Raw genomic sequence first — 112,821 nt, 5'->3', positions numbered from 1 at the left:
AGATCCATGACCTCCTGATCCGACGTCTGGGAAAAATCCATGTACCAATAACCGATGGACATCAGCCAATCGGGGATCAGCGGGCAGATCAGCTCATCCACTTCACTGCGCAACGCCTCGGCGGTTTCAATGGGGGCCACGGGCACGGCGACGACAATCCGCGACGGCCCGTGCTCGCGCACTGCATGGATCGCTGCCATCATCGACGCGCCGGTTGCCAGGCCGTCGTCGATCAGGATCACCACCTGATCCTTGAGTTGCAACGGCGCGCGGGATCCGCGATACGCCTGCTCACGGCGCGCCAGTTCCCGCGTCTCCCGGGCGACCACGGCATCGAACGCGGCTTTATCAATCGGGTGCGCCCGCAACGCCTGTTCGTTGAGAACCTGAATGCCGCCACCGGCAATGGCGCCCATGGCGAACTCCTGGTGCGACGGCACCCCGAGCTTGCGCACCAGCATCAGGTCCAGGCGCACCGCCAGGGCCGTGGCCACCTCATAAGCCACCGGCACCCCGCCACGGGGCAAAGCCAGGACGATGACATCGGCGCGACGGGCGTATGGGAGCAGCGGTTCCACCAGGCGCCGACCGGCGGCGGCGCGATTTTGCAGGATGGTTTGCGATGAATGATTCATTTGAAAACCTCCCCAGGCGATCACGCCTGTCGGTTAACACTTCACCCCACCCATGAATTCTCGGCGCGACGGTGGCCGGCGGCAAGCAGATCCCTGTAGGAGCGAGCCTGCTCGCGATGACGCCAGCAGCAATACACACCTCTCAAGCCCCTACACCAACCGCTCAATCTTCTGATGCTGCCAAATCATTTTGTAATACAGCGTCTGCAACGCCAGCATCCCCAGATACGCCACCGGAAACGCCATCCACACCCCTTGCAACCCGAACCGCGCATCCAGCAGGTACGCCACCGGCAACTGCACGCCCACCACGCACACAATCGAAATCGCCACCGGCACCATCACCGCTCCGCTGGCACGCATGATCCCGCCGATGATCGCCTGAAAGCCAAACACCAACAGGCTCCAGAGCATGATGTGCAACAGGTGCTCGGCCATGCTCCGCGTCGCCTCCTCGGTGAGGAACGAACCCAGCAGCCAGTGCGACAGCCAATACCCCAACACCACCAGCCCACCGGTCAAACACACATTGATCATCAACCCCGTCCGCAAAATCGGTCCGATCCGCTCGATGCGCCCTGCCCCAATCGCCTGCGCCCCAAGGATCGACGCCGTGATCGCAATCGACAGCGCCGGGAACTGCACGTAATTGACGATCTGCGTCACCGCCCCGTACGCCGCTGTCGCCTGGGAACCGTGCTGGTTCACCAACGCCAGAATCACCAACTCCGACAGCGACAACACAACCATCTGTAACCCGGTCGGCAAGCCGATGCGCAGCACCTTGCCAAGGATCACCCAATCCAGCTTCATCGCCGCAAAAAACTCCCGATCCGGCGCCAACGGATGCCCCTTGCGAATCAACCGCCACGCCAGCCACCCCATCGCCGCCAGGTTCCCCGCCAACCCGGCAAACGCCGCACTCTGAATCCCCAGCATCGGCAAGCCGAACCAGCCGCGAATCAACACCGGCGTCAGCACCAGCCCGATGACGGTCGACACCAGCAACGCCAACAACGGCGAAAACGTGTCACTCACCCCGCGCAGCAACTGCGTGAACAACACAAACACCAACAGCGACGGCATGAACCACAACATCACATGGGCATACGAAACCGCATCGTCCAGCACATCCCCCGGCGTCCCCAACCCCACCAACGAAGACCGCGCAAACACACTGCCCACCACCGCCGCCACCAACCCGATCAACAGCCCCAACAACAACGTCGAGCCGGCAATGGCCTTCACCAGATGCGGCTCGCGCGCGCCCCAGGCCTGGCCGATCAGCACCCCGGCGCCAGCGCCGAGGCCGATGACCAGGGCGATGAAGAAGAAGACGATGGGGAACATGCCGGACACAGCGGCCAAGGCCTGGGTGCCGAGCATTTGGCCGATGTAGATGCTGTTGACAGTGCCGGACATGGATTGCAGGAAGTTCGACAGGACCATCGGGGCGAGGAACAGGAGGTAGGTTTGCCAGAGGGGGCGTTGGGGTTTGGTTGGGGTTTGCATTGAGGGTCCGTCTCGGGTGCTGGCGTGTTGATTGAGGATAGCTTCGGTGGCTGAAACCACGGGGGCATTGAACATCTCAGGTCTGTGTTTGGAATGCCAGTGGAGGGAGGTGAAAGGTCTGAAGTTTCATCAACACGGGTCCTACATGAAGTTCGGAAGTGCTCACCTATCTGGGCTGATCTTGTGTGACTTATAGTCCACCCCGTCGCCCAAATGGCGATTCAGGTTTGGCGACCTGATAACAGAGAATGCGAGAGCTATCCGCTTAATTGCAGGTATCATCGCACCCGCAAAGCCGCTGTCATGGCGGCTGTGCGCGGGAGACCTTCGGGTCTGCCGGTTTCTCTGTTCCCGGTTCGCCAACCTGCGCACAGCTGCCACCCAATCGTTTGGCGACGACTGAGTGATAGCGACAAGCCAATCAAACAGAGAGTTTCAACCATGGAAAGATACATGCCTCTCACCGGAATCGACCTGGTTCCGGCCTCCCAGCTCATCGACACCCAAGCCCCACTCGACGTTCTGCAAGCCACGGCGGATTACCGGATTCGTGCGGTTACGCAGGTGCTGGAGAACATTGCCTTTCGCGCTGAGATTGGCTGCGACACGGTGGTGTTGTCGGACTTTTCCAAGCTGTTGGCCATTCCGTTGCGCGATGGGTGTGACTTGATGGATGTAATCGGGCGGCGTTTGCGGGCGCAGACTGCGGAGTAAATGAAAACGGGCGCCGAGCGCGCCCGTTATTTCCCCGACCACTAAATAAGCCCGCCCCCGGTTTTTGCTCCCGCTGTGACGCCTTGACCTTCATACATACTTTCGAGTCGCGATGGGCACATAATAAAACCCTGTACCGCTGGCCTGAGTTTCTTAAAACCGCGTCATGACTTCGTCCATAATCCGATTCTGAGTTTCAACACTTGGTCTGTGGCGATAAGCCACGGCGAAAAAAGCAACGCCTTCGTAGTCGCAGCGAATTGAAAACGTCATGCCTTCACGCAACCCAAAGATTGAGCGTTCCCCTGCGTCAACAAAATATTTCGCTTGTGTCAGAACGGCTTTGGCGTGCTCCATGCACCCCACTTTGCTAAGCGCGTGCTCTTTCCAATTGGTAGTGATACGCACAGTCGAAGTTTCACTGTCATCCTCAGGTGGCCGAATGATTTGTTTAGGGGGGGCGTTGCTGGAGCAAGCGGTCAGCCCCATTGTTACAACACTCACTAAACAACAAAAACAAAGTCTCGAATGCACAAGTGAACTTCGCATCATCAGGCCTCCCTATGACAACCTGCCATCAGTGAACTGTAGATTACTAATGCAATAGCAGATCTCCGTTTTTTTGCGGTGAGGCTGTAGACCAGGCAGGTCAGTTCGCACGAAGGACCCGGCCTGATCAGCCGGGTTTTTCATGACTTTTGATTGGCGCCTACGCTTCGATGGCCAGAAGAACACCTGATGCCCGTCACAGAGCAGTAGCCACTGGCGTACGCACAGCTTGTAGCAGCTGGCGCCTGCCGCTACAAAAAGTCCTGTTTTTGCATCCATTGACTGCATCAATAGTCACCATCAACTCAATGAAGTTCTCTTAAAAATCCTGCGGCGTAACATCTGCTCCATACCAACTGACAACACCCCCGGAGCACATGATCATGAAACGCCAAACCATCCTCAGCATCGCTTTCTCGGTTTTCGCAGTGAACGCTTTCGCCGCGACTTCGACTCAACCTGTGGTCGCTGAAGGCGGCTCGGATCGTCTGATTGAAAGCCGTGTGGCTGAAGGTGGTTCGGATCGCCTGCTCGAAAAACGCGCTGTTGCTGCCGATGGTTCTGATCACCTGCAAGGCAATACCATTGCCTCCGACGGCTCCGACCACTTGCAAGGCAACACCGTCGCCTCCGACGGCTCCGACCACTTGCAAGGCAACACCGTCGCCTCCGACGGCTCCGACCACTTGCAAGGCAACACCGTGGCCGCTGATGGTTCAGATCACCTGAATGGCAACCGTGTCGCATAAACAAATCGCCTGACCGAAACACAAAAAAAACCTGGCCTGATCAGCCGGGTTTTTTCGTGTTCAACTGCCCAATTGTCTTTCGAAACGAATCACTACGACCTCACTGAGCCTTCGCAGAGGAATAAAGCGACGGATTTATTTTGGCTGGTATTTTGCTCCTTTTCATTGCCGAAAAGATGAAACACTGGTCGGCGCAATTTCTCGAAACCTTATTGTGAGCGAGCTTGCTCCGGACGGTGATCTGACGATCGCGGCGTTGCATTCAATGCCATTGGTGACTGAGCAACCGTCTTCGCGAGCAGGCTCGCTCCCACAGTTGAACCGAATACATCTGCGGGAGATTGGTTGGCTGTCTGGCCGCCTTCGCTGGCGAGCCTTGCTCCTACGTGGATTGGGTACATTCACAAAAGTCTGACTGGCTTGTAGATCGTCTTCGCGAGCAGGTGTCACTTCGATGTATTACGAGGATCATCATGGCTATCGATATACTCGATGCCCAGCGGGCCGAATCCGTAAACTTGTGAGATGTACTCTCCTGATCTGGCCCAGTGGAAGTGTGGTGTATTAGCCGGGAGTATCACCACGCTACCCGGACCATAAGCAACCAGCTTGTCCGGATCAAAGACAGAACCGAAACCAATATAGAAAACACCGGACATAACGGTATAGATACGATCTTCAGGATGTGTATGGGGCATTAGTTTGATGCCGTTTGGCACTTTGACTCGCACAACGTAGGGTGCTGGTTTGCTGGGGTCGCCAACCAGGACGGCCAGTTTTACTTCTTTGGGGAAAGCTGGAAAGCTGCGCCATTCCACCTCTTCATTATATAAAGCACCGGTTTTACCGAGTGGCAATGGTTGTGCCTGGACGAATGGCATGGCTGCACTTGCGAGAAGAAGTGTTGCCAGGAAAGTTGTTTTCATCGTGCGCTGAATCATCAAAGACACCTCAACTACGCAGTCAATAAATTAACATCGTCACCTGCACCACCCGTTAATCCGGCGGGCTTGATACAGGATCCTCCGACTGACTGTATTTGTGTTTTGCACTCCTGATAATGACGCTATCGCGCATTACAGTTGATACGCAATGTAATCAATGTCTGCAAAAAACCGATTTGCCAAGGTACGCCATCATCACGCTCACCAGCGGCAGACCACTCGCCCTATCGATACCATCGATGTTCACCATCACATCAATGAAGTTCTCTTAAAAAATCCGCGGCGTAACATCTGCTCCATACCAACCCATTACACCCCGGAGCACACGATCATGAAACGCCAGACCCTCCTCAGCATCGCTTTCTCGGTTTTCGCAGTGAACGCTTTCGCCGCGACTTCGACCCAACCTGTGGTCGCTGAAGGCGGCTCGGATCGTCTGATTGAAAGCCGTGTGGCTGAGGGCGGTTCTGATCGCCTGCTCGAAAAACGCGCTGTGGCGGCTGATGGCTCTGACCACCTGCAGGGCAACCGCGTCGCCGCCGATGGCTCCGACCACTTGCAAGGCAACCGCGTCGCCGCCGATGGTTCCGACCACTTGCAAGGCAATGGCGTCGCCGCTGATGGCTCGGATCACCTGCAAGGCGATCGCGTCGCCGCCGATGGTTCGGATCACCTGCAAGGCAATCGCGTCGCCGCCGATGGCTCCGATCACCTGCAAGGCAATCGTGTCGCCGCCGATGGTTCCGACCACCTGCAAGGCAACCGCGTCGCTTGATTGAATCGCAATATCGCACACAAAAAAAGCCCGGCCTGATCAGCCGGGCTTTTTCGTTTTGGTACGGCAAGACCGGTTGCAGTACGGTTGGTTCCCAACGCCACCCCGCCGATTCAGCATGACTTGCCTCTATTTCTGCCAATGTGTCCCCCGAACGACGTCGCCCGCTCCAAGATGATGGCTAACAGCTACGCTCTCCCCACTTCTCACAGACACCTCAACCAAACCAAAAACAGTCAATGACCCTGTGGCGAGGGAGCTTGCTCCCGTTGCACCGTTCCCGTACTCGAGCGCTACAAGAGCAAGCTCCCTCGCCACAGGGCCAATGTCTGACTTACCCAAGCACCATCCCCTCTGCCTCACTCCGTTCAGTGACACGGAGTCAGCATGAATGCCCTTCCCCCCTCGCTTCCTTGAGCACTACCGCAAAGCCGACAGGATCATGCTGGGCCTGATCTGGCTGATGTTTGTCTTCGCGTTGGGTCTGGCGTTCTGGCACGACACGTTCTTACAGGCGCTGCTGGTGGGCGGTGGCACGAGTGTGGTGTTGACGGCGTTGTATCGCGCCATCGGCGGCACGCGGTTCATGCGGTGTTGCCTGGGCGTGGGTTTGATGGTGATGGCGGCGTTGCACATCAATCAGGCCGAGGGGGTTATTGAAAGTGCGCTTGCCTTCCACATCATTGTTGGCTGATCCGCCGTCTTCGCTGCGGTGCGGCGATCCGACAAGCCAGCGCCTACAGGGGATCGGGGGGGACCTGCCCCCGTGCAGCAAAACTCAGTGAAAAATCAGACTGGATATCGCCTTGGGTTCAAAATCCTGGGTGGTCACGACCATCAGCACTTCGTTGGGGGCATTTCGCAGAATGGCGATTACCAGGATTTCATGCCCCCAGTCTGTGACGAGTGCTTCGGCTTTCGACCCGCGGACCGGGATCAGCCCAGTGGTCCAGTTGTCGCCATTGAGCGTGACGTAATCGTCCGGGTTGATACGCCCTGACTTGGCATTCGCCGCTTCCGGGTGCCCTTGGTCTTTAAGGCGCAGGCGCCGCAAGCGCGTGATCAACTCGTCATCCTGGCTGAGGACCCTCTTCCCCAGGAACGGGGCAAGTGCTTCCGGCAGCTGCTCCGGCGGTGCGGTGAGCCAGGCCTTCAGGAATCCCCGTGCATAGGCTTGCGCTTGCGGCGATGCGTTGGTCTGCGGATTCATCAGCAACGCCTGGAGTTTCTCATCCATCTCGATAGCCGGCAGCCAGCCCGGTTCCTGTTGCTCATACTCGGGTACGTTTGCCGGGACTGCATTGAGCGAGGGAACGCCACGGCGCAAGTCAATCCTGGGCGCCTTGAAGAAACTGTGGCCGCCGTCGTCCAGGCTGGTGTTTTTCGCGATGGCCTCGGCTTGGGGTACGCGCTCGGCCTTGAACCAGTCTGCTTTTTGCACCTTGGTCGACGCCCGGCAGAAGGCGTCAACCGGCGCTACCAGGTCTTTCCAATCCTTGGGTTGAGTACCGAGTGTCAATGGCGCTCGATACCGGAGCAAGAGGTCATAGGTGCTGGACGCGGCCATCGTGCATTTCTTCACGTCCATCCAGGTCTGATCCGCGGCGTGGGAGAACACACTGCCCTTGTCGACCGGGTGCGACCAGATCCAGTTGTCCGGGCACAGGAAGAAAGTATTGCTGACGCCCGCATGGGAAAAAGAGTCCTGCCAGCCGTGGAGTGCCTGACCGAATTTGCTCTGAAGATCAGGGTCTTCATGATGGGGCTCGACGATCATGCTGTTGGACTGCCCCATCGCATAGCGAGCGGTGGAATTGACCGGCCGCTCTGCCGGACTCGCCGGAGGCTCACGCTTGGCACGAAAATGAAGTGCCCGGGTCAACAAACTGGCTCTTGTATCCTGCAGGATGCAGAGGTCCCAGATAATGGCATGCTTGGCGTCGAGCATGCCGGTGTCGGTGAGTTCGTTTTGCCGTGCGATTTCCTGGCTTTGCAGGGGATCGAAGCCCGCTTGAGTGGCCAGCCAGTAGGTCAATCCGTAGTGAAGATCGGATTCGTAGGCGTGAGCGCAAAAGCTTGCGGCAGCCAATGCCAGACCGAATACGATCAGTTTGATGGGTTTCATCTGCGCCTGCCCGTGCGTCGTCATCGAATCCCGTGGCCGCCGGGATTGCAGCGTCCGTGGATGAGTGTAGGCCGAATATTGCACCGGCCTGATCAGACGGGCTTTTTCGTGCTCAACATCGGTCGGCCCTTCATCTATCCTGTCCCCCCGCAAACACACCGGAGACACCTGTGCCGCCCCTGACCGCTCGCGAGGTTTACCAGTCATTGCGCGACGCCGCCCTGGGCCTTCGCCCACTCAAGCGCCTCGAAGAGCAGCCTGAAGCCGGCCCGGTACATGTCGACATCGAAGGCTGGCGCCTGACCCTTGATGTGGACGGTGTGCACCTGCGCCACTGCCTGAATTGCCAGAGCCCGGACGGCCGGGTGTTCGATGGCGGGCAGCGCTACGGCACCGACCCGGTGGGTTTGCTCAGTACCTGGGAGCTGGCGCAGGTTGAGCGTTTGCTCGCCGCTGGATGAACCGACCGATCAATCCAGTAACCCGTCAAAGCGTTTTAGTGAGAACGCCGACAAGTCCAGCTCACTGCTGCCCTGCACGCACCACTGCGCCAGTGCCTCACCCAATGCCGCGGAATGTTTGAAGCCGTGCCCCGAGCAGGCGGACACCACCAGCGTGTGTTTGAGGGTCGGGTGTTCGTCGATGATGAAGTGGCTGTCCGGGGTGACGGTGTAGGCACACACCGCCGACTTGACCACCCGCGCGCTGACGCCGGCGATTTTGCCACGCACGTGGCTGTCGTACATGTCCCGGGCTTCGGCTGTGCTGATGGTTCTGTCCAGCGTGTCTGGCGAGGATTCTTCGCTGTATTGCTCGGTGGCGACCTTCAGGCTGCCCTCGCCAGGCAACGGCGGAAAACCATAGTTCGAGGCCTCGTCGCCTGAGCCGTGGTAGTAGATGAAGGTCGGCGACACCGGGGCGAAACGGGCGCCTTCTTCCAGTTCGAACCAGAACAGCTTCTGCCGACAGACCCGGAGCAAGCGGTCGAAGGGTTCACCAAGCAAGTCCCTGGACCACATGCCGGCGCTGATCACCACCTTGTCGGCGTGGATCGTGCGCTGGTCGGTGATGACGGTGACGCCCTGCTCGTGCGAGGTGATCTGCGTGACGGTTTCGCCCTTGAGCAGCGTGGCGCCACGCGCCTCGGCAAGTTGCAATTGCACCGCGATGCAGCGCTCCGGCCGGACGTAGCCGCCGCTGGGTTCGAAATACCCGACAGCCGTGTCGAGTACCGGGGAAAACTGCGGGAAGCGCTGGCGAATCTGCTCGGCTGACAACACCTCATGTTCGATGCCATTGGCTTTTGCCAGTTGCAGGGTGCGCTGGGTGAAATCGCTTTGATCGTTCGGGTCATAATCGGCACTGGAGGTCATGACCAGCACGCCGCACTGTTCGAACAACGACTCGCCGGACAACACTTCGAGCTCGCGCCAGATCCGGTGCGAGTTGCGGACAATAGGCAGGTACGCCGCGCCTTCGCCCACCGAGAGCCGGGTGATCCGCGTATCACCGTGGCTTGAACCCTGATCGTGCGGGGGATGATGGCGGTCAATGCCGATCACCTTGACCCCGGCCTTGGCCAATTGATACAGGGTGGCGGCGCCCATTGCCCCCATGCCCAACACCGCAACTTCATACCTGTCTTCCATCTACGCCTCCCTGGGTAAAAACGACAAAGTCGCAGCCTGCACCAAAGCCAGGCCTGTGCGAAAGAGCCTGTTGAACTATCGTTCATCGGATTCGGCTGTGTTACACATTGCGTGATGCGCATCCCATGCCCAAGAGGTTTGCTTATGTTCCACTGCTCACGCTTGTCGCAACTGCTGACTTGCACGCTACCCGCTTTACTGGTTGCCTGTTCACTCACCAGCGTCGCCCACGCGGCCCCTTCCACGGCGCCCGATTCCTTGCGGCCATTGCTGGCCACCATCAATGAGCGCCTGAACATCGCCGATCAGGTGGCGCTGACCAAATGGGACAGTGGTAAACCGATCCAGGATAGCGCCCGGGAAGCGTTGGTGATCGCCAACGCCAGGAAGCAGGCCGTCGAGCGCAGCCTGGACCCGGATGACGCCGCCGAACTGATCGCCGCACAGATCGAAGCCAACAAATTGGTGCAGTACGGCTTGATCGCGCAATGGCAAGCGGCGCACAAGGCGCCCGACCTGCCTCGACCAGACCTCACTCAACTGCGGCCAAAACTGGATGAATTGCAGACCCGTCTGTTACAGCAATACGCCGACTTCGTACCCTATCGCATCGACCCGGAATGCCCCAACTGGTTGGCCGAACAACGCTCCGGCCTGATCAAGGATGCCCTGCATGGCCAGGCGTTGATCCGGGCGACCGGGGAGCTGTGCGTCACCGATCAATAAAGGGACAAACACCGGGACCTGTAGGAGCGAGCTTGCTCGCGAATGCGGTATGTCATTCAGCATTAATGGTGACTGACCCACCGCCTTCGCGAGCAAGCTTCGCTCCTACGAAGAGCGGCTCTGCTCCATACCCCAAAAAACCCGGCCTGATCAGCCGGGCTTTTTTCGTAGGCGTTTAAATGAAGCCCATTTTTACCCGCCATTTCCTGCATTGAGTCAGGACGCTTCCCAAATACGATAAGGATCGGGCTGATATTCATGGCGTGCTTTAACCATTGAAATACCGGACGAGAAACTCAGCTACCAGTCCCGTTCTCGAACCGCCCATCAAGCTGAAGTTGACCCAAAAGCCCCCACTCAACCAGAATGTTCGAGGTAGCGCCAATGTAGCTACAAATTAACAATGAGGTGATAACCATGGGTGCACTACTAAAAACTACAGACGTGCGTTGCCGCATCGATGAGGATTTGAAAGCGCGTGCCACTGAAGTTTTGAGTGCTTGTGGCCTGAGCATCAGTGATGCCATGCGCCTTTTTCTTCGTCAGGTGGTAGCGACTCAGGGACTTCCGTTTGAGGTACGCGTTCCTTCGGAGAAAACGGCCCGCGCCATGATGGAAGCAAAAAATATTCGTCAGCGGTTCGACTCGATAGACGAAATGCTGGGGGATGTTGATGGCGAAACCGGAGAAAAAGCAAAAACGCGCTGAGCTGCCCAAACAATGCGCACAGACCTCGGAATTCAAGAAATCGTGGGAACGTTACAAACGCTCCGGGCGCCGTGACATGAATGAAGTTCGCCAGGTGATGGTGATGCTTTTTCTGGGGGAGCCATTGCCAGCCGAGTACCTGGATCATGCATTGACGGGGGATTGGGCTGGATTTCGAGAGTGTCACATCGGCGGTGACTTCCTGCTGATTTATGAACACACACGTTTCGACCTGCTTACATTTGTGGATCTTGGAAGTCATTCCGAACTGTTCAAGTAGCGCCGTATGCCGCCTGCTGTAGGCGTTTCAATTCGCCCGGGCGTTTGCGCAGCCCTGTAGGAGCAAAGCTTGCTCGCGAAGGCGGTGCGCCATTCAGCATTGATGGTGACTGACCCACCGCATTCGCCGGCAAGCCGGCTCCTACATAGAGCGGTTTTGCACATCCATTGACTGCATCAATAGTTACCATTGACTCAATGAAGTTCTCTTAAAAGCTGTGCGGCGTAACATCAGCTCCATACCCACCGACAACACCCTGGAGCACACGATCATGAAACGCCAAACCCTCCTCAGCATCGCTTTCTCGATCTTCGCAGTGAACGCTTTCGCTGCGACCTCGGCTCAACCTGTAGTCGCTGAAGGCGGCTCGGATCGTCTGATTGAAAGCCGTGTGGCTGAGGGCGGTTCTGATCGCCTGCTTGAAAAACGCGCTGTGGCGGCTGATGGCTCCGACCACCTGCAAGACAACCGCGTCGCTGCCGATGGCTCCGATCACCTGCAAGGCAACCGCGTCGCCGCCGATGGTTCCGACCACCTGCAAGGCAACCGCGTCGCCGCCGATGGCTCCGATCACCTGCAAGGCAACCGCGTCGCCGCCGATGGCTCCGACCACCTGCAAGGCAACCGCGTCGCTGCCGATGGTTCCGACCACCTGCAAGGCAACCGCGTCGCATAAACCCAACTGCCCTACCGCAGTCCCCCACAAAAAAACCGGCCTGATCAGCCGGTTTTTTTGTTGCCCGTTTTTAGCAGTCTCCAGAGTTTACCGGCTGACCTGGTTTGGTTGGATGCACGATCCTCTGTAGGAGCTGGCTTGCCAGCGAAAGCGGTGGGTCAGTCAACATATGTCTGATCGGATGCCTTCGCAGGCAAGCCAGCTCCTACAGGGAATCGCGCCAGCGCCCCCCTGGGTAATGGATATACCACCCCATTTCCATTCCTGATAAACAGCATTACAGCGGATTCAGGACTGTTTCATGCACGCTTTTTAAGCGAGTCTAAGGCACCCTCTCAGGACCCCCTGACATGAGCAAAACCGAAGCCCTGGCCAAAATCATGCTCGGCCCCCTATTGCTGATGCAAGGCGCCTACACCCGCCGGATCACGCCGAAATTGCCGGAGGCCGAGGGTGAGCGCGAAGGCCTGGCCGGCGATGGCGAGCCTCTGCGTCTGTTGATTCTCGGCGACAGCGCCGCGGCGGGTGTCGGGGCGTCGACGCAGGCGCAAGCCCTGAGCGGTCAGGTGGTCAGTCGCCTGGCCAGGGCGTATCAAGTTGGCTGGAAGCTCTGGGCGCGGTCCGGTCTTGATTCGCAAGCCTTGCTGGAACTGCTCGAACAGCACGGGCCGGAGCCCTTCGATGTGGCGCTGCTGTCCATCGGCGTCAATGACGTCACCGGTACGCTGACGGCGGATCAGTGGGTCACCCGGCAACAGCAGTTGCTGGCGATACTGTCCGACAAGTTCGGCGTCAGGCTGATCGTCATCTCCCCTCTGCCACCGATGCATTTATTTCCCGCATTGCCTCAACCGCTGCGTTGGTACCTGGGAAACCGGGCGACGCGATTTAACGGGCGCCTCGCTGAACTGGCAGATCGCACGGATCGCTGTACGCTGTTGACGACCCACCTGGCACCCGTGGCCGGTGCGATGGCGCCAGACGGTTTCCATCCGGGGCCGGCGATCTACAGCGCCTGGGCAGGCGACGCCGCGCAGGTCATCGCCCGGCACCTGGGAAGAACCCCGTCAGGCACGCTTTGAACAACAACAAAAAACAGGAGTTGACCATGTCTGAACTGCAACTGCACCCCAAAGCCGCAGAGTCCTTGAGCCTGTGGCACGCGATGATCCGCACCGGCGACCTGAAGGCCTTGCCAGGGTTGCTGGACCCACAAGCCGTGTTCCGCTCACCGATGGCGCATACGCCGTATCCCGGTGCCCCGGTGGTTTCGATGATTCTCAACACGGTATCCAAGGTGTTCGAAGACTTTACCTACCACCGTGAACTGGCGAGCGCCGACGGCCTGAATGTCATCCTCGAATTCAGCGCCAGGGTCGGCGAGAAACAGCTCAAGGGCATCGACATGATCCGCTTCAACGAACAGGGGAAAATCGTCGATTTCGAGGTGATGGTCCGGCCCATGAGCGGCTTGCAGGCCCTGGGCGAGGAAATGGGCAAGCGCCTGGGCGCTTACCTGGCCGCCAGCAAAGCCTGATCGTTGTGCAAGGCCGGTCGAGACTTCGGCACCATCTGCAACTCGACCGGCTCACAGAAAAACGCACTGCACCTTGAGCGCAGCCAGCGTTGCCCGCAATCGCTGTGCGTCGCTGCGCGCCAGACCATCGACAACTCCGGTGTCGGCAATGGCAACGGTGCCGGCTCGGCCCTCACGCCCTCCACTGACGTCATGGCCTTGGCCACGTAGTCCGGTACGATTGCCAGCAGGTCGCTTTGCGCCAGCAACATCGGCAAGGCACTGAACTGCGGCACGGTCAGCACGACTTTGCGCTGCCGCCCCAGCCGGCCCAGCGCGTGGTCGGTGTCATCCGTGGCATTGCCCATGGACGACACTACCGCGTGGGGGCGTCGGCAGAACTCTTCCAGCCCCAGAGCGCCGGGCCGGATATCGGCTCGCAACAGCATCGGCCGGATCGGCCGCAAGCCCTTGCGATGTGCATTGGCCGGCAAGTCGAGGGTATGGCTGATGCCCACGGAAATATCACCGTTCATCAACCGCTGCGACATCTGCTGCTGATCGACACGCAACACGATCAAGGTGATGTTCGGCGCCTCGACGCGCAGGTGCCGTAATAGCCGTGGCAGCAACGCATATTCAACATCATCGGAAAGCCCGACGTGAAACGTCGTCTCGCTGGTGCGCGGGTCGAACGGCTGGCAACGGCTCAGCGCAGCGGCAATGCCGTCCAGCGCCGGTGCCAGGTTGGCGAAAATCTCTTCGGCCCGCGCGGTCGGCTCCATCACCCGTCCGGCACGAATGAACAGCGGGTCATCGAACAGCACGCGCAATCGACTCAGGGCACCGCTGATGGTGGGTTGACCGAGGAACAGCTTTTCGCCGACACGGCTGACATTTCGCTCATGCATCATCGTCTCGAAAACCACCAGCAGGTTGATGTCGGCACGACGCAGGTCATTTCTGTTCATGAGGTTCGCTACCCGGCACGAGGCCATTGAGTTCGAAAGTTCGTGAACAGGTTATGGCCGTCGATGACAAACGTCTGTCGTACATGGGGACAGCACGATCATGCGTTAGGTGCGCATGGTGATACCTGGGTATAGCGACGGAGCAAAAAAGCCAATGCAATAAATGACTTGCGCATGCTTTCGAGCGCTTGACCGAGTCAGGGGAGTGGCAGGTTTTTCGGGTTTTTTGTCCTAACCGAATGAGAACCGTAGCTCCTAGCATAGCGATGCGATTCTCCGCCCAGCCCGAACAAAAAGACGAGGCGCGCATGATCGATTCGAAAACAGACAAGCCTGCCAATACACGCAGCGCGCATACATTTTTGAAAGGTAGCTTGAGCAAGATGCTGTTCAATTCAGGCCAAAGGACGACTCGCCCCTTGATCGCAACCAGCCTCAAGCCGTTTGAAAACCTGCTGGTCTGGCTGATGGGGCTGATCGTGGCCTGCGGGATCATCGTCAATACCGAAACCCGCACCGACCTCCCCGTCGCAACGCTGTGCATTGCGGTGCTGTTGATGGCGATCAACCTGGTTTCGGTCAGCACGGTGATCGTGGTCGCCCTGTTCTGCATGCTGCTGTTGACGACCGTATTTTTCTACCACGGCGGGTTTGACCGCTGGGAATCGACGGAGGACTTTTTCCGTGGCCTGACGTTGCTGGCAGCGATGACGTTGCTGGCGTTGCGCTGCAAAAAAATCTGCGATGGCCTGCACCAAAAAGTCGTTTATTTTTCCGGCTCCCAGCAACTGAGCCAGACAGGCTGCATGAGCTTTCGCAGTGGTCGTGAACGACTCTCCTGGTCGGACCAGTCGGCACGGATCTTCGAGTATCCGGTAGATGTCATGCCAACGCTGTCGATAATCCTGGCGCGAACCCATCCAGCCGACATCATGCTGGTGCAGGCCGGTTTCGATAAGGCTGCGCGCCATGAGCCGCTGATCGAAATCAAACATCGCCTGTTGATGCCCGATGGCCGCATCAAGCATGTGCACCTGACCGCCACCCCCCTCTACACCCACCTCGGATACGTTGACTACCTGGGCGCGTTACGCGACGTGACCGCCAGCAAACAGGCCGAAGAAGCGCTGTGCCGGGCCCAGACCCAATTGGCCCATGTCTCCCGCGTCACGTCCCTGGGTGAACTGGCGGCGTCCATCGCCCATGAAGTCAATCAGCCGCTGGCGGCGATCACCAGCAGTGGCGAAGCCTGCCGCAATTGGCTGAGCCGCCCGGTGCCCGAACTGATCGAAGCTCGCCAGTCACTCGACCGAATCATTGTCAATTCCCATCGCGCCAGCGAGATCACGCGCCGCGTCCGGGCCTTGTCGCGCAAGTGTGACCCGCTGCGCCAGAACGAGTCGCTCAACGAGATTGTCAACGAAACCCTGACCCTGGTCCGCTATGAACTGGCCCATCACAAGATCAATCCAATTATCGAGCTGACCGCATTCGGCGGCCAGGTCAGTGCCGATCGCGTGCAACTGCAGCAAGTGATCATCAATCTGATCATCAATGCGTGCCAGGCCATGGACGCGGTGGACCCGTGCGAGCGTTCCCTGAGCGTTCGTACCTGGGTCAAGGACAACGAAGCCGTGCTGGAAGTGACTGATCATGGCCCGGGTATTCCCGCCGAGATCCTGCCGCAGCTGTTCATGCCTTTCTTCACCACCAAGGAAAACGGTCTGGGCATGGGGCTGTCCATTTGCCGTTCGATCATCGATTTCCATGAAGGACGGATCTGGGCCACCAGTACCATCGGCCAGGGCAGCTCGTTTCTGTTTGCCCTGCCGATACGGGTCGTCAACGATTCGGGCTACGCCGCAGCCATTTAATACAAAGGTATGACGCAGGCATGCCAAGGTATTGATCGGCTACCCGCAGGTAGGAGTGTCGCAAGCCCCGCACGCACTTAATGTAGCGCCCTTCGCAAGGAACACAGCGCAGGACGGTTGCATGTCCAACCCCTTGGGAACAAGCAATGAACGAACAACATCCCCTCCATAAAACCACCTTAAGCGAATCCATGGTTTTCATCGTTGACGACGATGCGCCGCTGCGCGAATCCCTCGGCAGTCTGTTGCGCTCCATCGGCTTGCGGGTCGAGTTGTTCGGCTCGGTCGCCGAGTTCATGAAATACACACGCCCGGACACCGCCAGTTGCCTGGTACTGGATGTACGACTGCAAGGCAGCAGTGGGCTGGACTTTCAAAACGAATTGGCCGCCGCCGGCATCAACGTGCCCATCGTGTTCATTACCGGGCACGGTGACATCGCCATGACCGTGCGGGCGATGAAAGCCGGCGCGGTGGACTTTCTGACCAAGCCCTTCCGCGAACAGGACCTGATCGATGCGGTGTGCGCCGCCCACACCCGTGACAAACAGCGCCGTGAATCCGAACACTACGCCGACCAGTTGCGTACGCGCCACCAGACCCTGACGGCCCGGGAACAAACGGTGATGGCACTGGCGGCCTCTGGCTTGATGAACAAGCAAATTGCCGGGGAAATCGGCCTGAGCGAAATCACCGTGAAGATTCATCGCGGCCAGGCCATGCGCAAAATGGGTGCTCGTTCATTTGCCGATCTGGTACGCATGGCGGAGGTGATCTCGGCTCAGCCGGCTATCAGGTGACTATACCCACGTATACTGGGCATCCATTCAGGACGGCGTATCTTGCAGGGATGGCGGACAGCCTCTAAGTGCTTTCCGCTACCAGGCAGGACACAACTATGCGCAATAAGGCAATGATTGCCGTCGTCGATAATGATGAATCCGTCAGGATGGCACTGGACAGTTTATTGCGCTCCAGCGGATATACGGTGCGAACTTATGCAAGCGCCCACGAGTTCCTCTTTTCCGATGGGCCTGGCGTGACGTCCTGCCTGATCTCCGATATACAAATGCCGGAAATGGACGGCATTGAAATGTATGAAGAACTGTCGGCCAGAGGCATTCATGTTCCGGTGATCTTCATGACCGGAAACCCCGACGCACAGCGTCATCCCGACGCCAACACCTTGAAGCCAGTCGCTTTTTTCCCCAAACCCTTCGCAACCGAAAAGTTGCTCGACTGTATCGAAACAGTCCTCGATCCGCACAACTAATCTCTGCTCACAGCGTGCAACTAACACCTTGGTATAGCCCGATAACACTTAGTCATACTGCCAATGACCCAATGTAGCAGTGCCAGGAACAAGGCCCTCGAATAACATCTGTTTCAGATCAAGCCGAACCCTCTCTATTTAGCGTTGTACAGGCACATCGCAACAAAGAGCCATAGCGGTCGCGCTGACTGCGAAACATCTTTTTCACGCCCTCGATTGTTCTTCAGGAGCTATAACAATGAAACAACAGATTTTGATTATTGGTGCAGGGTTCGGTGGGGTCTGGAGTGCGTTGAGCGCTGCTCGCCTGCTGGACATGCATGATCGCAATGACGTCGAGATCACCGTTTTGGCTCCACAAGCCGAATTGCGCATTCGTCCGCGCTTCTACGAGCCTAACGTGCACAACATGAAGGCGCCATTGAACGACTTGTTCGACGCCGTGGGCGTGAAATTCGTCCAGGGTTCGGCCGAGGTGATCGACGAGAAAAACAAACAGGTCAGCTACACCAAGGTCTCTGGTGCTCAAGGCCAGCTGAGCTACGACCGCCTGGTGCTGGCCGCCGGCAGTCGCTTGATGCGTCCACCGGTCGAGGGCATGCTCGAGCACGCGTTCGATGTCGACGAGATCGAATCCGCCACGCGCCTGGAAGCCCACATCAACGGGTTGAAAGACTTGCCTGCCAGCGCGGCCCGCAACACCGTAGTGGTGGCCGGTGGTGGTTTCACCGGTATCGAAACCGCGACCGAAATGCCGGCGCGCCTGCGTGCCGTGCTGGGTGAGAACGCCGACATCCGCGTGATTGTGGTCGACCTCGCCCCGCAAATCGCCGCGTCCTTGGGCGATGGAATTCGTCCATCGATTATCGAAGCGTCGGAGCACCTGGGCATCGAGTGGATTGTCGGTACCAGCGTCGCCTCGGTCGATGCCGGTGGCGTCACCCTCGCCAATGGCCAGCGCATCGAGTCCAGCACCGTGATCTGGACCGTCGGTTTCCGCGCCAGCCCGTTGACCGAGCAAGTGCAAGGTACCCGTGATCGTCAGGGTCGCCTGCATGTCGACCAGAACCTGAAGGTGCGCGGTCACGCCGACGTGTATGCCACCGGCGACGTGGCCTATGCCGCGACGGATGAGCTGGGCAACTTCGCGGCGATGTCCTGCCAGCATGCGATTTGCCTGGGCCGTCATGCCGGCAACAACGTCGTCGCCGAGCTGCTGGGCGTGGAACCGATTGCCTACAGCCAGCCCAAGTACGTCACCTGCCTGGACCTGGGCAGCTGGGGCGCGGTGTTCACCGAGGGCTGGGATCGCCAGGTCAAACTGGTCAAGCACGAAGCCAAGGAACTCAAGACCCAGATCAACACGGTATGGATCTATCCGCCGGCGGCTGATCGTGCCGCTGCCCTGGCCGCGGCCGACCCGCTGATCCCGGTGGCCTGATCCGTCGGGGTTGCCGGGCCCCCATCCGGCAGCCCCTTTTGCAGTGACCTGTCCGGACTTGGCAGTTGATCTGCAGTCAACGCCTGTATCCCGACCAGCCCTCTCCTTGCTGGACCGGGACATTTCCCAAGCGCCTGCCACTGGTTTTTTTGGCGGGCGTTTTTTCTTGCAGGAGCGCAAGTAAAACGTAATGAAGAGTTTGCCCGGCCTCTCGGGTGCGCCGTTCGATAGCAAATCTGGAAAAACAAATGTCTATCATCAAACGTTGCAAGCAACTTTTTTCATCAGACGCCATAGCCTGGCTGGCCGCCATCGCGGTGGGCAGCATGATCTTCATTACCAACTCCCTGCTTAACGTGGATGTCGCACCGACACTGCTCTACATCACCCTGGTGTTCATGTCGGCCAACATCTTTTCCGTCCCTGTTTTCCTTGCCGTGGCCTTCAGTTGCGTGGCCTTCCTGACCGCCAGCTTCATCCTCGACGAAGGCTATCGCGACCAGAAGCTGATCGCTGGATTCGTGCGCTGTGTGATCGCGCTGAGCGCCATCGCCCTGCTGGCGCTGAGAAGCAAACGGGCGAACGACAGCTTGCGTCGCAAAGAGGCGTTTTTTGTAGGTGCACAAAAACTCAGCCGCACCGGCAGCATTGGTCTGATTGTCGATGATTACAGCGTGTCGTGGTCGCAAGAGTCTGCACGCATCCTGGAGTACCCACTGGATGTCACACCGTCGCTGGACCTGGTCAGGGCGCGCACCCCTGCGGATGATTGGCCGATTGTCGAAAGTGTTTTCGAAAAGGCCGCGCTTCGGGAAAAACTGATCGAAGTGGAACATCGGCTGGTGATGCCGGACGGTCGAATCAAGCACGTACGGTTGATTGCCAATCCGTTGTTCAACCCTCACGGGCGCATCGAGTATGTCGGCGCCTTGATGGACGTGACCGCCGCCAGGCAGGCCGAAGAAGCGCTGTTTCATTCCCAGGCAAAACTGGCGCACGTCACGCGGGTGACCTCCATGGGTGAACTCGCCGCCTCCATCGCCCATGAAATCAATCAACCGCTGGCCGCCGTGATCACCAGTGGTGAATCCTGCAAACGCTGGATCAATCGCGCGGAACCGAATCTTGAAGAAGCACGCCGCTCACTGGACCGGATCATTCAAAACTCTTGCCGGGCCTCCGAAGTCATCGCGTGCATCAGGGCGTTGTCGCGCCAGAGTGACGTGCAGCGCAGGACCGAAGTGTTCGATGACATCGTCAGTGACTCATTGACCCTCATGCAACATGACACCTCCAACCATCAGGTGCGCCCTTACCTGCAACTGCGCGCTCCCGGTGCCCAGGTCAAAGTCGACCGGATTCAGCTGCAGCAAGTGATCATCAACCTGATCGTCAATGCCTGCCAGGCCATGACCAACGTGCACGACCGGCCACGAACCCTGCGGATTCTCACCTCGGTGCAGGACAACGAGGCGGTGCTCGAAGTCGCCGATGCCGGCACCGGCATTGCCGAAGACATTCTGGCGTCGCTGTTCGATCCGTTCTTCACGACCAAGCCAAACGGCCTGGGCATGGGACTGGCGATCTGCCGCTCCATCATTGAATTCCATGGCGGACGCATCTGGGTCAGCAGCACGGTGGGGGTCGGCACCCAGTTCCTGTTTGCGATTCCGCTGACCACCCTGGAACACGATGAATAACCCTCCCCCACACCTGACGACGCCATGCGGCGACCTGGAGTACCAGCAGTGTCTATCGATGAGATGAGCTACACCCCTGAACGCGCCAACGCCGAGCAGGCACCACCGCGCACCATCGTGTTCGTGGCCTACCCGCATATAGGCTTGCTGGACCTGACCGCTGCCCAGACTGTTTTTTTTGCGGCGAACCATGGCCTGGTCGAATGCGGTTTGCCGGGTTACACCCTGCACACGGCCAGCATGGAAGGTGGACCGGTCCCGACGGCCGAGGGCCTGGTGGTGGAGACCCGGCGCCTGAGTGAATTTATCGACAGCCCGATCGACTCAGTGATCGTCCCGGGCTCCCCGCAGATCCGCCAGGTCATGGCCGACAACCCAGCGCTGGTGGACTGGTTGCGCGTCACCTCAACCACAGCCAGACGCATGGCGTCAGTGTGCAGCGGTACATTCCTGCTGGCACAGGCCGGCTTGCTCGACGGCCTGCGCGTAGCAACCCACTGGGTGATGGCCGATGTGTTCGAGCGCCTGTTCCCGCAGGTCGAACTCGATCGCGAGGCGATTTTCGTGCAGCAACAGTCGGTGTGGACCTCGGCGGGCATCAGTGCCGGGATCGATCTGGCCCTGGCGCTGGTCGAGGCCGATTGCGGGCGTGAAATGGCGATGCAGGTCGCCCGGCGCATGGTGGTGTATTACCGCCGCCCGGACAATCAGGACCAATGGAGCCCGCTGTTGCAATCCCAATGCCCGGCCGGTGCCTGACCGCAAACGATGATGACCTGTGGCAAGGAAGCTTACCTGTGGGAGCGAGCCTGCTCGCGAAAGCTTCATCCGCCGCACCACACTAAATCGAGGTGACTTCTTCGCGAGCAGGCTCGCTCCCACAGGTAAGCTCCCTGGGCACGGGGGGGGTCGGTGAAAGGCATCACCGGCGTTGCATCAACCACTGCAACAAGCCGCTTTTCTTGATCTCGACAGGCTTTTGCATGACCACGGTCTCGCGGATTTCCTGGCGCTGGTCCTGCAAGTTGCTCAGGGCGCTTTTCAGCTCGCCAAGGTGTTCGAGCTGGTTGCCGAACAAGGTTTTTTCGATGCGGAACAACCGGCCGCTGGTGATGCTGCGGAACTCGCCCCGGGAGGGTTTATCGGCAAGAATCCCCTCCTCACCCAAGACTTCTCCCGGCCCCATGCGCCCCGCTTCGATAAGCTTTTCGCCGTCGTGAATCGATACCGATACCACCCCGGTGCTGAGGATCATCAGGCAATCGGCAACTTCACCGAACGCCAGGATTACCTCGTCGGCCTGATAGTCCACCGGGGTCATTTCGTCGGCGAGGCTGTCACGTTCATCGTTGCTCAGCGAGCGGAAGATCCGCACATCCTCCAACAGCCGGCGTTGACGGTTCCAGCGCTGCTCTTCCTGGCCATGGCCCCAAATGACGCCCGCCGCTTCGAGGTGACGATGGGCGAGGTCGAACATCAGGTTGCTCACTTCGTTCCTGTTCTTGGCCGACGCGATGAACCCCTTCAGTTCGTACTCGGTGTAATCCAGGTGGGAGCTTTTGACCGAGACTTTGGCCGAGCGGGACTGCAACAGCGCCCGGGTCCCGCGCAAGGTTTTTTCCAGGGCATCGATGGCCCGGCGCGGGCGCACGCTGCTGGGCACGGCAATGGTCACACTGATGCCGTTGACATCGCCGGGCCGGCTGAAATTGATGATCCGCGCTTTCGCCGCCACCGAGTTGGGCACTACGGCGATGCCGCCCATGTCGGTCATCAGGTGGGTCGAGCGCCAGTCGATTTCGACCACCTTGCCCGAGGTGCCATCGATGGAAATGCAGTCATTGAGTTGGTAAGGCTTGGTGGTGTTGAGCACGATCCCGGAAAACACATCGCTCAGGGTGCTTTGCAGGGCCAGGCCGACAATGATCGCCATTGCCCCGGATGTCGCCAGCAAGCCTTTGACCGGCAACTGCAGGACGTATGCCGCGGCACCGACGATGGCGATCAGGAAAATCAATGCGCCGATCAGATCGTAGAGCAAGCGTGCGCTGTGCCCGGCCCGGGAGATCAGGCCATAGCCGAGGATGATGGTCACGGTCCGGGCCGCGAACAGCCACCAGCCGATGCCCAGCACCGTGCCCATCAGGTTGAGGATGGCATCCTCCGGCCACAGTGGCGGTTGTAACGGGCTGATGCCGGCCGCGGTCATGACCCAGCTGAACGCCACGAAAATGCCGATGCGCACGCACAACCGCAGGTTGTGCCGCGCCCCCCCGATCAATTGCCAGGACGCCAGGTCGATGAGGATCAGGATGACACCGCAGATCAACGGATGAGCCTGCAGGAAGGTGAACATGAATGATTTCTCCACAACCTTGCAGGCGGATGCCCTTCTTCAAACAGGAACCCGCCTGCGATCGCCGTCAGTGAACAGAGTAGCGTTGATGGGAGAAAAGCCGCGAAGACCGTCGCAACGGGCCGTCGAAAAAACAGGCAGCCAGCCTTGTGAATTCAATCGTCCCCGCACTGTAAGCTGCCCGCTGGCATCAGGCACTCCTACCTCAGTGCTAACCGTCTATACCCGGGTATAACGGACATAGCCCCATGTGCTAGGCCGCCGTCTTGAGGTAGGAGTGTTATCGGGCGCGCGTCGACTTAATCTGGCCACATCGAATGGATCAATTCATCGCGCCGATGCGCTGGCTAGGGGACGGTTGTCATGAACGCATTGCAAAAGCTGTACATCGTCAGTCACCCGCTGCGCATCAGTCGCTATGGCGCGCATACGTCCTTGTCCTGCGCCGAGCGTGTGGAGATCATCGATGTACTCAATGACCTCCTGGGCACCGTGCTGAGCCTCCTCGCGCAGCTCAAACGGGGTCAGCAGAAGCTGCATAACGTCAGCTTCCTGCCGATCCAACAACTGTTTCATCGCCTGGTGCGCGCTAATACCGGCTATGCCGACTTCCTGAGCACGGCCATCACCGACCTGGGTGGTTACGCCGACACCGCGACGCTTTATCACCTCAATGACACCGGCGAGTGGACGTGTTTTGCCGATTGCCTGACCGGCATTGATAGGGGCACACGCCGACTGCGGGCCGCCGACGCCTTGCTGCGTGATTACCGTGACTGCGCCGTCGCCAACAAGGACAACGCCAGCAAACGCTTCTTTGGAGAATGCGTCCGGCACAACGCGCATTTCATCTTGTTGATCGAGGATAACCTGACCCAGGAGCCACCAGGATGAAACCTCTGGTTCAGGCCTTGCAAGAGAGTTCGGCAACTAATAAACATTCATTGATTCGCTTGTTGATATTGACAACCCATCTCAGCCACCGCGAAGAAACAACCAGACATACCCAAGTATACTATCCCGCATTATTGGAGCGCGTATCTTGCAAGTATGGCGGGCGCCACTCGCAATGACGCAAGGTCTTTACATGTTCAACACACCTATTATTTCAGTTGTTGATGATGACGAATGTATTCTTATCTCACTGGATAGCTTGTTGCGCTCTTACGGTTACACAGTAAAAACCTACAACAGTGCCTATGCCTTTCTTCAATCCAGCGGACCCGAGCAGACGGATTGCCTGATATCGGATATCCAGATGCCCGGCATGTGCGGCGTGAAAATGTACGAAGCCCTGGCCGCAAGAAACATCCACATCCCCACACTGTTCATCACCGGCAAGTCCGGCATGCCGCCGAAGTTCAGCGACAAGGTGCGACAGCCGGAGGGTTATTTCGCCAAACCTTTCAACACGAATGCGCTGTTGGCCTGTATTGAAGCGATCTTGAAACGCCGGGGTCAATGCTGATCCATCAACCCGTTTCTTCTTAATACGTTGGTTTAACCGCCTCAGACTCAAGCATGCACCCACTTACCGATCGCAGCGATGCGCCACGGTTCTTCAACAAATAATATCGTCCCTATCAGTGCTTGATTCCTTCAGGACTTTCACTCTTTCCGTGCAACTAAAAACTTTAACTTGAGTAAACCGTGCCATGCCGAAAAACAAACTGACTTCGATCAACGGCGCCCCCGTCGTCGACAACTTCAATACCCAGACCGCCGGTCCCCGCGGCCCTGCCTTGCTGCAAGATGTCTGGCTTCTGGAAAAACTCGCCCACTTCGACCGCGAAGTGATTCCCGAGCGGCGCATGCATGCCAAAGGCTCCGGCGCCTACGGCACCTTCACCGTGACGCACGATGTGACGCGCTACACCAAGGCCCGTCTGTTCTCGGAGGTGGGCAAGCAAACGCCGATTTTCACTCGCTTCTCCACCGTTGCCGGTGAACGCGGCGCGGCCGATGCCGAGCGCGATATCCGTGGTTTTGCCTTGAAGTTCTATACCGAACAAGGCAACTGGGACCTGGTGGGCAACAACACCCCGGTGTTTTTTTTCCGCGATCCATTGCGCTTTCCGGACCTCAACCATGCGGTCAAGCGTGATCCGCGCACCGGTATGCGCAACGCGCAAAGCAACTGGGATTTCTGGACGTCACTGCCCGAAGCCCTGCACCAGGTGACCATCGTCATGAGCCAGCGCGGCATTCCGCGCAGCTACCGGCACATGCACGGTTTCGGCAGCCACACCTTCAGCCTGATCAATGCCAGTAACGAGCGGCACTGGGTCAAGTTCACCTTCAAGTCCCAACAGGGCATTGAGAACCTGAGCGATGCACAGGCCCAGGACCTCATCGGCCGGGACCGGGAAAGTCATCATCGGGATCTGTTCGACAGCATTGAGGCCGGGGACTTTCCGCGCTGGACCTTCTACATCCAGGTCATGTCCGAAGAGCAGGCCCGGGATCATGCAGTCAATCCGTTCGACCTGACCAAGGTCTGGCCGCACCAGGACTACCCGCTGATCGAAGTGGGTTACTTCGAACTGAACCGCAACCCGCAAAACGTGTTTGCCGAAGTCGAACAAGCGGCGTTTTCCCCATCGAACGTGGTGCCGGGCATTGGCTTTTCACCGGACCGGATGCTGCAGGCGCGGCTGTTCGCCTACGGGGATGCCGCGCGTTACCGCCTGGGGATCAATCACCACCAGATTCCGGTCAACGCCGCCCGCTGCCCGGTGCACAGCTTCCACCGCGACGGTGCCATGCGCGTGGACGGCAACTACGGCGGCCAACTGGCGTACGTGCCCAACAGCGACAACGCCTGGGCCGATCAACCGGACTTCCGCGAGCCGCCGCTGAAGATCGCCGGCGCTGCCGGTCATTGGGATCATCGTGTGGACGAGGACCACTTCGAACAGCCGGGCAACCTCTTCCGCCTGATGTCGGAACCTGCGAAACAGGCATTGTTCGAAAACACGGCGCGTTCGCTCAGTGGCGTTTCCCAAGAGGTGCAGCAACGGCATATCGCCCACTGCACGATGGCCGATCCGTTCTATGGTGCGGGGGTTGCCAGGGCGTTGGCTGAGTTAGATCGGTAACACACTTAGTCTTCAGTGACCGCGATTTACTGTGGGAGCGAGCCTGCTCGCGAAGGCGGTGGAACAGGCAGCATCACTGTCGACTGACACTCCCTCTTCGCGAGCAAGCCCGCTCCAACAGTGGATCGCGGTGCGCATTTGAAATCTCAATGCGGCACACCCAGTCGGGTCGCCACTTCATCCGGTGCCAGGTGTCGTCCATCGGCGGCCACTGGTTCCAGCTTCTGGATGGGCTTGCGGTTTTTTGCGTCGACCATCACCGAACCCAGTTCGCCGGGTTCGTACATGAACTCGTTGCCCCACTGCGAAAGCGCAATCAGCACGGTCTGCAAGGCCCTACCCTTTTCGGTCAGCGCGTACTCCTTGTAGATGCTGCCGTCCGCCGCCGGGACCATTTCCATCACCCCCTGCGCCACCAATCCTTTGAGCCGCGTACTGAGGATGTTTTTCGCGACATCCAGGCTTTTCTGGAAATCGCTGAATCGCCGCGTTCCGGCGAGCGCATCACGGATGATCAACAGCGACCACCAATCGCCGATCAAATCCAGGGACCGGGCGACGGGGCAAGGATCACCCTGCAAGCTTTTGCGCTTCACGTAACGTACCTCCACTGGAAAATGGCCAGAACCGACGCCAACTGCGTCGCCTCGCAAGTGGTTGCATAATACAACCGCCGATGCTAATAATTACAGCCGTTGGTTTCATTATAAAACCACAAACCCGGTTCCACACATTGAAGCCGGTGCCAGACGCACCTTTGCACCGCCCTTGATGGTTGCATCATAAAACCTTTAATCACAGGAAAACTCACCATGAAACTGGCTGGAAAAACGGCATTCATCACCGGCGGCAACAGCGGCCTGGGCCTGGCGACCGCGAAGCTTTTCATCGCTGAAGGGGCAAAGGTGGCCATCACCGGCCGCAGTCAAAAAACCCTGGATGAAGCCAGGGAGGCGTTGGGACCGAACCTGTTGGCGATCCAGGCCGACCTGACCGACGTCAAGGAAATCGAGCGCGCCGTGGCTGAAGCGGTCGCCGCGTTTGGCAAACTGGACATCGTGTTCGCCAATGCGGGCATTGCTGAACTGACCCCGGTTGGCGGTACCACCCTGGAGGTGTTCCAGAGCATCATCCAGACCAACCTCACCGGCACGTTCTTCACCGTGCAAGCCGCAGAGCCGCACCTCAATCCCGGTGCCTCGATCATTTTGAACGGCTCGGTGCACGCCGACATGGGCTGGCCAGGCTACAGCGCTTACGCAGCGACCAAAGGCGCCGTGCGCTCGATGACTCGGGTCATGGCTTCGGAGTTTGCGCCTCGTGGCATCCGGGTCAATCAGATCACCCCCGGTGCTGCACGCACGCCGGTGTGGAACCCATTGGCCTCAAGTTCGGCGGCCATGGATGCACTGGAAGTGAAATTGCAGACCACCATTCCCCTCGGTCGCATCGGCGAAGCCGAAGAAGTGGCGACGGTGGCGTTGTTCCTCGCCTCCAGCGATTCCAGCAATGTGGTGGGCGCGGAGATCGTCGTTGATGGCGGTGCAACAGGTTCACCTCTGGGTGCACCGGCTCACCGAAAAAACTGGGCGTCTTGACTATCAAATGTAGGAGCGAGCCTGCTCGCGAAAAACGTCCAGACAACGCGTTCATCCTGACAGGGCGCGTTATCGTTGACGTCCATCGCGAGCAGGCTCGCTCCTACAGGATGCACACCGATCAGATTTCCCAGATCAGGTTCACGGCGGTGTAACGCCCAGGTTGAGTCAGGCGGCCGAGGCCGGCGGCGTTTTCATCGCGGCCCTGGACGTCGCCCCAGTTCCAGTACTTTTGATCGGTCAGATTGAACAGCCCGGCATTGATCGAGACTTGCTCGGTCACTTGCCACCAGGCATTGAGGTCGAGCACGCCGTAGCCCGGGGTTTCGAACTGGCGGTTGATCAGCAGCTCGGCATCTTTGGTGTGGTCGACGCGGTCCTTGGCCTGCACCAGGGTCCAGGTCAACTGGCCGCCGTACACGCCACTCGGTGCATCGTAGCCCAGGCCCAATACGGCCTTGAGCGGATCGACGCTGTTCAGCGCCTCGCCGGTTTCTTCGTCCTTGCCACGGGCGTAGGCAATCGAGCCCAGGGCACGGGTGCCCGCCGGCATGAAAGCGTCGAGCTTGATGTCGCCCTTGGCTTCGGCGCCTCGGATGGTGACCTTGCCGATGTTGCGTGGCTGGAAGGTCAGCAGGCCAGTGCCGTTCGGGTCCGGCACGGTGTCGGTGTCGATGAAGTCCTTATACTTGTTGTAGAACAGCGCGATGCCGAAGCTGCCCAGGTCGTAGCGACCGCGCAGGCCGAATTCGTAGCTGTCGCTGGTTTCCGGTTTCAGGTCGGGGTTGCCGATCTGCTGGTAACCGAATTGCGGGTTGCTGAATTCGCCGAACATGTTGATCGCGCTTGGTGCGCGGAAACCGGCGGCGTATTGGCCGTACAGGCTTTCGTGTTCAGTCAGTTGATAGGTCACGCCGAGTTTCGGTGAGATGTGATCGTCAGTGATGCGCGACGGATCGGTTTCCGATGGCAGGCCGTTGAGGTACTCCTGGGTGACATGCGGCGTCTGGCGGTAGTAGTCGTAGCGCACGCCGGGCAACAGGGTCCAGCGGCCGATCTCGATGTTGTCCTGCACGAACAGCCCCAGGGAATCGCTGGTCGGGTCCGGGAAGTCGCTGACCGGGAAATTCTCCGTGGCCGGCACTGTTGCGCCGGTGTCCAGGCGCACTTCACTGCCCTTGCGCAGGTTGCTGGCGTCGATGCGTTTGACCTCGGCACCGTAGATCAGGTGGTGTCGGGTATCGGCGATGGCGAATTCCTTGTCGAGCTGAGTATTGAGGCTCCACAGGCGCTCATCGTATTGCGAGTCGCGGGTACGCACACGGTTCACACGGGAGACAGTCTGGCGCTGCTGCAAAGTCTTCTGGTTGTTGCCGCTTTCCTGATAGTTCAACTGCCATTGCAGTTTGTCGGCCAGCAGGCTGTCCAGGCTCAGGGTGTGCGCCAGGCTATAGCGGGTGCGGTCGATGCTGTCTTCAGAGCTGGAGCCGAGAATCGCCGGGCTGGTCGTGGTGGCGCGGGTGACGACGTCGCTCAGCAGGTTGCTATTGGCGTCGTCCTCGTAGCGCTCGTAGGTGAACTGCAAACGGTCGCCATCGGCGTAGTCCCAACCCAGTTTGGCCAGCAGGTTTTTGGTGGTGTAGTCGAGCGGGTTGGCGTCTTCGCGGGTAGCGCCGACACCACCAATACCGCCCCAGGTATCGGTGGACTGGCCATCGCGACGGCCCAGGTGCAACAGGCCGTCGACCGAACCTTCACGGGCGGCGAAGGTGGCGCTGCGCTGCCAGCTGTCATCGCTGCCGTCATAACCGGTCTTGAAACGGGCGTAGGTGTCGTCACCCTCCTCCAGGTAATCGCCGGCGTCCTTGGTCAGGTAGCTGACCGCACCGCCGATGGCGTCGCTGCCGTACAGCGAAGACGCCGGGCCGCGGATGATTTCCACCTGCTTGACGGTGTCGAGGTCGACGTAGTTGCTGCGCACGTCCTGGAACGGGCTGAAGAAGTTGCTCTGCGGCATGCGCACGCCATCGACCTGGGTCAGGACGCGATTGCCATTGATGCCGCGGATGGTTGCCCCGGTATTGCCAAAGCGGCTACCGGTGCCCTCCACCGAAACGCCCGGCTCATAACGCACCAGGTCCTTGAGGTCCTTGTCGTTGTGCTGATCGATTTCCCGTTCGTTGTGCACCGACACCGTGCTCGGCACTTGCAGCAAGGTCTGCTCGGTGCGGGTGGCGGTCACGCTGACGGTATCGAACTGGGTCACGGGTTCTGCAGCCAGGGCCAACGATGGCGACAGCAACAACAGGGACAACCAGGGACGTTTGGCGAATGGCGGGCGGATCGACATCTACTCACTCCTGATGTGCAGACAGCCGTCACTTGGCAAGACCCTTGGCAGGACCTTGTCAGCGGTTAGAGCTGTCCGGCATGTGTTTGATTTTTTAGGTAACGCAGCGTTCGAGACCTTTCTGGGAAGGCCTGGACCAAACGCTTGCTTGGCAGCGGGGGGCGAAGATAAACGAGCTTGACACGCAAATGCAAATTATTATCATGTGCGTTCTCATCAGGAATAAGTACGAACGTACATGAAGCACTTTTGGGGCTATCTGCTGCTGTCGATCGCGCTGCATCTGAGCGTGGGCTGGCTGTTGCGCGAGTTTCGGGCCGAGGCTGAACCGCTCGCCTGGCAGCCGCCGATGGCGATTCAAGTGGTGAATCTTGAACCGGTGGCGAAGGCCATCCCGGCTCCCGCTGTACGTTCCGAGCCGGTGCGTCAGCCGCTCACACTGCCAAAGGCGGATGCACCAGCGAAGGCAAATCCCATCCCCATCAAGCCGCTGCCAGTCAGTACCCAGCCTGCAATCGTCAAGGCGGCCACGCCAGCGAAGCCGCAACCCAAGACACCGCCGCCACCACGCGCCGAACCTCGTCCGGTTCAGCCTGCCAGCGCGCCGACTTCAACCGCGCAGAATGCAAACCCATCGGCCCCCACAGCCGCACCGACAAAAACGCCTCTCACCCTGCCCACGGCCATGGTCACCCCGGCTCCACCACTCACGCCCGTCGTCAGCCTGCGCCCCAGTTTCGTCACCCCGCCACCGGCACCGCGCTATCCGAACACCGCGCGCCGGCGCAATCAGCAAGGCATCGTGCGGGTCGAGGTACACCTGGATGAACGCGGTCGGCAGCTCAAACGTGTGCTGACCCGCTCCTCGGGTGTGGACAGCCTCGACCAGGCCGCGCTGGAAGCCGTTACCCAATGGCGTTTTCGCCCGGAAATTGTCGATGGCCGGGCCGTGCCCAGCCGCGTGGAAATACCCATAGAATTCGCCCTCACGGCGAACCGATGACCCTGAAGGAGTTCACATGACCGCTCAATCCAACGCCCTGTCCGCGACCCCGGCGCTGTACCAGAACTGGCAACAGCTGCGTGCCGAACAGTCGGGCCTGCGCGCCCGCGATGCCGCTGCCAAACTGGGCGTCAGCGAGGCCGAGCTGACCGCCAGCCGCCTGGGCACCGATGCCGTGCGCCTGCGCCCGGAGTGGGCAGCATTGCTGCCGGCACTCGGCGAGCTGGGCTACATCATGGCCCTGACCCGCAACGAGCATTGCGTGCACGAGCGCAAGGGTGTGTACGCCGACGTGACGGTGATGGGCAGCGGTCAGATGGGCATGGTGCTGTCGCCGGACATCGACCTGCGCCTGTTCCTCAGCGGCTGGGCCAGCGTGTTCGCCATTGACGAAACCACCGCCCGTGGCCCGCAACGCAGCATCCAGGTGTTCGACCGCCAGGGCGTGGCCGTGCACAAGGTGTACCTCACCGCTACCAGTAAAGAAGCCGCCTGGGCTCCGTTGATCGAGCGTTTCCGCGCCGAAGAACAAAGCACCGGGCTGGACCTGCAACCCCTGCCGCCAGCCAAGGCCCCACGCGCCGACACCGACGTGGACGTTACCGCCCTGCGCAGCGAATGGTCGCAGCTCCAGGACACCCACGATTTCTTCGCCCTGCTCAAGCGCAATGACGTGGCGCGCACCCAGGCCCTGCGCCTGGCCGGTCACGAATGGGCCGAACCCCTGGCCACCGTCGAGCTGACCAAGGTCATCGAAGCCGCCGGTCAGGGTGAAGTGCCGATCATGGTCTTCGTCGGCAACAAGCACTGCATCCAGATTCATTCCGGCCCCGTGAGCAACCTGCGCTGGATGGACACCTGGTTCAACGTACTTGATCCAAACTTCAACCTGCACCTCAAGACCACCGGCGTGACCGAACTGTGGCGTGTGCGCAAGCCGAGCGTCGATGGCATCATCACCAGCTACGAAGGTTTCGATGCCGACGGTGAACTGGTCATCCAGCTGTTCGGCGTGCGCAAGCCGGGCATCCCGGAGCGTGATGACTGGCGTGCCCTGGCTGAAACCGCCACCGTCCTGATCGACTAAGGAAGTCTTGCGATGCGAATCAAATCACTGCTGGCCTGCGCCGGCGTGCTCCTCAGCCAGATGGTGGTGGCCGATGCCCTGCCCCAACGCTGGGTCAGTGCCGGTGGCGCGTTCAGCGAATGGGTGGTTGCCCTGGGTGGCGAGAGCAAACTGGTGGGTGTCGACAGCACCAGCCAGTACCCGCGCTCGCTGCACAGCCTGCCGGGCATCGGCTACCAGCGTGCGCTGGCGGCCGAAGGCATTCTGGCGCTGAAGCCGGACATTCTGGTGGGCAGCGCGGAAATGGGCCCGCCACCGGTGCTGGCACAATTGAAGGCTGCCGGGGTGCGCATCGAGTTGTTGTCGGCCAAGGCCGATGTGCCGTCGTTGCAACACAACCTGACCGAACTCGGGCAGCTGCTTGGCAAACCTGATCAAGCGCAAGCTTTGATGGCCGGTTATCAGCAGCGTCTGGACAGTCAGGCCGCATGGGTCAAGCAGGTGCAGCAGCAAAACCCCGCGCCGCGGGTGTTGATGCTGCTCAGCCATTCCGGTGGCAATCTTCAGGCAGCCGGCAAGGACACGCTGGCCGCCTGGATGATCGCTCAGGCCGGCGGCCAGAACCTCACCGAACACAGCGGCTACAAGCCCGTGTCCAACGAGGCGATGCTGGCCCTCGACCCGCAGGTGATCATCTTCGCCGGTGGCCGTCTTGAAAGGGATGCCGCGCGGGCTGCCCTGCTTGAGCAGAATCCGATCCTCGCGCAGACCCGGGCCGGTCGTGAAGGCCGGGTACTGGTGATCGATCCGACGCTGCTGGTCGGTGGTCTTGGCCCGCGCATTCCCGATGCACTGGGCACACTGTCGAAGGCGTTCTACCCGTCCGCACAGATTGCCCAGCTCCAGAAAACCGAGAACAACCGATGACGGCCATCGTCCAGCCACGGTCCATGCTGATCACCCTGGGCCTGTTGCTGCTGCTGGTGTTCTGGCTGTCCCTGGCCCTGGGCCCGGTCAGCCTGCCACTGGGCGATACCTTGCTCGCCGGGTTGCGCCTGCTCGGGCTGCCGGTTGATGGCGGCGACACGCAACAGGCGGAGCTGATCCTCGGCCAAATCCGCTTGCCGCGCAGTTTGCTCGGCATCGCGGTCGGCTCGGTACTCGCGTTGTCCGGCGTGGCCATGCAAGGCTTGTTTCGCAACCCGTTGGCGGACCCGGGGCTGGTCGGGGTGTCCGGTGGCGCAGCGCTGGGCGCGGCCATCGCCATCGTCGGTGGCAGCCTCTTCGGCGGTTTGCCGCCGGCCATCGAACCCTACCTGTTGTCGCTGTGCGCCTTCGCCGGTGGCCTGATCGTCACGGCGGTGGTCTATCGCTTCGGCCGCAGCAATGGCCAGACCAACGTCGCCACCATGCTGCTGGCGGGCGTGGCGATGACCGCCATGGCCGGTGCCGGCGTTGGCCTGTTTACCTATCTGGCCGATGACGCCACGTTGCGTACCCTGACCTTCTGGAACCTGGGCAGCCTCAACGGCGCCAGCTACCCGCGCCTGTGGCCATTGCTGATCGTGGCGGTGGGCGTGGCGTTATGGTTGCCCCGTCGGGCCGCGGCGCTCAATGCGATGCTGCTGGGTGAATCCGAAGCGCGGCACCTGGGCTTCAATGTCGAGCGGATCAAGCTGGAACTGGTGCTGTGCACGGCGCTGGGTGTCGGAGCCGCCGTGGCGGCGGCGGGCCTGATCGGGTTTATCGGCCTGGTGGTACCGCACCTGATGCGGCTGCTGATCGGCCCGGATCATCGGGTGCTGTTGCCGGCATCGCTGCTCGCCGGAGCCAGCCTGTTGCTGATGGCCGACCTGGTCGCCCGCCTGCTGCTGGCGCCGGCCGAATTGCCGATCGGTATCGTCACCGCACTCATCGGTGCACCCTTCTTCCTTTATCTGCTGGTACGGGGGCGTTCCTGATGCTGCGGGCAAACAACTTGCTGGTCCGGCGCGGCAGTCGCACGGTGCTGGCGGGCATCGATATCGAGTTACGCCCAGGACAAGTCCTGGGCGTTCTGGGGCCAAACGGCGCCGGCAAAAGCACCCTGCTCGCCGCCTTGTGCGATGAGCTGCCGGCCAGCGAAGGCACGGTCAGCCTGGACGGGCGCAAGCTCGCCGACTGGCCGGGCCAGGAGCGGGCCAAACGCCTGGCGGTATTGCCCCAGAGTTCGAGCCTGAACTTCGCCTTCTCGGTCAACGAAGTGGTGGGCATGGGTCGCTTGCCCCATGCCAGCGGTCGTGTGCGCGATGCCGAAATCGTCGCCGAAGCGCTCGGCGCCGCCGACGCCCTGCACCTGGCCGGGCGCAGCTATCTGGCGTTGTCCGGTGGCGAACGCCAGCGGGTGCATCTGGCGCGGGTACTCGCCCAACTGTGGCCGGGCGCCGAGGGGCAGACGCTGCTGCTCGACGAGCCGACCTCGATGCTCGACCCGCTGCACCAGCACACTATCCTGCAAGCAGTGCGTGATTTTGCCGGACGCGGTGCGGCGGTGCTGGTGATCCTGCACGACCTGAACCTGGCGGCGCGTTACTGCGATCACCTGCTGTTGTTGCAGGACGGTCGCCCCCACGCCTACGGCACGCCGGACGACGTCCTGACCGCCGAAGCCCTGCAAGCGGTGTACGGGCTACAGGTGCTGATTCACCAGCACCCGGAACGCGGCCACCCGTTGATTATCGCGCGCTGATACCCGCCCTCTCCCGCCGTTGCGCGCGAGGGGGCCACTGTCTAATAAGGAACACCGATGCGCATTCTGCTGTTATGCCTGTTCAGCCTGCTGGCTGCCTGCCAGTCCCACGACGTTACGCCGCCCCCGGCAGCGATTGCGTCGCAAGGTCGGGATCATGCCGATCTCGGTATGATCCGCGAGCTCGCCACCGGGCGCACCCTGACACCGCAAGAACTGGTCGAGCGCCTGGCTGGCGCAACCCGGGTGCTGGTCGGCGAGCAACACGACAATCCCGATCACCATGCCCTGCAACTATGGCTGCTGCGCGAACTGGCCAGGCAACGCCCGCAAGGCAGTCTGCTGATGGAAATGCTCAACCCCGACCAACAAGCCAAGGTCGATGCGGCGCAGGCCGCCACCCGTGCCGGTCAACCACCGGCCGATCCGTACCAGGCGCTGTCCTGGCAAGCCAATTGGGATTGGGGCGTCTACGGCGCGCTGGTCACCTACGCCCTGCGCCAACCCTACCCGCTGCTGTCGGCCAACCTGGATCGGGCGCAGATCATGCAGATCTACAAACAGCGCCCGACGCTCACCGGCGAAGCGTCCACGACCCCACAGGTGCGCGCGACATTGCTGGAGGACATCCGAGAATCCCACTGCGGCTTGCTGCCCGAAACGCAAATGCCGGCGATGCTCGCCGTGCAACAGCAACGTGACCGACGCATGGCCGAGCGCCTGTTGGCGGCACCGACGCCGGCAGTGTTGTTGGCCGGGGCGTTTCATGTGCGCAAGGATTTGGGGGTGCCGTTGCACCTGAAAGACCTCGGGGCGGGCGAAGGAAATGCAGTGCTGGTGCTGGCCGAAGCCGGTAAGACAGTGAGCGCAGAAAGCGCGGATTACGTGTGGTACACGGCGGCGCAGCCGGAGCAGGATCACTGCGCCAAATTGCGACGTTAGATCTGATTCATGGATTTGGTGGGGCAACTATCGCTTTCGCGAGCAGGCTCGCTCCCACAGGGGAAATGCATTCCAAATGTGGGAGCGAGCCTGCTCGCGAAGGCGGCATCAGATTCAACATATTTGACCCTGGCTCACCCTCGTCACGGCGCCGGAAAGGACTCCAGGTACGCCAACAAATCATCGATCTTCTCCTGATCGCTGATTCCCCAGAAAATCATCCGCGTCCCCGACACCACCGCCTTCGGGTCTTCGATATACGCCGCCAGTTTCTCCCGCGTCCAGACAATGCCGGAGGACTTCATCGCCTCCGAGTACTGATAGTCCGTCGTGCTTCCCGCCGTGCGCCCGACAATACCGTTGAGCTGCGGACCAAAAAACGCCCGCGCCGACTCGCCGATCTGATGGCAGCCACTGCACATGCGCTTGAACAGTTTCCCGCCCGCCTCGGCATCTCCCTGCGCGTTCGTCTGCGCGGCGAACAGGCCTGCACCGAGGCTCAGGACGAGGGTCATCACGGCCGCTTTGTTCATTTACAGCTCCAGCCTGTAGCGAAAAAAATGGCCGCCATTTGAGCATGACCAGGGTATTAAACCGAAGCTTTTCAGACGCACGAGGCCCATGCCTGCCGTCCATCCCGCCAATCCACGCCCCGCTTTCGCCCGCCTAGACTAGCTACTCACAACATGCGTGGCATGAGCAGCCGCCACACATTCCCACACCAACAAACGGAGGCACAATCATGAAAATTGTCGTCATCGGCGGTACAGGCTTGATCGGAACACAGCTCTGCAAACTCCTGCGTGAAGGTGGCCACGATGTGCTGTCGGCCTCGCCGAGATCGGGCGTCAACGCCGTCACCGGGGAAGGATTGGAGGCCGCACTCAAAGGCGCCGAGGTGGTGGTTGACGTCGCCAACTCACCCTCGTTCGAAGATGCCGCCGTGCTCGAATTCTTCGAAAAATCCGGGCGCAACCTCGCCGCCGCCGAGAAGGCCGCCGGGATCAAGCACCACATCGCCCTCTCGGTGGTGGGGACGGAACGGATGCTCGAAAGCGGTTACTTCCGCGCCAAGATGGCCCAGGAAGAATTGATCAAGAAATCCGGGGTGCCCTTTACGATTCTGCGTGCCACGCAGTTTTTCGAGTTCATCGGCGCCATTGTCCAATTCAGCATGCAAGGCGACACCGCTCGCTTGACCTCGGCCGCCCTGCAACCGGTCGCCTCGGCCGACGTCGCGGCGGCGCTGGCTAAAATTGCCGTGGCGGCGCCCACGGGCCAGACACTGGAAGTGGCCGGCCCGGACAAGCAACCCCTGGTGTTGTTCGCCAAGACCTACCTGCAACACACCGGGGATAAGCGCGAAGTGGTTACCGACGATAACGCCGGATACTACGGCGCAAGCATCAACGACCAGTCGCTGACCCCGGGCGCCAATCCCATCCTCGGCAAGATTCATTTCGATCAGTGGCTCAAGAGTACAAGCACCCAGTGATGACGGACGGGGGCGTCCGGTTCGCTCCCTGCCCGATCAGGCCAAGGCCCCGCCCTCCACTCTCATCAGGAGCATCCCATGAGAACGCCCATTATTGCCGCCTTGCTTGCCCTGCCGTTCACCACAATGCCAGCCCTGGCGGCCGATGCACCACATCCGGATGTCAAAGTGATCTCGGAAACGGCACTTCCCGATTACCCGGGCAAAGAAGTGCTGATGCTCACCGTCGAATTCCCGCCCGGCGGTGCCGACCCGGTTCATCGGCACGACGCCCATGGCTTCATCTATGTGCTCGAAGGCTCCATCGTCATGGCGGTCAAGGGTGGCAAGGAAGTCACGCTGATGCCCGGACAGAGCTTCTACGAAGGCCCCAATGACATACACACCGTGGGCCGCAATGCCAGCAAGGACAAACCCGCCAAATTCGTCGTGTTTCTATTGAAGGACCAGGGCAAGCCACCGGTCATCCCGGTCCCTTGACCCTGAGAGCAGCTGCATAAAACAAAAAATCCGGAGCCTGATACAGGACTCCGGATTTTTTGGGTGACTGCAATTACTGAACGTTTTTCAGCTTGATCACATCACCGGAAACCTGGGTGGTGTAGCCGTTGAGCACCCATGCCCAGAACCAGCGTTCCTGCACCTGGGTGTTGATCATGGCATCGCCGCCCTTGGCTTTGATCGCCTCGTCCTGTGCCCGCACAAAACGACTGTTCTGACGAATCGGGATCACGCCGAAGAGCATCAGGCCCGTGGCGCTCGCTTCGCTGTGGCCCAGTACGGTGTACTGATTGCTGTCGTATTGCCGGGTGTTCATTGGCGCACTGCTGCAACCCGCCAACACCAGACCAGCCAAGGCACCCGCCACCACTTTACTGAGGTATTTCACTGCACAACTCCATGAGTAAGCGCCCGGGATCCAGCTCTCGAGCGGCGCACACTGTAACGAAAATGATGGCCAATGGATATCATGCACTCATACCACCACATCCCCCTGTAGGAGCTGGCTTGCCAGCGAAAGCGGCCTGACATCCAACATCACAGTTGACTGACCCGCCGCCATCGCAAGCAAGCTCGCTCCACATCAGGTTTGATGCCTTAACGTTTCAATCCTTGAAATCCGTGGACAGCGCCAGTTCGTTCCACTCGGCCAGTTCCTGGGCGACAAAACGGTTTTTCGCTTCGATGCGCGCAATGGTATCGCTGCCCAGGGCCAGCCGTTGTGGCGGGTTCGGCGCATTGACCAAGGCCAACATGGCCTCGGCGAACTTCACCGGATCACCGGGTTGGGCATGGTTGGCTGACTCGGCATATTTGCGCATCGCCCCCACCGTCTCGTCGTAATCCGGCAATTCCAGCGCGGTCTTCACCAACGATTGCTCGTCGAGGAAGTCAGTGCGGAAGAAGCCCGGCTCAACCACCGTGGCATGGATGCCCAGCGGCGCCAGTTCCTGATGCAGGGCCTCGGTGATGCCTTCCACCGCAAACTTGGTGGAACCGTAGACCCCCCAGCCCATGTAGGCCTGGTAGCCACCGATGGAGGAGATGTTGATGACATGCCCGGCGCGCTGGCGACGCATGTGCGGCAGTACCGCGCGGGTCACGTTGAGCACGCCGAAGACGTTGGTGGCGAACAGACGCTCGGTCTCGCTGGCGCTGGTTTCTTCCACCGCGCCCAACACACCGAAGCCGGCATTGTTGATCAGCACATCGATGCGGCCGAAACGCTTGATGCCTTGCGCCACGGCCTGATGCGCTTCTTCCTCGCGGGTCACGTCCAGGCGCACGGCCAGCAGGTTCGGATGATCGCCCAGGCGGGCAGTGATTTCTTCGGGTTTGCGAGCCGTGGCAATCACCGCGTCGCCGGCACGCAGAGCACGTTCTGCGATGAGAGTGCCAAAACCACGGGAAGCTCCAGTAATGAACCAAGTACGCATTTCAACTCCTCCTGTCAGCGACCCGAGCGTGATTGCCGGGCCTTCTTGATGAGTTGACGCCACTTTAAAACTCCACTACTGATGTGATAATCCCAATAATTTTGCATGGCTTTGTGAAAGGCATTCACAGATGAAAGCTCCTTCAGCGGCAGACCTCTCGATCTTCCTGAGCGTGGCCAATCACCTGAACTTCAGCCGGGCGGCGGTCGAACTGGGCGTGACGCCTTCGGCGCTGAGCCATGCCGTGCGCACCCTGGAGAACCGGCTCGGCGTCCGGCTATTCAACCGCACCACCCGCAGCGTCGGCCTGACCGAGGCCGGCGAACGCCTGCGCGCGCGATTGCAACCGGCCTTTCGCGACATCGACGATGCCCTGGAAGACCTGAACAACTACCGCGACAAACCCTCGGGCAGCCTGCGCATCACCGCCGGACGCCAGGCCGCGGAACTGGTGCTGTTGCCGCTGGCCAGCGAATTCCTCGCGGCCTATCCGGACGTGAAACTGGAGATCGTGGCGGACGACGGCCTGGTGGATGTGGTCGCCGGCGGTTTTGATGCCGGTGTGCGCTTCGGTGCGCGGCTGGAGGCCGACATGGTCTCGCTGCCCATCGGCTCCTATCTGCGCTCGGTGGTCGTGGGCTCGCCAGCGTTCTTTGCCCGGCACGCCGTCCCGCACAAGCCCGAAGACCTGCATGGTCTGCCGTGCATCCGCCATCGCTTTCCCAGCGGATCGCTGTATCGCTGGGAGTTCGAACGTGGCGGCATTGCCGAGGAAATCGAAGTCGACGGTCCGTTGACCCTGGGCGATGTGAGCCTGATGGTCGGCCCGGCGTTGCAGGGCGTCGGCATCGCCTACCTCTTCGAAGACATGGTCAAGGCGCAGCTGGCCGACGGCCGTCTGGTACAAGTGCTGGGCGACTGGTGTCCCTACTATCCGGGGCTGCACCTGTATTACCCGAGTCGTCGCCATGTACCGGCGACGCTCAAGGCTTTCATCGAGTTCGTGCGCGCGGCCCGGGAATCGTAGGAGCCAAGGAACACCGCTTCCACATTGGGTGGCGGGTGTACCCGGAATTCAGTGGCGACAAATCACTACTGTGGGAGCGAGCCTGCTCGCGAAAGCGGTGGATCAGTCAGCATTAATGTTGAATGTGCCGGCCCCTTCGCGAGCAGGCTCGCTCCCACAAGGGATTTGTTGTGTTCCCGGGTTTTGTGTTCACCCACGTTCAACTGTGGGTGCGATCAGGGTTTGAGGTAGTCCAGGGTCTGCGCCGTGGTCCACAGGGCGTTGGCGATGTAGCGGTAGTTGATCAACGCCGCCAGGTAGCCATCGCCTTCCGGGGTGGTCGGGCCGGCGGTGGCGTCACGGACCACGGCCACTTCAAAACCCTGCTCCAGCAGTTCACGCAAATGCGACTCGACACAGAGATTCGCCGCCATGCCCGCCAGAATGATCTGCGACACGCCGTGCTTGCGCAGTTGCAGCGCCAGGTCATTGGTTTCCGGGCCGTACACCTTGTGCGGCGAGGCAATGATGGTTTTACCGTCGAGGATGTATGGCTTGAACTCGGGCATGAAATCGGCACCGGAGTTTTCAAAACCGTCGAGGGTCAGCGGTCCCTGGCGATCGAACATGCAGATGCTGTGCATGACCTTTTCCAGCGGCCCGCCAAAGTGCCATTCGTGGTCGCACGGGTAGTAGTAATGCGGGGAAACCGCGGCGGTGATGCCCGCATCTTTGGCCGCGGCGAACAACTGGCCGAGGTGATTGACCACATCGTGCTCGACGATGCTCTTACCGAAAACACCCCAGCTCACGCCCTCGGGGCTGAGGAAGTCGATCTGCGGGTCGATGACCACCAGCGCGGCGCGGGACAGGTCAAGCTTCATGCCCGGGTCCGGCAGCGCCGGCTCTGCAGGGTCGGCGTATTCGGCGGCGGTGCGGATCGAATCATGGCTCATGTAAACGGACTCCAGTCGTGGACGAGAAAAATCGCTGTGCGCCATGGCTCCCTGGAGGGGCGTTGATTACCATCGGCGAGCACTGCATCCTACGGCTGCGCCCTGCTCCACGTTTGCCAGGACGTACAGAGTCTTTACCCGGGCGTCTCCAACATGGATATCCTTTCCGAATTCTTCGAACGCACGCACCTGCAGGGCCGGCTGTTCTTCGCCGGTCCCGTGGACGGCACACTGGTGCTCGACAAACCGCCGGGCATGGCGTTTATCCATGTGATCAGTCGCGGCGATATCGACATGGTGCAGCCGGGGTTGCCGAACATTTCCATCAACGAGCCCAGCGTGTTGTTTTGTCCCAGCAGTTGCCGTTATCAACTGCGCTCCAGCTCCGCGCAAGGTGCCGAACTGATCTGCGCCTCCTTCCAGTTCGGACGCAATGCCCTGCAACCTTTCCCGCTCGGGCTCAAGGAAACCCTGGTGTTTCCGTTCCGGCAGCTGGACAACCTCACGCCCCTGCTCGGCACCCTGATCAACGAATTCCAGGACCAGGCCCCCGGGCGGACCAAGGCGCTCAACCTGCTGCTCGAATACCTCTTCGTGCAGCTGGTGCGGCGCTCGGTGATGGAAGGCAAGATCTCCGGCGGCCTGCTGTATGCCCTTCAGGATGGGCGCCTGGCGACGGTGTTCAGCCGGATTCACGAGGAACCGGAGGCACTCTGGACCGTAGAGAAACTGGCTCATCTTGCGAACATGTCCCGGTCGAAATTCTCGGCGTGTTTCACCCGGATCATGCAGATCTCACCGATGGGCTACGTGACCGCCTGGCGCATGAAGCTGGCCCAGGACCTGCTGCGCGACGGGGTGCAGATCAAGGTGATAGCCGCGTCGGTGGGCTACAGTTCGCAAGCATCATTCTCCAGAACCTTCCTCAACGTGGTGGGCAGCCCACCGGCCGAATGGCTCAAGCGCGATGCAAGCGGTGAAGATGCGCCTCAGGTCAAGGTGCGGGTGCTGCCCGACCGGCCCAATGATTTAACCAGCCACTAACTTGTCAGAGAGAAAACAGATGGTCACTTGCTACCTGAAATACGTGCTCGACCCGTTCAAGCTCGAAGCGTTCGAGCATTACGGCAAGCTGTGGATTCCGCTGGTGGAGAAATTCGGCGGCCAGCATCACGGCTACTTCCTGCCGTCCGAAGGCGCCAACAACATCGCCATGGCCATGTTCACCTTCCCCAGCCTGGCGGCCTACGAAACTTACCGGCAGCAGTCGGCGAGCGATCCACAATGCATCGCCGCCTTCAAGTACGCCGAAGAAACCCGCTGCATCCTCAGCTATGAGCGCAGCTTTTTCAGGCCGGTCTTCGGTGACGCCAAACGCTGACCGACTAGCCTTGGGATGGCGCCTTGGCTGAAGGTGGCTTGGTCAAATCCAGGCAGTAGGTGTAGTAACCCGGATCACGCACCCACCCCAACGACTCATACAAACCCTGCGCGCTGTGATTGTCGGTGGCGGTTTCCAGGGTCATGCCTTTGGCGCCCATCAACCGGGCAAAGTCGCGGGCGGTGTTCATCAGCAGCGTACCGACGCCCTTGCCCCGGGCGGCGGGCGTGGTGAACAGATCGCCGAGCAGCCAGGTGCGATGAGCGTCGATGGAGGAAAACGTCGGGAACATCTGCACGAAACCCAGGGTTTCGCCGCTGGTGTCCTCGGCATGGAAAATCACCGACTCGTCGCGGGCGATCCGTTCGGCAATGAAGGCGCGAGATTGCGGCAGGTTCGATGGCTGGCCGTAGAAGCCGCGATAGGCGTCGAATAACGGGGCGATTTTGTCGATGTGGGAAGCGTCGGCGCGCAGGGCCTGGATAGGCATGAGGGTGCTCCATTGCGGTCTCGGGGAGTTACAGACTAGCAATGGAAATGGTTTTCTTCCTGTGGGAGCGAGCCTGCTCGCGAAGGGGCCATAACATTCAACATTGATGTTGACTGGCCCATCGCTTTCGCGAGCAGGCTCGCTCCCACAGTTGAACTGGTTTCTCCATAACAATCAGGTCGATTCATAGGCCGCCTTCGCTGGCAAGCCAGCTCCCACAGAGGGTCGAGTACATCTGCCAAAGTCAGGTCGGCTGTCAGGCCGCCTTCGCGGGCAAGCCCGCTCCCCACAGGGGATTGGGGATACCCGCGAAATCAAGTCAGACCCGCACGTTACGCCCCGGCAACGACGAGCGTTGGCTGCTTTCCCAGTTTTCCACCAGCCCCACCGGCACCTCCGATGCCGGCAGCATCGTCACCCCGCGAACCAGATCCGAAGCCCGCTCGGCCAGCATGATGGTCGGTGCATTGAGGTTGCCGTTCGGTTCGGTCGGGAACACCGAGGAGTCGATCACCCGCAACCCGGCAATGCCATGCACCCGCAACTCGGAATCCACCACCGCCATATCGTCCTCGCCCATGCGGCACGAGCCGCAAGGGTGGTAGGTGCTTTCGAGGTTTTCACGGACGAAGGCGTCGATCTGTTCATCGGTTTGCACCAGCGGACCGGGGGCGATTTCGCCGTCGCGGAAACGGTCCATCGCCTTCTGGCCGATGATCTCGCGCGTCAGGCGGATGCAGCGGCGGAAACCTTCGCGGTCTTCTTCGCGTTGCAGGTAGTTGAAGCGAATTTCCGGGTGTTCGTAAGGGTCAGCGGAACGGACCCGCACATAGCCGCGACTTTTCGGTTTATTCGGTCCGGTGAGCACCATGAAGCCGTGGCCCTTGATCGGCTTGTTACCGTCGTAGCGCATGGCCGCCGGCAGAAAGTGGAACTGGATGTCCGGCCAGCGCAGGCCCTTGTCGGAGCGAATGAAACCACCGGCCTCGAAGTGGTTGGTAGCGCCCAGGCCATCCTTGAACAGCAGCCAGCGCAGGCCAATCAACAACTTGCTCAGCGGGTCCATTTTGCTGTTGAGCGTCACCGGTTCCTTGCAGCCGAACTGGATGTACACCTCGGCGTGATCCTGCAGGTTCTCCCCGACTCCCGGCAGGTCATGACGCACGACGATCCCGGCTTTGCGCAGGACTTCGGCCGGGCCGATGCCGGAGCGTTGCAGCAGGTGCGGCGAACCAATGGGACCTGACGAAATCAGCACTTCACGGTTGCAATACACCTCGTGGGTCTGGCCGTCGTGGTCATAGCGGATACCCACCGCGCGCTTGCCGTCGAGAATGATCTGCCGGGTCATGGCGTGGGTGATCACGGTCAGGTTCGGCCGCCCCATGGCGGGACGCAGATAGGCATTGGCGGTAGAGCAGCGCACGCCATTCTTCACGGTCATGTGCATCGCACCAAAGCCTTCCTGCATGAAGCCATTGCAGTCGTCGGTCTTGATGTAGCCCGCTTCGGCACCGGCTTCGACCCAGGCCCCATACAGCGGGTTTTTCATGTGGTTGCCATTGGTGGTGTGCAGCGGCCCGGTTTGCCCGCGATAACTGTCACCCCCCGACTCGTAGCTCTCGGCCCGCTTGAAGTACGGCAGGCAATTCTTATAGCCCCAGCCTTGGGCACCGAGGGTTTCCCACTCGTCGAAGTCATAGGCGTGGCCACGGATGTAGACCAGGCCGTTGATCGACGATGACCCACCCAACACCTTGCCACGCGGGCAGTGAATGCGCCGGCCATTGAGGTAAGTTTCCGGCTCGGTTTCGTAGCGCCAGTTGTACTTTTTGGTGTTCATCGGAATCGAAAACGCACTGGGCATCTGGATCACCACACTGCGGTCGCTGCCACCGAATTCCAGTACCAGTACCGAGGTGCAAGGGTCTTCGCTCAGGCGGTTGGCCAACACACAACCGGCAGAGCCTGCGCCAATGATGATGTAGTCGTATTTTTGCGTAGCCATGATTTATCTCCGGACCGCCGACTCGTTGAACACACTGAGCGAGTCGCCGGTGGTGTATTGCGGGCAGGTTTTTTCGATGTGCTGGATGACGGTTTCTTCGCGCTTGAGATCGATCGAGCGGCTCAGCCAGTAGTACGCCAGCCCCGACACGATCAGCCCGACCAGCCAGGCGATGTCGATGCTGCCCAGCGCCTTGGCCAGCGGGCCGACATACACCTCGCGCTGCTCGACGCCATCAAAGATGTAGAAGAACGGGATCATCGAGATGAAGCCGATGGCGTACGCGGCGATGCCACGCAGACCCCAGCTGCCGTAGAGGTTGCCGTGGGGCATGAAGAAGTGCGGGATGGCGTAGCGGCCCTTGCGCACGAAGAAGTAGTCGGTGAGGTTGACCGAGGTCCACGGCACCAGGAAGTACAACATCACCACCAGATAGATACCGAGCACCGACAGGCCCTTGCCCGAGCTCTGGATGCTCAGGGCCACACCCAGTTGCAGCAGGATCACGAAAGCGATCGCCAGGATGCGTGCCTTGCGGGTCGGTTCGATGTGCTTGATCGAGTCGACGCAGGTCAATGTGGTCAGCTTGGCGCTGTAGATGTTCATCGCGATCACCGGCAAGAACGCCAGGATCGTGATGACCACCACCGCCGTGCCCATCAGTGGCGACACGGTATTGCCGACTTGCCCCAGGGCCACCAGCACGTCGGTGGAGTGCAGGTGATCGGCCAGCCAGCCGCCAACGGAAATCATCCACGCGCCGGACAACGAGGCACCGAGGAACACCACCGCAATCAACTTGCCGCTGGAGGTGTTCTTCGGCAGGTAACGGGAGTAATCGGACACATAGGGTGCGTAAGCGATGTTGTAACTGGCCGCCGCCGCGAACTGGGCGATGAAACCAGTCCAGTTGAAGCCCAGCGGCGCCGGTGCCACTTCGCCGTCGGCGAGTGCCGGCAGCACCGCATCCGGCACCCAACCCATCAACACCGCCAGGGTTACCAGACCGTACAGCGGCAGTGACAGGTACAACGCCCATTTGAAGCTGCGGTGCATCCAGTCATGGCCGAGAATCGCCAGCACCGCCGCCGGAATGGTCACCGCCACCGCAATCACGGTGGGGCTGAAACCGAACAGCGTGTGCAGCCCTTGCATCATCAGCACCAGGTTGACGATGTTGAAGCCGGCGAACACGAATAGCGTCGCCAACAACACCAGAATCACCCCGCGATAACCGAACTGCGCCCGGGATTGGATCATTTGCGGCAGGCCAAGGTGCGGGCCTTGCGAACCATGAAAGGCCATGAACAGCGTGCCGAACATGATGCCCAGCGTGCCGGCGAGCGTGGTCCAGAGGGCGGTCAGGCCGACGCTGGGGCCGACGAAGCCGATGGTCATGGTGAAGAAGGTGAAGTTGCCGAGAAACCAGAACGGGCCCTGGCTCGACAGTTTGTCGGTGCGCTCGCTTTCCGGGATGAAATCGATGGAATGACTCTCGACCACGGACTTGTCGTCGAGGATGGACACACTCGGAGCAGGCTTGGCGTCAATGTTCATGATGGTCTCTTATTGTTGGAAGATCATGACGAGATAACCGCATTCTTTCGGGTGAACGACGTCCCTGTTGGAAGCCCTGTGAAGATCACTGTGGGAGCGAGCCTGCTCGCGAAGGCGATGTGTCAGGCGACATTAATGCTGGATGTGCCGGCCTCTTCGCGAGCAGGCTCGCTCCCACAGGTGCTGTGTGGTGTTTCAGGGCAAGGTGATCCACACCGCCTTGGTTTCGAGCAGGTAATCGAGCTGCTCGGCACCCAGGTCCTTGCCGAACCCGGACTGCTTGTAGCCACCGAACGGCATCGACGGGTCGAGGGTGCCGTGGGCGTTGACGTAGACCGAGCCCGCCTGCAACCGTGGAATCAGGCTGTGCACCTTGCCCAGGTCGTTGGAATACAGGGCCGCCGCCAGGCCATAGGCCGAGTCGTTGGCCAGGGCCAGCGCCTCTTCTTCATCGTCGAAGGGCGCGGTCACCAGCACCGGGCCGAAGATCTCTTCCTGGACGATGCGCATGTCGTTGCGGCAATGGGCGAAGATCGTCGGCTCGACGAAATAGCCCGGACCTTCGACTGGCTGGCCGCCGTAGACCAGTTCGGCACCTTCACGCTTGCCGGTTTCGATGTACTCGGTCACCCGCTGCTTCTGCTGGGCCGACACCAGCGGGCCGATGAAGCAGTCCGGATCCATGCCGGGCGCCATCTTCAACGTGCGGGTGTAGGCAATCAGTTCGCGCAGGAATTGGTCATAGACGCTGCGATGCACATAGGCCCGCGTACCGGCATCGCACACCTGCCCCGAGTTGAAGAACACACCGTTGGCGACCGCTTGCGCAGCGGCCGGGATGTCGGCATCGGCCAACACGATTACCGGTGATTTTCCTCCCAGTTCCAGGGTTAGTCGCTTCATTTCGTCCAGCGCGGCGCGGCCGACGGTGCGGCCCACCGGGGTCGAGCCGGTGAAGGTCAGTTTGTCGATGTCGGGGTGGGTGGCCATGGCCGCGCCGACCACGCTGCCGCGCCCGGTGACGATGTTGATCACACCGTCCGGAATCCCCGCTTGCTGCACCAGCTCGGCAAAACGCAGGGCCGACAGCGAGGTCAGTTCGGCGGGTTTGACCACCACGGTGCAACCGGTGGCCAACGCCGCCCCGAGTTTCCAGGCCATGGTTTGCAGGGGGAAGTTCCACGGCACGATGGCGCCGACCACCCCCACCGCTTCCTTGCGGGTATAGGCCAGGTAATTGCCCGGCAGCGAAGGCTCCACGGTGCGCCCGTGGAGCTTGGTCGCCCAACCGGCAAAATAACGCAGGGTATCGACTGTGCCCTGGATGTCGACATCCTTGGCGAACGCGACTGACTTGCCCATGTCGATTGATTCGATCTCGGCCAGTTCGGCAGCGTTTTCTTCAATCAGATCCGCCAGACGTTGCATCAGGCGTTCGCGCTCCGCCGGCTTGGCCTGGCGCCAGGCGCCGCCGTCGAACTGGGCGCGGGCAGCCTGCACCGCGCGGTCCAGATCCTCGACGGTGCCCATGGGAATGCGGGTGATCAGGCCTTCGGTCGATGGCTCGATGACTTCGGAGGTCTGGCCGTCGCTGGCCTCGACCCAGGCACCGCCGATGAACATTTTCTGCACCTTGCCAAGGAAGGTCTGGGTGGCTTCGCTGACGCCGTATTTCTGCAGGTAGCTTTTGACGATCGTGTCCATTGTCATGCTCTCAGGCCGGGGTGGCTTCGTGGATGGACTGCCGCGCCTGGGCGCGTTCGTGAAAGATGAAACCGATGCTGTTGAGCAGCAGTTGTGCGGCGAGAATCGAGGTCATGCCGGTCGGGTCGTAGACGGGTGCTACCTCCACCAGGTCCATGCCGACGATGTTGCCTTTGCTGCGTTTGGCCAGGGCCTGGATGATCTCCAGCACTTCGTAGTAGAGGAAGCCGCCGTGGCTGGGGGTGCCGGTGCCGGGGGCGATGGACGGGTCGAAACCGTCGATATCGATGGTGATGTAGTAGTTGATGTTCTGCGGGATCAGCGCCAGCACTCCGTCGACGCCCAAGCGACGAACATCGCGCACCGAAAGGATTTTCGAACCCGCCGCATGGGCCGCTTCGTAGTCATCGCGGTTGGACGACGACACGTTGCGGATGCCCATCTGGGTCATGCCGACAATGTGGTTCATTTCCGAGGCGCGACGCAGCGGATTGCCGTGGCCGTAGCGCACGCCGTGGCGCTCGTCGACGAAATCCAGGTGCGCATCGAAGTGGATGATGTGGATCGGTCCACGGCCTTCGAACGCCTTGATCACCGGCGCGTGCACCGAGTGATCGCCGCCGAGCACCACCGGCATGACCCCGGCATCGAGGATCTTGCGCACCGCGTATTCGGTGTTTTCGTTGCTGGTGACCATGTCGGTGTGGACGATGTCGGCATCACCGACGTCAACCATGCGCACGTCGGCGGCGGTCAGGTACATGACGTCATCTTCGTGGTCATAGGCGCCGGCATGGCCGAAGGAAAACAGCGTCGATGCCTCGCGAATGCCCCGTGGCCCGAAGCGTGCGCCGGAGCGCCACTGGGTGCCCATGTCGTTGGGCACGCCGAGCACCGCCACGTCCGCGTCCAGGGCGTCCCAGTCGGTGCACACCGGGGATTTGCCGAAGGTGCAATGCCCCACGAAGGGCAGGTTCAGGCGGCCGGATTCATAACCGTTGTTCGACATTTCAAGCCTCTCCACTTCTTGTTATCGGCTTGGCGGACTGCAGGGCGACCGCCGTTGGAGTGACTATGGGCGCAGCTTTTCGTGGAAAAAATGCTAAACATCAGATACTCATATCGGCATTGCCGATGCATCCACACACGGGAGGTCCAGGGTGATTCAACTGCACGATGTCGACCTGAAGTTGCTTCGGGTGTTTGCCACGATTGTCCGCTGTGGCGGTTTTTCCGCGGCGCAAGCGGCGTTGAACGCCGGCCAGTCGACCATCAGCGAACAGATGACTCACCTGGAGACCCGGCTCGGGGTCAAGCTCTGCCAGCGCGGGCGCAGTGGCTTTCGCCTCACCGAGCAAGGCGTGGCGATACATGAAGCCACTCAGCGCCTGCTCTCGGCGGTGGAAAATTTCTGCATGGACGCCGACGTGCTCAAGCAGCACATTAGCGGCAAGCTCAACCTGGGGATCATCGACACCACCATCACCGACCCTGACTCGCCGATCCCGCGCACCACCCAGCGCTTCGTCTCGCGGGGGCACGATGTGCACCTCAGCGTCTACGTCGGCGAACCCGCGGAACTGGAGGAACGGGTACTCGACGGTCGCTTGCACCTGGCCATCGGGCACTTCCCGATCCATGTGCCGGGGCTGTTGCATTCGCCGCTGTATCAGGAAGCCCTGGGGCTGTATTGCGGGCGGCGCCATCCACTGTTCGGCAGCCAGGCCGAAGGCGATGAACTGCTCGAAGAGATCAGCACCAGCCGCATTGTCGTGCGCGGCTACATGCAGCAATACGATCTGGAGCACCTGGGCGTCAGCAAGGCGGCGGCGACCGTGGACAATATCGAGGCACTGGCGATCCTGATCATCTCCGGCGCCTACCTGGGCTTTTTACCGGCCCACTTCGCCGCCCAGTGGATCAAGTCCGGCGAGATGCATCAGCTTGCCCCGCAGAGTCTGCAACTGATGTCGCCGTTCGACGTGATCACCCGGCGCGGCACGGCGCCGCCGCCGATTCTTCAGGCGTTCCTCGAAGACCTGGCGGCCTGTTCGCGTAAAGCGCCACCACCCGAGAAGCGCTGACGGATTTTCCTTTGTGGGAGCTGTATGCAAATCGCTACACCGTAGTGAAATCAAGACAAGCCCCTGATAACCCGCCTGGCCCGGACTTCGCTCGCCAATGCCTGCATGGCTGTATTGATTTCAATACGGCACGCCTGCGCCACTCAATCAAAAAAACACGTAAGTCTTTGTTTTAAAACACATAATCAATACTGGCATCGCCCTTGCGAACAACAACGTCCAACAACAACGAAACCCTGTAGGAGCGATGCTTGCTCGCGATGGCCGTTACGCGGTCTATCTGATGAACCGCGTCATCGTTCATCGCGAGCAAGCTTTGCTCCCACAGGAGTACAACCAAGGGGACTCCACCATGTTCAGCAAGCACGACCAGATCAAAGGCTACGACGACGCACTGCTGGCGGCGATGAACGCCGAAGACGCTCGGCAGGAACACCACATCGAGTTGATCGCCTCGGAAAACTACACCAGCCAGCGGGTGATGGAGGCGCAAGGCAGCGGCCTGACCAACAAGTACGCCGAGGGTTATCCGGGCAAGCGCTATTACGGTGGCTGCGAACACGTCGACGTGGTTGAGCAACTGGCCATCGACCGCGCCAAACAACTGTTCGGCGCCGATTACGCCAACGTGCAACCGCACTCCGGCAGCCAGGCCAACGCCGCGGTTTATCTGGCGTTGCTGCAAGCCGGTGACACCGTGCTGGGGATGAGCCTGGCCCACGGCGGTCACCTGACCCACGGTGCCAAGGTGAGTTTTTCCGGCAAGCTGTACAACGCCGTGCAGTACGGCATCGACACCGCGACCGGACTGATCGACTACGACGAAGTCGAACGCCTGGCGGTGGAGCATCAACCGAAGATGATCATTGCCGGGTTCTCCGCTTATTCGAAGACCCTGGACTTCCCGCGTTTTCGTGAGATTGCTGACAAGGTAGGCGCGTACCTGTTCGTGGACATGGCCCACGTCGCCGGGCTGGTGGCGACCGGCCTGTACCCGAATCCGATCCCGTTCGCCGACGTGGTCACCACCACGACCCACAAGACCCTGCGTGGTCCCCGTGGCGGGCTGATCCTGGCCAGGGCCAATGCCGAACTGGAGAAAAAGCTCAATGCCGCGGTGTTTCCCGGTGGCCAGGGTGGTCCTTTGATGCATGTGATCGCGGCCAAGGCCGTGTGCTTCAAGGAAGCGCTGGAACCCGCGTTCAAGAGCTATCAGGCGCAAGTGATCCGCAATGCCCAGGCGATGGCGCAGGTCTTTGTCGAACGGGGCTACGACGTGGTGTCCGGTGGCACCGACAACCATCTGTTCCTGGTCAGCCTGATTCGCCAGGGCCTGACCGGCAAGGACGCCGACGCCGCCCTCGGCCGTGCCGGCATCACCGTGAACAAGAACGCCGTGCCCAATGATCCGCAATCGCCGTTCGTGACGTCCGGCCTGCGCATCGGTACACCGGCAATCACCAGTCGCGGTTTCAAGGAAGCCCAGAGTATCGAGCTGGCAGGCTGGATCTGCGACATCCTCGATCACCTGGGCGATGCCGAAGTCGAAGCCCGGGTCGCCCGCCAGGCCGCGGCCATGTGCAGCGATTTCCCGGTCTATCGCGACTGATTTGCAGCGCATTCCCTTGTGGGAGCGAGCCTGCTCGCGAATGCGGTATGTCGGCTACATTGATGTCGACTGACAGGATCTCATCGCGAGCAAGCTCGCTCCCACAGGTTTCGTACCGACTGATCTCCCTGTAGGCGCTGGCTCGCCAGCGAAGACGGCGGCACAATCAGCCTCTGAGTTGGCTGACTGTCCGTTTTTTCGCTGGCAAGCCAGCGCCTACAGTGCATTTTCGGAGGCCCGGCACGATGCCATTTGCAGCTCGATCACTGCTCCTGTTCCTGAGCCTCACCCTGCCCTGCCTCGCCCATGCTGAAGACAGGCCCGCGCACATGGTGTATTTGCGCACGGTCGATCCCGGCATCGAGCAGGACATCCGCTATGCCGGCGCACACAATTTCACCGGTCATGCACTCGACGGCTACGAAGCGCCGGAGTGCCTGTTGTCGCTGGACGCCGCCAGGGCCCTCGCCCGGGTGCAATCGACACTGCGGGCGCAAGGCTATGGTTTAAAAGTATTCGACTGCTATCGCCCCAGTCGGGCGGTCGCGGACATGGGCCGTTTTGCGACGCAGCCGGGTGATCCGCGCAAGGCCGAGTTCTATCCACGGGTGGACAAGCAGGACTTCTGGCGCCTGGGCTACGTGGCACGGGTGTCCAATCACTCCAAAGGCGGCACTGTCGACCTGACACTGACCGGTCCCGACGCCCTGCCCGCCGACAGCTGGACGCCTTCAGCCACCCCCGTCGATTGCACGGCACCTTATGGTCAGCGCTGGCACGACGGCGCCGTCGACATGGGTACCGGCTTCGACTGCTTCGATGAGCGCGCCCACACCGACACCACGTTGATCAATGCCACCGCCCTGGAAAATCGCCAGCGGCTCACCCGTGCCATGGAGCAAGAGGGATTCACCGGCTACTCCGCCGAGTGGTGGCATTTCACATACACGCGGGATGCGTCGTTGAAGACGGTCATGGACTTCCCCATCACCCCGCTTGAGTCAACACCATGAACCGGTTGCTCAAGGCATGCGCCCTGCTGCTGTTGCCCTGTGCAGCCATGGCCCAGGGGCTCGACGACAGTCGGCAATTGATCGTCGTCACCAGCAAGGACTGGAATGACACTCAGGCCACCGCCCAACGATACGAACGCCACGGCAACACCTTTGAAAAATTCGAGGCACCGTTTCCGGTGGTGCTGGGCAAAAACGGCATGGCCTGGGGCAAGGGCCTCAACAGCGTTGCAGAACGCCAGGGACCGCTCAAACAGGAAGGCGATGGCAAGGCCCCGGCCGGGATCTTCAAGCTGGGCACGGCATTCGGCTATGCCCCAACGGCTGAAACCCGACTGCCCTACCTCGCGCTGACAACCACCATCGAATGCGTGGATGACAGCCAGTCCAAACGCTACAACCAACTGGTCGATGGCTCGACAGTCGACAAGGACTGGAACAGTTCCGAGCGCATGCGGCGCAACGATGACATGTATCGCCAAGGCATTTTCATCGAGCACAACACCCCGGCGTCCCCCGCCGCGGGCTCCTGCATTTTCTTCCACATCTGGCGCGGCCCCACGATGCCGACCCTTGGCTGTACCGCCATGGCGCCAGCGGATATCGCGCGCTTGTTCAGTTGGCTGGACCCGCGCCAGTCCCCGCTGCTGGTGCAATTGCCCGAGGCTGAATACCAACGCTTGCGTGAGCGCTGGCAGCTGCCCGAGCGTTGAACTACCTGTGGGAGCGAGCCTGCTCGCGAATGCGGTGTATCAGTCACATCAATGCTGAATGTGCCGACGTCTTCGCGAGCAGGCTCGCTCCCACAGGTTCAACGGAGCAGTGTTGCCCTTCTCGATCGTCGAAATGATGGATGGCGGGCGCCTGGTTTTGCGTAGCTTGCGCGCTGTTTCGACAAACGGCGTCACGATAAGGCTGTAGACCGTCAGGTAACGTTCGTGATCCGCCTCGCCGGTGCCGAAGCGGATCGCCTCGGGCTGCGACTGCGTGACGTAGAGCGTGCCGAACATCCAGTCCCAGAGTGACAGGTTGATCCCGAAATTTTTGTTGAAGTGCCGAGGGGCGTCGCTGTGGTGGATCTGGTGCTGGGCCGGGCTGTTGAGCACGTGCTCGACCACCGGCCCGAACGACAGCCAGACATGGCTGTGTCGCAGGTTGGCCGCCAGCGCGTTGAGGATGAACACCACGTAGGTCACGCCGAACAGCGTGTAGCGGCTGATCTCCCCGCCGCAGGCGTACCAGAAGAGGCCGGCAAAGGCGCTGAGGAACACGATATCGATCAGCCGCTCGACCATTTTCTCGATGAAATGCACCCGACTGGCCGTGACCGGCACCAGCACCGGCGCCGAATGATGGACTTTGTGAAACGCCCACAGGTAGCGGGAATGGTAGGCGCGATGGGCCCAGTAATGGATAAAGTCCTGCACGAGGAACACACCCAGCCCGTAGGCCAGGGTCAGTGCCAGGTGTTCTTCCACTTGCACCCGCGCCCCCCAAAGGTGCGTGAAGAAACGCATGTAGTCGCCGGAGCGCAGCACGTAGGGGTCGACCAGGCCAACAATGGGCACCACCAGCACGACTCGGAGGATCGCCCGCACAAAGTAGTAGCGGTAATCGAGCAATGCCGATGGATGTAAATGCACCCGGTTGCCGCCAATGAACTGCCAGAAAGAACGGGCGTCGGTCAGCCCGCGGGATCTGCGCACGCGGAACAGACCATAGGCAACGGCATAGGACGTGAAGAGAAAGGCGATACACAGACGGCCATTGAGATCGAAAAGGCCAAGGAATTGCTCGCTGACAGGGGCGATCACCCACCTGAACAGGTATTGGTAGAGTGGTGCGAGAACATCCATGACCGGCCTCATAACTGTAGGAGCGAGCTCGCTCGCGAAAAAATCAAACGCGCCGCCGGGCATCTGGTTTTACGCGTAATCGTTCACCACCATCGCGAGCGAGCTCGCTCCTACAGGGTTCGCGCTGTACCACCGAATGAAGACGTGATTGCGGATGTATCTTATTCAGGCTCTGGAGCTGCGGTCAACCGGCACGATCACTGCCGAGGTCCGGGCTAAGAGGTAATACAGAACACCCGGCACCACCAGCCCCACGATCCAGGACACGTCCACGCCGCCGAGCCATGCGACCATCGGTCCTGAATAGAAATGGGTGTCGACGAAAGGTAGCTGAATCAGCACGCCAATGACGTAGACGCTGATCCCCAGCAGGTTCCAGCGACCGTACCGCCCCGCCGGATCGGACAAGGCCGGGATGTCGTAGCGCTCCTTGTTGATGAAGTAGTAATCCACCAGGTTGATCGCGCTCCAGGGGGTGAAGAACGTCAGTAAGAACAGGATGAAATACTTGAAGCTGTTCAAGAACGAGTACTGCCCCAGCAACGCCAACGTGGTGGACGCCGCGACAATCACCAGTACGAACACCATGCGCTGGCCGGCACTGAATTCCAGACGACTGCGGAAACCGGTGATGATGGTAGCTACGCACATGAAGCTGCCGTAGGCGTTGAGGGTCGACACCGTGACCTTGCCGAACACCACGCTCAAGTACAGCAAGGAGGCCATCACCCCGGTACTGCCCAGACCGACGATGGTCGCTACTTCGTGACCGCGGAAGTTCGCTCCCGCCAATGCCGCGGCGAACACCCCCAGCACCATCGAAGCCTGGGCGCCGAGCACTGTACCGAGGCCAACGGCGGTGAAGGTTTTCCAGGATGAGGTCTTGCTCGGCAGGTAGCGTGAGTAATCGGCCACATACGGGCCGAACGCGATCTGCCAGGACGCGGAAAGCGACACCGCCAGCAGGAAGGTGCTCCAGGCGAAATGGCGATTTTCCAGCAGCAGGCCGATATCGTTGAGGGTCATCAACCGGGTAAACAGATAGACGAACGCGATGACGCCCAGCACGCTGGCTATCCGCCCGACCAGATGGATCACCCGGTAACCGAACATCGTCAGCAAGGCGATACAGGCGGCGAAAATCAGGATGCCGGCACTGTCGCTGACACTGATCAACTGTGCAATCGCCTGCCCCGACAACACCGCGCCGGTGGCGCTGAAGCCGAGGTACATCAGGCACACCAGGACAATCGGGATCGCCGCGCCGTACACCCCGAACTGCACGCGACTGGAGATCATCTGCGGCAACCCGAGCTTCGGCCCTTGCGCCGCGTGCAGCGCCACCACGGTTCCGCCGAGTACCTGGCCGATCAACAAACCGATGAGCGACCAGAACACATCACCGCCCAACACCACGGCCAGTGCCCCGGTGACGATGGCGGTGATCTGCAAATTGGCCCCGAGCCACAGGGTGAACTGGCTGTACAGGCTGCCATGTCGCTCGGCTTCGGGGATGTAATCGATCGAACGGGTTTCGATCAGGGGACTGCGTTGCTGGGTCATTATTCTTGTTCTCTTCCAAATTGGACGGCATCACACATTCCAATTGTGGGAGCGAGCCTGCTCGCGAAGGCGGCTGCATATCCAACATTGATGCAAGCTGACACTCCGCTTTCGCGAGCAGGCTCGCTCCCACAGGGGTTGTGTGTAACTGAAATTATTTTTGTTGTTCGATCACAGCCACCTGCCCCACAAACGGCGCCTTGGCCCACACCACCTTGCCGCCCACCAGCGTCAGCAACACCTGATTGCGCCCCAGTTCGTCCTCGGGCACCTGCATGAAGTTTTTATCCAGGACGATCAGGTCGGCGAACTTGCCCACTTCGATGGAACCGACCACCTGCTCCAACCTGAGTTGCTCGGCGGCGTTGAGGGTAATGGTGCGCAGCACCTCGGCACGGGACAGCGCCGGGTCGGCGTTGAGCCTGCCGGCATAGTTGGGGCCATAGCTGTGCGGGTTCTGCGGGTCGCCCGAGCGGGTGACACCGATCTTCAGCGCGAGGAACTCGTCGAGCGGGTCCACCGGCCAGTCGCTGCCATAGGCCACCCGCCCCCCGGCGCGGGCGATGCTGCCGGACGGTTCCATACGCGCGAACCGCACGGCACCGAGGTGATCACTGGTGCCGTCGATCGTGGACGGCGCCTGCTGCGCCCACTGGAAGGACATGTTGGCAGTCACATCAAGCGCCTTGAATCGTCCGTAGTCGGCAGGGTCCACCGACTCGGCATGGGTAATGGTCGGGCGGAAGCCGTTGCCGGGTAATTGCTGGCGCACGTATTCGATGCCATTGAGCGAGTCACGCACTGCCCGGTCGCCAGTGGCGTGCAGGTGTGGATCGAAACCGGCCTGCACAGCTTTGAGTAGCAGCGGATTGAGTACCTGCGGCGGGAAATACAGCTCGCCACGGTTTTTGCCGGGCGTCCATTTCGGCGCCTTTTCGGTGCCGGCATTGTGCAGGTAGGGCGTCAACATCGCCCCGGTATCGGCCGGTGCGTTGATGATCCCGTCCATGAACAGTTTGACGTGACGCATGCTCACCCCCGGCGCGACCTTGGCCTCGCCCTGATCGTAGGTGGCGGCCATTGCCTTGGCTTCGGCGATGGTTTTCTCCGGGTCGGCGGTCGCGGCGGCCGGATCGAGCTTGATCGCCAGCAAGGCCCGGGCGGTCAGTTCGCCGGACTGCTGCAACGTGGTGAACGCCTTGCCATTCTCCGGCCCCGACAAGGCATCGAAGAAACTGGTGATGCCTTGCTGGCGCATGGCGTCGAGCGCGGCGCGACTCTGGACCAGCTTTTCGGCATCGGTGGCGGGCGGTACCACGGCCGCCATGGCATCGGCTGCACCGTCCTCGCAGATACCGGTCGGGTTACCGGCACTATCGCGTACGTATTTGCCATCGCCGGGGTTGACCGTGCGCTTGTCGATGCCCGCCACCGCGAGGCCACGGGAGTTGACCAGTACGGTATGGAAGTCGGTGGAGCGCACCTGAATCGGACGCCGGGTCTTCAGCGCGTCGAGGGTCGATTTGTCGGGGTCACCGTCGAGTCCGTCCATGCCCATGCGATCCCTGCTGCCGACTTCGAGCCAGACATCCGGCCCCTTGTCCTTGTCGGCATCCAGGCAAGCCTGGATGGTTTCCTGGAACACCTTGCGGGTCATGGTCTGGTATTTCAGGTCGCACAACGTCATGGCGCGACCACCATCCCCGGGATGCATGTGCGCATCGATGAAGCCGGGCATCAACATGCGTCCCGCCAGATCGATCAACTGTGTCTGTGCACCAATGTACGAAGCAACCCCCTCATCGCTGCCGACATAGACGATCTTGCCACCCGTGACCGCCACCGCCCGCTGCACCGAATTCTTGCCGTCGACGGTGTAGACGTAGCCATTGCGCATGACCATGTCGGCACTGGTCGAACCCGGACGCTGGCATCCCACCAGCGCCACGCAGGAAACGGCCGTTGCACCGGCAACGGCGATAAATAGCCTGGAAAATTTCAAATGCCCCACCTCTTTTTTATTGTTTTGCAAGGACTCGACCAGACGGCCGCGCATGCCCTTGATGTGCAGGGCATACCCTATAGAGCGCGGCGGCTGGACGGACCTCTGCAAATGAGGAGGGGTCAGGCAATTTGTTGAACCGCGGGACTCAATCGCGGCGTGTCGTTGGCGCCAGTGCAGGTGTTGAACGCAGGATCGAACCCAGTTCCACCTTGCTCTTCACGCCCAGTTGCAGGTAGCAATTGCGCAGATAGGTGCGCACCGTTGCCGGGCTGAGGACGAGGATTCGGGCAATTTCCTTGTAGGAGTGACCGGCGGCAAACAGCATGGCGACAGTCCGTTCGCGAGGCGCCAACACGACCCCGCGTGGCTGGGTTTCGAGCGACAGGATGACGTGCTCGGCATTTGGGGTCAGGGTCAGTGCCGAACGTCCCAGGCGCATGACACAGGGCGCATTGGGCAACTGCGCGATGACTTCGGCAGGCAGCGTCGAGCCGTTCCAGCCGGGCAATTCGCGCTGAATGACGGCGCACAAACCGGCGCCCACATAGAGCAGACCACCGTCCAGCCGCGCGACCGCGAAGTCGGTGGCGCCGTTGCCGGTGTCGACACGGATCATGTCCTGCACCTGAAATCGCCACAGCTGCAACAGGTGGTCGCAGAAGGCCGCAAACAAACCGGCCTCGCTGTCGTTGAATGCCGGTGCTTCGCTGCCCCGGTAAAGGCAAACGAAAAACATCAAGCCGCTTTCCGGCAGCTCGAAGGTGATGCACATCGGGTGGTAGAGGTCATGCCTTCGGGCGAAGGCGTCCACGTCGGCATGGGGGTCGGTGAAACCGCTGTCGCGTATGACCTCACCGGGGCGGCTCAAGGTGTCATGGGAGAATTTGTCGCTACCGGCACTCTTTTGCCATTCGGCGGCAAAGGAGTCGGCCAGGTCGATGCGCCCGTGCATCCAGCTTTGCGGCGGTGCGCTGGCGTCCGAAACGGACATCTCCCCCCACCAGGCCGAGGCGAAGGGTACGAGTTGACGGAAGGCTTGCAGGCCGTCGGCGATGAACTCGGCGGCACCCCGCTCTCGTGCGAGGCGCCCCAACTCCAATACGCAGCGGTTGAACGCCTGCAACGTGGTCATCGATGTATCGATGCTGTCCTGATGTGCCTCCTCCATCGTGCTGGTCCTGTTGGCTGCGTGGTCTGGGGGCTGGACCATGCCACAGCCCCCTTAATGGCGTCCACGCCTCCTGTAGGAGCGAGCTTGCTCGCGATGGATGTTAACGAAAACCCGTGCTGCCTGAATGAACGCGTTGTTCAGACTTTTTTCGCGAGCAGGCTCGCTCCTACAGTAGATCGCGTAAGCAACAAGGCTTCGATTTCCTCGGCCACCAGGCTTTCGATGCAGCTCATGTTGCGGTCGCGGATGCCTTGCTCGCGGAGCATGGTCACGGTGCGGAACAGATACTGCGCCGCTGACCCCCAGTGCCCCGCCGCGCGGGCCAGGACCTGGGCGACCTTGTCCATCGGCAACTTGCCGGCATAGGCCTTGCCGTCCCGCGCGGCGATAAAGGCTAAGGCACGCAGTGGCCCGGACACGGTTTTCACCGTGATCCAGCGTGCCACGTTGGTCGGCGGGTTGGCGTCGATCTCCCGGGCCAGCAAAAGAGCGATCTGTTTGAAGTGATCCTGCGCGGGCAGCCGGTAGGCAAGGCCCTGGCAGCTTCCGCCCCAATCGAGGGCCAGCATCAGCGCTGGCAACTCGCGGGTGCCGCGCCAGCGGGTCAGGGTCAGGCAGAACGAACGATGCCAGCCATAAGCGATGGCACTGCGGCGTTCCTCGAATTCAAACTCCGGGTTCCAGATCAGCGAGCCGTAGGCAAATACCCAAAGATCTTTCGGGGTGTATTCCCGCAAGAGGGTATCCACCATCGCATCAAATTCTTGCGGGGTATGTTCGGTGGTACCGGGTTCCGGCCCCGGGTCGGGCTCGAAGCGTTCGACATGGGCGACCAGCTCCGCCGTCAGGTTTCGTCGGGTCGATTGCCGGGGTTTGCCTGCGCCCATATCCGCCTCTCAATATGGATCCAACGACGGTCGATCAAGCTCAAAGACTAGCACTGCATGTCGAATTGTCCTGTGCCAGGCGCCGAGCGTCAGTGCACCGCTCATCTTCATGGCTGGCTCACACGCTATATAGTTTTGTATATTGCGAAGCTCAATTCGCCAAGACATGCCCATGAGCCGTATTCGCCAACACAACCAACAGCTGATTCTGGAGGCCGCCAGCGCAGAGTTCGCCGCCAAGGGGTTCGATGCCACCCAGACCCGCGACATCGCAGCGCGTGCAGGGGTACCGAAGGCAAATCTGTATTACTACTTCCAGAGCAAAGAGAACCTCTACGCCAAAGTGCTGCTCGGTTTTGTCGAACCTTTGCTGGACGCTTCGGCGGTGCTGCGTGAGAGCGATGATCCGCTGGTGGGGTTGCCTGCCTATATCGCGGCGCGCATCCGCATCGCCCGTGAACATCCGCACGTAGCCAGGGTGTTCAGCGGTGAGTTGCTGCTGGGGGCCAGGTATTTACCCGAGGAATGTCGCGAACTGCTGTACGCCGAAGCCCGGCGCAACGTCGAATGCCTGCGCAGCTGGATCGAACGGGGATTGCTGGCGCCGGTCGACCCGGAACATCTGATGCTGTTTATCTGGTCGGCAACGCGCACCTACACCAATCTTGGCTGGCAGATGGCGCACATCACCGGGCGGGAGACGCCGCAGGATGTGGATTATCAGGAGGCCACGGCAACCATTACCCGGTTGGTGCTGGGGGGTGTGATGCCGGAGGTTGTGAGCGCACCGAGGGTGCTGATGTTTGCAACTTGAGATGGGCAAGCACCAACACAATTCCTGTGGGAGCGAGCCTGCTCGCGAAAGCGTTCTGTCAGTCGCCCTTTCTGTTGAATGTGCCACCGTCTTCGCGAGCAGGCTCGCTCCCACAGGATTCGTGGCATCAGGACAACTCCCCACAGGGAATGCGGTGATTTCAGAAATGGATTTCGCTGGCCGGGATGACATCGATCCGCGCCACCGAACCACTGAGGTCCGCCCAATCCCTGTTGTGTTCGGCAATGATGTCTTCGGCAGTCGTGTTGCCGTTGTCGACGGTGGAGTGCGCGTCGGCGGCCAGCACCACGTCGTAGCCCAACTGGTGCGCCTGACGCAGGGTGGCATTCACGCAGTAATCGGTTTGCAGGCCACAAATGACCAAGCGTTCGAAGTCCTGCACGGGCACCAGGTGCTGCAGGTTTGTCTGGTAGAACGAATCGCCGGTGGTTTTACGCACGCGATGATCGTCAGGTGAGGTTTGCAGCCCTTCGGCCAGTTGCCAGCCCGGGGCACCGTGTTTCAACAGATCACCCTCTTCTTCGTGCTGGATCAGCACCACCGTAACCCCCGCCTCTCGCGCCCTGGCACTGAGGCCGTTGATGGTGTCGATGACGCGTTTGATCTCATGGCACTCGTACTCGCCGGTGCACAGGGCTTGTTGAACGTCGATGATTAACAGCGCACTGGTCATGGTGCCTTCCTTGATGAGTTGAAAAACCAGGGGACGAACATAAGTCCGTCCCCTTTCAAACACAACCGTCAGTAACCCAGCGACAACCCGGTTTTACGCCGTGGGTCGTTGGCCCCGTAGAAGCGGTTCTTGCCCACCGGTTTGCCATCCAGCGACGGCGCCCCGACGATGATCGCCGCCAGGTGGTTGGCATCCTGGGGACCTGCAAACTTGTGACCCCAGCTTTCCAGCATCTTCACCGTGTCCGGGCTGGTGGTGAAGTTTTCCAGGTTGGTTTCTTCCGGCAGCCATTGCTGGTGGAAACGTGGCGCATCGACCGCTTCCTGGATGTTCATGCCGTAGTCGATGACGTTAAGCATGGTCAGCAAGGTCGCGGTGATGATGCGGCTGCCGCCGGGGGTACCGACGACCATTACCACCTTGCCGTCCTTGGTAACGATGGTCGGGCTCATGGACGACAGCGGTGCCTTGCCGGGGGCGATGGCGTTGGCCTCGCCCTGCACCAGGCCGTACATGTTCGGCACACCGATTTTCGAGGTGAAGTCATCCATCTCATCGTTGAGGATGACCCCGGTCTTGCTGGCCATGACCCCGGCACCGAACCAGTCGTTGAGGGTGTAGGTCACCGATACCGCGTTGCCCCATTTGTCGACGATGGAGTAATGGGTGGTGTTGCTGCCTTCATGGGGTGCTACACCGGGCTTGAGCTCCTTGGAATTGCCGGCCTTTTGCGGCTGGATGGCTTCGCGCAGCTTGGTCGCGTAGTTTTTGTCGAGCAGGTGGGCGATCGGGTTTTTCACGAAATCCGGGTCGCCGAGGTAGCTGTTGCGGTCGACATAGGCGTGACGCATCGCTTCGATCTGGTAGTGCATGCCCTGGGCCGAGTGATAGCCCAGGTCCTTCATCGGATAGCCTTCGAGGATGTTCATGATCTGGCAGATCACCACGCCACCGGAACTCGGTGGCGGTGCCGAGACCACGTGATAGCCACGGTAGTCGCATTCGATCGGCGCCAGTTCGCGGGTCTTGTATTTGTCGAGGTCGGCCTGGGTGATGATGCCCTTGTTGGCCTGGCTGGAGGTGACGATGGCGTCGGCCACCCAGCCTTTATAGAAGCCGTCGGCGCCCTTCTCGGAGACTTCCCGCAGGGTCTTGGCCAGGTCCTTCTGTACCAGTTTCTGCCCGACCTGCATCGGCTCGCCGCTGCTCAGGAAGATCGAGCCGGAATCCTTCATGTCCTTCTTGAACATGTCGGTGCCTTCATGCAGCAAGTCGACATCCCCCTGGTCCAGCTCAAAACCGTCTTCGGCGAGCTTGATAGCCGGGGCGATCACTTCCTTGCGCGGTTTGGTGCCGTACTTCGACAGCGCGAGTTCCATGCCGGAAACGGTGCCGGGCACACCGACGGCCAGGTGGCCACGGGTGCTCAATTCCGGAACGACATTGCCCTCTTTGTCGAGGTACATGTTGGCGGTGGCGGCAAGGGGCGCTTTTTCACGGAAATCGAGGAAAGTCTTGCGCCCGTCCGCGAGCTGAATGGTCATGAAACCACCGCCACCGAGGTTACCGGCCGCGGGATAAACCACCGCCAGCGCGTACCCCACCGCGACGGCGGCATCCACGGCGTTGCCGCCGTTTTTGAGCACATCCACGCCCACATGACTGGCCAGATGCTGGGCAGTGACCACCATGCCGTTTTCCCCCGCGACCGGGGCCACGGAGGCCGCTTGAGCAGTCAGACAGCCGAGCGACAAGGCAGTCGCAATCAGCGATTTGGCAAAAGGTTCGTACTTCATGAGTCGGTCTCTTTTTGTTTTAAGGCTCTGTACAAAAACAGAGGGAACGCTTCAGGAGCAGTAGGCAAGTATGGACAAGATTGCGTATTGCGCCTCCCCGGCGAGACAGTATCCTTAACACCCGTTCAACAATTCGGTGCGGCCCCAAGGTATGACTTACACCTTTATCACCCTGGCCTCCCCGGTCGGTGAATTGAAGCTGGTGGCGAACGGCTCGCGACTGGCAGCCATCCTCTGGGAAAACGACAAGCCCGGCCGGGTGCGTCTCGGTCCGATGAACGAAGCGCCGGACAACCCGATCCTGATGCAGGCCGCCAGGCAGCTGCGCGAATACTTCGCCGGCACACGCCAGCGTTTCGAACTGGAGCTGGATTTTTCCGGGACGGATTTTCAAAAGAAGGTCTGGGCAGCGTTGCTGACGATTCCGTTCGGCGAAACCCGCAGCTACAGCCAGATCGCCGAACAGATCGGCAACCCGAGTGCAGTGCGGGCCGTAGGGGCGGCGAATGGCAGGAACCCGATTTCGATTATTGCGCCGTGTCATCGGGTGATTGGCGCGTCGGGCAAACTGACCGGGTTTGCCGGGGGGCTGGAGGCCAAGGAACGGTTGCTGACGCTGGAGGGCGGACATGGGCCTGGCACAGCACGCCTGCCAGGCTTCTGACCCTGTAGGAGCTGGCCTGCCAGCGAAGGGGCCTTTGGCCTTTGGCCTTTGGCCTTTGGACTCTGGGCTCGACTCTAGGCTACCTTCGCTGGCAAGCCAGCGCCTACAAGGATCAAGGCGCGGTGAAGATGTTTTTCATCGCCGCATACTGCAACAGCATGATGGTTTTCGCGTCGCAGATGTCCCCGCGATAAAACGCCTCGAGCGCTTCATCGAACGACCATTCCAGCACCTCCAGTTCCTCGGTTTCCTCTTCCAGTCCACCGCCATCGCTGACTTTTGATGCCGCATCGTATTCAGCGATAAAGAAGTGCAGTTTCTCCGTCACCGAGCCAGGGCTCATGTAGGCCTCGAACACCTTTTGCACATGATGCACGCGGTACCCGGTCTCTTCTTCAGCCTCGGCACGGATGCGCTCTTCGGGCGCGGCACCTTCAAGCAACCCCGCCGCGACTTCAATCAGCAAACCGTCATGACCGTTGACGAACACCGGCAAGCGAAATTGCCGGGTCAGCACCACGGTCTTCTTTTCGCGGTTGTACAGGAGAATCGCCGCACCATTGCCGCGGTCGTAGACTTCCCGGGTCTGACGCTGCCATTCGCCGTTGTTGCGTTGGTAATCGAAGGTAATTTTCTTCAACAGATACCAGTCGTGGGACAACACCTGGGACTCAAGGATGTTGACCCGTTCGGCTGTGTTCAACATGAAAACGCATCCTGTTTTTTTCAGTGAATCGACATCTTAGGTCAAAACGCCCGACTTCTGCGCCTTCACGCCAGCTGCGCCTTGTATTCCTTCTCGTACTGGTTGGCCAGCGTCTCTTTCTGTTTGTCATCGAGCAGCTTGCCGGCCATCTGGAAGAACTTCTGCTCTTCCTCCTTGAGGTGGTGGTGGACCTTCTCCGACAGTTTCTTCGCCGTTGCCAGCCAGGCGGGGCTGGACATCTCGGTCTCGTCCAGTTCCTCCATCATTTCGTCCATTTCGTGATGCTCGGCGATCCCATGGCGGCTCAGATCGACGCCGTTGTCGAACTTCATCAACGGAATGTAGAAGTGTCGCTCTTCGGCGGTTTCATGGGCCTGCAGTTCGGACTTGAGTTGTTTGTACGCCTCGACGCGCTCAGGGGTGTCGCCGCTGGTCTTGATCAGCGCCTTGGCATAGGTACGCTGGCGCTCGTGGCTTTCGCGCAGGGCTTCGAAAATATTCACAGAGAGAGTCCTCGGGGACAGCGTCCTGGAATGACGCTTCTTGAGGCTAGACATTGGCGCCGGGGCGACGGTTCCATGACGGTGATGGAACAATCGCGGCGACCACGATAGGCTGCGGTTTCACTGCCATAAGGATATAGCCATGACACTGAGAATAGAGTTCTCGCCAAACCCCACGGAAGAAGAACGCCAGGCCATCCTGCTGCCCTTGCGTGCCTACAACGCCTCGAAGGCCGACGGCGCCATACCCGAGCACATTGCCCTGCTGGTACGCGACGATAACGACGAGATCCTCGGCGGTCTCTACGCCCGGCTGTTTTACCAGTGGCTGTTCATCGACCTGCTGTCGGTACCGGAGCAGGCGCGGGGACAGGGCATGGGCACGAAGCTGATGCAGATGGCCGAAGACCTGGCGCGGGAGAAAAAATGCATCGGGCTGTGGCTCGACACCTTCGAATTCCAGGCACCGGAGTTCTACAGGAAATGCGGCTACAGCGAGATCGGGCACATCGCCGACTACCCGCCGGGGCACAAGCACTTCTTTTTCCAGAAGCGCCTGATTAACAACACTTAAGTGAACTGTGGGAGCGAGCCTGCTCGCGAAAGCGGACTATCAACCAACATTGATGTCGACTGACCCGACGCATTCGCGAGCAGGCTCGCTCCCACAGGGGTAAAGCATCAAGCCTCTAGATCACAGGCAAGTCGCCAACGCCGCCAGCCGGCGCTTGGCGACGAAGTCGTCGTGCTGCGCGTAGTAGCTCAATACGGTGCCCGAGGCATCGGTGGTCACGTCCACGAATGACTCCGCCGAACGGGTGTACACGGTCGTACCGCCCTTCTCGCCAGGCTGCAGATAGCCGCTGGCATCGACCCCGAACACCGCTTCGTCCTGCCAGGAAAACTGTACGCACTGGGCCACGTCTTTTTCCGGCTTGTCCGAATTGAGGGTCTTGTACGGGGGTTTGCTGCGGGCATCGCTCATCACCGAGCCTGCGCACCCGGCCAGCAACGTGACGGCCAGCGCCACCATCAGAATTCGCATTGCAGTCGCTCATCAGGAAAAAGCGGACTTTATCACTGCGGCAGCGCGTATCGTTCTGCTTTACTTCATTTATACCGCGACACCGCGCAACGATTCGCGCACCCTGTCGCGCCAATACGCCGCTTCACCTTTCTTTCTGGAAACCTGATGACACCCAACGCCGAGTTCTACAAACCGACCACTGAGTATGCCGACAAGCTGATCAGCCAGATCGGACAGACGCCTTCCTGGATCGCCAAGCGAATCGGTGTCACCGACAAGCGGATCCGCTACATCCTCGACGGCGAACGTACCGTCAAAGGCGAAACCACGCCGATCCAGATGACCTATACGGAACAGTTTGCCCTCGAATGTCTGGCAGCAGCGGCCAAGGCCAACAAGAAGCAGTCTGCGTAATCCATCTCAAGGAGTGACCATGGCGGCATCCGAGCTGCAACACGAACAGGCACTGAAGAAGTTTCTCGATGCACGCCCCGAGCTATGCGTCGAGCTCGACAACCTCAACCCGCTGCTCGCCCAGGCCAAGGGCGAAACACTTGAGCAGTTTCGTGACGAGCGTTTGCACGAAGCCTTCGAAACCGAAGCCGAGCGTCTGGGGCTGTTTGCCTGGGAACTGACGTTGAAGCTGACGGCTGCCACAGAAAAGGACTATCAGGCCCAGCGCCTGGAAGTGCACAAGGAAGTGGCCGAGATGGCGGGGATGGATTGGCTGGAGTATTGCGAGTTGTATGGGTTGGAGGAGTAACACTGCCATTTCTTTTGCGCCTGTGCGGGCCTCATCGCGGGCAAGCCCGCTCCCACAGGGATTTGTGAAATGCCGGAAATTTTAGCTTCGCCCACAAAACCTGTGGGAGCGGGCTTGCCCGCGATGAGGCCCGCACAGACAACATCGATTTAGCCGCCCCGCCGATAAAGCTTTATCATGGCCGCAGTTTCACTGATCGAGTCCGTCATGAAGTTCGCCATTGCCGTGTTTTCCGCCGCCCATGCGCCCTCCTCGCGCCGCGCCCTGCTGTTCGCCCAGGCCGCGCTGGCCGGCGGGCATGAGATCGTCCGGCTGTTTTTCTATCAGGATGGCGTCTACAACGCGTCCAGCAGCGTGGTCACGCCCCAGGACGAGCTGGATTTGCCCAGACAATGGCGTGCCTTCGTCAGCGAGCACCAACTGGATGGCGTGGTGTGCATCGCCGCTGCGCTGCGCCGTGGCGTGCTGAACGAGGAAGAAGCCCGCCGCTATCAGCGTGAGGCTGTCGCCGTTGGCTCGCCGTGGGAACTGTCTGGCCTCGGTCAGTTGCATGACGCGGTGCAGGACGCCGACCGCCTGATCTGTTTCGGAGGCGCTTGAGATGGCTAAATCCATGTTGATCATCAGCCGTCAGGCGCCGTGGTGCGGGCCGGGTGCACGGGAAGCACTGGACATCGTACTGGCCGGTGGTGCGTTCGATCTGCCGATCGGCCTGCTGTTTCTCGATGACGGTGTGTTCCAGCTCGCGACCCGACAGGACGCCAAGGCCCTGCAACAGAAAGACTTGAGCGCCAACTTGCAGGCCCTGCCAATGTTTGGCGTCGAAGAACTGTTTGTCTGTGCCGACAGTGTGGCGCAACGTGGCCTGGACCCCGGCGCTCTGGCGCTGGAAGAAGCCCGGGTGCTGGCCGCCGACGAAATCACCGCACTCATTGACCGTTACGACCAGGTGATCACCCTCTGATGTCGACTTTGCATGTGTTGTCTCATTCCCCTTTCGGCGACGACCGCCTGAGCAGTTGCCTGCGACTGATCGGCGCCAACGATGCGCTGCTGCTGTCCGGTGACGCGGCCTACGCCTTGCAGCCGGGCACCGCGCCTTTCACGGCGCTCAACGCACGCGGCCTGAAACTCTACGTCCTGGCCGAAGACGCCCGGGCCCGCGCCATTGCGATTCCAGACTGGGCCGACGCCATTGATTATCCGGCCTTCGTCGAGCTGTCGATCCACCACGACAAGGTCAACAGTTGGCTATGAATTCCCTGACGGTCGGCGCGCGCGCCATCGAGTTGGACAAGGACGGTTTTCTGGTCGAGCTGAGTGACTGGTCCACCGACGTCGCCAGCGCCCTGGCGGCGGCCGAAGACATCGAGCTGACCCCTGCACACTGGGAAATCCTCGAACTGCTGCGCAGTTTTTATTCAGAGTTCCAGTTGTCGCCGGCCACCCGCCCGCTGATCAAATACACCGCGTTGAAGCTCGGCCCTGACAAAGGCAACAGCCTGCACCTGAACCGACTGTTCAAAGGCACCCCTGCCAAACTCGCCGCGAAACTGGCGGGCCTGCCCAAACCGACGAATTGCTTATGACCGATTACCCAGCGCTGACCCTCGAAACGCCCGCCGAACACCCCTTCGCCCAATTCGTGAGAATCCTCGGCAAGGGCAAACGCGGCGCCCGCGACCTGACCCGGGAAGAAGCCCGCCAAGCCATGGGCATGGTGCTCGATGACAAGGTCGAGGACACCCAACTCGGCGCGTTCCTGATGCTGTTGCGGCACAAGGAAGAAAGCGCCGAGGAAATGGCCGGCTTCACCGAGGCCCTGCGCGAGCGCTTGCAGGCACCGGCCTTGAATGTCGACCTGGACTGGCCGACCTACGCCGGCAAGAAGCGTCATCTGCCGTGGTATCTGCTGGCAGCCAAGTGCCTGGCGCAGAACGGTGTGCGGATTTTCATGCATGGGGGCGGCGCACACACGGCCGGTCGGCTGTACAGCGAGCAATTGCTGGATGCGCTGCAGATTCCGCTGTGTCGTCACTGGCAGCAAGTCGGTGCGGCGCTGGATAACGGCGGCCTGGCCTTCATGCCGTTGATGGACTGGGCGCCCCAGTTGCAACGGATGATCGACCTGCGTAATACCCTGGGCCTGCGCTCGCCCATCCACTCCCTGGCGCGGATTCTCAACCCACTGGGCGCCCGCTGTGGCCTGCAAAGCATTTTCCACCCCGGCTATCAGGCGGTGCACCGCGATGCCAGCGGCCTGCTCGGCGACACCGCCATCGTGGTCAAGGGCGATGGCGGCGAGATCGAAATCAACCCGGATACCGACAGCCATCTGTATGGCACCACCGGCGGCGAAAGCTGGGACGAGGAATGGCCGCAGTTGTCGGCGCAACGTCACGTCAAACCGGCCGCGCTCGACCCCGAACATCTGAAAGCCGTATGGCGTGGCGATGTAATCGACAGTTATCCGCAAATGGCCCTGATTTCGACCATGGCCCTGGCCTTGCGCGGTCTCGGCCAGACCCGCGAGCAAGCTTTCGAAACTGCCCAACGCTACTGGGATGCACGAGACAAATCGATTTAATCGATAATACCCCTGCAACCTTTGCGCTTTTTTATCGAACTCAAGGGAATAGACTCTTCTCCAACGCTTACGGGTTGAGGAGTCTTGGACATGGGTTTGTTAGTTGAAGGTCGCTGGCAGGACAAGTGGTACGAAAGCAGCAAGGACGGCGCGTTCCAGCGTGAGCAGGCGCAGCGCCGCAACTGGGTCACCCCTGACGGCCAGCCCGGCCCGAGCGGTGTCGGCGGCTTCGCTGCCGAGGCCGGTCGCTATCACCTGTATGTCTCCCTCGCTTGTCCCTGGGCCCATCGCACGCTGATCCTGCGCAAACTCAAGGGCCTGGAAAGCCTGATCGACGTGTCGGTGGTCAGCTATCTGATGCTGGAAAACGGCTGGACTTTCGACAAGTCCCACGGCTCCACCGGCGACAAACTCGATCATTTCGATTTCATGCACCAACGCTACACCGCTGATGCCGCCGACTACACCGGCCGCGTCACCGTGCCGGTGCTCTGGGACAAGCAGCAGAAACACATCGTCAACAATGAATCGGCGGAAATCATCCGCATGTTCAACAGCGCCTTCGATGACTTGACCGGCAACGATCTGGATTTCTATCCGCAACCGTTACGGGCCGAGATCGACGCGCTGAACGAAAGGATTTATCCGGCGGTGAACAACGGCGTGTACCGCGCCGGATTCGCCACATCGCAAAAAGCCTACGAAGAAGCGTTCGATGAGTTGTTTGTCGAACTGGACCGACTGGAGAAACTGTTGGGCGCGAACCGTTATTTGACCGGCGAATACCTGACCGAAGCGGACATCCGCCTGTTCACCACGCTGATTCGCTTTGACGCGGTGTATTACGGCCACTTCAAATGCAATCTGAAGCGGATTGCCGATTATCCGAACCTGTCGAACTGGCTACGGGAGCTGTATCAGTGGCCGGGTATCGCCGAGACGGTGGACTTTACCCACATCAAGCATCACTACTACGGCAGTCACAAGACCATCAACCCGACCGGGATCGTGCCGAAAGGGCCGGCGCAGGATTTCACCGCGGCCCATGATCGGGCGCGGTTGAGCGGGAAAGGGGTTTGGCGCAAGGCCTGAGATTTGTGTGGGTTTTGAGGGCCCCATCGCGGGCAAGCCCGCTCCCACAGGGTGCTATGTGATGCCAAAAATCGCGGCATAAACACATATCCTGTGGGAGCGGGCTTGCCCGCGATGGGCCGGGGTCGCGCTCGACCGACGCGGCCTTTAAAGCTGCCCCTGAGCCCCTTCAAACCACGCCAGTTTCTCGCGCAGTTGCACCACTTCACCCACGATCACCAGCGTCGGCGCATGCACTTCATGCTCCGCCACCAGCTGTGGCAGGTCGGCCAGCGTGCCGGTAAACACCCGCTGATTGACCGTGGTGCCCTGCTGGATCAACGCTGCCGGGGTATCTTTGCTGCGGCCGTGTTTGATCAACTGTTCGCAGATGATCGGCAAGCCCACCAGCCCCATGTAGAACACCAGGGTTTGCGCCGGCGCGACCAGATCGGCCCACGGCAGATCGGTGGAACCATCCTTGAGGTGACCGGTGACAAAGCGCACCGACTGCGCATAATCGCGGTGGGTCAGCGGAATCCCGGCATAGGCCGCGCAACCGCTGGCTGCCGTGATACCCGGCACCACCTGGAACGGGATGCCATGGGCCGCCAGTTCCTCGATCTCTTCCCCGCCACGGCCGAAGATGAAGGGATCGCCGCCCTTCAACCGCACGACGCGTTTGCCCTGTTTGGCCAGATCCACCAACTGCTGGTTGATCTGATCCTGGGGCACGGCGTGATCGGCACGGCGCTTGCCGACGTAAACCCGCTCGGCGTCGCGACGGCACAATTCGAGAATGGCCGGCGCCACCAGGCGGTCATAGAGCACCACATCGGCTTGCTGCATCAGGCGCAAAGCGCGGAAAGTCAGGAGGTCCGGATCACCGGGACCGGCGCCCACCAGATACACCTCACCGGTCGCCACCGGTGCCTCGCCATCGACTTTTGCCTGCAACAGGCGCTCGGCTTCGGCGCCCTGCCCGGCCAGTTGCCGGTCGGCAATCGGACCCTGGAACACGTCTTCCCAGAACGCACGACGTTGCTGCACGTCCGGGAACAGGCTTTTCACCTGGTGACGAAAACGTGCCGCCAGGCCGGCCAGTTGACCGTAGGTGGAGGGAATCCAGGTTTCGATCTTGGCGCGGATCAAGCGCGCCAGCACCGGCGCATCGCCGCCACTGGACACGGCAATGATCAACGGCGAGCGGTCGACGATCGCCGGGAAAATCACGCTGCACAGCGCTGGCGCATCGACCACGTTGACCGGCACGCAACGCCGATGGGCATCGGCGGACACTTGCGCGTTCAGCGATTCGTCATCGGTGGCGGCGATGATCAGCCCGCAACCGTCCAGATCCGCTTCGACGTAGCCACGCAACAGGCACTCGCCACTGCTGGCGGCCACCAGTTCGCGCAATTGCTGTTCGATTTCAGGTGCAACCACCCGCAGCAGCGCACCGGCGTCGGCCAGCAGGCGGGATTTGCGCAAGGCAATCTCCCCCCCACCGACGACCAACACACGACTGCCGCGCAGGTTATGGAACAGCGGCAGATATTTCATTTAGCCGATGACCTCGAGGCCACCCATGTACGGCTTCAGGACTTCTGGCACGCGGATCGAACCGTCGGCCTGCTGGTAGTTTTCCAGCACGGCGACCAGGGTACGACCGACAGCCAGGCCGGAACCGTTCAGGGTGTGCACCAGCTCAGGCTTACCGGTTTCCGGGTTGCGGAAACGTGCCTGCATACGACGGGCCTGGAAGTCGCCGCAATTGGAGCACGACGAGATCTCGCGGTATTTTTCCTGGCTCGGAATCCACACTTCCAGGTCGTAGGTCTTGACCGCACTGAAGCCCATGTCGCCGGTGCACAGGGCAATGGTGCGATAAGGCAGTTCCAGCAGTTGCAGGACTTTCTCGGCGTTGGCGGCCAGGCCTTCAAGCGCCTCCATCGAGGTCGATGGTTCAACGATCTGCACCATCTCGACCTTGTCGAACTGGTGTTGGCGAATCATGCCGCGGGTATCGCGGCCCGACGCTCCGGCTTCACTGCGGAAGCACGGCGTGTGGGCAACGAACTTGATCGGCAGCAGTTTCGAATCGACGATCTCGCCGGCGACGATGTTAGTCAGCGATACCTCGGCAGTCGGGATCAGGTACAGATCGGCTTCGCCTTCGCGAGCGATCTTGAACAGGTCTTCCTCGAACTTGGGCAACTGACCGGTGCCTTGCAGTGCCGGAGCCTGGACCAGGTAAGGCGTGTAGGCCTCTTCGTAGCCGTGCTCGGTAACGTGCAGGTTGATCATGAACTGCGCCAGGGCGCGATGCAGGCGGGCAATCGGGCCGCGCAGCAGCGAAAAACGGGCGCCGGACAGCTTGGCGGCGGTTTCAAAATCCAGCCAGCCGAACTTCTCGCCCAGGGCAACGTGGTCCTGGACCGGGAAATCGAATGCAGTCGGGGTGCCCCAACGGCGCACTTCGACGTTGTCGTCTTCGTCCTTACCGACCGGCACCGATTCGTGTGGCAGGTTCGGGATACCCAGCAGGATCGAATCCAGTTCGGTCTGGATCGCATCCAGTTCGACCTTACCGGCGGCCAGTTCGCCGGCCATGCGCTCGACATCCGCCATCAGCGGTGCAATGTCTTCGCCGCGCTGCTTGGCCTGACCAATGGATTTGGAACGCGCATTACGTTCAGCCTGCAGTGCTTCGGTGCGGGTCTGGACGGTCTTGCGCTGTTCTTCCAGCGCTTCGATGCGCGCGACATCCAGGGCAAAGCCACGGGATGCCAGGCGGTCCGCTACGTCCTGAAGGTTGCTACGTAACAGTTTGGAATCGAGCATGTCGGTCTCTCGTTTATCAAAGTTTGGTCAAGGATAGGCCAGCCCAGGTGGCAAGCAACCCGCCGAATACGCTGATGGCCAGATAACCGAAGGCTATCGGCGCCTGCCCGCTTTCCAGCAGGCGCAGCGTATCCAGTGAAAAAGATGAAAAGGTCGTCAGACCCCCTACAAAACCCACGATCAGGCCGGCACGAATTTCGATCGGCACTTCCGGACGTGTCAGAAACAGCCCGTACAGCACGCCGATGATCAGACAGCCCACCAGATTGACCGCCAGGGTCGCGGTATAAAAATGCCGGGGCCAATTGGCGTTGACCCAATTGCCGGTGGCGAAACGCAGTAATGTACCAGCGATGCCGGCCACGGACACCGCAAGAATCGTTTGAATCACTATTTTCTCCGCTGCCGGGGACTTAATCGGTCAAGTTGCGCCAGATGATTGAGCTTTTCGCCGATCTTCAGCTCCAGGCCTCGGGGCACCGGCTGATAGAAAGGTTGCGGTTCAAGTTCTTCGGGGAAGTAGTCTTCGCCGGCGGCGTAGGCCTCCGGCTCATCGTGGGCATACCGGTATTCGTCGCCGTAACCCAACTGCTTCATCAGTTTGGTCGGCGCATTGCGCAGGTGCAGCGGCACCTCCAGCGAACCGTGCTCGGTGGCACTGCGCATGGCGGCCTTGAAGCCCATGTACACCGCATTGCTTTTCGGTGCGCAGGCCAGGTACGTAATGGCCTGCGCCACTGCCAGCTCGCCTTCAGGGCTGCCGAGGCGCTCCTGCACTTCCCAGGCTGCCAGGCACAGGCTCAGCGCACGCGGATCGGCGTTGCCGATGTCTTCGCTGGCCATGCGCACCACGCGCCGGGCCAGGTACAGCGGATCGCAACCGCCGTCAATCATGCGCGCGAACCAGTACAACGCGCCGTCGGGGTTGGAGCCGCGCACCGATTTATGCAACGCCGAAATCTGGTCGTAGAAGGCTTCGCCGCCCTTGTCGAAACGACGGCGGGTATCGCCGAGCAGGCTTTGCAGCAGCTCGATGCCGATTTCGCTGTTGTCTTCGGCCAGGTCCGAGGCGTTTTCCAGCAGATTGAGCAGACGCCGGCCATCGCCATCGGCGGCCGACAGCAACATCTGGAAGCCTTCATCGCTGAGGGTCAGGTTACGCTTGCCCAAGCCGCGCTCTTCGGTCAGGGCGCGGTGCACGAGTTTGCGCAACGCCGCTTCGTCGAGGCTTTTCAGCACGTAGACCCGGGCACGGGACAACAAGGCATTGTTGAGTTCGAAGGACGGGTTTTCCGTGGTCGCGCCAATGAAAATCAGCGTGCCGTCCTCGACATACGGCAGGAACGCATCCTGCTGGGATTTGTTGAAACGGTGCACTTCGTCGACGAACAGAATCGTGCGCCGGCCGTACTGCGCGGCCTGCTGCTTGGCGATTTCCACCGCCTGACGGATCTCCTTGACCCCCGCCAGCACCGCCGACACCGTTTCGAAGTGCGCATCGGACACTTCCGCCAGCAGCCGCGCCAGCGTGGTCTTGCCCACCCCCGGCGGCCCCCAGAAAATCATCGAATGCAGGGCACCCTGCTCCAGGGCTTCGCGCAAAGGCTTGCCGCGAGCGAGCACGTGTTCCTGACCGACGTACTCATCCAGGTTGGCCGCACGCAAGCGGGCGGCCAGGGGTTGAGCGATCGGGGTGCTGCGAAACAGGTCCATCACACTTATGAAACCTCACTGGGTCCTTATACCGACCAGATCCCTGTGGGAGCGAGCCTGCTCGCGAAGACTCTGGCACATTCAACATTACTGTGTCTGATGTACCGCTTTCGCGAGCAGGCTCGCTCCCACAGGTAATGTGTACCTGCTCTTTATTCCTGGATAACGTCGGCACCCTTGGGGATGTCGAACTTGAATTTGGACGCCGGGATCGGCTCGTTGGCCTTCACACCAGTGAACAGGATATTGGTGCGCTGACCAACGCTGTCGATCAATTGCATATCATTGACCAGGCCGTTGCGGAACGACAGGCGCAGGCTGTCGAACAGGGTGTCCTTGGTTTTCGGCTTCAGGGTGAAGTCGATCACGCCGCCGGCTTCCTTGGCGCTGATATCGAAGCTCTGGTTGATCTTGGAGACATCACCGGACAACAACAAGGCCGGGGTCTGGGTCAGGCGTACATCCAGCTTCTTGATGGTCGCTTGCTCCAGATCCGGGTCCCACAGGGTGACCTTGTTGCCATCGGATACCACCAACTGCTCCTGTGGCGCGTCGGTGTGCCAGTAGAACAGGCCCGGACGCTGCAGAGACATCTGGCCAGCGGTTTCCTGCAATTGGGTGCCGGAGCCGTCAAGGGTCAGCTGGGAGAACCGCGCGGTCAGGGTCTGGGATTTTTCCAGCAGTTGGGTCAGACGCGCCACGTCCTTGTCATCGGCGTGGGCCGAGAGCGTGGTCAAAGCCAGTACCGGCAGCAACAGCATGCGGATAAGACGCATGGGAGTCCTCATAACATTCGTGGGAGTGCGGGTGGCGCCCGAGAGCACCGCCCTTTCAAATTCAGGTCAGTCGCGCACCGGGCCAGGGGCCAGGACTTCACGCGAACCGTTGGTGTTCATGGACGTCACGACCCCGGCCATTTCCATGGCTTCGATCATGCGCGCAGCGCGGTTGTAGCCGATTTTCAGCTTGCGCTGAACCGCGGAAATGGAGGCGCGACGGCTTTCCAGGACGAACTGCACCGCTTCGTCGTACAGCGCGTCGGTCTCGGGATCATCGCCGTCGCCACCACCGCTGCTGCCTTCAAAGCCACTGCCGGCCTCTTCGACACCGTTGAGGATGTCGTCGTTATACTCCGGCGCCCCGCGCAGTTTCCAGGCTTCCACCACCCGGTGAACCTCGTCATCGGAAACGAACGCACCGTGGACACGGATCGGCAGGCTGGTGCCCGGCGGCATGTACAACATGTCACCGTGACCCAGCAATTGTTCGGCGCCGCCCTGGTCGATGATGGTCCGGGAGTCGATCTTGCTCGATACCTGGAACGCCATGCGGGTCGGAATGTTGGCCTTGATCAGACCGGTGATCACATCCACCGACGGCCGCTGGGTCGCCAGGATCAAGTGGATACCGGCTGCCCGCGCCTTCTGGGCGATACGGGCGATCAGTTCTTCGACCTTCTTGCCGACGATCATCATCATGTCGGCGAATTCGTCGACCACCACCACGATGGTCGGCAGCTTCTGCAGCAATGGCGCTTCGTCGTGGATGCTTTCGCGCTTGTACAGCGGATCGCTCAACGGCTCGCCGGCGTCCTGGGCTTCCTTGACCTTGGCGTTGAAGCCCGACAGGTTTCGCACGCCCATCTTCGCCATCAGTTTGTAGCGCCGTTCCATTTCGGCGACGCTCCAACGCAAGGCGTTGGCGGCGTCCTTCATGTCGGTGACCACCGGGCACAGCAGGTGTGGGATGCCTTCGTAGATCGACAGCTCAAGCATTTTCGGGTCGATCATGATCAGCTTGGCGTCTTCCGGGCCGGACTTGAACAGGATCGACAGGATCATCGCGTTCACACCCACCGACTTACCGGAGCCAGTGGTACCTGCCACCAGCAGGTGCGGCATTTTCGCCAGGTCGGTGATGACCGGCTTGCCGCCGATGTCGTGGCCCAGGGCCAGGGTGACCGGCGACTTGAAGTTGTCGTACTCGGGGGTCGACAGCACCTCGGAGAAGCGCACGATCTGCCGGTCTTCGTTGGGAATCTCGATACCGACCGTGGTCTTGCCCGGAATCACTTCCACGACCCGAACACTGGTCACGGCCAGGGAACGCGCCAGGTCCTTGGCCAGGTTGGCGATACGGCTGACCTTGACCCCGGCCGCCGGCTGGATTTCGTAACGGGTGATCACCGGGCCCGGATGGATCGAATCCACGGTGACTTCGACGCCGAACTCCTTGAGCTTGATTTCCAGCAAGTGACCGACTGCCGCCAGGGATTCCGGCGAGTAATTGAGTTGTTTCTTTTCCGCCGGGTCGAGAATCGAGATCGGCGGCAGGGTGCCTTCCACGGCGCTGTCGACGAACAGCGGCGCCTGTTTCTCTTTTTCCACGCGCTTGCTCGGCGCCACCGGCTTGACCGGGGCCGGGGCAATCACCGGCGGCACCTGCTTCTCGCGCTCGGACATGTGCTTGCTCAGGGCCTGCTCGCGCTCGATCAGGCGTTCCTTGACCTTGGCCTGCTCGCGCTTGTCGGTGACGGTCGGCGCGACCACGTCATGTACGCGGTCATCGACTTCACGCAATTGCGCGACCAGTTGCTTGCGCTCGGTCCGGGCCGCCCACCAGCGATTGGCGGCACCCTGGAACAGTTCGAACAGGTCCAGGGTGATCTTGCCGGTAACGTCCATCACCTTGAACCACGACAGGTCGGTGAACACGGTCAGGCCGAACAGGAACAGGGCGATGAACAGCAACGTACTGCCTTGAATGTTCAGCGCGTTTTTCGCCAGGTCGCCCAGGCTTTCGCCCAGCGCACCGCCAGCGCCGGCCGGCAGACCGGTCGCGGCATGAAAGTGGATATGCGCCAGCGCAGCGCCGGACAGCACCAGGAACACCAGGCCGATCAGGCGCCAGGAGAACAGCCAACCGCTCCACTGCCACGGCTCGTGACGCTGACGGAAGATTTGATAAGCCTTGATCGCCAGCAACAGCGGGAAGATATAGGCGAAGTAACCGAGCACCATGAACAGGATATCGGCGCTGTACGAACCTGCCGGACCGCCGAAGTTCTGAACGTCGTCGATCTTGCTGTTATGGCTCCAGCCCGGATCGTCCTTGCCGTAGGTCAGCAAGGCCATCATCAGGAACAGGCACAACGCGCCGATGGCGATCAATGCACCTTCCTTGAGGCGGTAGTGCAATTGCTGGCGCCAGAGCGGAACGATTGTCTTGGGTGCTTCGGTGGATTTCTTCAAAACGCTTCTATTCCTGCGCCCAAGGCGCGTCCATCTGTTGATTGACTATAAAAAACTGCCCAATCCAGGCAGGTAAAAAAGTTAACAGGCGCAACTGGGACTACTTTTAACACTGCGCCCTGGTTTTTATAAACAGGGTGCGCAACGGTCATTTTGTTACAAACACTGTTACAACCAGGCATTGTACGGGTTTGTTCGTTCGATGCCATGCTTGGAACACTTGGATGTAGCATAGTCAAAAGCACATTACATGCGACTCAATTTGAGCATGCATTCTCTTTTGTGACAAAGGCTTATGAGGTGTTTTTATGAGCGAAGCGCAACATCACCGCCTGATCATTCTGGGTTCCGGCCCCGCCGGTTACAGCGCAGCCGTGTATGCCGCCCGCGCCAACCTCAAACCCGTCGTCATCACTGGCATACAGGCAGGTGGCCAGCTCACCACTACCGTCGAAGTCGATAACTGGCCAGGCGATGTCGAAGGCCTCACCGGTCCGGTCCTGATGGAGCGCATGCAAAAACACGCCGAGCGCTTCGATACACAGATCGTTTACGACCACATCCATACGGCCAAGTTGCAAAAGCGTCCGTTCGAATTAACCGGCGACAGCGGCACTTATACCTGTGACGCGCTGATCATCGCCACAGGCGCTTCGGCGCAGTACCTTGGCCTGCCATCGGAAGAGACGTTTGCCGGCAAAGGGGTTTCGGCCTGCGCGACCTGCGACGGTTTCTTCTACCGCAATCAGGTGGTCGCGGTGGTGGGCGGCGGGAACACGGCGGTTGAAGAGGCGCTGTACCTGTCGAACATCGCCAGGGAAGTTCATCTGATTCACCGTCGCGACAAGCTGCGCTCGGAGAAAATCCTCCAGGACAAACTCTTCGAGAAAGCCGCCAATGGCAATATCCGCCTGCATTGGAACCAGAATCTGGATGAAGTGCTGGGCGATGCCAGCGGCGTGACCGGCGCCCGCCTGCGCGACAGCCATACCAGCGAAACCAGCGAGCTGGCAGTGACCGGAGTGTTCATCGCTATCGGCCACAAACCCAATACCGATCTTTTCATCGGCCAACTGGAAATGCGCGATGGCTACCTGCAGGTCTTGGGCGGCAGCGAAGGCAATGCCACCGCGACCGCCATCCCGGGCGTGTTTGCCGCCGGCGACGTGGCCGACCACGTCTATCGCCAGGCGGTCACCTCCGCCGGGGCCGGCTGCATGGCAGCCCTCGATGCGGAAAAATACCTCGACGACATTCCCGCCGTTTAACGGCACACTGGGTGGCGGGCCTTGTGCCCGCCACCACCCTCCCCTTCTGCAAGCCCGGACGCCATGCTGACTTGGTTACAACGCAATTCCCTGACTTTCCCGCCGCTGGAAAAAGCCATGCGCGACCCCAACGGCCTGTTGGCCGCCGGCGGCGACCTGTCTGCCGACCGGTTGATCCAGGCCTACCGCCACGGCTGCTTCCCCTGGTTCTCGGAAGGCCAGCCGATTCTCTGGTGGTCACCGGATCCGCGTACCGTTCTGTTTCCCGACGAGTTGCACGTTTCCCGCAGCCTGAACAAATTGCTGCGCCAACAACGCTATCAAGTGACCTTCGACCGGGATTTTGCCGCGGTCATCCGCGCCTGCGCCGCCCCACGGGAATATGCCGACGGCACCTGGATCACCGAAGCCATGCAGGACGCCTATCTGGACCTGCATCGCCGCGGTTTCGCGCACTCGGTGGAAGTCTGGGACCAGGGCACGCTTGTCGGTGGACTGTACGGCCTGGCGATGGGCCGGCTGTTTTTCGGCGAATCCATGTTCAGCCGCGCCGACAACGCCTCCAAATATGGCTTTGCCACACTGGTGCGACACTTGAAAGACTCGGGTTTTGTGCTCATTGACTGCCAGATGCCCACCGACCATCTGCACAGCCTGGGCGCCCGGTCGATTCCGCGCGGGGCATTTGCCGGCTACCTGGCGCAGTACCTGGACCAACCCAGCCGCGCAACCTGGGTTTGCTGAGCGTCTTTCGCGCGTGTGGCTTACACTTAGAGACGCCCCTAATCAAAAGCTTATCCCGAGGGTTGATCATGACCGAGTTGGCGCGTTTGAAGTTTTATGCCACTCAGCCCCACGCCTGCAGTTATCTGCCCGAGGAGCAGGCCACGACCCTGTTTCTCGATCCTAGCCAGCCCATGGATGTGCATGTCTATGCAGACCTGTCAGAAATGGGTTTTCGTCGCAGTGGCGACCACCTGTATCGACCCCATTGCCAGAACTGCAATGCGTGTGTACCGGCGCGCATTCCTGTCGTGCCATTCACCCCCAACCGTCAGCAGAAACGCATTTTCAAGCGCAACGCCGACTTGCAGGTCCGGCCGGCCAAGCCAGGATTCAGCGAAGAATATTTCGACCTCTATCAGCGTTATATCGAAGAGCGGCATGCCGACGGTGACATGTACCCGCCCAGTCGCGATCAGTTTTCGACGTTCCTGGTGCGTGACCTGCCGTTTTCACGGTTTTACGAATTCCGCCTCGACGGCCGGCTGCTGGCGATCGCCGTCACCGACCTTTTGCCGAACGGTCTGTCGGCGGTCTATACCTTCTATGAGCCCGACGAAGAGCGTCGCAGCCTGGGGCGTTACGCCATCCTCTGGCAAATCGCCGAGGCCCGGCGCCTGGGGCTGGATGCGGTCTACCTGGGCTACTGGATCAAAAACTGCAAAAAAATGAGCTACAAGACCCAATATCGCCCCATTGAGCTACTGGTTAACCAGCGCTGGGTCGTTCTGAACTAGAGCACAGCCTTAAACCCCTTGGCTTGAACCCCACTTTTCGGGCACAATGCACGCCGCTTTTGCCTGGCGCAGTTGCACCGGGCCATTCACTGGACACCGAGGGCTTTACTGCATGTCGAAAGAAGACAGCTTCGAAATGGAAGGCACTGTCGTCGACACCCTGCCCAACACCATGTTTCGCGTGGAGTTGGAAAATGGGCACGTCGTAACCGCGCATATTTCCGGCAAGATGCGCAAGAACTACATTCGTATTCTTACCGGCGACAAAGTGCGCGTCGAGCTGACGCCCTATGACTTGAGCAAAGGGCGCATCACTTACCGCGCTCGCTAATCAGGTCAATACAAGACGCCCGGCTTATGCCGGGCGTTTTTGTTTGCCTGCAACAATTTCACGACGACGCAGACCCCCTGTGGGAGCGAGCCTGCTCGCGAAAGCGATTTATCATTCAGCATCCATGTTGACTGCCCCACCGCTTTCGCGAGCAGGCTCGCTCCCACAGGGGTCAGTTCATAACAGACAGACAGCAAAAAGGCGCCGAACAGGCGCCTTTTTGCTGTGTTGCGGTTAACGTCAGGCCATTTCGGCCGTGGTCTCGAACTCGAAGGTCAGTTCGCCGTCCTTGATGTCGATGTGTACCACACCGCCATGTTCGGCCAGTTCGCCAAAGAGGATCTCCTCCGCCAGTGGACGCTTGATCTTGTCCTGGATCAGGCGAGCCATGGGTCGAGCACCCATCATCGCGTCGTAACCACCGGCTGCCAGCCAGCTGCGCGCAGCATCGGTGACTTCCAGCAGTACACGCTTGTCTTCCAGTTGCGCCTGAAGTTCGATGAGGAACTTGTCCACCACGCTTTTGATGACCTCATGACTGAGGCGACCAAACTGGATGATGGTGTCCAGACGGTTGCGGAATTCAGGCGTGAAGCTCTTCTTGATCACTTCCATCGCATCGGACGAGTGATCCTGCAGCGTGAAGCCGATCGAAGCACGCGCCGCAGTTTCGGCACCGGCGTTGGTCGTCATGATGACGATCACGTTACGGAAATCCGCCTTGCGCCCGTTGTTATCGGTCAACGTACCGTGGTCCATGACCTGCAGCAGCAGGTTGAAGACTTCCGGATGCGCCTTCTCGATCTCATCGAGCAGCAGCACGCAATGTGGCTGCTTGGTGATGGCTTCGGTCAGCAGACCACCCTGATCGAACCCGACATAGCCTGGAGGCGCACCGATCAGACGCGATACGGTGTGGCGCTCCATGTATTCGGACATGTCGAAGCGAATCAGCTCGACACCCAGCGCCTTGGCCAGCTGACGCGCCGCTTCGGTTTTACCGACACCGGTAGGCCCGGCGAACAGGAACGAACCGACAGGCTTGTCAGGCGACTTGAGACCGGCGCGGGACAGTTTGATCGCGGTCGCCAGGGAGTCGATCGCGGCATCCTGACCGAACACCGTCAGCTTCAGGTCACGCTCAAGGTTACGCAGCAGCTCTTTGTCGGAGCTGGTGACGTGTTTTGGCGGAATCCGCGCAATTTTCGCGACGATGTCCTCGACCTGAGGCACTTCGATGCGTTTTACGCGCTTCTCGATCGGCTGCAGGCGCTGGTAGGCACCCGCCTCGTCGATGACGTCGATGGCCTTGTCCGGCATGTGCCGGTCATTGATGTAACGCGACGCCAGTTCGGCAGCGGCACGCAGGGCCTCATCGCTGTACTCGATGTTGTGATGCTGTTCGAAACGCCCTTTCAGACCCCGCAGGATGCCAACGGTGTCTTCCACCGACGGCTCCGACACATCGACTTTCTGGAAACGTCGCGCCAGGGCACGATCCTTCTCGAAGATGCCGCGGAATTCCTGGAACGTGGTCGAACCGATGCAACGGATATCACCGGACGACAACAACGGTTTGAGCAGATTCGAGGCGTCCATGACGCCACCGGACGCAGCACCCGCACCGATGATGGTGTGAATTTCGTCGATGAACAGGATCGCCTGCGGGCGTTTTTTCAGCTCATTGAGCAACGCCTTGAAGCGCTTCTCGAAATCGCCGCGGTATTTGGTTCCGGCCAGCAAGGCACCCAGATCGAGGGAGTACACCACGCTGTTGGCCAGCAGGTCCGGCACCTGGTTGTCGACAATGCGCTTGGCCAGGCCTTCGGCAATCGCGGTTTTACCCACGCCCGCCTCGCCCACCAGCAGCGGATTGTTTTTGCGACGACGCGCCAGGATCTGCGCGACGCGCTCGACTTCCAGCTCACGGCCTACCAATGGATCGATACGACCCTGGCGCGCGAGTTCGTTAAGGTTACTGGCATAAGCATCCAGTGGATTGCCTGAAGAAGAAGACTCACCGCCCTCGTCGTCCTGCATATCTTGCTCACCCTCAGAGTGATCGCCGTGCCCCGGCACCTTGGAAATGCCGTGGGCGATGTAATTGACGACATCGATGCGGGCAACGCTCTGCTGTTTCAGCAGGAACACTGCCTGACTCTCTTGCTCACTGAAGATCGCGACCAGCACGTTGGCGCCAGTCACTTCGCGTTTGCCCGAGCTCTGTACGTGAAACACAGCACGCTGCAGGACACGCTGGAAGCCCAGGGTTGGCTGGGTTTCGCGATCCTCGTCATGCACGGGGATCAATGGCGTGGTGGAGTCGATGAACTCCTGCAGGTCATGCTTGAGTTTGTCGAGGTTTGCGCCGCACGCGCGTAAAACGGTGGCGGCAGCCTCATTGTCCAATAGGGCCAGCAGGAGGTGCTCGACGGTCATGAACTCATGACGCTTCGAACGTGCCTCCTTGAAGGCAAGATTGAGGGTGACTTCGAGCTCGCGGTTTAACATAGCTTCACCTCATACCCAAGTGTCCGGCGATTAACCGTCCTTCTCGATTTCACAGAGTAGCGGATGCTGGCTTTCCCTGGCGTACTGGTTGACCTGCATGGCCTTGGTCTCGGCGATGTCGCGGGTAAACACTCCACATACTGCCCGCCCTTCTGTATGGACGGCCAGCATGACCTTGGTCGCCAGCTCGCGATTCAGGTTAAAAAACACCTCGAGCACTTCGACGACGAAATCCATCGGTGTGTAGTCATCATTAAACAAAACCACCTTGTACATCGGCGGCGCCTGTAAAGCAGGCTTAGCCTCCTGAACAGCAATGCCTGCGGAATCGTCGTCGTGTAAATCAGGGCGATCCTGATTGAATGTTAGTCGAATCTGGCTGATTGCATGCATGGAAAGAAAGGTTCGTCAGTTGTGCAAATACAGTGGTGGGGGCGGTCTTGAACGTTTTCAACTCCGACTGCCGGGTCAGCTTGACTATCGGCAAAACGGTGTTACAACCAATAGAGCCCACAGTGGGTAAAAAAGGTCCGCGGAGTCAACTTTTTTCGAAGAAGTGACTGCGGATGAACTGGATGATACTCCAGTGATGGAGTCTGTTGCAGAGGGATATGAGCATGGCGTTCGGCAAGGTGAAATGGTTCAACAATGCCAAGGGTTACGGTTTCATCAATGAGGACGGCAAGACAGAAGACCTGTTTGCCCACTACTCAGCCATCAAAATGGACGGTTATAAAACCCTGAAGGCCGGCCAGGCCGTGACCTTCAACATCATTCAAGGACCCAAGGGACTGCATGCGGTCGATATCAATGACGCAGCCGTCAAGAATGCTGACACGGCTGCCATTGCGACGCCCGCCAGTGCTCAAGACACCGCCCTGAGTTAACTGCTCCACCTATCATCCAGTCATAAAAAAACCGCCCGACTCAATCATTTGAATCGGGCGGTTTTTATACGTCTGTCGTTCGCTTACATGTGCTTGATCAACGCCTCACCGAACCCGGAAGACGAAACCAGGGTGGCGCCTTCCATCAGACGCTCGAAGTCATAGGTCACGGTCTTGGCCTTGATTGCACCGTTGGTGCCCTTGATGATCAGGTCCGCCGCCTCGGTCCAGCCCAGATGACGCAACATCATCTCGGCCGAAAGAATCACGGACCCCGGATTGACCTGATCCTTGCCGGCATACTTCGGCGCCGTACCGTGGGTGGCTTCGAACATGGCCACGGTGTCGGACAGGTTGGCGCCTGGCGCGATACCGATGCCGCCCACTTCCGCCGCCAGGGCGTCGGAGAGGTAGTCACCATTGAGGTTGAGCGTGGCGATCACGTCGTATTCGGCTGGACGCAGCAGGATCTGCTGAAGCATGGCATCGGCAATGGCGTCCTTGACGATGACTTCGCGACCGGTTTTCGGATTCTTGAACTTCATCCATGGGCCGCCGTCGAGCAGCTCGGCACCGAACTCTTCCTTCGCCACCTCATAACCCCAGTCCTTGAAGGCACCTTCGGTGAACTTCATGATGTTGCCCTTGTGCACGATGGTCAGCGACTTGCGGTCGTTGTCCACTACGTATTGCAGGGCCTTGCGCACCAGACGCTTGGTGCCTTCTTTCGAAACAGGCTTGATGCCGATACCACAGTCCTGGTCGAAACGGATCTTGGTGACGCCCATTTCTTCTTTCAGGAACTTGATGACTTTGGTGGCTTCAGGGGAGCCGGCCTTCCATTCGATACCGGCATAGATGTCTTCGGAGTTCTCGCGGAAGATCACCATGTCGACGTCGCCAGGCTTTTTCACCGGGCTGGGCACACCTTCGAACCACACCACCGGCCGCAGGCACACATACAGATCGAGTTGCTGGCGCAGGGCAACGTTGAGCGAGCGGATACCGCCACCGACCGGCGTGGTCAGCGGCCCCTTGATGGAGACGACGTAATCTTTCACGGCATCCAGGGTTTCCTGGGGCAGCCAGGTGTCCTGGTCGTAGACCTGGGTGGCTTTCTCACCGGCATAGACTTCCATCCAGGAAATCTTGCGCTTGCCCCCATAGGCCTTTTCCACGGCAGCATCAACCACTTTGATCATTACGGGACTGACGTCGACGCCAATGCCGTCGCCTTCAATGAACGGAATGATCGGATTATCAGGAACATTGAGAGAATGGTCGGCGTTGACGGTGATTTTTTCGCCGACGGCTGGAACCTGAATCTTCTTGTAACCCATGCTGAACTCCATTGATTGGATTGAACATCTGGCTTGGTTCGAGCGTAACCCAGTTAAATCGGCGCGCAAACCCTATGTTCCATCGATCTGCCGCAAAGCCGCACAACCGCTGAGCTACAAGCCTGAAAGCAAAGGGAAAAACGCCAAACTCAAGCACGACGAATGACCCTGCGCCGCTAATTTCCTTCAACGCTCCCTGCGACCTTTAGACCAATGGACGAGAATCGATTCACTTGAACCATCGGCAGATTGCCAGCTACCTATGTATAATGCCGCCCGCTGACCAAAGGGTCACGAAGGCCGACCTCTCCTTGCTACCCAAATGTAGCCGAGACTTTCCGCCCATAGCCGGACTGTTACCGCAGCCCGACTGCTTGACGCTCTACTGATGCACCCAACATCACCGCGAAGAAACCTCGAAATTCGGCTCATGGATGACTTTGAACGAACGCGCTTACCCGGCGCCCCTCGAGTTTCTGCGCACGCTTTAGCAAAGAAGAGAGAGTTAATCCGAATATGCCCAACCGCTCGAAGATCATCTATACCTTCACCGACGAAGCCCCAGCCCTCGCCACCTATTCACTGTTGCCTATCGTAGAGGCCTTCACCGCCTCCGCTGATATCGCCGTTGAAACCCGCGATATCTCTCTTGCAGGGCGCATCCTGGCCAGCTTCCCCGAGCAACTGGGCGACAAAGCCGTAGCCGACCACCTCGCCGAACTGGGCGACCTGGCCGTTACGCCTGAAGCCAACATCATCAAGCTGCCGAACATCAGCGCCTCGGTTCCGCAGCTGCAAGCCGCGATCAAGGAACTGCAAGCCCAGGGTTACAACCTGCCGGACTACCCGGAAACCGTGACCAGCGACGCCGACAAAGAAGCCAAGGCCCGTTACGACAAGATCAAGGGCAGCGCCGTGAACCCGGTCCTGCGCGAAGGCAACTCCGACCGTCGCGCCCCGCTCTCGGTCAAGAACTACGCACGCAAGCACCCGCACAAAATGGGCGCCTGGGCTGCGGACTCCAAGTCTCACGTTGCGCACATGAGCACCGGCGATTTCTACGGCAGCGAAAAAGCCGCCCTGATCGACGCCGCTGACGCCGTGAAGATCGAACTGATCGCGCAAGACGGCACCCGCACCGTCCTGAAAGAAAAAACCAGCGTTCAGGCTGGCGAGATCCTCGATTGCGCCGTGATGAGCAAGAACGCTCTGCGCGCCTTCATCGCCGCTGAAATCGAAAGCGCCAAGCAACAGGGCGTGCTGCTGTCGGTTCACCTCAAGGCCACCATGATGAAGGTCTCCGACCCGATCATGTTCGGCCAGATCGTTGCCGAGTTCTATAAAGACGCACTGGCCAAGCACGCTGACGTGCTGGCACAGATCGGCTTCAACCTGAACAACGGCATCGGTGACCTGTACGCTCGCATCAAGGCCCTGCCGGCCGAGCAACAAGCGGCCATCGAAGCCGACATCCAGGCGGTGTACGCCGTTCGTCCGTCGCTGGCGATGGTCAACTCCGACAAGGGCATCACCAACCTGCACGTGCCGAGCGACGTCATCGTCGACGCCTCGATGCCAGCCATGATCCGTGACTCCGGTAAAATGTGGGGCACCGACGGCCAGCTGCACGACACCAAGGCCGTGATCCCGGATCGTTGCTACGCCACCATCTACCAGGCCGTGATCGAAGATTGCAAAGCCAATGGCGCTTTCGATCCGACCACCATGGGCAGCGTGCCGAACGTTGGCCTGATGGCGAAAAAAGCCGAAGAGTACGGCTCCCACGACAAGACCTTCCAGATCAAGGCCGACGGCGTGGTTCGCGTGACCGACAGCAAAGGCACCCTGCTGATGGAACAGGCTGTTGAAGCCGGCGACATCTTCCGCATGTGCCAGACCAAGGACGCGCCGATCCAGGACTGGGTCAAACTGGCCGTCAACCGTGCCCGCGCCAGCGCCACTCCGGCGATTTTCTGGCTGGACCCGATGCGCGCTCACGACGGCGTAGTGATCGAGAAAGTTCAGGCCTACCTGAAGGATCACGACACTGCCGGTCTGGACATCCAGATCATGGCGCCGGTCGACGCAATGAAGTTCACCCTGCAACGCACCCGCGAAGGCAAGGACACCATTTCGGTGACCGGTAACGTACTGCGCGACTACCTGACCGACCTGTTCCCGATCATGGAACTGGGCACCAGCGCCAAGATGCTGTCGATCGTCCCGCTGATGAACGGCGGCGGCCTGTTCGAAACCGGCGCTGGCGGTTCGGCACCGAAGCACGTTCAACAGCTGCTGGAAGAGAACTTCCTGCGCTGGGATTCCCTGGGCGAGTTCCTGGCCCTGGCCGCTTCCCTTGAGCATCTGGGTGTGAACTACAACAACCCGAAAGCCCTGGTACTGTCCAAGACCCTGGACCAGGCCACCGGCCTGTTCCTGGACAACAACAAGTCGCCATCGCGCAAAGTCGGCAACATCGACAACCGCGGCAGCCACTTCTACCTGGCGCTGTACTGGGCCCAGGCCCTGGCCGCCCAGACTGAAGACACTGCACTGCAAGCGCAGTTCGCGACCCTGGCCAAAACCCTGACCGAGAATGAAGCGACCATCGTTGCCGAGCTCAACGCCGTTCAGGGCAAGCCAGTGGACATCGGCGGTTACTACCACGCCGACGCCGACCTGATCAGCAAGGCCATGCGCCCGAGCGCCACGCTCAACGCGGCGATTGCTGCGCTGGTGTAAGGCTGTAACGATGTAAAGAAACCCCGGCCTCGTGCCGGGGTTTCTGTTTCTGACACGCCAACATCCTGTAGGAGCAAAGCTTGCTCGCGATGCAGGCACCGCGGTATTCCAGATACACCGCAGTGATACCATCGCGAGCAAGCTTTGCTCCTACAATGATTCGAGGCAAATTCATGGAATGGCAACCCCACATCACCGTCGCCACCATCGTCGAAGACAATGGTCGCTTCCTGATGGTCGAAGAACTCAAGCATGGACGAACGGTGCTCAATCAGCCCGCCGGCCACCTGGACCCGGACGAAACCCTGACCGAAGCCGCCGTGCGCGAAACCCTCGAGGAAACCGGCTGGGATGTCGAGCCGACTGGCGTGCTGGGCATTTATCTCTATACCGCGCCGAGCAACGGCGTAACCTACCAACGGGTGTGCTTCATCGCCAAAGCACTGAAACACCACCCCGATTATCAACTGGACGACGGCATCGTCGGCGCCAAGTGGCTGACCCGTGAGGAATTAATGGCACAGCGCGACAACTGGCGTAGTGAGCTGATCATCCGTTGCATCGACGACTATCTGGACGGCCAACACTTCGGTCTCGAACTGATCCGTCCTTCTCTTTAGCCTTGCGGGCTTGAGCCTGTTAGAATCGCGTCCTTTTTCAAGACACTCATTGAATCCCTATGCGTGATCCAGCCCCTTCTGATACACAAAAGAAGCGCGTCATTGTCGGCATGTCCGGCGGCGTGGACTCTTCCGTTTCCGCTCTCCTGCTGATCGAGCAAGGCTATGAAGTGGAAGGCCTGTTCATGAAGAACTGGGAAGAGGACGATGGAACCGAATACTGCACCGCCATGGATGACCTCGCGGACGCCCAGGCTGTGTGTGACAAGATCGGCATCAAGCTGCACACCGCCAACTTCGCCGCCGAGTACTGGGACAACGTGTTCGAGCACTTCCTGGCCGAATACAAGGCCGGCCGCACGCCGAACCCGGACATCCTGTGCAACCGCGAGATCAAGTTCAAGGCATTCCTCGACTACGCCATGATGCTCGGCGCCGACCTGATCGCCACCGGTCACTATGTGCGCCGCCGCGATATCGATGGCCGTACCGAACTGCTCAAGGGCCTGGACCCGAACAAGGACCAGAGCTACTTCCTGCACGCGGTCGGTGGCGAACAGATCGCCAAGACCCTGTTCCCGGTCGGCGAACTGGAAAAACCCCAGGTGCGTGCAATTGCCGAGAAGTACGAACTGGCGACCGCGAAGAAAAAGGATTCCACCGGGATCTGCTTTATCGGCGAGCGCCGTTTCAGCGATTTCCTCAAGCAATACCTGCCGGCGCAACCGGGCGAAATCAAAACCACCGAAGGCGAAGTCATCGGCCGGCACCACGGCCTGATGTACCACACCATCGGCCAGCGCCAGGGCCTCGGCATCGGCGGCTTGAAAGACGCCGGCGAAGAGCCGTGGTACGTACTGATCAAGGACCTGGAGCACAATGAACTGATTGTCGGCCAGGGCAACGATCACCCGTGGCTGTTCTCCCGCGCCCTGCTCGCTTCCGACATCTATTGGGTCAACCCGATCGACCTGAGCCAGCCACGCAAGCTGACCGCCAAGGTCCGCTATCGCCAGAGCGACCAGCCCTGCACCCTGGAAAAAACCGCCACCGGCTACCGCGCCACCTTCGACGACCCGCAACGCGCGGTCACGCCGGGGCAGTCCGTGGTGTTCTACGACGGTGAAATCTGCCTCGGCGGCGGTGTTATCGAAGTTGCAGAACCATGGACTAGCAAAGGCCAGGCCCGATGAGCCCGACTCAGGAGCAACTGACGGCACTGGGCGGCGTATTCCTCGCCGCCGTGCTGGTGGACAAGATCGCCAAGACCGGCCAGACCAACGAAGCCGGCCTGATCTGCATGCTTGGCAGCCTGCTGATCCGCGACCCCAAGGACACCCTGGAGGTGTACGGCGGCGACGACATCAATCTGCGCGAAGGTTATCGCGCCTTGATCGGCGCCCTGGAACGCGACCCGAGTGCCTTGCAGCGCGAACCGCTGCGCTATGCGCTGGCCATGCTTGGCCTCGAGCGTCAGCTGGCAAAGCGCAACGACATGCTGGACATCATCGGCAAACGCCTGCCGCAGATCCAGTCCCAGGTCGAGCACTTCGGCCCGGCTCACGAAAACGTGATCGCCGCCTGCGGTGCGCTGTACCAGGACACCCTGAGCACCCTGCGCCAGCGCATCCAGGTCCACGGCGACATGCGCAACCTGCAGCAACCGAGCAATGCCTCGAAAATCCGCGCCCTGTTGCTCGCCGGTATTCGTTCGGCACGGTTGTGGCGGCAATTGGGCGGTCATCGCTGGCAACTGGTGGTCAGCCGCCGCAAATTGCTCAAAGAGCTTTACCCGCTGATGCGCAGTAGCTGAAGCGCACCGGCAACACCGATTTGTAGTCAGTAACGCGTAATACGCTGGTCAGTTGGCAACGGACCCGCGGATTTTTTCATGTATGATACGCGCCCCATTTCGTTGCCCGACTGTCCGAGAACACCCCATGCAGCTCTCTTCGCTCACTGCGGTTTCCCCTGTTGACGGCCGCTACGCCGGCAAAACCCAGGCCCTGCGCCCAATTTTCAGCGAGTACGGCCTGATCCGTGCCCGCGTTCTGGTTGAAGTGCGCTGGCTCCAGCGCCTGGCCGCTCACCCTGCCATCAGCGAAGTACCGGCGTTCTCCGCCGAAGCCAACGCTGTGCTCAATACCCTGGCGGAAAACTTTTCCCTGGAGCACGCCGAGCGCGTCAAAGAGATCGAGCGCACCACCAACCACGACGTCAAGGCCATCGAATACCTGCTCAAAGAGCAAGCGGCCAAGCTGCCGGAACTGGCCAAGGTCAGCGAATTCATCCACTTTGCCTGCACCAGCGAAGACATCAACAACCTGTCCCACGCCCTGATGCTGCGCGAAGGCCGTGATGACGTGATGCTGCCGCTGATGCGCCAGACTGCCGAAGCCATCCGCGAACTGGCCATCCGCTTCGCCGACGTGCCAATGCTGTCGCGTACCCACGGTCAACCGGCTTCGCCGACCACCCTGGGCAAAGAGCTGGCGAACGTGGTGTACCGCCTGGAGCGCCAGATTGCTCAGGTCGCCGCCGTTCCGCTGCTGGGCAAGATCAACGGCGCTGTCGGCAACTACAACGCCCACCTGTCGGCCTACCCTGAGATCGACTGGGAAGCCAACGCCCGCGCCTTCATCGAAGACGAGCTGGGCCTGGGCTTCAACCCGTACACCACGCAGATCGAACCGCACGACTACATCGCCGAGCTGTTCGATGCGATCGCACGCTTCAACACCATCCTGATCGACTTCGACCGCGACATCTGGGGCTACATCTCCCTGGGCTATTTCAAGCAGCGCACCATTGCTGGCGAAATCGGTTCGTCGACCATGCCGCACAAGGTCAACCCGATCGACTTCGAAAACTCCGAAGGCAACCTGGGCATCGCCAATGCACTGTTCCAGCACCTGGCGAGCAAGCTGCCGATCTCCCGCTGGCAGCGCGACCTGACCGACTCCACCGTTCTGCGCAACCTCGGCGTCGGCTTCGCCCACAGCGTGATCGCGTACGAAGCGAGCCTCAAAGGCATCAGCAAGCTCGAACTCAACGCGGAAAAAATTGCTGCCGATCTGGACGCCTGCTGGGAAGTGCTGGCCGAGCCGATCCAGACCGTGATGCGCCGCTACAACATCGAGAACCCGTACGAAAAACTCAAAGAACTGACCCGCGGCAAGGGCATCAGCCCAGAAGCGCTGCAGACTTTCATCGACGGCCTGGAAATGCCTGCCGCCGCCAAGGCCGAGCTGAAATTGCTCACCCCGGCGAACTACATCGGTAACGCTGTAGAGCAAGCCAAACGCATCTGATCGACCGCTTGACCCTTTTAAGACGCCCGGCCGCGCCGGGCGTTTTTATTCCCGTATGAAAAGTAATTTTTTTCAATAGGTTACACATGAATCCTGACATTCCTCTTCAACTTTTGGGCGGCATCACGGCACGGGAATTCCTGCGCGACTACTGGCAGAAAAAACCGCTGCTGATCCGTCAGGCGATTCCTGATTTCGAAAGCCCGATCGATGCCGACGAACTGGCCGGCCTGGCGCTGGAAGAAGAAGTCGAATCGCGCCTGATCATCGAGAACGGCGAGCGCCCATGGGAACTGCGTCGCGGCCCGTTTGCCGAGGACGAGTTCAGCAAATTGCCGGAACGCGACTGGACCCTGCTGGTTCAAGCCGTCGATCAGTTCGTCCCGGAAGTCAGTGAACTGCTGGAGCACTTCCGCTTCCTGCCGAGCTGGCGCATCGACGACGTGATGATCAGCTTCGCCGCCCCGGGTGGCAGTGTCGGCCCGCACTTCGACAACTACGACGTGTTCCTGCTGCAAGGCCACGGCAAGCGCAACTGGAAAATCGGCCAGATGTGCGACTCCGAAAGCCCGCTGTTGCAACATGCGGACCTGCGCATCCTCGCCGACTTCGAAGCGACCGACGAGTGGGTCCTGGAACCGGGCGACATGCTGTACCTGCCGCCGCGCCTGGCCCACTGTGGCGTGGCCGTCGATGACTGCCTGACCTACTCCGTGGGTTTCCGTGCGCCGAGCGCCGCTGAAGTGCTGACCCACTTCACCGACTTCCTCAGCCAGTTCCTGCCGGACGAAGAGCGCTACACCGACGCCGACGCCCTGCCGGCGGTCGACCCGCATCAGATCCAGCACGACGCCCTCGACCGCTTGAAAGGCCTGCTGGCCGAACACATGAGCGACGAGCGCCTGCTGCTGACCTGGTTCGGCCAGTTCATGACCGAGCCGCGCTACCCGGAACTGGTGGTGGGTCCGGAAGACCTCGAGGAAGACGACGTCCTCAGCGCACTGGAGCAAGGCGCAGTGCTGATCCGCAACCCGAGCGCGCGCCTGGCCTGGTCGGAAGTGGAAGACGACCTGCTGCTGTTCGCCAGCGGCCAGAGCCGTTATCTGCCGGGCAAACTGCGCGAACTGCTGAAAATGATTTGCGCCGCCGATGCCCTGCACGTCGACAATCTCGGCCCATGGCTGAGCGACGAAGACGGCCGCGGCCTGCTGTGCGAACTGGTCAAGCAAGGTAGCCTGGGGTTCGCCGATGAATAAGATTCACGTACGTGTCGCAGACTGGCAGAAGGACAACGCCGAGATCCGGCGCATTCGTGAAGCGGTGTTCGTCGCCGAGCAATCCGTTCCACCTGAACTGGAATGGGATGCCGATGACGTCACTGCAGTGCATTTCCTCGCCCTCGAAGGCGACTTTCCGGTTGGCACCGCACGCCTGCTGCCCGACGGTCACGTCGGCCGGGTGTCGGTACTCAAGGACTGGCGCGGGTTGAAAGTCGGCGATGCGCTGATGCACGCAGTGATTGACGAAGCCGAGAAGCGCGGGCTCAAGCAGCAAATGCTCAGCGCCCAGGTTCAGGCTACGGCGTTCTATGAGCGACTGGGTTTCAGCATGGTCAGTGAGGAGTTCCTGGAGGCAGGGATTCCTCATGTGGACATGGTGCGCCATTCGGCCTGAGCCAATCGCGAACAGGCTGTGAAACACACCACAAAACGCCCCGTCATTTTCGGATGCCGGGGCGTTTTGCTGTCTAGGATTCAACTTGCCGCACCCCGGGCCGACAAACTGGCAATATCAACACACACCCCTGTAGGAGCGAGCTCGCTCGCGATGCTCCCGAGATCGCCGCGGAGTGCCAGGCTTCCAGCGTTACCGTTAACGACCATCGCGAGCAAGCTCGCTCCTACAGGTCAAAAATTCGAAGTCGGAGATAACGGATATGTCCCTACGCACCCTGCTCACCACCCTGTTGGTGAGCTGCAGTTTTTCGGTCATGGCGGCCACCGAAATCGTACCGCTGAACTATCACACCAGCGCCGACATGCTGCCGGTAGCCCAGGATTTCATCGGCAAGGAAGGCCAGGTCAGCGCCTACGGCAATCAGCTCATCGTCAATGCCGATCAGCGCAAGATCGACGAACTTAAAGCACTTTTATCCCAACTCGACACTGCCCCCAAACGCCTGCTGATCACCGTCGACACCAATGAAAACAACTTTCAGGGTGACCAGGGTTATACCGTGAATGGCGCCAAACCGAGCCAGACCCGGATCATCAACCGCAGCACTGACAGTCGTGACGGCGGTATCCAGCAAATCCAGGCCACCGACGGGATGCCCGCACTGATCCAGGTCGGCCAGAGCGTGCCGATCACCAGCAGCCAGAGTGATTCCTATGGCGGTTACAGCAGCCAGACCCAATACCGCAACGTCACCCAGGGGTTTTATGTGACCGCTACCGTCACTGGCGAGATCGTGCGCCTGTCGATCAGTACCAACCGTGACCGCATGAGCCAGGAGCGTCCCGATGTAGTGAACGTGCAAAGCACCGACACAACCATCACCGGCCACTTGGGCGAATGGATCCTGCTGGCCGGGGTGAATGGCCAGACACAGGCCGATAAACAGGGCCTGGCCCGCAGTTATTCGACCCAAAGCCGGAACGACATGACGCTGCGAGTAAAGGTCGATACTTTGGACTAAGCCACCGAATACTGACTGGCGGGTCGTATTAGACCAAAGATGTAGTGCTTGAAAAAAAGCACTACAAAATGTTTGACGAGCCAAAAAAGCGAAGGCATGATGGCCTCGCTCCCGCTAACCAGGGGCCCTGGCAAGGGCCTTCGAGGCGATGTTCGCACCTACCCCGCGAACCGCTTCGTGTCTGTACCGCCCACAAGGTGTGTTTGACGAGGTTGTCGACTGGAACGAAGTTGTCCCGAGGGACGGAAGCGTTTTTAGGTAACCCGGCACCACACTGATGTTCGTACCAAGGCCCACGACGCCCGAATGCGCCCGCAGTCCGCCTTTACCTGCTCACTTCCCCTCGAGCCCATCGTTCATCCCGTCGCCATCCCCGCCGAAACCGACTTGACCGCCTAAGCTTCTGGTCAGCGAGCGCAGGAATTTTCCACCGCAGAACAACTTTTCATAAAGACGCGACGAGGTTTATCTCCCATGGCACTGACACGCGAACAGCAAATTGCAGCCCTCGAAAAAGACTGGGCTGAAAACCCGCGCTGGAAAGGCGTGACACGCACTTACTCCGCTGCTGACGTCGTCCGCCTGCGTGGCTCGGTTCAACCAGAGCACACCTTTGCAAAAATGGGCGCCGAGAAGCTGTGGAACCTGGTTACCCAGGGTGCCAAGCCAGCCTTCCGTCCTGAGAAAGATTTCGTCAACTGCATGGGCGCCCTGACCGGCGGCCAGGCAGTACAACAAGTCAAAGCCGGCATCCAGGCCATCTACCTGTCGGGCTGGCAAGTGGCTGCGGACAACAACTCCGCCGAATCGATGTACCCGGACCAGTCGCTGTACCCGGTGGACTCGGTTCCAACCGTGGTCAAGCGCATCAACAACGCATTCCGTCGTGCCGACCAGATCCAGTGGAAAGCCGGCAAGAACCCGGGCGACGCTGGCTACATCGACTACTTCGCGCCGATCGTTGCTGACGCCGAAGCCGGTTTCGGCGGCGTACTGAACGCCTACGAACTGATGAAAAGCATGATCGAAGCAGGCGCCGCCGGCGTTCACTTCGAAGACCAACTGGCTTCCGTGAAGAAATGCGGCCACATGGGCGGCAAGGTACTGGTTCCTACCCAGGAAGCCGTACAGAAGCTGACCGCTGCCCGTCTGGCGGCCGACGTTGCCGGTACTCCGACCATCATCCTGGCCCGTACCGACGCCAACGCGGCTGACCTGCTGACTTCCGACTGCGACCCGTACGACCAGCCATTCGTGACTGGCGAACGTACCCAGGAAGGTTTCTACAAGGTTCGCGCTGGCCTGGATCAAGCCATCGCTCGCGGCCTGGCCTACGCTCCGTACGCTGACCTGATCTGGTGCGAAACCGCCAAGCCGGATCTGGAAGAAGCCCGTCGCTTCGCCGAAGCGATCAAGAAGGAATACCCGGACCAACTGCTGTCGTACAACTGCTCGCCTTCCTTCAACTGGAAGAAAAACCTGGACGACGCGACCATCGCCAAGTTCCAGCGCGAACTGTCCGCCATGGGCTACAAGCACCAGTTCATCACCCTGGCCGGCATTCACAACATGTGGCACAGCATGTTCAACCTGGCGCACGACTACGCCCGCAACGACATGACTGCCTACGTGAAGCTGCAAGAGCAGGAATTCGCCGACGCCGCCAAGGGTTACACCTTCGTGGCTCACCAGCAGGAAGTGGGCACCGGCTACTTCGACGACATGACCACCGTGATCCAGGGTGGCTCGTCCTCGGTTACCGCGCTGACCGGTTCGACCGAAGAAGAACAGTTCCACTGATCTGCTTCGCCTGAAACAACGGCCGTTGCGGAACGAATAGAAAGCTAACCGCAACGCTGCCCATCTGACGCCCCGACTGGTTCGGGGCGTTTTTTTGCCTGCGATTTACCGCATACCGCAACCCCTTGTGGGAGCGAGCCTGCTCGCGAAAGCAGTGTGTCAGTAAAATGAATGCCGGATGTGCCACCCCTTCACGAGCAGGCTCGCTCCCACAGGGGTCGATGGTGATCCAAAAAACTCTGATCCAGAGCAGTTTCACGATCAGGAAAACAGGGTAAAACCACCTCCCACGCTACTTGCAGTAACCCGCATATAAGACAACTTCCCAACTCACTAGCGAATAAACAGTTTAAAAATCACCGCAAACAGTATTGATTATCATTTAGACACAACTGTGTTCGTTACATTCCCTACAAAACATAATTCCCAAAAAGCCGGCTAATGCCCGCAACGCAAGGCCTACGGCGCTTTTGACCTGCGCTATGTCCTTATTCCTATAAATAATTTCGCTATAGGAATTTTACTTGCCGGGTGTTTAGCCATAAAATCAGCGGGATTGATTGCTGCGACATATCGTCACTGCTTTGTTTCTTTTCAAGCTCAGAGACCTTTGCTCTCTGTTAAGGATTACCAGCATGCCCGAAGCGACAGGACTCATGGCCCACAACTGGGGCTTTGCCATTTTCCTTCTGGGCGTTGTCGGCCTCTGTGCCTTCATGCTCGGCGTCTCCAGCCTCCTCGGGTCAAAAGCCTGGGGCCGCAGCAAAAACGAACCGTTCGAGTCCGGCATGCTACCTACAGGTGGCGCCCGCTTGCGGCTCTCGGCAAAATTCTATCTGGTCGCGATGCTGTTCGTGATCTTCGATATCGAAGCCCTCTTTCTCTTTGCATGGTCTGTGTCCGTCCGCGAAAGCGGCTGGACCGGATTCGTCGAAGCTCTCGTTTTCATAGCAATTCTGTTGGCAGGCCTTGTCTACCTATTCCGAGTGGGCGCCCTTGACTGGGCTCCGGAAGCTCGTCGTAAGCGACAAGCGAAGCTGAAACAATGAGGCTTTGGCAATGCAATACAATCTCACCAGGATCGACCCCGATGCTCCTAACGAGCAGTATCCGATTGGCGAACGGGAAACCGTTTCCGATCCGTTAGAAGATCAAGTCCACAAAAACATTTTCATGGGCAAGCTCGAAGACGTGCTTAACGGCACGATCAACTGGGGGCGCAAGAACTCCCTGTGGCCGTATAACTTCGGTCTTTCGTGCTGCTACGTGGAAATGACCACCGCCTTCACGGCGCCCCACGACATCGCGCGCTTTGGCGCCGAGGTTATCCGGGCATCGCCGCGCCAGGCGGATTTCATGGTTATCGCCGGTACCTGCTTCATCAAGATGGCGCCGATCATCCAGCGTCTCTACGAGCAAATGCTCGAGCCTAAATGGGTCATCTCCATGGGTTCGTGCGCCAACTCCGGTGGCATGTACGACATCTACTCCGTCGTTCAAGGGGTGGACAAGTTCCTGCCCGTGGACGTCTACGTGCCTGGCTGCCCGCCCCGCCCTGAAGCTTTCCTGCAAGGCTTGATGCTGTTGCAGGAGTCGATTGGCCAGGAGCGTCGCCCACTTTCCTGGGTCGTTGGCGATCAAGGCGTGTATCGCGCCGAGATGCCTTCCGAAAAGGAAAAGCGCCGCGAACAGCGTATTCAGGTAACCAACCTGCGCAGCCCCGACGAAGTCTGATCCAGTTCAGCTGTTTCAAAGAAACGAAAAACTGGCTTCATTCTTTACGTTGACCGAAAGCGATAAATAACCATGACTACAGGCAGTGCTCTGTACATCCCGCCTTATAAGGCAGACGACCAGGATGTGGTCGTCGAACTGAACAACCGTTTTGGCCCCGAGGCGTTCACCGCCCAGCCTACCCGCACCGGCATGCCGGTGCTTTGGGTTGCCCGCGCCAAACTCGTCGAAGTCCTGACTTTCCTGCGCAACCTGCCCAAGCCGTACGTCATGCTCTATGACCTGCACGGCGTGGACGAGCGTCTGCGTACCAAGCGTCAAGGGCTGCCGAACGGCGTCGACTTCTCCGTGTTCTATCACCTGATGTCGATCGAACGTAATAGTGACGTCATGATCAAGGTCGCCTTGTCCGAGAGCGACCTCAGCCTGCCAACCGTCACCAGCATCTGGCCGAATGCCAACTGGTACGAGCGTGAAGTCTGGGACATGTACGGCATCGACTTCAAAGGTCACCCGCACCTGTCGCGCATCATGATGCCGCCGACCTGGGAAGGTCACCCGCTGCGCAAGGACTTCCCGGCCCGTGCCACCGAGTTCGATCCGTTCAGCCTGACCCTGGCCAAGCAACAGCTCGAGGAAGAAGCCGCGCGCTTCAAGCCGGAAGACTGGGGCATGAAACGCTCCGGCCCGAACGAGGACTACATGTTCCTCAACCTGGGTCCCAACCACCCTTCGGCACACGGTGCGTTCCGCATCATCCTGCAGCTGGACGGTGAAGAGATCGTCGACTGCGTACCGGACATCGGCTACCACCACCGTGGTGCCGAGAAGATGGCCGAGCGTCAGTCCTGGCACAGCTTCATCCCGTACACCGACCGTATCGACTACCTCGGCGGCGTGATGAACAACCTGCCGTACGTGCTCTCGGTCGAGAAGCTGGCGGGCATCAAGGTACCGGAGAAGGTCGACGTCATCCGCATCATGATGGCCGAGTTCTTCCGGATCACCAGCCACCTGCTGTTCCTGGGTACCTACATCCAGGACGTCGGCGCCATGACCCCGGTGTTCTTCACCTTCACCGACCGTCAGCGTGCGTACACGGTGATCGAAGCCATCACCGGTTTCCGCCTGCACCCGGCCTGGTACCGCATCGGTGGCGTCGCCCACGACCTGCCGCGCGGCTGGGAAAAGCTGGTCAAGGATTTCGTCGAGTGGATGCCCAAGCGTCTGGACGAATACCAGAAAGCCGCCCTGGACAACAGCATCCTGCGTGGCCGGACCATCGGCGTCGCCGACTACAACACCAAGCAGGCCCTGGAATGGGGTGTCACCGGTGCCGGCCTGCGTTCGACCGGTTGCGACTTCGACCTGCGTAAGGCACGTCCGTACTCGGGCTACGAGAACTTCGAGTTCGAAGTACCGCTGGCGGCCAATGGCGATGCCTACGATCGCTGCATCGTGCGCGTCGAAGAAATGCGCCAGAGCATCAAGATCATCGACCAGTGCCTGCGCAACATGCCGGAAGGCCCGTACAAGGCGGATCACCCGCTGACCACGCCGCCGCCGAAAGAGCGCACGCTGCAACACATCGAAACCCTGATCACGCACTTCCTGCAAGTTTCGTGGGGCCCGGTCATGCCGGCCAACGAATCCTTCCAGATGATCGAAGCGACCAAGGGTATCAACAGTTATTACCTGACGAGCGATGGCGGCACCATGAGCTACCGCACCCGGATCCGTACCCCAAGCTTCCCGCACCTGCAGCAGATCCCTTCGGTGATCAAAGGCAGCATGGTCGCGGACTTGATCGCGTACCTGGGTAGTATCGATTTCGTTATGGCCGACGTGGACCGCTAAGCATGAACAGCACGCTTATCCAGACAGACCGTTTCGCCCTGAGCGAAACCGAGCGCTCGGCCATCGAGCACGAGTTGCATCACTACGAAGACCCGCGCGCGGCGTCGATCGAAGCCCTGAAGATCGTTCAGAAGGAACGCGGCTGGGTGCCGGACGGCGCCTTGTACGCCATCGGCGAAATCCTCGGCATTCCGGCCAGCGACGTTGAAGGCGTGGCGACGTTCTACAGCCAGATCTTCCGTCAACCGGTCGGTCGCCACATCATTCGCGTCTGCGACAGCATGGTCTGCTACATCGGTGGCCACGAGTCCGTGGTCAGCGAAATCCAGAGCAAGCTGGGCATCGGCCTGGGTCAGACCACCGCCGACGGTCGTTTCACCCTGCTGCCGGTCTGCTGCCTCGGCAACTGCGACAAGGCGCCGGCGTTGATGATCGACGACGACACTTTCGGTGATGTGCAGCCAGCAGGCGTTGCCAAATTGCTCGAGGGCTACGTATGACCCTGACTTCTTTCGGTCCAGCCAACCGCATCAAGCGTTCGGCCGAGACTCACCCGCTCACCTGGCGCCTGCGTGACGACGGCGAAGCCGTATGGCTCGACGAGTACCAGGCCAAGAACGGTTACGCCGCTGCGCGCAAAGCCTTCGCCGACATGGCTCAGGACGACATCGTCCAGACCGTGAAAGACTCCGGCCTCAAAGGTCGCGGCGGTGCAGGCTTCCCCACGGGCGTGAAGTGGGGCCTGATGCCAAAAGACGAATCCATCAACATCCGCTACCTGCTGTGCAACGCGGATGAAATGGAACCCAACACCTGGAAAGACCGCATGCTGATGGAGCAACTGCCCCATCTGCTGATCGAAGGCATGCTGATCAGTGCCCGCGCACTGAAAACCTACCGTGGCTACATCTTCCTGCGTGGCGAATACACCACCGCCGCCAAGCACCTGAACCGTGCCGTGGAAGAAGCCAAGGCAGCCGGCCTTTTGGGCAAGAACATCCTGGGCAGCGGCTTCGATTTCGAGCTGTTCGTCCACACCGGCGCCGGGCGTTACATCTGCGGTGAAGAAACCGCACTGATCAACTCCCTGGAAGGCCGCCGCGCCAACCCGCGTTCCAAGCCGCCCTTCCCTGCCGCCGTCGGCGTGTGGGGCAAGCCGACCTGCGTGAACAACGTCGAAACCCTGTGCAACGTCCCGGCGATCATTGCCGACGGCGTGGACTGGTACAAATCGTTGGCCCGCGAAGGCAGCGAAGACATGGGCACCAAGCTCATGGGCTTCTCCGGCAAGGTCAAGAACCCTGGCCTGTGGGAGCTGCCATTCGGCGTCACCGGTCGCGAGCTGTTCGAAGACTACGCCGGCGGCATGCGCGACGGCTACCAGCTCAAGGCCTGGCAGCCTGGCGGCGCCGGTACCGGTTTCCTGTTGCCGGAACACCTGGATGCGCAAATGTATGCCGGCGGCATCGCCAAAGTGGGCACCCGTATGGGTACCGGCCTGGCCATGGCGGTGGATGACAGCGTCAACATGGTGTCCCTGCTGCGCAACATGGAAGAGTTCTTTGCCCGTGAGTCGTGCGGTTTCTGCACCCCGTGCCGTGACGGTCTGCCGTGGAGCGTCAAGCTGCTGCGTGCGATCGAGAACGGTCAAGGGCAGGCTGGCGACATCGAGACCCTACTGGGTCTGGTCGGTTTCCTCGGCCCAGGCAAGACCTTCTGTGCTCACGCACCAGGTGCCGTGGAGCCGTTGGGCAGCGCCATCAAATACTTCCGCCACGAGTTCGAAGCCGGCATCGCGCCCACCAGCGCCGCCGTCCCGCCTCTGGCAAGGCCGATCGTAGTCGGCGCGTAAACGCTTAAAAAGAGGCGAAGGGTCCGTGCCCTTCGCTTTTCGCGCGATGACGCCTTCACCGGCTGTTTTGATTCGCGCGGATAACAAGATTCCATTAGCCACGCCCGCTGACACCGGGCCAACGAAGAACTTTGAACCATGGCCACTATCCACGTAGACGGCAAAGAGCTCGAAGTCGATGGGGCAGACAACCTGTTACAGGCATGTCTGTCGCTAGGCCTCGATATCCCTTATTTCTGCTGGCACCCCGCCCTTGGCAGCGTTGGCGCTTGCCGCCAGTGCGCGGTCAAGCAGTACACCGACGAGAACGACAAGCGTGGTCGGATCGTCATGTCCTGCATGACCCCCGCCACCGACGGCAGCTGGATCTCCATCGACGACGAAGAAGCGAAAGTATTCCGCGCCAGCGTCGTTGAATGGCTGATGACCAACCACCCTCACGACTGCCCGGTCTGTGAAGAAGGCGGTCACTGCCACCTGCAAGACATGACGGTAATGACCGGCCACAACGAGCGCCGTTACCGCTTCACCAAGCGTACCCACCAGAATCAGCAACTGGGCCCGTTCATTTCCCACGAAATGAACCGCTGCATCGCTTGCTACCGCTGCGTGCGCTTCTATAAGGACTACGCCGGCGGCACCGACCTCGGCGTGTTCGGCGCCCACGACAACGTGTACTTCGGTCGCGTTGAAGACGGCACCCTGGAAAGCGAATTCTCCGGCAACCTCACCGAGGTCTGCCCGACCGGTGTGTTCACCGACAAGACGCACTCCGAGCGCTACAACCGCAAGTGGGACATGCAGTTCTCGCCGAGCATCTGCCATGGCTGCTCCAGCGGTTGCAACATCTCCCCGGGCGAGCGCTACGGTGAACTGCGTCGCATCGAAAACCGCTACAACGGTTCGGTCAACCAGTACTTCCTGTGCGACCGTGGCCGTTTCGGCTATGGCTACGTCAACCGCAAGGACCGTCCGCGTCAGCCGCTGCTGGCCAACGGCGCCAAGCTGACCCTCGACGAAGCACTGGATAAAGCCGCCGACCTGCTGCGCGGTCGTAACATCGTCGGTATCGGTTCGCCACGCGCCAGCCTCGAAAGCAACTACGCGTTGCGCGAACTGGTCGGTGCCGAGCACTTCTACTCCGGTATCGAGGCTTCCGAGCTGGAGCGCATCCGCCTGGTGCTGCAGGTGCTGAAAGACAGCCCGCTGCCTGTGCCGAACATGCGCGACATCGAAGATCACGACGCCGTGTTCGTCCTGGGTGAAGACCTGACCCAGACCGCTGCCCGTATGGCCCTGGGCCTGCGTCAGTCGGTCAAAGGTAAAGCTGAAGACATGGCTGATGCCATGCGCGTCCAGCCTTGGCTCGACGCCGCGGTGAAGAACATCGGTCAGCACGCGCTGAACCCGCTGTTCATCGCCAGCCTGGCTGAAACCAAACTCGACGACATCGCCGAAGAGTGCGTTCACGCCGCTCCCGACGACCTGGCTCGCATCGGTTTCGCCGTGGCTCACGCCCTCGACGCCAGCGCCCCTGCCGTTGAAGGCCTGGACGCCGAAGCCCTCGAACTGGCCAAGCGCATTGCCGACGCCCTGCTCGCCGCCAAGCGCCCATTGATCATCGCCGGTACTTCCCTGGGCTCCAAAGCCCTGATCGAAGCCGCTGCGAACATCGCCAAGGCCCTGAAGCTGCGCGAGAAGAACGGTTCCATCAGCCTGATCGTGCCGGAGGCCAACAGCCTCGGCCTGGCCATGCTCGGTGGCGAGTCGGTCGACGCTGCGCTGCAAGCGGTGATCGACGGCAAGGCCGACGCCATCGTCGTGCTGGAAAACGATCTGTACACCCGTACCGACAAGGCCAAGGTTGATGCTGCCCTGACCGCTGCGAAAGTGGTGATCGTCGCCGACCATCAGAAGACCGCCACCAGCGATCGCGCGCATCTGGTACTGCCAGCCGCCAGCTTCGCCGAAGGCGACGGCACCCTGGTCAGCCAGGAAGGCCGCGCCCAGCGTTTCTTCCAGGTGTTCGACCCGCAATACATGGATGCCAGCATCCTGGTTCACGAAGGCTGGCGCTGGCTGCACGCCCTGCGCGCCACCCTGCTGAACAAGCCGATCGACTGGACGCAACTGGACCATGCCACCGCTGCCGTTGCTTCGAGCACCGAGCAACTGGCCGGCATCGTCAACGCTGCACCGTCCGCCGCGTTCCGCATCAAGGGTCTGAAACTGGCCCGTGAACCGCTGCGTTACTCCGGTCGTACCGCCATGCGCGCCGACATCAGCGTGCACGAGCCGCGTACTCCGCAGGACAAGGACACCGCGTTCGCCTTCTCCATGGAAGGTTACTCGGGCTCGGCCGAACCGCGTCAGCAAGTGCCGTTCGCCTGGTCTCCGGGCTGGAACTCGCCGCAAGCCTGGAACAAGTTCCAGGACGAAGTCGGTGGTCACATCCGCGCTGGCGACCCGGGCACCCGCCTGATCGAAAGCACCGGTGACTCGCTGAACTGGTTCGCCAGCGTTCCGCGTGCGTTCAACCCGGCTCCGGGCACCTGGCAGGTCGTGCCATTCTTCCACCTGTTCGGCAGCGAAGAAAACTCTTCGAAAGCCGCTCCGGTTCAGGAACGCATCCCGGCCGCCTACGTCGCCCTGGCCAAATCCGAAGCCGATCGCCTGGGTGTCAACGACGGCGCCATGCTCAGCTTGAACGTCGCTGGCCAGACCCTGCGTCTGCCGCTGCGTATCAATGAAGAGCTGGGTGCCGGTCTGGTGGCATTGCCTGCGGGCATCGCCGGCATTCCGCCAGCCATCTTTGGCAAATCCGTTGACGGTCTGCAGGAGGCAGCTCAATGACCTTGTTCACTCCTGAAGTGATCGACATCATCATCGCGGTCCTCAAGGCCGTGGTGATACTGCTCGCCGTGGTGGTCTGCGGCGCCCTGCTCAGCTGGGTCGAGCGCCGTTTGCTCGCCCTCTGGCAGGACCGTTACGGTCCGAACCGCGTCGGTCCGTTCGGCGCGTTCCAGATCGCCGCCGACATGATCAAGATGTTCTTCAAGGAAGACTGGACGCCTCCATTCGCCGACAAGATGATCTTCACCCTGGCACCGGTAGTCGCCATGAGCGCCCTGCTGATTGCCTTCGCGATCATCCCGATCACCCCGACCTGGGGCGTGGCGGACCTGAACATCGGCATCCTGTTCTTCTTCGCCATGGCCGGTCTGTCGGTCTACGCGGTGCTGTTCGCCGGCTGGTCGAGCAACAACAAGTTCGCCCTGTTGGGCAGCTTGCGGGCCTCGGCTCAGACCGTGTCGTACGAAGTGTTCATGGGCCTGTCGCTGATGGGCATCGTGATCCAGGTCGGCTCGTTCAACATGCGCGATATCGTCGACTACCAGGCCCAGCACCTGTGGTTCATCATTCCGCAGATCTTCGGTTTCCTGACCTTCTTCATCGCTGGCGTGGCCGTGACTCACCGTCACCCGTTCGACCAGCCGGAAGCGGAACAGGAACTGGCCGACGGTTACCACATTGAATACGCCGGCATGAAATGGGGCATGTTCTTCGTCGGCGAGTACATCGGCATCGTGTTGATTTCGGCGCTGCTGGTGACCTTGTTCTTCGGTGGCTGGCACGGTCCGTTCGGCATCCTGCCGCAGATCCCGTTCATCTGGTTCGCACTGAAAACCGGGTTCTTCATCATGATGTTCATTCTGTTGCGCGCTTCGATCCCGCGCCCACGGTATGACCAAGTGATGGATTTCAGCTGGAAGTTCTGCTTGCCGCTGACCCTCGTCAACATGCTGGTGACCGCTGCGATCGTGTTGCTCAACACGTCCGCCGTCGCGGCTCAGTGAGGATAGAGAATCATGAAGTACATATTTGACATCGTGCATGGCCTCTACACCCAGCTTCGCAGCCTGGTGATGATTTTCGGCCACGCCTTCCGCAAGCGCGACACGCTGCAGTACCCGGAAGAACCGGTCTACCTGCCGCCGCGCTACCGTGGCCGTATCGTCCTGACCCGCGACCCCGACGGTGAAGAGCGCTGCGTAGCCTGCAACCTGTGCGCCGTGGCTTGCCCGGTCGGTTGCATCTCGCTGCAGAAAGCTGAAACCGAAGACGGTCGCTGGTACCCGGACTTCTTCCGCATCAACTTCTCGCGCTGCATCTTCTGCGGCCTCTGCGAGGAAGCCTGCCCGACCACCGCGATCCAGCTGACACCGGATTTCGAGATGGCCGAGTTCAAACGTCAGGACCTGGTTTACGAGAAAGAAGATCTGCTGATCTCCGGCCCCGGCAAAAACCCTGATTACAACTTCTATCGTGTTGCAGGTATGGCGATTGCCGGTAAGCCGAAGGGCTCCGCGCAGAATGAAGCCGAACCGATCAACGTGAAGAGCTTGCTGCCTTAAGGAAGAAAGATGGAATTCGCTTTCTATTTCGCATCGGGTATCGCTGTGGTGTCCACGCTTCGCGTGATCACCAACACCAACCCCGTGCACGCCCTGCTCTACCTGATCATTTCGCTGATCGCCGTGGCAATGACCTTCTTTGCCCTCGGCGCGCCGTTCGCCGGTGTACTGGAAGTGATCGCCTACGCTGGCGCCATCATGGTGCTGTTCGTGTTCGTGGTGATGATGCTGAACCTGGGCCCGGCCTCGGTTCAGCAGGAGCGCGTCTGGCTCAAGCCCGGCATCTGGGGCGGCCCGGTCGCCCTCGCCGCGCTGCTGCTGGTTGAACTGCTGTACGTGCTGTTCTCCCACCAGACCGGCCAGGCCGTCGGCCACACCACCGTAGACGCCAAGGCCGTGGGCATCAGCCTGTTCGGTCCTTATCTGCTGGTGGTCGAACTCGCCTCGATGCTGCTGCTCGCCGCAGCCGTCACGGCGTTCCACTTGGGCCGCAACGAAGCCAAGGAGCAATGACGATGCCTGCTATCCCCATGGAGCATGGTCTGGCGGTCGCCGGCATCCTGTTCTGCCTCGGTCTGGTCGGCCTGATGGTCCGCCGCAACATTCTTTTCGTGCTGATGAGCCTGGAGGTCATGATGAATGCCTCCGCCCTGGCGTTCATCGTTGCCGGTAGCCGCTGGGCGCAGCCGGATGGACAGATCATGTTCATCCTGGTGATCAGCCTGGCAGCCGCCGAGGCCAGTATCGGCCTGGCGATCCTGCTGCAACTGTATCGCCGCTTCCACACGCTCGATATCGACGCTGCCAGTGAGATGCGCGGATGAATCTTCTCTATCTGACTTTCGTATTCCCTCTCATTGGGTTCCTGCTGCTGTCGTTCTCCCGTGGACGGCTCTCGGAAAACCTCTCGGCGCTGATCGGCGTCGGTTCTGTCGGCTTGTCTGCCATCGTCGCGGCTTACGTGATCTGGCAATTCAACGTCGCGCCACCGGAAGGCGGCCACTACACCCAGGTGTTGTGGCAGTGGATGGCGGTGGAAGGCTTCAAGCCGAACTTCGCGCTGTACCTGGATGGTCTGTCCCTGACCATGCTTGGTGTGGTGGTCGGCGTGGGCTTCCTGATCCACCTGTTCGCGTCCTGGTACATGCGCGGTGAAGCCGGTTACTCGCGCTTCTTCGCCTACACCAACCTGTTTATCGCCAGCATGCTGTTCCTGGTGCTGGGCGATAACCTGCTGTTCCTGTACTTCGGCTGGGAAGGCGTGGGCCTGTGCTCGTACCTGTTGATCGGTTTCTACTACAGCAACCGCAACAACGGTAACGCCGCACTCAAAGCCTTCATCGTGACCCGCATCGGCGACGTGTTCATGGCCATCGGCCTGTTCATCCTGTTCGCCCAGTTGGGCACCCTGAACGTTCAGGAACTGCTGGTGCTGGCACCGCAGAAATTCCAGGCCGGTAACATCTGGATGGTCCTTGCCACCCTGATGCTGCTGGGCGGTGCGGTCGGTAAATCCGCGCAACTGCCGCTGCAAACCTGGCTGGCGGATGCGATGGCCGGTCCTACCCCGGTTTCGGCACTGATCCACGCTGCAACCATGGTGACCGCGGGTGTCTACCTGATCGCCCGTACCCACGGCCTGTTCACCCTGGCGCCGGAAATCCTGCACCTTGTAGGCATCGTCGGTGGCGTGACCCTGGTGCTGGCCGGCTTCGCAGCACTGGTTCAGACCGACATCAAGCGTATCCTCGCCTACTCGACCATGAGCCAGATCGGCTACATGTTCCTGGCCCTGGGCGTCGGTGCCTGGGATGGCGCGATCTTCCACCTGATGACCCACGCCTTCTTCAAGGCCCTGTTGTTCCTTGCCTCCGGTGCGGTGATCGTTGCCTGCCACCACGAGCAGGACATCTTCAAGATGGGTGGCCTGTGGAAGAAACTGCCTCTGGCCTACGCCAGCTTCATCGTTGGCGGCGCGGCCCTGGCGGCCTTGCCACTGGTGACCGCAGGCTTCTACTCCAAGGACGAAATCCTCTGGGAAGCGTTCGCCAGCGGCAACCACGGTCTGCTCTACGCAGGTCTGGTCGGCGCGTTCATGACTTCGCTGTACACCTTCCGCCTGATCTTCATCGCGTTCCACGGTGAAGCGAAGACCGAAGCCCATGCCGGTCATGGCATCGCCCACTGGCTGCCACTGTCGGTGCTGATCGTGTTGTCCACCGCCATTGGCGCGATGATCGTTCCACCGTTGCACGGCGTACTGCCGGAAAGCGTCGGCCATGCCGGCGGCGAAGCCAAGCACAGCCTGGAAATCGCGTCGGGCGCCATCGCCCTGTCCGGTATCCTGCTGGCCGCGCTGCTGTTCCTCGGCAAGCGTCGCTTCGTGACCGCCATCGCCAACAGCGGCATCGGCCGTTTCCTGTCGGCCTGGTGGTTCGCTGCCTGGGGCTTCGACTGGATCTACGACAAACTGTTCGTCAAGCCTTACCTGGCGATCAGCCACATCCTGCGCAAAGACCCGCTCGACCAGACCATCGGTCTGATCCCGCGCATGGCCAAAGGCGGTCACACCGCCCTGAGCCGTACCGAGACCGGTCAACTGCGTTGGTACGCCGCCTCGATGGCTGCTGGTGCCGTGCTGGTAATCGGCGCCGTCGTGCTGGTAGCGGTCTGATATGAACCTTGCGAACTTGCGAAAGGAATTGAGCCCGTCATGATTCTGCCTTGGCTAATCCTGATCCCCTTTATCGGCGGCCTGCTGTGCTGGCTGGGTGAGCGCTTCGGCGCCACCCTCCCCCGCTGGATTGCGCTGATCACCATGTCCCTGCTGCTCGCCCTCGGCCTCTGGCTGTGGGCCCACGGCGACTATTCGTTTGCCCCGGCGCCTGGCGCCGATCCGACCTGGGCGCTTGAGTTCAAGCACGTCTGGATCCAGCGCTTCGGCATCAACGTGCACCTGGCCCTCGACGGTCTGTCGCTGTTGATGATCATGCTGACCGGCCTGCTGGGTGTCCTCTCGGTACTCTGCTCCTGGAAAGAGATCCAGCGTCACGTGGGCTTCTTCCACCTGAACCTGATGTGGATCCTGGGCGGTGTCGTCGGCGTGTTCCTGGCCCTCGACCTGTTCATGTTCTTCTTCTTCTGGGAAATGATGCTGGTGCCGATGTACTTCCTCATCGCGCTCTGGGGTCACAGTTCTTCGGACGGCAAGAAAACCCGGATCTACGCGGCGACCAAGTTCTTCATCTTCACTCAGGCTTCCGGCCTGATCATGCTGGTGGCGATCCTGGGCCTGGTCCTGGTCAACTTCAACGACACCGGCGTGATTACCTTCAACTACGCCGATCTGTTGAAGACCAAGATGTCGATGACGACCGAGTACATCCTGATGCTCGGCTTCTTCATCGCCTTCGCGGTAAAGCTGCCAGTCGTCCCGTTCCACTCCTGGTTGCCTGACGCTCACGCCCAGGCGCCGACCGCAGGTTCCGTGGACCTGGCCGGTATCTTGCTGAAGACCGCTGCCTACGGCCTGCTGCGTTTCGCCCTGCCGCTGTTCCCGAATGCGTCGGCCGAGTTCGCGCCGTTCGCCATGACCCTGGGTCTGATCGGGATCTTCTACGGTGCGTTCCTGGCGTTCGCGCAAACCGACATCAAGCGTCTGATCGCCTTCTCGTCCGTTTCCCACATGGGCTTCGTACTGATCGGCATCTACTCCGGCAGCCAACTGGCGCTGCAGGGCGCGGTGATGCAGATGCTGGCGCACGGCCTGTCGGCCGCGGCACTCTTTATCCTGAGTGGCCAGTTGTACGAACGCACCCACACCCGTGACATGCGCGAGATGGGTGGCCTGTGGTCGAAGATCGCTTACCTGCCGGCCCTGAGCCTGTTCTTTGCAGCCGCTTCCCTGGGCCTGCCGAGTACCGGCAACTTCGTCGGTGAGTTCCTGATCCTGATCGGCACCTTCCCGATTGCCCCGTGGGTCACCATCATCGCGACGTCCGGCCTGGTGTTCGGTTCGGTCTACTCGCTGATCATGATCCACCGTGCCTACTTCGGCCCGGCCAAGTCGGACGCGGTGCTGCATGGCATGGACGGTCGCGAAATGATCATGGTGGTCGGTCTGGCAGCGCTGCTGATCTACATCGGCGTCTACCCGCAGCCGTTCCTCGATACCTCTGCCGCGACAATGCATGGCGTGCAGCAGTGGCTCGGCACCGCCTTCACTCAACTCGCTTCGGCCCGGTAAGAGCGCTATGGAATTCACGACTCAACACTTTATCGCGCTAGCGCCGCTGTTGATCACCAGCGCCACGATCATCGTGGTGATGCTGGCGATCGCCTGGCGCCGCAACCACTCCCAGACCTTCCTGCTGTCGGTGGCGGGTCTTAACCTGGCTTTGCTGTCGATCCTGCCGGCCCTGAAAGTCGCGCCACTGGCCGTGACCCCATTGCTGCAGATCGACACCTTCGCCTGCCTGTACATGGCGCTGATCCTGGTCGCCACCCTCGCCTGCGTCACCCTCGCCCACGCCTACCTCGGCGATGGCGGTTCGGGTTACCCGGGCAACCGTGAAGAACTGTACCTGCTGATCCTGATGGCCGCCGCCGGTGGCCTGGTGCTGGTCAGCGCGCAACACCTGGCCGGGTTGTTCGTCGGTCTGGAGCTGCTCTCGGTACCGGTCTACGGCCTGGTGGCTTATGCCTTCTTCAACAAGCGTTCGCTGGAAGCCGGTATCAAGTACATGGTGCTGTCGGCAGCCGGCTCCGCGTTCCTGTTGTTCGGTATGGCCCTGCTCTACGCTGACGCCGGCTCCCTGAGCTT

Annotated in this window: 114 protein-coding genes and 1 pseudogene (2 of these 115 cut by a window edge); 75 read left to right on the top strand and 40 right to left on the bottom strand. The window is 60.4% G+C overall.

Translation table 11 applies throughout. The features are described 5' to 3' along the window. Together BJ917_RS11150 and BJ917_RS11145 are read right to left on the bottom strand one after the other, a co-directional pair. Positions 1 to 635, bottom strand: partial view of a phosphoribosyltransferase gene (locus tag BJ917_RS11150; protein WP_096510211.1) — the 5' portion only. 46 nt of this gene lie to the left of the window's left edge; only the first 635 of its 681 coding nucleotides appear in the window; the start codon lies at positions 633 to 635; the stop codon falls past the left edge of the window. A gap of 150 nt (positions 636 to 785) precedes the next feature. Beyond that, complete coding sequence (locus BJ917_RS11145) at positions 786 to 2,147, bottom strand: MATE family efflux transporter (RefSeq protein ID WP_121103369.1); 1,362 nt, start codon at positions 2,145 to 2,147, stop codon at positions 786 to 788. Positions 2,148 to 2,588: 441 nt separating this feature from the next. Between BJ917_RS11145 and BJ917_RS11140 the strand changes: the two genes are divergently transcribed. Continuing rightward, a complete protein-coding gene (locus tag BJ917_RS11140) occupies positions 2,589 to 2,861 on the top strand; it encodes a hypothetical protein (protein WP_096510209.1) in 273 nt (90 codons plus the stop codon). A gap of 153 nt (positions 2,862 to 3,014) precedes the next feature. On the opposite strand, the gene BJ917_RS31755 is transcribed toward BJ917_RS11140, so the two are convergent. Then, complete coding sequence (locus BJ917_RS31755; RefSeq protein WP_147432565.1) at positions 3,015 to 3,218, bottom strand: hypothetical protein; 204 nt, start codon at positions 3,216 to 3,218, stop codon at positions 3,015 to 3,017. A gap of 575 nt (positions 3,219 to 3,793) precedes the next feature. On the opposite strand from BJ917_RS31755, the gene BJ917_RS11130 reads away from it, so the two are divergent. Then, positions 3,794 to 4,159: a hypothetical protein gene (locus BJ917_RS11130; RefSeq protein WP_096515299.1), complete on the top strand. Its 366-nt coding sequence runs from the start codon at positions 3,794 to 3,796 to the stop codon at positions 4,157 to 4,159. A 446-nt stretch (positions 4,160 to 4,605) separates the two neighbouring features. Here the strand turns inward: BJ917_RS11130 and BJ917_RS11125 are convergent, their stop codons facing one another. Then, entirely contained in the window at positions 4,606 to 5,100 is a 495-nt protein-coding gene (locus BJ917_RS11125) for a cupin domain-containing protein (RefSeq protein WP_096510207.1), read from the bottom strand. A gap of 334 nt (positions 5,101 to 5,434) precedes the next feature. Between BJ917_RS11125 and BJ917_RS11120 the strand changes: the two genes are divergently transcribed. Both BJ917_RS11120 and BJ917_RS11115 read left to right on the top strand, forming a co-directional pair. Further along, complete coding sequence (locus BJ917_RS11120; RefSeq protein ID WP_121103368.1) at positions 5,435 to 5,878, top strand: hypothetical protein; 444 nt, start codon at positions 5,435 to 5,437, stop codon at positions 5,876 to 5,878. A gap of 391 nt (positions 5,879 to 6,269) precedes the next feature. Further along, a pseudogene (locus tag BJ917_RS11115) lies at positions 6,270 to 6,542 on the top strand (methyl-accepting chemotaxis protein); the annotation flags it as partial. A 114-nt stretch (positions 6,543 to 6,656) separates the two neighbouring features. Here BJ917_RS11115 and BJ917_RS11110 read toward each other — a convergent pair. Beyond that, complete coding sequence (locus BJ917_RS11110) at positions 6,657 to 8,003, bottom strand: hypothetical protein (RefSeq protein ID WP_121103367.1); 1,347 nt, start codon at positions 8,001 to 8,003, stop codon at positions 6,657 to 6,659. Between the two features lie 170 nt (positions 8,004 to 8,173). Here BJ917_RS11110 and BJ917_RS11105 point away from each other — a divergent pair, with 170 nt between their 5' ends. Next, positions 8,174 to 8,464: a hypothetical protein gene (locus tag BJ917_RS11105; protein ID WP_096510204.1), complete on the top strand. Its 291-nt coding sequence runs from the start codon at positions 8,174 to 8,176 to the stop codon at positions 8,462 to 8,464. Positions 8,465 to 8,473: 9 nt separating this feature from the next. Here the strand turns inward: BJ917_RS11105 and solA are convergent, their stop codons facing one another. Further along, the gene (solA, locus tag BJ917_RS11100; protein ID WP_121103366.1) at positions 8,474 to 9,652 is read right to left on the bottom strand and encodes an N-methyl-L-tryptophan oxidase; all 1,179 of its coding nucleotides are present in this window, start codon (positions 9,650 to 9,652) and stop codon (positions 8,474 to 8,476) included. A gap of 144 nt (positions 9,653 to 9,796) precedes the next feature. On the opposite strand from solA, the gene BJ917_RS11095 reads away from it, so the two are divergent. From BJ917_RS11095 to BJ917_RS11070, 6 genes are all read left to right on the top strand, one after another. Next, positions 9,797 to 10,378, top strand: coding sequence for a chorismate mutase (locus tag BJ917_RS11095; protein WP_096510202.1), 582 nt, complete (start codon positions 9,797 to 9,799; stop codon positions 10,376 to 10,378). Positions 10,379 to 10,795: 417 nt separating this feature from the next. After that, positions 10,796 to 11,086 (top strand): type II toxin-antitoxin system RelB/DinJ family antitoxin, encoded by a 291-nt coding sequence (locus tag BJ917_RS11090; RefSeq protein WP_096510200.1) that lies wholly within the window; start codon positions 10,796 to 10,798, stop codon positions 11,084 to 11,086. Continuing rightward, positions 11,046 to 11,366, top strand: coding sequence for a type II toxin-antitoxin system YafQ family toxin (locus BJ917_RS11085; RefSeq protein WP_305955480.1), 321 nt, complete (start codon positions 11,046 to 11,048; stop codon positions 11,364 to 11,366). The genes BJ917_RS11090 and BJ917_RS11085 overlap by 41 nt, the downstream gene beginning before the upstream one ends. A gap of 271 nt (positions 11,367 to 11,637) precedes the next feature. Next, positions 11,638 to 12,042 (top strand): hypothetical protein, encoded by a 405-nt coding sequence (locus tag BJ917_RS11080; RefSeq protein ID WP_121103364.1) that lies wholly within the window; start codon positions 11,638 to 11,640, stop codon positions 12,040 to 12,042. Positions 12,043 to 12,392: 350 nt separating this feature from the next. Then, positions 12,393 to 13,124, top strand: a complete 732-nt coding sequence (locus BJ917_RS11075; protein ID WP_121103363.1) for an SGNH/GDSL hydrolase family protein — start codon at positions 12,393 to 12,395, stop codon at positions 13,122 to 13,124. Positions 13,125 to 13,150: 26 nt separating this feature from the next. Continuing rightward, on the top strand, positions 13,151 to 13,579 hold the full coding sequence (locus BJ917_RS11070) for a nuclear transport factor 2 family protein (RefSeq protein ID WP_121103362.1): 429 nt from the start codon (positions 13,151 to 13,153) through the stop codon (positions 13,577 to 13,579). Here BJ917_RS11070 and BJ917_RS11065 read toward each other — a convergent pair. Next, entirely contained in the window at positions 13,555 to 14,529 is a 975-nt protein-coding gene (locus BJ917_RS11065) for a LysR family transcriptional regulator (protein ID WP_096510196.1), read from the bottom strand. The two genes, BJ917_RS11070 and BJ917_RS11065, sit on opposite strands and share 25 nt — an antisense overlap. Before the next feature lie 419 nt (positions 14,530 to 14,948). On the opposite strand from BJ917_RS11065, the gene BJ917_RS11060 reads away from it, so the two are divergent. The 4 genes from BJ917_RS11060 (at position 14,949) to BJ917_RS11045 (ending at position 19,117) form a co-directional block, all read left to right on the top strand. Further along, complete coding sequence (locus BJ917_RS11060) at positions 14,949 to 16,403, top strand: sensor histidine kinase (protein WP_305955479.1); 1,455 nt, start codon at positions 14,949 to 14,951, stop codon at positions 16,401 to 16,403. 146 nt (positions 16,404 to 16,549) lie between these two features. After that, a complete protein-coding gene (locus tag BJ917_RS11055) occupies positions 16,550 to 17,203 on the top strand; it encodes a response regulator transcription factor (protein ID WP_096510195.1) in 654 nt (217 codons plus the stop codon). A gap of 98 nt (positions 17,204 to 17,301) precedes the next feature. Continuing rightward, on the top strand, positions 17,302 to 17,676 hold the full coding sequence (locus tag BJ917_RS11050) for a response regulator transcription factor (protein ID WP_096510194.1): 375 nt from the start codon (positions 17,302 to 17,304) through the stop codon (positions 17,674 to 17,676). Between the two features lie 238 nt (positions 17,677 to 17,914). Further along, positions 17,915 to 19,117: an NAD(P)/FAD-dependent oxidoreductase gene (locus BJ917_RS11045; protein WP_121103361.1), complete on the top strand. Its 1,203-nt coding sequence runs from the start codon at positions 17,915 to 17,917 to the stop codon at positions 19,115 to 19,117. Positions 19,118 to 19,193: 76 nt separating this feature from the next. On the opposite strand, the gene BJ917_RS32010 is transcribed toward BJ917_RS11045, so the two are convergent. Next, positions 19,194 to 19,454, bottom strand: coding sequence for a hypothetical protein (locus tag BJ917_RS32010; protein ID WP_172901562.1), 261 nt, complete (start codon positions 19,452 to 19,454; stop codon positions 19,194 to 19,196). On the opposite strand from BJ917_RS32010, the gene BJ917_RS11040 reads away from it, so the two are divergent. After that, positions 19,444 to 20,817: a sensor histidine kinase gene (locus BJ917_RS11040; RefSeq protein WP_256658540.1), complete on the top strand. Its 1,374-nt coding sequence runs from the start codon at positions 19,444 to 19,446 to the stop codon at positions 20,815 to 20,817. The two genes, BJ917_RS32010 and BJ917_RS11040, sit on opposite strands and share 11 nt — an antisense overlap. A gap of 48 nt (positions 20,818 to 20,865) precedes the next feature. After that, positions 20,866 to 21,576, top strand: a complete 711-nt coding sequence (locus BJ917_RS11035; RefSeq protein WP_305955478.1) for an AraC family transcriptional regulator — start codon at positions 20,866 to 20,868, stop codon at positions 21,574 to 21,576. A gap of 163 nt (positions 21,577 to 21,739) precedes the next feature. Here BJ917_RS11035 and BJ917_RS11030 read toward each other — a convergent pair whose 3' ends face one another. After that, positions 21,740 to 23,173, bottom strand: a complete 1,434-nt coding sequence (locus tag BJ917_RS11030) for a mechanosensitive ion channel family protein (protein WP_121103358.1) — start codon at positions 23,171 to 23,173, stop codon at positions 21,740 to 21,742. Between the two features lie 363 nt (positions 23,174 to 23,536). On the opposite strand from BJ917_RS11030, the gene BJ917_RS11025 reads away from it, so the two are divergent. The 3 genes from BJ917_RS11025 (at position 23,537) to BJ917_RS11015 (ending at position 26,271) form a co-directional block, all read left to right on the top strand. After that, positions 23,537 to 24,067 (top strand): hypothetical protein, encoded by a 531-nt coding sequence (locus tag BJ917_RS11025; protein WP_121103357.1) that lies wholly within the window; start codon positions 23,537 to 23,539, stop codon positions 24,065 to 24,067. 193 nt (positions 24,068 to 24,260) lie between these two features. Further along, positions 24,261 to 24,641: a response regulator transcription factor gene (locus tag BJ917_RS11020; RefSeq protein WP_096510188.1), complete on the top strand. Its 381-nt coding sequence runs from the start codon at positions 24,261 to 24,263 to the stop codon at positions 24,639 to 24,641. Positions 24,642 to 24,828: 187 nt separating this feature from the next. Next, entirely contained in the window at positions 24,829 to 26,271 is a 1,443-nt protein-coding gene (locus BJ917_RS11015; RefSeq protein ID WP_121103356.1) for a catalase, read from the top strand. Positions 26,272 to 26,417: 146 nt separating this feature from the next. Here BJ917_RS11015 and BJ917_RS11010 read toward each other — a convergent pair whose 3' ends face one another. Further along, on the bottom strand, positions 26,418 to 26,867 hold the full coding sequence (locus BJ917_RS11010; RefSeq protein ID WP_096510187.1) for a helix-turn-helix domain-containing protein: 450 nt from the start codon (positions 26,865 to 26,867) through the stop codon (positions 26,418 to 26,420). A 216-nt stretch (positions 26,868 to 27,083) separates the two neighbouring features. On the opposite strand from BJ917_RS11010, the gene BJ917_RS11005 reads away from it, so the two are divergent. Continuing rightward, the gene (locus tag BJ917_RS11005; protein WP_096510186.1) at positions 27,084 to 27,869 is read left to right on the top strand and encodes an SDR family oxidoreductase; all 786 of its coding nucleotides are present in this window, start codon (positions 27,084 to 27,086) and stop codon (positions 27,867 to 27,869) included. Between the two features lie 121 nt (positions 27,870 to 27,990). Here the strand turns inward: BJ917_RS11005 and BJ917_RS11000 are convergent, their stop codons facing one another. Next, positions 27,991 to 30,219, bottom strand: coding sequence for a TonB-dependent hemoglobin/transferrin/lactoferrin family receptor (locus BJ917_RS11000; RefSeq protein ID WP_096510185.1), 2,229 nt, complete (start codon positions 30,217 to 30,219; stop codon positions 27,991 to 27,993). A gap of 238 nt (positions 30,220 to 30,457) precedes the next feature. Between BJ917_RS11000 and BJ917_RS10995 the strand changes: the two genes are divergently transcribed. The 6 genes from BJ917_RS10995 to BJ917_RS10970 are packed head-to-tail and all read left to right on the top strand — an operon-like array spanning position 30,458 to position 35,958. Continuing rightward, the gene (locus tag BJ917_RS10995) at positions 30,458 to 31,222 is read left to right on the top strand and encodes an energy transducer TonB (protein ID WP_121103355.1); all 765 of its coding nucleotides are present in this window, start codon (positions 30,458 to 30,460) and stop codon (positions 31,220 to 31,222) included. Positions 31,223 to 31,238: 16 nt separating this feature from the next. Next, positions 31,239 to 32,309, top strand: coding sequence for a hemin-degrading factor (locus BJ917_RS10990; protein WP_121103354.1), 1,071 nt, complete (start codon positions 31,239 to 31,241; stop codon positions 32,307 to 32,309). 12 nt (positions 32,310 to 32,321) lie between these two features. Beyond that, positions 32,322 to 33,215, top strand: coding sequence for a hemin ABC transporter substrate-binding protein (locus BJ917_RS10985; RefSeq protein WP_121103353.1), 894 nt, complete (start codon positions 32,322 to 32,324; stop codon positions 33,213 to 33,215). A gap of 50 nt (positions 33,216 to 33,265) precedes the next feature. After that, positions 33,266 to 34,249: an iron ABC transporter permease gene (locus tag BJ917_RS10980; protein ID WP_172901665.1), complete on the top strand. Its 984-nt coding sequence runs from the start codon at positions 33,266 to 33,268 to the stop codon at positions 34,247 to 34,249. Beyond that, a complete protein-coding gene (locus BJ917_RS10975) occupies positions 34,249 to 35,016 on the top strand; it encodes a heme ABC transporter ATP-binding protein (RefSeq protein WP_096510180.1) in 768 nt (255 codons plus the stop codon). The genes BJ917_RS10980 and BJ917_RS10975 overlap by 1 nt, the downstream gene beginning before the upstream one ends. A gap of 57 nt (positions 35,017 to 35,073) precedes the next feature. Beyond that, positions 35,074 to 35,958 (top strand): ChaN family lipoprotein, encoded by an 885-nt coding sequence (locus BJ917_RS10970; RefSeq protein WP_096510179.1) that lies wholly within the window; start codon positions 35,074 to 35,076, stop codon positions 35,956 to 35,958. Positions 35,959 to 36,101: 143 nt separating this feature from the next. On the opposite strand, the gene BJ917_RS10965 is transcribed toward BJ917_RS10970, so the two are convergent. Then, positions 36,102 to 36,491: a cytochrome c family protein gene (locus BJ917_RS10965; RefSeq protein ID WP_096510178.1), complete on the bottom strand. Its 390-nt coding sequence runs from the start codon at positions 36,489 to 36,491 to the stop codon at positions 36,102 to 36,104. Positions 36,492 to 36,700: 209 nt separating this feature from the next. Between BJ917_RS10965 and BJ917_RS10960 the strand changes: the two genes are divergently transcribed. Both BJ917_RS10960 and BJ917_RS10955 read left to right on the top strand, forming a co-directional pair. Beyond that, entirely contained in the window at positions 36,701 to 37,453 is a 753-nt protein-coding gene (locus BJ917_RS10960) for an SDR family oxidoreductase (protein WP_121103352.1), read from the top strand. Between the two features lie 78 nt (positions 37,454 to 37,531). Then, positions 37,532 to 37,933, top strand: a complete 402-nt coding sequence (locus BJ917_RS10955) for a cupin domain-containing protein (RefSeq protein WP_096510176.1) — start codon at positions 37,532 to 37,534, stop codon at positions 37,931 to 37,933. Positions 37,934 to 38,006: 73 nt separating this feature from the next. Here the strand turns inward: BJ917_RS10955 and BJ917_RS10950 are convergent, their stop codons facing one another. Together BJ917_RS10950 and BJ917_RS10945 are read right to left on the bottom strand one after the other, a co-directional pair. Then, positions 38,007 to 38,342, bottom strand: coding sequence for a hypothetical protein (locus tag BJ917_RS10950; RefSeq protein ID WP_096510175.1), 336 nt, complete (start codon positions 38,340 to 38,342; stop codon positions 38,007 to 38,009). Between the two features lie 217 nt (positions 38,343 to 38,559). Beyond that, on the bottom strand, positions 38,560 to 39,390 hold the full coding sequence (locus tag BJ917_RS10945) for an oxidoreductase (protein WP_096510174.1): 831 nt from the start codon (positions 39,388 to 39,390) through the stop codon (positions 38,560 to 38,562). A gap of 130 nt (positions 39,391 to 39,520) precedes the next feature. On the opposite strand from BJ917_RS10945, the gene BJ917_RS10940 reads away from it, so the two are divergent. Continuing rightward, entirely contained in the window at positions 39,521 to 40,417 is an 897-nt protein-coding gene (locus BJ917_RS10940; RefSeq protein WP_121103351.1) for a LysR family transcriptional regulator, read from the top strand. A 215-nt stretch (positions 40,418 to 40,632) separates the two neighbouring features. On the opposite strand, the gene BJ917_RS10930 is transcribed toward BJ917_RS10940, so the two are convergent. Next, on the bottom strand, positions 40,633 to 41,352 hold the full coding sequence (locus BJ917_RS10930) for a cysteine hydrolase family protein (RefSeq protein ID WP_121103349.1): 720 nt from the start codon (positions 41,350 to 41,352) through the stop codon (positions 40,633 to 40,635). A 153-nt stretch (positions 41,353 to 41,505) separates the two neighbouring features. Between BJ917_RS10930 and BJ917_RS10925 the strand changes: the two genes are divergently transcribed. Both BJ917_RS10925 and BJ917_RS10920 read left to right on the top strand, forming a co-directional pair. Further along, positions 41,506 to 42,396, top strand: a complete 891-nt coding sequence (locus BJ917_RS10925; protein WP_121103348.1) for an AraC family transcriptional regulator — start codon at positions 41,506 to 41,508, stop codon at positions 42,394 to 42,396. Between the two features lie 19 nt (positions 42,397 to 42,415). Beyond that, complete coding sequence (locus tag BJ917_RS10920; RefSeq protein ID WP_121103347.1) at positions 42,416 to 42,733, top strand: NIPSNAP family protein; 318 nt, start codon at positions 42,416 to 42,418, stop codon at positions 42,731 to 42,733. A 4-nt stretch (positions 42,734 to 42,737) separates the two neighbouring features. Here BJ917_RS10920 and BJ917_RS10915 read toward each other — a convergent pair whose 3' ends face one another. From BJ917_RS10915 to speB, 5 genes are all read right to left on the bottom strand, one after another. Beyond that, positions 42,738 to 43,223 carry an N-acetyltransferase gene (locus BJ917_RS10915; RefSeq protein WP_096510169.1) on the bottom strand — a complete coding sequence of 162 codons (486 nt, stop codon included), beginning with the start codon at positions 43,221 to 43,223 and terminating at the stop codon, positions 42,738 to 42,740. Between the two features lie 319 nt (positions 43,224 to 43,542). Beyond that, positions 43,543 to 45,231, bottom strand: coding sequence for a choline dehydrogenase (gene betA / locus BJ917_RS10910; RefSeq protein WP_121103346.1), 1,689 nt, complete (start codon positions 45,229 to 45,231; stop codon positions 43,543 to 43,545). Positions 45,232 to 45,234: 3 nt separating this feature from the next. Next, positions 45,235 to 46,788 (bottom strand): cytosine permease, encoded by a 1,554-nt coding sequence (locus BJ917_RS10905; RefSeq protein ID WP_096510167.1) that lies wholly within the window; start codon positions 46,786 to 46,788, stop codon positions 45,235 to 45,237. 195 nt (positions 46,789 to 46,983) lie between these two features. Next, positions 46,984 to 48,492, bottom strand: a complete 1,509-nt coding sequence (locus BJ917_RS10900) for an aldehyde dehydrogenase (protein WP_121103345.1) — start codon at positions 48,490 to 48,492, stop codon at positions 46,984 to 46,986. 10 nt (positions 48,493 to 48,502) lie between these two features. Further along, positions 48,503 to 49,501 (bottom strand): agmatinase, encoded by a 999-nt coding sequence (gene speB / locus BJ917_RS10895; protein WP_096510165.1) that lies wholly within the window; start codon positions 49,499 to 49,501, stop codon positions 48,503 to 48,505. 151 nt (positions 49,502 to 49,652) lie between these two features. On the opposite strand from speB, the gene BJ917_RS10890 reads away from it, so the two are divergent. The 4 genes from BJ917_RS10890 (at position 49,653) to BJ917_RS10875 (ending at position 53,911) form a co-directional block, all read left to right on the top strand. Beyond that, positions 49,653 to 50,576, top strand: coding sequence for a LysR family transcriptional regulator (locus BJ917_RS10890; RefSeq protein WP_096510164.1), 924 nt, complete (start codon positions 49,653 to 49,655; stop codon positions 50,574 to 50,576). Between the two features lie 352 nt (positions 50,577 to 50,928). Continuing rightward, positions 50,929 to 52,185, top strand: coding sequence for a serine hydroxymethyltransferase (gene glyA / locus BJ917_RS10885; RefSeq protein ID WP_096515295.1), 1,257 nt, complete (start codon positions 50,929 to 50,931; stop codon positions 52,183 to 52,185). Between the two features lie 245 nt (positions 52,186 to 52,430). Next, the gene (locus BJ917_RS10880) at positions 52,431 to 53,198 is read left to right on the top strand and encodes a M15 family metallopeptidase (RefSeq protein ID WP_096510163.1); all 768 of its coding nucleotides are present in this window, start codon (positions 52,431 to 52,433) and stop codon (positions 53,196 to 53,198) included. Then, entirely contained in the window at positions 53,195 to 53,911 is a 717-nt protein-coding gene (locus BJ917_RS10875; protein ID WP_121103344.1) for a L,D-transpeptidase, read from the top strand. The genes BJ917_RS10880 and BJ917_RS10875 overlap by 4 nt, the downstream gene beginning before the upstream one ends. Positions 53,912 to 53,959: 48 nt before the next feature. Here BJ917_RS10875 and BJ917_RS10870 read toward each other — a convergent pair whose 3' ends face one another. The 5 genes from BJ917_RS10870 to BJ917_RS10850 all read right to left on the bottom strand — a co-directional run bounded on the left by BJ917_RS10870 (position 53,960) and on the right by BJ917_RS10850 (position 60,680). Then, positions 53,960 to 55,054 carry a sterol desaturase family protein gene (locus BJ917_RS10870; RefSeq protein ID WP_121103343.1) on the bottom strand — a complete coding sequence of 365 codons (1,095 nt, stop codon included), beginning with the start codon at positions 55,052 to 55,054 and terminating at the stop codon, positions 53,960 to 53,962. 165 nt (positions 55,055 to 55,219) lie between these two features. After that, a complete protein-coding gene (locus tag BJ917_RS10865; RefSeq protein ID WP_121103342.1) occupies positions 55,220 to 56,617 on the bottom strand; it encodes a cytosine permease in 1,398 nt (465 codons plus the stop codon). 154 nt (positions 56,618 to 56,771) lie between these two features. Next, the gene (locus tag BJ917_RS10860; protein ID WP_121103508.1) at positions 56,772 to 58,619 is read right to left on the bottom strand and encodes an amidohydrolase; all 1,848 of its coding nucleotides are present in this window, start codon (positions 58,617 to 58,619) and stop codon (positions 56,772 to 56,774) included. 148 nt (positions 58,620 to 58,767) lie between these two features. Continuing rightward, positions 58,768 to 59,790, bottom strand: a complete 1,023-nt coding sequence (locus BJ917_RS10855) for a helix-turn-helix transcriptional regulator (RefSeq protein WP_121103341.1) — start codon at positions 59,788 to 59,790, stop codon at positions 58,768 to 58,770. 140 nt (positions 59,791 to 59,930) lie between these two features. Beyond that, the gene (locus BJ917_RS10850; protein WP_121103340.1) at positions 59,931 to 60,680 is read right to left on the bottom strand and encodes a gamma-glutamylcyclotransferase; all 750 of its coding nucleotides are present in this window, start codon (positions 60,678 to 60,680) and stop codon (positions 59,931 to 59,933) included. A 172-nt stretch (positions 60,681 to 60,852) separates the two neighbouring features. Here BJ917_RS10850 and BJ917_RS10845 point away from each other — a divergent pair, with 172 nt between their 5' ends. Further along, the gene (locus BJ917_RS10845; protein ID WP_121103339.1) at positions 60,853 to 61,494 is read left to right on the top strand and encodes a TetR/AcrR family transcriptional regulator; all 642 of its coding nucleotides are present in this window, start codon (positions 60,853 to 60,855) and stop codon (positions 61,492 to 61,494) included. A gap of 160 nt (positions 61,495 to 61,654) precedes the next feature. Here the strand turns inward: BJ917_RS10845 and BJ917_RS10840 are convergent, their stop codons facing one another. Continuing rightward, positions 61,655 to 62,188 carry a cysteine hydrolase family protein gene (locus tag BJ917_RS10840; RefSeq protein ID WP_121103338.1) on the bottom strand — a complete coding sequence of 178 codons (534 nt, stop codon included), beginning with the start codon at positions 62,186 to 62,188 and terminating at the stop codon, positions 61,655 to 61,657. A 68-nt stretch (positions 62,189 to 62,256) separates the two neighbouring features. Then, positions 62,257 to 63,984 carry a gamma-glutamyltransferase gene (gene ggt, locus BJ917_RS10835; RefSeq protein WP_096510155.1) on the bottom strand — a complete coding sequence of 576 codons (1,728 nt, stop codon included), beginning with the start codon at positions 63,982 to 63,984 and terminating at the stop codon, positions 62,257 to 62,259. 151 nt (positions 63,985 to 64,135) lie between these two features. Between ggt and BJ917_RS10830 the strand changes: the two genes are divergently transcribed. Then, positions 64,136 to 64,648 (top strand): methylated-DNA--[protein]-cysteine S-methyltransferase, encoded by a 513-nt coding sequence (locus BJ917_RS10830; protein ID WP_096510154.1) that lies wholly within the window; start codon positions 64,136 to 64,138, stop codon positions 64,646 to 64,648. Between the two features lie 112 nt (positions 64,649 to 64,760). Here BJ917_RS10830 and BJ917_RS10825 read toward each other — a convergent pair whose 3' ends face one another. Together BJ917_RS10825 and BJ917_RS10820 are read right to left on the bottom strand one after the other, a co-directional pair. Further along, the gene (locus tag BJ917_RS10825) at positions 64,761 to 65,354 is read right to left on the bottom strand and encodes an NUDIX domain-containing protein (RefSeq protein ID WP_096510153.1); all 594 of its coding nucleotides are present in this window, start codon (positions 65,352 to 65,354) and stop codon (positions 64,761 to 64,763) included. Between the two features lie 65 nt (positions 65,355 to 65,419). Continuing rightward, on the bottom strand, positions 65,420 to 65,857 hold the full coding sequence (locus tag BJ917_RS10820) for a hemerythrin domain-containing protein (protein ID WP_096510152.1): 438 nt from the start codon (positions 65,855 to 65,857) through the stop codon (positions 65,420 to 65,422). Positions 65,858 to 65,999: 142 nt separating this feature from the next. Between BJ917_RS10820 and BJ917_RS10815 the strand changes: the two genes are divergently transcribed. Continuing rightward, positions 66,000 to 66,431 carry a GNAT family N-acetyltransferase gene (locus tag BJ917_RS10815; protein ID WP_096510151.1) on the top strand — a complete coding sequence of 144 codons (432 nt, stop codon included), beginning with the start codon at positions 66,000 to 66,002 and terminating at the stop codon, positions 66,429 to 66,431. Positions 66,432 to 66,551: 120 nt separating this feature from the next. Here the strand turns inward: BJ917_RS10815 and BJ917_RS10810 are convergent, their stop codons facing one another. Then, on the bottom strand, positions 66,552 to 66,902 hold the full coding sequence (locus BJ917_RS10810; protein WP_121103337.1) for a hypothetical protein: 351 nt from the start codon (positions 66,900 to 66,902) through the stop codon (positions 66,552 to 66,554). Positions 66,903 to 67,049: 147 nt separating this feature from the next. On the opposite strand from BJ917_RS10810, the gene BJ917_RS10800 reads away from it, so the two are divergent. The 8 genes from BJ917_RS10800 to BJ917_RS10765 all read left to right on the top strand — a co-directional run bounded on the left by BJ917_RS10800 (position 67,050) and on the right by BJ917_RS10765 (position 71,326). Next, a complete protein-coding gene (locus tag BJ917_RS10800) occupies positions 67,050 to 67,298 on the top strand; it encodes a hypothetical protein (protein ID WP_096510149.1) in 249 nt (82 codons plus the stop codon). Between the two features lie 19 nt (positions 67,299 to 67,317). Then, positions 67,318 to 67,647, top strand: a complete 330-nt coding sequence (locus tag BJ917_RS10795; protein WP_121103336.1) for a DUF6388 family protein — start codon at positions 67,318 to 67,320, stop codon at positions 67,645 to 67,647. A 207-nt stretch (positions 67,648 to 67,854) separates the two neighbouring features. Further along, positions 67,855 to 68,247: a sulfurtransferase complex subunit TusD gene (tusD, locus tag BJ917_RS10790; protein WP_096515289.1), complete on the top strand. Its 393-nt coding sequence runs from the start codon at positions 67,855 to 67,857 to the stop codon at positions 68,245 to 68,247. Position 68,248: 1 nt separating this feature from the next. Next, positions 68,249 to 68,611: a sulfurtransferase complex subunit TusC gene (gene tusC / locus BJ917_RS10785; RefSeq protein ID WP_121103335.1), complete on the top strand. Its 363-nt coding sequence runs from the start codon at positions 68,249 to 68,251 to the stop codon at positions 68,609 to 68,611. After that, complete coding sequence (gene tusB / locus BJ917_RS10780; RefSeq protein ID WP_121103334.1) at positions 68,611 to 68,904, top strand: sulfurtransferase complex subunit TusB; 294 nt, start codon at positions 68,611 to 68,613, stop codon at positions 68,902 to 68,904. The genes tusC and tusB overlap by 1 nt, the downstream gene beginning before the upstream one ends. Next, entirely contained in the window at positions 68,901 to 69,236 is a 336-nt protein-coding gene (locus BJ917_RS10775; protein ID WP_096510145.1) for a TusE/DsrC/DsvC family sulfur relay protein, read from the top strand. Before tusB ends, BJ917_RS10775 begins: the two co-directional genes overlap by 4 nt. Continuing rightward, on the top strand, positions 69,233 to 70,234 hold the full coding sequence (locus BJ917_RS10770; protein WP_096510144.1) for a glycosyl transferase family protein: 1,002 nt from the start codon (positions 69,233 to 69,235) through the stop codon (positions 70,232 to 70,234). Before BJ917_RS10775 ends, BJ917_RS10770 begins: the two co-directional genes overlap by 4 nt. A 90-nt stretch (positions 70,235 to 70,324) precedes the next feature. Beyond that, entirely contained in the window at positions 70,325 to 71,326 is a 1,002-nt protein-coding gene (locus BJ917_RS10765; RefSeq protein WP_121103333.1) for a glutathione S-transferase family protein, read from the top strand. 147 nt (positions 71,327 to 71,473) lie between these two features. Here the strand turns inward: BJ917_RS10765 and cysG are convergent, their stop codons facing one another. From cysG to BJ917_RS31885, 7 genes are all read right to left on the bottom strand, one after another. Further along, positions 71,474 to 72,868 (bottom strand): siroheme synthase CysG, encoded by a 1,395-nt coding sequence (gene cysG / locus BJ917_RS10760; protein WP_121103332.1) that lies wholly within the window; start codon positions 72,866 to 72,868, stop codon positions 71,474 to 71,476. Then, on the bottom strand, positions 72,869 to 74,149 hold the full coding sequence (gene serS / locus BJ917_RS10755; RefSeq protein WP_096510141.1) for a serine--tRNA ligase: 1,281 nt from the start codon (positions 74,147 to 74,149) through the stop codon (positions 72,869 to 72,871). It lies immediately after the preceding gene. 16 nt (positions 74,150 to 74,165) lie between these two features. Then, a complete protein-coding gene (gene crcB, locus BJ917_RS10750) occupies positions 74,166 to 74,540 on the bottom strand; it encodes a fluoride efflux transporter CrcB (protein WP_096510140.1) in 375 nt (124 codons plus the stop codon). Beyond that, a complete protein-coding gene (locus tag BJ917_RS10745) occupies positions 74,540 to 75,862 on the bottom strand; it encodes a replication-associated recombination protein A (protein WP_096510139.1) in 1,323 nt (440 codons plus the stop codon). The genes crcB and BJ917_RS10745 overlap by 1 nt, the downstream gene beginning before the upstream one ends. Before the next feature lie 152 nt (positions 75,863 to 76,014). Beyond that, positions 76,015 to 76,638 carry an outer membrane lipoprotein chaperone LolA gene (gene lolA, locus BJ917_RS10740; RefSeq protein WP_096510138.1) on the bottom strand — a complete coding sequence of 208 codons (624 nt, stop codon included), beginning with the start codon at positions 76,636 to 76,638 and terminating at the stop codon, positions 76,015 to 76,017. Between the two features lie 66 nt (positions 76,639 to 76,704). Then, entirely contained in the window at positions 76,705 to 79,113 is a 2,409-nt protein-coding gene (locus BJ917_RS10735; RefSeq protein ID WP_096510137.1) for a DNA translocase FtsK, read from the bottom strand. Continuing rightward, positions 79,110 to 79,322 carry a hypothetical protein gene (locus tag BJ917_RS31885; protein WP_157755690.1) on the bottom strand — a complete coding sequence of 71 codons (213 nt, stop codon included), beginning with the start codon at positions 79,320 to 79,322 and terminating at the stop codon, positions 79,110 to 79,112. Before BJ917_RS31885 ends, BJ917_RS10735 begins: the two co-directional genes overlap by 4 nt. Before the next feature lie 99 nt (positions 79,323 to 79,421). Here BJ917_RS31885 and trxB point away from each other — a divergent pair, with 99 nt between their 5' ends. The 4 genes from trxB (at position 79,422) to infA (ending at position 82,232) form a co-directional block, all read left to right on the top strand. Further along, positions 79,422 to 80,381: a thioredoxin-disulfide reductase gene (gene trxB, locus BJ917_RS10730; RefSeq protein ID WP_096510136.1), complete on the top strand. Its 960-nt coding sequence runs from the start codon at positions 79,422 to 79,424 to the stop codon at positions 80,379 to 80,381. Positions 80,382 to 80,444: 63 nt separating this feature from the next. Continuing rightward, positions 80,445 to 81,125 carry a leucyl/phenylalanyl-tRNA--protein transferase gene (aat, locus tag BJ917_RS10725; RefSeq protein ID WP_096510135.1) on the top strand — a complete coding sequence of 227 codons (681 nt, stop codon included), beginning with the start codon at positions 80,445 to 80,447 and terminating at the stop codon, positions 81,123 to 81,125. A gap of 68 nt (positions 81,126 to 81,193) precedes the next feature. Further along, the gene (locus BJ917_RS10720; protein WP_096510134.1) at positions 81,194 to 81,901 is read left to right on the top strand and encodes an arginyltransferase; all 708 of its coding nucleotides are present in this window, start codon (positions 81,194 to 81,196) and stop codon (positions 81,899 to 81,901) included. A gap of 112 nt (positions 81,902 to 82,013) precedes the next feature. Beyond that, positions 82,014 to 82,232: a translation initiation factor IF-1 gene (gene infA, locus BJ917_RS10715; protein WP_002553999.1), complete on the top strand. Its 219-nt coding sequence runs from the start codon at positions 82,014 to 82,016 to the stop codon at positions 82,230 to 82,232. Between the two features lie 240 nt (positions 82,233 to 82,472). Here infA and clpA read toward each other — a convergent pair whose 3' ends face one another. Beyond that, on the bottom strand, positions 82,473 to 84,743 hold the full coding sequence (gene clpA / locus BJ917_RS10710; protein WP_096510133.1) for an ATP-dependent Clp protease ATP-binding subunit ClpA: 2,271 nt from the start codon (positions 84,741 to 84,743) through the stop codon (positions 82,473 to 82,475). A gap of 30 nt (positions 84,744 to 84,773) precedes the next feature. After that, on the bottom strand, positions 84,774 to 85,136 hold the full coding sequence (clpS, locus tag BJ917_RS10705) for an ATP-dependent Clp protease adapter ClpS (protein ID WP_015094394.1): 363 nt from the start codon (positions 85,134 to 85,136) through the stop codon (positions 84,774 to 84,776). A 224-nt stretch (positions 85,137 to 85,360) separates the two neighbouring features. On the opposite strand from clpS, the gene cspD reads away from it, so the two are divergent. Continuing rightward, positions 85,361 to 85,630, top strand: coding sequence for a cold shock domain-containing protein CspD (gene cspD, locus BJ917_RS10700; protein WP_121103506.1), 270 nt, complete (start codon positions 85,361 to 85,363; stop codon positions 85,628 to 85,630). Between the two features lie 83 nt (positions 85,631 to 85,713). Here the strand turns inward: cspD and icd are convergent, their stop codons facing one another. After that, the gene (gene icd, locus BJ917_RS10695; protein ID WP_096510132.1) at positions 85,714 to 86,970 is read right to left on the bottom strand and encodes an NADP-dependent isocitrate dehydrogenase; all 1,257 of its coding nucleotides are present in this window, start codon (positions 86,968 to 86,970) and stop codon (positions 85,714 to 85,716) included. Between icd and BJ917_RS32005 the strand changes: the two genes are divergently transcribed. From BJ917_RS32005 to nuoN, 23 genes are all read left to right on the top strand, one after another. Continuing rightward, positions 86,969 to 87,136, top strand: a complete 168-nt coding sequence (locus tag BJ917_RS32005) for a hypothetical protein (RefSeq protein ID WP_177435577.1) — start codon at positions 86,969 to 86,971, stop codon at positions 87,134 to 87,136. The genes icd and BJ917_RS32005 overlap by 2 nt on opposite strands. A gap of 350 nt (positions 87,137 to 87,486) precedes the next feature. Then, complete coding sequence (locus BJ917_RS10690; protein ID WP_121103331.1) at positions 87,487 to 89,712, top strand: NADP-dependent isocitrate dehydrogenase; 2,226 nt, start codon at positions 87,487 to 87,489, stop codon at positions 89,710 to 89,712. Between the two features lie 173 nt (positions 89,713 to 89,885). Then, positions 89,886 to 90,332, top strand: a complete 447-nt coding sequence (locus tag BJ917_RS10685) for an NUDIX hydrolase (RefSeq protein WP_121103330.1) — start codon at positions 89,886 to 89,888, stop codon at positions 90,330 to 90,332. Positions 90,333 to 90,391: 59 nt separating this feature from the next. Beyond that, a complete protein-coding gene (mnmA, locus tag BJ917_RS10680) occupies positions 90,392 to 91,525 on the top strand; it encodes a tRNA 2-thiouridine(34) synthase MnmA (RefSeq protein ID WP_121103329.1) in 1,134 nt (377 codons plus the stop codon). Next, positions 91,522 to 92,145 carry a high frequency lysogenization protein HflD gene (hflD, locus tag BJ917_RS10675; RefSeq protein WP_096510128.1) on the top strand — a complete coding sequence of 208 codons (624 nt, stop codon included), beginning with the start codon at positions 91,522 to 91,524 and terminating at the stop codon, positions 92,143 to 92,145. Before mnmA ends, hflD begins: the two co-directional genes overlap by 4 nt. A 127-nt stretch (positions 92,146 to 92,272) precedes the next feature. After that, positions 92,273 to 93,643: an adenylosuccinate lyase gene (gene purB, locus BJ917_RS10670; RefSeq protein WP_096510127.1), complete on the top strand. Its 1,371-nt coding sequence runs from the start codon at positions 92,273 to 92,275 to the stop codon at positions 93,641 to 93,643. Positions 93,644 to 93,729: 86 nt separating this feature from the next. Continuing rightward, positions 93,730 to 94,899 (top strand): cupin domain-containing protein, encoded by a 1,170-nt coding sequence (locus BJ917_RS10665; RefSeq protein WP_121103328.1) that lies wholly within the window; start codon positions 93,730 to 93,732, stop codon positions 94,897 to 94,899. Then, the gene (locus BJ917_RS10660; RefSeq protein ID WP_096510125.1) at positions 94,892 to 95,317 is read left to right on the top strand and encodes a GNAT family N-acetyltransferase; all 426 of its coding nucleotides are present in this window, start codon (positions 94,892 to 94,894) and stop codon (positions 95,315 to 95,317) included. The genes BJ917_RS10665 and BJ917_RS10660 overlap by 8 nt, the downstream gene beginning before the upstream one ends. 262 nt (positions 95,318 to 95,579) lie before the next feature. After that, the gene (locus BJ917_RS10655; RefSeq protein WP_121103327.1) at positions 95,580 to 96,341 is read left to right on the top strand and encodes a secretin N-terminal domain-containing protein; all 762 of its coding nucleotides are present in this window, start codon (positions 95,580 to 95,582) and stop codon (positions 96,339 to 96,341) included. A gap of 474 nt (positions 96,342 to 96,815) precedes the next feature. After that, positions 96,816 to 98,141: an isocitrate lyase gene (aceA, locus tag BJ917_RS10650; protein WP_096510123.1), complete on the top strand. Its 1,326-nt coding sequence runs from the start codon at positions 96,816 to 96,818 to the stop codon at positions 98,139 to 98,141. A gap of 635 nt (positions 98,142 to 98,776) precedes the next feature. Continuing rightward, positions 98,777 to 99,190, top strand: a complete 414-nt coding sequence (locus BJ917_RS10645) for an NADH-quinone oxidoreductase subunit A (RefSeq protein ID WP_003223812.1) — start codon at positions 98,777 to 98,779, stop codon at positions 99,188 to 99,190. A gap of 10 nt (positions 99,191 to 99,200) precedes the next feature. Beyond that, complete coding sequence (locus tag BJ917_RS10640; protein WP_047527662.1) at positions 99,201 to 99,875, top strand: NADH-quinone oxidoreductase subunit B family protein; 675 nt, start codon at positions 99,201 to 99,203, stop codon at positions 99,873 to 99,875. Positions 99,876 to 99,947: 72 nt separating this feature from the next. After that, positions 99,948 to 101,732 (top strand): NADH-quinone oxidoreductase subunit C/D, encoded by a 1,785-nt coding sequence (gene nuoC / locus BJ917_RS10635; RefSeq protein ID WP_096510122.1) that lies wholly within the window; start codon positions 99,948 to 99,950, stop codon positions 101,730 to 101,732. Between the two features lie 2 nt (positions 101,733 to 101,734). Next, complete coding sequence (nuoE, locus tag BJ917_RS10630) at positions 101,735 to 102,232, top strand: NADH-quinone oxidoreductase subunit NuoE (protein ID WP_007970445.1); 498 nt, start codon at positions 101,735 to 101,737, stop codon at positions 102,230 to 102,232. Then, the gene (gene nuoF, locus BJ917_RS10625; protein WP_096510120.1) at positions 102,229 to 103,584 is read left to right on the top strand and encodes an NADH-quinone oxidoreductase subunit NuoF; all 1,356 of its coding nucleotides are present in this window, start codon (positions 102,229 to 102,231) and stop codon (positions 103,582 to 103,584) included. The genes nuoE and nuoF overlap by 4 nt, the downstream gene beginning before the upstream one ends. A gap of 138 nt (positions 103,585 to 103,722) precedes the next feature. Further along, on the top strand, positions 103,723 to 106,437 hold the full coding sequence (gene nuoG / locus BJ917_RS10620) for an NADH-quinone oxidoreductase subunit NuoG (protein WP_096510119.1): 2,715 nt from the start codon (positions 103,723 to 103,725) through the stop codon (positions 106,435 to 106,437). Then, positions 106,434 to 107,441, top strand: coding sequence for an NADH-quinone oxidoreductase subunit NuoH (gene nuoH / locus BJ917_RS10615; RefSeq protein ID WP_096510118.1), 1,008 nt, complete (start codon positions 106,434 to 106,436; stop codon positions 107,439 to 107,441). The genes nuoG and nuoH overlap by 4 nt, the downstream gene beginning before the upstream one ends. A gap of 12 nt (positions 107,442 to 107,453) precedes the next feature. Continuing rightward, on the top strand, positions 107,454 to 107,999 hold the full coding sequence (gene nuoI / locus BJ917_RS10610; RefSeq protein ID WP_178132024.1) for an NADH-quinone oxidoreductase subunit NuoI: 546 nt from the start codon (positions 107,454 to 107,456) through the stop codon (positions 107,997 to 107,999). Positions 108,000 to 108,008: 9 nt separating this feature from the next. Then, complete coding sequence (gene nuoJ, locus BJ917_RS10605; protein ID WP_096510117.1) at positions 108,009 to 108,512, top strand: NADH-quinone oxidoreductase subunit J; 504 nt, start codon at positions 108,009 to 108,011, stop codon at positions 108,510 to 108,512. A gap of 2 nt (positions 108,513 to 108,514) precedes the next feature. Further along, positions 108,515 to 108,823 carry an NADH-quinone oxidoreductase subunit NuoK gene (gene nuoK, locus BJ917_RS10600; RefSeq protein ID WP_007946416.1) on the top strand — a complete coding sequence of 103 codons (309 nt, stop codon included), beginning with the start codon at positions 108,515 to 108,517 and terminating at the stop codon, positions 108,821 to 108,823. Beyond that, on the top strand, positions 108,820 to 110,673 hold the full coding sequence (nuoL, locus tag BJ917_RS10595; protein ID WP_096510116.1) for an NADH-quinone oxidoreductase subunit L: 1,854 nt from the start codon (positions 108,820 to 108,822) through the stop codon (positions 110,671 to 110,673). Before nuoK ends, nuoL begins: the two co-directional genes overlap by 4 nt. A 39-nt stretch (positions 110,674 to 110,712) precedes the next feature. Beyond that, complete coding sequence (nuoM, locus tag BJ917_RS10590; RefSeq protein WP_096510115.1) at positions 110,713 to 112,245, top strand: NADH-quinone oxidoreductase subunit M; 1,533 nt, start codon at positions 110,713 to 110,715, stop codon at positions 112,243 to 112,245. Positions 112,246 to 112,252: 7 nt separating this feature from the next. Beyond that, a protein-coding gene (nuoN, locus tag BJ917_RS10585) for an NADH-quinone oxidoreductase subunit NuoN (protein WP_096510114.1) crosses the window boundary here: on the top strand, positions 112,253 to 112,821 show its beginning. The gene runs 895 nt beyond the window's last position; 569 of the gene's 1,464 nt are visible here — the first part of the coding sequence; the start codon lies at positions 112,253 to 112,255; its stop codon lies beyond the right edge, outside the window.

It is taken from the genome of Pseudomonas sp. WPR_5_2, from assembly GCF_003634475.1.
In the GTDB taxonomy this organism is placed as follows: domain Bacteria; phylum Pseudomonadota; class Gammaproteobacteria; order Pseudomonadales; family Pseudomonadaceae; genus Aquipseudomonas; species Aquipseudomonas izuensis.
Note: the sequence above shows the minus strand (reverse complement) of the source record. Positions and strands in the feature narration are given on the sequence as shown.

Coding starts and splice junctions, on each gene's coding strand:
- BJ917_RS11145 (WP_121103369.1), bottom strand. CDS start 2,147: ATGCAAACCCCAACCAAACCCCAACGCCCCCTCTGGCAAACCTACCTC.
- BJ917_RS11140 (WP_096510209.1), top strand. CDS start 2,589: ATGGAAAGATACATGCCTCTCACCGGAATCGACCTGGTTCCGGCCTCC.
- BJ917_RS31755 (WP_147432565.1), bottom strand. CDS start 3,218: ATGGAGCACGCCAAAGCCGTTCTGACACAAGCGAAATATTTTGTTGAC.
- BJ917_RS11130 (WP_096515299.1), top strand. CDS start 3,794: ATGAAACGCCAAACCATCCTCAGCATCGCTTTCTCGGTTTTCGCAGTG.
- BJ917_RS11125 (WP_096510207.1), bottom strand. CDS start 5,100: ATGATTCAGCGCACGATGAAAACAACTTTCCTGGCAACACTTCTTCTC.
- BJ917_RS11120 (WP_121103368.1), top strand. CDS start 5,435: ATGAAACGCCAGACCCTCCTCAGCATCGCTTTCTCGGTTTTCGCAGTG.
- BJ917_RS11110 (WP_121103367.1), bottom strand. CDS start 8,003: ATGAAACCCATCAAACTGATCGTATTCGGTCTGGCATTGGCTGCCGCA.
- solA (WP_121103366.1), bottom strand. CDS start 9,652: ATGGAAGACAGGTATGAAGTTGCGGTGTTGGGCATGGGGGCAATGGGC.
- BJ917_RS11095 (WP_096510202.1), top strand. CDS start 9,797: ATGTTCCACTGCTCACGCTTGTCGCAACTGCTGACTTGCACGCTACCC.
- BJ917_RS11090 (WP_096510200.1), top strand. CDS start 10,796: ATGGGTGCACTACTAAAAACTACAGACGTGCGTTGCCGCATCGATGAG.
- BJ917_RS11085 (WP_305955480.1), top strand. CDS start 11,046: ATGTTGATGGCGAAACCGGAGAAAAAGCAAAAACGCGCTGAGCTGCCC.
- BJ917_RS11080 (WP_121103364.1), top strand. CDS start 11,638: ATGAAACGCCAAACCCTCCTCAGCATCGCTTTCTCGATCTTCGCAGTG.
- BJ917_RS11075 (WP_121103363.1), top strand. CDS start 12,393: ATGAGCAAAACCGAAGCCCTGGCCAAAATCATGCTCGGCCCCCTATTG.
- BJ917_RS11070 (WP_121103362.1), top strand. CDS start 13,151: ATGTCTGAACTGCAACTGCACCCCAAAGCCGCAGAGTCCTTGAGCCTG.
- BJ917_RS11065 (WP_096510196.1), bottom strand. CDS start 14,529: ATGAACAGAAATGACCTGCGTCGTGCCGACATCAACCTGCTGGTGGTT.
- BJ917_RS11055 (WP_096510195.1), top strand. CDS start 16,550: ATGAACGAACAACATCCCCTCCATAAAACCACCTTAAGCGAATCCATG.
- BJ917_RS11050 (WP_096510194.1), top strand. CDS start 17,302: ATGCGCAATAAGGCAATGATTGCCGTCGTCGATAATGATGAATCCGTC.
- BJ917_RS11045 (WP_121103361.1), top strand. CDS start 17,915: ATGAAACAACAGATTTTGATTATTGGTGCAGGGTTCGGTGGGGTCTGG.
- BJ917_RS11040 (WP_256658540.1), top strand. CDS start 19,444: ATGATCTTCATTACCAACTCCCTGCTTAACGTGGATGTCGCACCGACA.
- BJ917_RS32010 (WP_172901562.1), bottom strand. CDS start 19,454: ATGAAGATCATGCTGCCCACCGCGATGGCGGCCAGCCAGGCTATGGCG.
- BJ917_RS11030 (WP_121103358.1), bottom strand. CDS start 23,173: ATGTTCACCTTCCTGCAGGCTCATCCGTTGATCTGCGGTGTCATCCTG.
- BJ917_RS11025 (WP_121103357.1), top strand. CDS start 23,537: ATGAACGCATTGCAAAAGCTGTACATCGTCAGTCACCCGCTGCGCATC.
- BJ917_RS11020 (WP_096510188.1), top strand. CDS start 24,261: ATGTTCAACACACCTATTATTTCAGTTGTTGATGATGACGAATGTATT.
- BJ917_RS11015 (WP_121103356.1), top strand. CDS start 24,829: ATGCCGAAAAACAAACTGACTTCGATCAACGGCGCCCCCGTCGTCGAC.
- BJ917_RS11005 (WP_096510186.1), top strand. CDS start 27,084: ATGAAACTGGCTGGAAAAACGGCATTCATCACCGGCGGCAACAGCGGC.
- BJ917_RS11000 (WP_096510185.1), bottom strand. CDS start 30,219: ATGTCGATCCGCCCGCCATTCGCCAAACGTCCCTGGTTGTCCCTGTTG.
- BJ917_RS10995 (WP_121103355.1), top strand. CDS start 30,458: ATGAAGCACTTTTGGGGCTATCTGCTGCTGTCGATCGCGCTGCATCTG.
- BJ917_RS10990 (WP_121103354.1), top strand. CDS start 31,239: ATGACCGCTCAATCCAACGCCCTGTCCGCGACCCCGGCGCTGTACCAG.
- BJ917_RS10985 (WP_121103353.1), top strand. CDS start 32,322: ATGCGAATCAAATCACTGCTGGCCTGCGCCGGCGTGCTCCTCAGCCAG.
- BJ917_RS10975 (WP_096510180.1), top strand. CDS start 34,249: ATGCTGCGGGCAAACAACTTGCTGGTCCGGCGCGGCAGTCGCACGGTG.
- BJ917_RS10970 (WP_096510179.1), top strand. CDS start 35,074: ATGCGCATTCTGCTGTTATGCCTGTTCAGCCTGCTGGCTGCCTGCCAG.
- BJ917_RS10965 (WP_096510178.1), bottom strand. CDS start 36,491: ATGAACAAAGCGGCCGTGATGACCCTCGTCCTGAGCCTCGGTGCAGGC.
- BJ917_RS10960 (WP_121103352.1), top strand. CDS start 36,701: ATGAAAATTGTCGTCATCGGCGGTACAGGCTTGATCGGAACACAGCTC.
- BJ917_RS10955 (WP_096510176.1), top strand. CDS start 37,532: ATGAGAACGCCCATTATTGCCGCCTTGCTTGCCCTGCCGTTCACCACA.
- BJ917_RS10945 (WP_096510174.1), bottom strand. CDS start 39,390: ATGCGTACTTGGTTCATTACTGGAGCTTCCCGTGGTTTTGGCACTCTC.
- BJ917_RS10940 (WP_121103351.1), top strand. CDS start 39,521: ATGAAAGCTCCTTCAGCGGCAGACCTCTCGATCTTCCTGAGCGTGGCC.
- BJ917_RS10930 (WP_121103349.1), bottom strand. CDS start 41,352: ATGAGCCATGATTCGATCCGCACCGCCGCCGAATACGCCGACCCTGCA.
- BJ917_RS10925 (WP_121103348.1), top strand. CDS start 41,506: ATGGATATCCTTTCCGAATTCTTCGAACGCACGCACCTGCAGGGCCGG.
- BJ917_RS10920 (WP_121103347.1), top strand. CDS start 42,416: ATGGTCACTTGCTACCTGAAATACGTGCTCGACCCGTTCAAGCTCGAA.
- BJ917_RS10915 (WP_096510169.1), bottom strand. CDS start 43,223: ATGCCTATCCAGGCCCTGCGCGCCGACGCTTCCCACATCGACAAAATC.
- betA (WP_121103346.1), bottom strand. CDS start 45,231: ATGGCTACGCAAAAATACGACTACATCATCATTGGCGCAGGCTCTGCC.
- BJ917_RS10905 (WP_096510167.1), bottom strand. CDS start 46,788: ATGAACATTGACGCCAAGCCTGCTCCGAGTGTGTCCATCCTCGACGAC.
- BJ917_RS10900 (WP_121103345.1), bottom strand. CDS start 48,492: ATGGACACGATCGTCAAAAGCTACCTGCAGAAATACGGCGTCAGCGAA.
- speB (WP_096510165.1), bottom strand. CDS start 49,501: ATGTCGAACAACGGTTATGAATCCGGCCGCCTGAACCTGCCCTTCGTG.
- glyA (WP_096515295.1), top strand. CDS start 50,929: ATGTTCAGCAAGCACGACCAGATCAAAGGCTACGACGACGCACTGCTG.
- BJ917_RS10880 (WP_096510163.1), top strand. CDS start 52,431: ATGCCATTTGCAGCTCGATCACTGCTCCTGTTCCTGAGCCTCACCCTG.
- BJ917_RS10875 (WP_121103344.1), top strand. CDS start 53,195: ATGAACCGGTTGCTCAAGGCATGCGCCCTGCTGCTGTTGCCCTGTGCA.
- BJ917_RS10870 (WP_121103343.1), bottom strand. CDS start 55,054: ATGGATGTTCTCGCACCACTCTACCAATACCTGTTCAGGTGGGTGATC.
- BJ917_RS10865 (WP_121103342.1), bottom strand. CDS start 56,617: ATGACCCAGCAACGCAGTCCCCTGATCGAAACCCGTTCGATCGATTAC.
- BJ917_RS10855 (WP_121103341.1), bottom strand. CDS start 59,790: ATGGAGGAGGCACATCAGGACAGCATCGATACATCGATGACCACGTTG.
- BJ917_RS10850 (WP_121103340.1), bottom strand. CDS start 60,680: ATGGGCGCAGGCAAACCCCGGCAATCGACCCGACGAAACCTGACGGCG.
- BJ917_RS10845 (WP_121103339.1), top strand. CDS start 60,853: ATGAGCCGTATTCGCCAACACAACCAACAGCTGATTCTGGAGGCCGCC.
- BJ917_RS10840 (WP_121103338.1), bottom strand. CDS start 62,188: ATGACCAGTGCGCTGTTAATCATCGACGTTCAACAAGCCCTGTGCACC.
- ggt (WP_096510155.1), bottom strand. CDS start 63,984: ATGAAGTACGAACCTTTTGCCAAATCGCTGATTGCGACTGCCTTGTCG.
- BJ917_RS10830 (WP_096510154.1), top strand. CDS start 64,136: ATGACTTACACCTTTATCACCCTGGCCTCCCCGGTCGGTGAATTGAAG.
- BJ917_RS10825 (WP_096510153.1), bottom strand. CDS start 65,354: ATGTTGAACACAGCCGAACGGGTCAACATCCTTGAGTCCCAGGTGTTG.
- BJ917_RS10815 (WP_096510151.1), top strand. CDS start 66,000: ATGACACTGAGAATAGAGTTCTCGCCAAACCCCACGGAAGAAGAACGC.
- BJ917_RS10810 (WP_121103337.1), bottom strand. CDS start 66,902: ATGCGAATTCTGATGGTGGCGCTGGCCGTCACGTTGCTGGCCGGGTGC.
- BJ917_RS10800 (WP_096510149.1), top strand. CDS start 67,050: ATGACACCCAACGCCGAGTTCTACAAACCGACCACTGAGTATGCCGAC.
- BJ917_RS10795 (WP_121103336.1), top strand. CDS start 67,318: ATGGCGGCATCCGAGCTGCAACACGAACAGGCACTGAAGAAGTTTCTC.
- tusD (WP_096515289.1), top strand. CDS start 67,855: ATGAAGTTCGCCATTGCCGTGTTTTCCGCCGCCCATGCGCCCTCCTCG.
- tusC (WP_121103335.1), top strand. CDS start 68,249: ATGGCTAAATCCATGTTGATCATCAGCCGTCAGGCGCCGTGGTGCGGG.
- tusB (WP_121103334.1), top strand. CDS start 68,611: ATGTCGACTTTGCATGTGTTGTCTCATTCCCCTTTCGGCGACGACCGC.
- BJ917_RS10775 (WP_096510145.1), top strand. CDS start 68,901: ATGAATTCCCTGACGGTCGGCGCGCGCGCCATCGAGTTGGACAAGGAC.
- BJ917_RS10770 (WP_096510144.1), top strand. CDS start 69,233: ATGACCGATTACCCAGCGCTGACCCTCGAAACGCCCGCCGAACACCCC.
- BJ917_RS10765 (WP_121103333.1), top strand. CDS start 70,325: ATGGGTTTGTTAGTTGAAGGTCGCTGGCAGGACAAGTGGTACGAAAGC.
- cysG (WP_121103332.1), bottom strand. CDS start 72,868: ATGAAATATCTGCCGCTGTTCCATAACCTGCGCGGCAGTCGTGTGTTG.
- serS (WP_096510141.1), bottom strand. CDS start 74,149: ATGCTCGATTCCAAACTGTTACGTAGCAACCTTCAGGACGTAGCGGAC.
- BJ917_RS10745 (WP_096510139.1), bottom strand. CDS start 75,862: ATGGACCTGTTTCGCAGCACCCCGATCGCTCAACCCCTGGCCGCCCGC.
- lolA (WP_096510138.1), bottom strand. CDS start 76,638: ATGCGTCTTATCCGCATGCTGTTGCTGCCGGTACTGGCTTTGACCACG.
- BJ917_RS31885 (WP_157755690.1), bottom strand. CDS start 79,322: ATGGCATCGAACGAACAAACCCGTACAATGCCTGGTTGTAACAGTGTT.
- trxB (WP_096510136.1), top strand. CDS start 79,422: ATGAGCGAAGCGCAACATCACCGCCTGATCATTCTGGGTTCCGGCCCC.
- aat (WP_096510135.1), top strand. CDS start 80,445: ATGCTGACTTGGTTACAACGCAATTCCCTGACTTTCCCGCCGCTGGAA.
- BJ917_RS10720 (WP_096510134.1), top strand. CDS start 81,194: ATGACCGAGTTGGCGCGTTTGAAGTTTTATGCCACTCAGCCCCACGCC.
- infA (WP_002553999.1), top strand. CDS start 82,014: ATGTCGAAAGAAGACAGCTTCGAAATGGAAGGCACTGTCGTCGACACC.
- clpA (WP_096510133.1), bottom strand. CDS start 84,743: ATGTTAAACCGCGAGCTCGAAGTCACCCTCAATCTTGCCTTCAAGGAG.
- clpS (WP_015094394.1), bottom strand. CDS start 85,136: ATGCATGCAATCAGCCAGATTCGACTAACATTCAATCAGGATCGCCCT.
- cspD (WP_121103506.1), top strand. CDS start 85,361: ATGGCGTTCGGCAAGGTGAAATGGTTCAACAATGCCAAGGGTTACGGT.
- BJ917_RS32005 (WP_177435577.1), top strand. CDS start 86,969: ATGCTGAACTCCATTGATTGGATTGAACATCTGGCTTGGTTCGAGCGT.
- icd (WP_096510132.1), bottom strand. CDS start 86,970: ATGGGTTACAAGAAGATTCAGGTTCCAGCCGTCGGCGAAAAAATCACC.
- BJ917_RS10690 (WP_121103331.1), top strand. CDS start 87,487: ATGCCCAACCGCTCGAAGATCATCTATACCTTCACCGACGAAGCCCCA.
- BJ917_RS10685 (WP_121103330.1), top strand. CDS start 89,886: ATGGAATGGCAACCCCACATCACCGTCGCCACCATCGTCGAAGACAAT.
- mnmA (WP_121103329.1), top strand. CDS start 90,392: ATGCGTGATCCAGCCCCTTCTGATACACAAAAGAAGCGCGTCATTGTC.
- hflD (WP_096510128.1), top strand. CDS start 91,522: ATGAGCCCGACTCAGGAGCAACTGACGGCACTGGGCGGCGTATTCCTC.
- purB (WP_096510127.1), top strand. CDS start 92,273: ATGCAGCTCTCTTCGCTCACTGCGGTTTCCCCTGTTGACGGCCGCTAC.
- BJ917_RS10665 (WP_121103328.1), top strand. CDS start 93,730: ATGAATCCTGACATTCCTCTTCAACTTTTGGGCGGCATCACGGCACGG.
- BJ917_RS10660 (WP_096510125.1), top strand. CDS start 94,892: ATGAATAAGATTCACGTACGTGTCGCAGACTGGCAGAAGGACAACGCC.
- BJ917_RS10655 (WP_121103327.1), top strand. CDS start 95,580: ATGTCCCTACGCACCCTGCTCACCACCCTGTTGGTGAGCTGCAGTTTT.
- aceA (WP_096510123.1), top strand. CDS start 96,816: ATGGCACTGACACGCGAACAGCAAATTGCAGCCCTCGAAAAAGACTGG.
- BJ917_RS10645 (WP_003223812.1), top strand. CDS start 98,777: ATGCCCGAAGCGACAGGACTCATGGCCCACAACTGGGGCTTTGCCATT.
- BJ917_RS10640 (WP_047527662.1), top strand. CDS start 99,201: ATGCAATACAATCTCACCAGGATCGACCCCGATGCTCCTAACGAGCAG.
- nuoC (WP_096510122.1), top strand. CDS start 99,948: ATGACTACAGGCAGTGCTCTGTACATCCCGCCTTATAAGGCAGACGAC.
- nuoE (WP_007970445.1), top strand. CDS start 101,735: ATGAACAGCACGCTTATCCAGACAGACCGTTTCGCCCTGAGCGAAACC.
- nuoF (WP_096510120.1), top strand. CDS start 102,229: ATGACCCTGACTTCTTTCGGTCCAGCCAACCGCATCAAGCGTTCGGCC.
- nuoG (WP_096510119.1), top strand. CDS start 103,723: ATGGCCACTATCCACGTAGACGGCAAAGAGCTCGAAGTCGATGGGGCA.
- nuoH (WP_096510118.1), top strand. CDS start 106,434: ATGACCTTGTTCACTCCTGAAGTGATCGACATCATCATCGCGGTCCTC.
- nuoI (WP_178132024.1), top strand. CDS start 107,454: ATGAAGTACATATTTGACATCGTGCATGGCCTCTACACCCAGCTTCGC.
- nuoJ (WP_096510117.1), top strand. CDS start 108,009: ATGGAATTCGCTTTCTATTTCGCATCGGGTATCGCTGTGGTGTCCACG.
- nuoK (WP_007946416.1), top strand. CDS start 108,515: ATGCCTGCTATCCCCATGGAGCATGGTCTGGCGGTCGCCGGCATCCTG.
- nuoL (WP_096510116.1), top strand. CDS start 108,820: ATGAATCTTCTCTATCTGACTTTCGTATTCCCTCTCATTGGGTTCCTG.
- nuoM (WP_096510115.1), top strand. CDS start 110,713: ATGATTCTGCCTTGGCTAATCCTGATCCCCTTTATCGGCGGCCTGCTG.